Source organism: Aquimarina muelleri DSM 19832 (genome assembly GCF_000430665.1).
Lineage (GTDB): Bacteria > Bacteroidota > Bacteroidia > Flavobacteriales > Flavobacteriaceae > Aquimarina > Aquimarina muelleri.
Genome location: NZ_AUML01000002.1, coordinates 115344 through 230686 on the forward strand (window position 1 = coordinate 115344; position 115343 = coordinate 230686).

At 30.0% G+C, this 115343-nt stretch carries 103 protein-coding genes (2 of these 103 cut by a window edge); 48 read left to right on the forward strand and 55 right to left on the reverse strand.

Annotation, left to right across the window (positions count from 1 at the left end; all coding sequences use genetic code 11):
* Positions 1-2538 carry the 5' portion of an amino acid adenylation domain-containing protein gene (locus H527_RS24365; protein WP_211235721.1) on the reverse strand. 480 nt of this gene lie to the left of the window's left edge, so only the first 2538 of its 3018 coding nucleotides appear in the window; the start codon lies at positions 2536-2538; its stop codon lies beyond the left edge, outside the window.
* A gap of 319 nt (positions 2539-2857) precedes the next feature.
* On the opposite strand from H527_RS24365, the gene H527_RS0101850 reads away from it, so the two are divergent.
* On the forward strand, positions 2858-3559 hold the full coding sequence (locus tag H527_RS0101850) for a Crp/Fnr family transcriptional regulator (protein WP_155837785.1): 702 nt from the start codon (positions 2858-2860) through the stop codon (positions 3557-3559).
* A gap of 69 nt (positions 3560-3628) precedes the next feature.
* Here the strand turns inward: H527_RS0101850 and H527_RS0101855 are convergent, their stop codons facing one another.
* The 4 genes from H527_RS0101855 to H527_RS0101870 form a co-directional block, all read right to left on the reverse strand.
* Positions 3629-4189: a porin family protein gene (locus H527_RS0101855; protein ID WP_027411131.1), complete on the reverse strand. Its 561-nt coding sequence runs from the start codon at positions 4187-4189 to the stop codon at positions 3629-3631.
* A 121-nt stretch (positions 4190-4310) separates the two neighbouring features.
* Positions 4311-5210, reverse strand: a complete 900-nt coding sequence (locus H527_RS0101860) for a Ppx/GppA phosphatase family protein (protein ID WP_027411132.1) — start codon at positions 5208-5210, stop codon at positions 4311-4313.
* A 5-nt stretch (positions 5211-5215) separates the two neighbouring features.
* Positions 5216-7321, reverse strand: a complete 2106-nt coding sequence (gene ppk1, locus H527_RS0101865) for a polyphosphate kinase 1 (protein WP_027411133.1) — start codon at positions 7319-7321, stop codon at positions 5216-5218.
* Positions 7321-7806, reverse strand: a complete 486-nt coding sequence (locus H527_RS0101870; RefSeq protein ID WP_027411134.1) for a SixA phosphatase family protein — start codon at positions 7804-7806, stop codon at positions 7321-7323. Before H527_RS0101870 ends, ppk1 begins: the two co-directional genes overlap by 1 nt.
* Positions 7807-8312: 506 nt before the next feature.
* Here H527_RS0101870 and H527_RS0101875 point away from each other — a divergent pair.
* Entirely contained in the window at positions 8313-10403 is a 2091-nt protein-coding gene (locus H527_RS0101875) for an OmpA family protein (RefSeq protein ID WP_155837786.1), read from the forward strand.
* A gap of 43 nt (positions 10404-10446) precedes the next feature.
* On the opposite strand, the gene pdxH is transcribed toward H527_RS0101875, so the two are convergent.
* The 19 genes from pdxH to hisG all read right to left on the reverse strand — a co-directional run bounded on the left by pdxH (position 10447) and on the right by hisG (position 30578).
* On the reverse strand, positions 10447-11094 hold the full coding sequence (pdxH, locus tag H527_RS0101880) for a pyridoxamine 5'-phosphate oxidase (protein ID WP_027411136.1): 648 nt from the start codon (positions 11092-11094) through the stop codon (positions 10447-10449).
* Between the two features lie 50 nt (positions 11095-11144).
* Entirely contained in the window at positions 11145-12050 is a 906-nt protein-coding gene (locus tag H527_RS0101885; RefSeq protein WP_027411137.1) for a ribonuclease Z, read from the reverse strand.
* 63 nt (positions 12051-12113) lie between these two features.
* Positions 12114-12575, reverse strand: coding sequence for a thioredoxin family protein (locus H527_RS0101890; protein WP_027411138.1), 462 nt, complete (start codon positions 12573-12575; stop codon positions 12114-12116).
* A gap of 49 nt (positions 12576-12624) precedes the next feature.
* Positions 12625-12957, reverse strand: a complete 333-nt coding sequence (locus H527_RS0101895) for a hypothetical protein (protein WP_027411139.1) — start codon at positions 12955-12957, stop codon at positions 12625-12627.
* Between the two features lie 5 nt (positions 12958-12962).
* Positions 12963-13892, reverse strand: coding sequence for an aspartate carbamoyltransferase catalytic subunit (locus H527_RS0101900; protein WP_027411140.1), 930 nt, complete (start codon positions 13890-13892; stop codon positions 12963-12965).
* 45 nt (positions 13893-13937) lie between these two features.
* A complete protein-coding gene (gene pyrR / locus H527_RS0101905; protein ID WP_027411141.1) occupies positions 13938-14477 on the reverse strand; it encodes a bifunctional pyr operon transcriptional regulator/uracil phosphoribosyltransferase PyrR in 540 nt (179 codons plus the stop codon).
* Between the two features lie 161 nt (positions 14478-14638).
* The gene (gene rpsA / locus H527_RS0101910; RefSeq protein WP_027411142.1) at positions 14639-16462 is read right to left on the reverse strand and encodes a 30S ribosomal protein S1; all 1824 of its coding nucleotides are present in this window, start codon (positions 16460-16462) and stop codon (positions 14639-14641) included.
* 209 nt (positions 16463-16671) lie between these two features.
* Entirely contained in the window at positions 16672-18771 is a 2100-nt protein-coding gene (locus H527_RS0101915) for an OmpA family protein (protein ID WP_248601254.1), read from the reverse strand.
* Positions 18772-19689 carry a PorP/SprF family type IX secretion system membrane protein gene (locus tag H527_RS0101920; RefSeq protein ID WP_027411144.1) on the reverse strand — a complete coding sequence of 306 codons (918 nt, stop codon included), beginning with the start codon at positions 19687-19689 and terminating at the stop codon, positions 18772-18774.
* A gap of 4 nt (positions 19690-19693) precedes the next feature.
* Positions 19694-22336, reverse strand: a complete 2643-nt coding sequence (locus tag H527_RS0101925; protein ID WP_027411145.1) for a T9SS type B sorting domain-containing protein — start codon at positions 22334-22336, stop codon at positions 19694-19696.
* Between the two features lie 279 nt (positions 22337-22615).
* Complete coding sequence (gene hisIE / locus H527_RS0101930) at positions 22616-23212, reverse strand: bifunctional phosphoribosyl-AMP cyclohydrolase/phosphoribosyl-ATP diphosphatase HisIE (protein ID WP_027411146.1); 597 nt, start codon at positions 23210-23212, stop codon at positions 22616-22618.
* 86 nt (positions 23213-23298) lie between these two features.
* A complete protein-coding gene (hisF, locus tag H527_RS0101935; protein ID WP_027411147.1) occupies positions 23299-24054 on the reverse strand; it encodes an imidazole glycerol phosphate synthase subunit HisF in 756 nt (251 codons plus the stop codon).
* Positions 24055-24134: 80 nt separating this feature from the next.
* Complete coding sequence (gene hisA, locus H527_RS0101940) at positions 24135-24860, reverse strand: 1-(5-phosphoribosyl)-5-[(5-phosphoribosylamino)methylideneamino]imidazole-4-carboxamide isomerase (protein ID WP_027411148.1); 726 nt, start codon at positions 24858-24860, stop codon at positions 24135-24137.
* Between the two features lie 98 nt (positions 24861-24958).
* Positions 24959-25555: an imidazole glycerol phosphate synthase subunit HisH gene (gene hisH / locus H527_RS0101945; protein WP_027411149.1), complete on the reverse strand. Its 597-nt coding sequence runs from the start codon at positions 25553-25555 to the stop codon at positions 24959-24961.
* Between the two features lie 33 nt (positions 25556-25588).
* Positions 25589-26056, reverse strand: coding sequence for a GNAT family N-acetyltransferase (locus H527_RS0101950; protein ID WP_027411150.1), 468 nt, complete (start codon positions 26054-26056; stop codon positions 25589-25591).
* A gap of 148 nt (positions 26057-26204) precedes the next feature.
* The gene (gene hisB / locus H527_RS0101955; protein WP_027411151.1) at positions 26205-27341 is read right to left on the reverse strand and encodes a bifunctional histidinol-phosphatase/imidazoleglycerol-phosphate dehydratase HisB; all 1137 of its coding nucleotides are present in this window, start codon (positions 27339-27341) and stop codon (positions 26205-26207) included.
* Entirely contained in the window at positions 27342-28391 is a 1050-nt protein-coding gene (hisC, locus tag H527_RS0101960; protein WP_027411152.1) for a histidinol-phosphate transaminase, read from the reverse strand. It abuts the gene before it with no gap.
* Positions 28384-29703: a histidinol dehydrogenase gene (gene hisD / locus H527_RS0101965; protein ID WP_027411153.1), complete on the reverse strand. Its 1320-nt coding sequence runs from the start codon at positions 29701-29703 to the stop codon at positions 28384-28386. Before hisD ends, hisC begins: the two co-directional genes overlap by 8 nt.
* Positions 29704-29720: 17 nt before the next feature.
* Positions 29721-30578 carry an ATP phosphoribosyltransferase gene (hisG, locus tag H527_RS0101970; RefSeq protein WP_027411154.1) on the reverse strand — a complete coding sequence of 286 codons (858 nt, stop codon included), beginning with the start codon at positions 30576-30578 and terminating at the stop codon, positions 29721-29723.
* Between the two features lie 347 nt (positions 30579-30925).
* Here hisG and H527_RS0101975 point away from each other — a divergent pair, with 347 nt between their 5' ends.
* Complete coding sequence (locus tag H527_RS0101975; RefSeq protein WP_027411155.1) at positions 30926-31849, forward strand: OmpA family protein; 924 nt, start codon at positions 30926-30928, stop codon at positions 31847-31849.
* Between the two features lie 13 nt (positions 31850-31862).
* Complete coding sequence (locus H527_RS0101980; protein WP_027411156.1) at positions 31863-32399, forward strand: hypothetical protein; 537 nt, start codon at positions 31863-31865, stop codon at positions 32397-32399.
* Positions 32400-32567: 168 nt separating this feature from the next.
* Here the strand turns inward: H527_RS0101980 and H527_RS0101985 are convergent, their stop codons facing one another.
* On the reverse strand, positions 32568-33347 hold the full coding sequence (locus tag H527_RS0101985) for a DUF3050 domain-containing protein (protein WP_027411157.1): 780 nt from the start codon (positions 33345-33347) through the stop codon (positions 32568-32570).
* 292 nt (positions 33348-33639) lie between these two features.
* Entirely contained in the window at positions 33640-34281 is a 642-nt protein-coding gene (locus H527_RS22975; RefSeq protein WP_051316587.1) for a hypothetical protein, read from the reverse strand.
* Between the two features lie 365 nt (positions 34282-34646).
* Here H527_RS22975 and H527_RS0101995 point away from each other — a divergent pair, with 365 nt between their 5' ends.
* Complete coding sequence (locus H527_RS0101995; protein ID WP_027411158.1) at positions 34647-35897, forward strand: response regulator; 1251 nt, start codon at positions 34647-34649, stop codon at positions 35895-35897.
* 23 nt (positions 35898-35920) lie between these two features.
* Here H527_RS0101995 and H527_RS21205 read toward each other — a convergent pair whose 3' ends face one another.
* Positions 35921-36880 carry a peptidoglycan DD-metalloendopeptidase family protein gene (locus tag H527_RS21205; protein WP_162143802.1) on the reverse strand — a complete coding sequence of 320 codons (960 nt, stop codon included), beginning with the start codon at positions 36878-36880 and terminating at the stop codon, positions 35921-35923.
* Positions 36881-37223: 343 nt separating this feature from the next.
* Between H527_RS21205 and H527_RS0102005 the strand changes: the two genes are divergently transcribed.
* Complete coding sequence (locus H527_RS0102005) at positions 37224-38057, forward strand: OmpA/MotB family protein (RefSeq protein WP_027411160.1); 834 nt, start codon at positions 37224-37226, stop codon at positions 38055-38057.
* 93 nt (positions 38058-38150) lie between these two features.
* Here H527_RS0102005 and H527_RS0102010 read toward each other — a convergent pair whose 3' ends face one another.
* On the reverse strand, positions 38151-38717 hold the full coding sequence (locus tag H527_RS0102010) for a hypothetical protein (protein ID WP_051316589.1): 567 nt from the start codon (positions 38715-38717) through the stop codon (positions 38151-38153).
* An 800-nt stretch (positions 38718-39517) separates the two neighbouring features.
* Here H527_RS0102010 and H527_RS0102020 point away from each other — a divergent pair.
* The 4 genes from H527_RS0102020 (at position 39518) to H527_RS0102035 (ending at position 43424) form a co-directional block, all read left to right on the forward strand.
* Positions 39518-41914 (forward strand): ribonucleoside-diphosphate reductase subunit alpha, encoded by a 2397-nt coding sequence (locus H527_RS0102020; protein WP_027411163.1) that lies wholly within the window; start codon positions 39518-39520, stop codon positions 41912-41914.
* Positions 41915-41975: 61 nt separating this feature from the next.
* Positions 41976-42605: a hypothetical protein gene (locus H527_RS0102025; protein ID WP_027411164.1), complete on the forward strand. Its 630-nt coding sequence runs from the start codon at positions 41976-41978 to the stop codon at positions 42603-42605.
* Entirely contained in the window at positions 42602-42826 is a 225-nt protein-coding gene (locus H527_RS0102030) for a nicotinamide mononucleotide transporter (RefSeq protein ID WP_027411165.1), read from the forward strand. Before H527_RS0102025 ends, H527_RS0102030 begins: the two co-directional genes overlap by 4 nt.
* Positions 42816-43424, forward strand: a complete 609-nt coding sequence (locus tag H527_RS0102035) for an HD domain-containing protein (RefSeq protein ID WP_027411166.1) — start codon at positions 42816-42818, stop codon at positions 43422-43424. Before H527_RS0102030 ends, H527_RS0102035 begins: the two co-directional genes overlap by 11 nt.
* A gap of 230 nt (positions 43425-43654) precedes the next feature.
* Here the strand turns inward: H527_RS0102035 and H527_RS21210 are convergent, their stop codons facing one another.
* The 4 genes from H527_RS21210 to H527_RS21220 form a co-directional block, all read right to left on the reverse strand.
* Positions 43655-44275, reverse strand: a complete 621-nt coding sequence (locus H527_RS21210; protein WP_051316590.1) for an MOSC domain-containing protein — start codon at positions 44273-44275, stop codon at positions 43655-43657.
* Between the two features lie 267 nt (positions 44276-44542).
* The gene (locus H527_RS0102045) at positions 44543-45772 is read right to left on the reverse strand and encodes an McrC family protein (protein ID WP_027411167.1); all 1230 of its coding nucleotides are present in this window, start codon (positions 45770-45772) and stop codon (positions 44543-44545) included.
* 63 nt (positions 45773-45835) lie between these two features.
* Complete coding sequence (locus H527_RS22980) at positions 45836-47947, reverse strand: McrB family protein (RefSeq protein ID WP_051316591.1); 2112 nt, start codon at positions 47945-47947, stop codon at positions 45836-45838.
* A gap of 750 nt (positions 47948-48697) precedes the next feature.
* Complete coding sequence (locus tag H527_RS21220) at positions 48698-49396, reverse strand: hypothetical protein (RefSeq protein WP_035087206.1); 699 nt, start codon at positions 49394-49396, stop codon at positions 48698-48700.
* 184 nt (positions 49397-49580) lie between these two features.
* Here H527_RS21220 and rlmF point away from each other — a divergent pair, with 184 nt between their 5' ends.
* Positions 49581-50438 (forward strand): 23S rRNA (adenine(1618)-N(6))-methyltransferase RlmF, encoded by an 858-nt coding sequence (gene rlmF, locus H527_RS0102060; RefSeq protein WP_027411168.1) that lies wholly within the window; start codon positions 49581-49583, stop codon positions 50436-50438.
* Between the two features lie 320 nt (positions 50439-50758).
* On the forward strand, positions 50759-51010 hold the full coding sequence (locus H527_RS0102065) for a hypothetical protein (RefSeq protein ID WP_027411169.1): 252 nt from the start codon (positions 50759-50761) through the stop codon (positions 51008-51010).
* 51 nt (positions 51011-51061) lie between these two features.
* Here the strand turns inward: H527_RS0102065 and H527_RS0102070 are convergent, their stop codons facing one another.
* Complete coding sequence (locus tag H527_RS0102070) at positions 51062-51889, reverse strand: DMT family transporter (RefSeq protein ID WP_229809225.1); 828 nt, start codon at positions 51887-51889, stop codon at positions 51062-51064.
* Positions 51890-52350: 461 nt separating this feature from the next.
* Here H527_RS0102070 and H527_RS0102075 point away from each other — a divergent pair, with 461 nt between their 5' ends.
* The gene (locus H527_RS0102075; RefSeq protein ID WP_027411171.1) at positions 52351-53313 is read left to right on the forward strand and encodes a carboxypeptidase-like regulatory domain-containing protein; all 963 of its coding nucleotides are present in this window, start codon (positions 52351-52353) and stop codon (positions 53311-53313) included.
* 117 nt (positions 53314-53430) lie between these two features.
* Here the strand turns inward: H527_RS0102075 and H527_RS0102080 are convergent, their stop codons facing one another.
* A complete protein-coding gene (locus H527_RS0102080) occupies positions 53431-55194 on the reverse strand; it encodes a SulP family inorganic anion transporter (RefSeq protein ID WP_308427870.1) in 1764 nt (587 codons plus the stop codon).
* A gap of 195 nt (positions 55195-55389) precedes the next feature.
* Here H527_RS0102080 and H527_RS0102085 point away from each other — a divergent pair, with 195 nt between their 5' ends.
* The gene (locus H527_RS0102085; RefSeq protein WP_027411173.1) at positions 55390-56145 is read left to right on the forward strand and encodes a sulfite exporter TauE/SafE family protein; all 756 of its coding nucleotides are present in this window, start codon (positions 55390-55392) and stop codon (positions 56143-56145) included.
* An 82-nt stretch (positions 56146-56227) separates the two neighbouring features.
* Positions 56228-57031 carry an MBL fold metallo-hydrolase gene (locus H527_RS0102090; RefSeq protein ID WP_027411174.1) on the forward strand — a complete coding sequence of 268 codons (804 nt, stop codon included), beginning with the start codon at positions 56228-56230 and terminating at the stop codon, positions 57029-57031.
* Between the two features lie 91 nt (positions 57032-57122).
* Here H527_RS0102090 and H527_RS0102095 read toward each other — a convergent pair whose 3' ends face one another.
* Entirely contained in the window at positions 57123-57572 is a 450-nt protein-coding gene (locus H527_RS0102095; RefSeq protein WP_027411175.1) for a cold-shock protein, read from the reverse strand.
* Between the two features lie 321 nt (positions 57573-57893).
* Here H527_RS0102095 and H527_RS0102100 point away from each other — a divergent pair, with 321 nt between their 5' ends.
* Both H527_RS0102100 and H527_RS0102105 read left to right on the forward strand, forming a co-directional pair.
* Entirely contained in the window at positions 57894-58484 is a 591-nt protein-coding gene (locus tag H527_RS0102100; RefSeq protein WP_027411176.1) for a pseudouridine synthase, read from the forward strand.
* Between the two features lie 192 nt (positions 58485-58676).
* Positions 58677-59804 carry a histidine decarboxylase gene (locus H527_RS0102105; protein WP_027411177.1) on the forward strand — a complete coding sequence of 376 codons (1128 nt, stop codon included), beginning with the start codon at positions 58677-58679 and terminating at the stop codon, positions 59802-59804.
* A 17-nt stretch (positions 59805-59821) separates the two neighbouring features.
* Here the strand turns inward: H527_RS0102105 and H527_RS23435 are convergent, their stop codons facing one another.
* From H527_RS23435 to H527_RS21225, 4 genes are all read right to left on the reverse strand, one after another.
* Complete coding sequence (locus H527_RS23435; protein WP_081414530.1) at positions 59822-60076, reverse strand: CatA-like O-acetyltransferase; 255 nt, start codon at positions 60074-60076, stop codon at positions 59822-59824.
* Positions 60077-60251: 175 nt separating this feature from the next.
* On the reverse strand, positions 60252-60944 hold the full coding sequence (locus tag H527_RS0102110) for an HAD family hydrolase (RefSeq protein ID WP_027411178.1): 693 nt from the start codon (positions 60942-60944) through the stop codon (positions 60252-60254).
* Positions 60945-61038: 94 nt separating this feature from the next.
* Positions 61039-62730 (reverse strand): energy-dependent translational throttle protein EttA, encoded by a 1692-nt coding sequence (gene ettA, locus H527_RS0102115; protein ID WP_027411179.1) that lies wholly within the window; start codon positions 62728-62730, stop codon positions 61039-61041.
* Positions 62731-62783: 53 nt separating this feature from the next.
* Positions 62784-62960, reverse strand: a complete 177-nt coding sequence (locus H527_RS21225) for a CAL67264 family membrane protein (RefSeq protein ID WP_229809227.1) — start codon at positions 62958-62960, stop codon at positions 62784-62786.
* Between the two features lie 329 nt (positions 62961-63289).
* On the opposite strand from H527_RS21225, the gene H527_RS0102125 reads away from it, so the two are divergent.
* The 18 genes from H527_RS0102125 (at position 63290) to H527_RS0102210 (ending at position 85080) form a co-directional block, all read left to right on the forward strand.
* Entirely contained in the window at positions 63290-64918 is a 1629-nt protein-coding gene (locus H527_RS0102125) for an acyl-CoA carboxylase subunit beta (RefSeq protein ID WP_027411180.1), read from the forward strand.
* A 2-nt stretch (positions 64919-64920) separates the two neighbouring features.
* The gene (locus tag H527_RS0102130) at positions 64921-66750 is read left to right on the forward strand and encodes a tetratricopeptide repeat-containing sensor histidine kinase (RefSeq protein WP_027411181.1); all 1830 of its coding nucleotides are present in this window, start codon (positions 64921-64923) and stop codon (positions 66748-66750) included.
* 12 nt (positions 66751-66762) lie between these two features.
* Positions 66763-67515: a LytR/AlgR family response regulator transcription factor gene (locus H527_RS21230; RefSeq protein WP_051316592.1), complete on the forward strand. Its 753-nt coding sequence runs from the start codon at positions 66763-66765 to the stop codon at positions 67513-67515.
* A 130-nt stretch (positions 67516-67645) separates the two neighbouring features.
* Positions 67646-68278, forward strand: coding sequence for a hypothetical protein (locus H527_RS0102140; protein ID WP_027411182.1), 633 nt, complete (start codon positions 67646-67648; stop codon positions 68276-68278).
* Between the two features lie 43 nt (positions 68279-68321).
* Entirely contained in the window at positions 68322-69014 is a 693-nt protein-coding gene (locus H527_RS0102145) for a VWA domain-containing protein (protein ID WP_027411183.1), read from the forward strand.
* 5 nt (positions 69015-69019) lie between these two features.
* Positions 69020-69727 carry a TapB family protein gene (locus H527_RS0102150; RefSeq protein ID WP_027411184.1) on the forward strand — a complete coding sequence of 236 codons (708 nt, stop codon included), beginning with the start codon at positions 69020-69022 and terminating at the stop codon, positions 69725-69727.
* A gap of 156 nt (positions 69728-69883) precedes the next feature.
* Positions 69884-70483, forward strand: coding sequence for a hypothetical protein (locus H527_RS0102155; RefSeq protein WP_155837787.1), 600 nt, complete (start codon positions 69884-69886; stop codon positions 70481-70483).
* Between the two features lie 490 nt (positions 70484-70973).
* On the forward strand, positions 70974-72413 hold the full coding sequence (locus tag H527_RS0102160; RefSeq protein WP_035087157.1) for a lipopolysaccharide biosynthesis protein: 1440 nt from the start codon (positions 70974-70976) through the stop codon (positions 72411-72413).
* A gap of 34 nt (positions 72414-72447) precedes the next feature.
* The gene (locus H527_RS0102165) at positions 72448-73857 is read left to right on the forward strand and encodes a glycosyltransferase family 39 protein (RefSeq protein WP_081414531.1); all 1410 of its coding nucleotides are present in this window, start codon (positions 72448-72450) and stop codon (positions 73855-73857) included.
* Positions 73858-75594, forward strand: a complete 1737-nt coding sequence (locus H527_RS22985) for an asparagine synthase-related protein (protein ID WP_051316593.1) — start codon at positions 73858-73860, stop codon at positions 75592-75594.
* Positions 75595-75600: 6 nt separating this feature from the next.
* Complete coding sequence (locus H527_RS0102175) at positions 75601-76626, forward strand: ATP-grasp domain-containing protein (RefSeq protein WP_027411188.1); 1026 nt, start codon at positions 75601-75603, stop codon at positions 76624-76626.
* Positions 76627-76726: 100 nt separating this feature from the next.
* Positions 76727-77647, forward strand: a complete 921-nt coding sequence (locus tag H527_RS0102180; RefSeq protein ID WP_035087159.1) for a glycosyltransferase family 4 protein — start codon at positions 76727-76729, stop codon at positions 77645-77647.
* Positions 77644-78645 carry a lipid II:glycine glycyltransferase FemX gene (locus H527_RS0102185; protein ID WP_051316594.1) on the forward strand — a complete coding sequence of 334 codons (1002 nt, stop codon included), beginning with the start codon at positions 77644-77646 and terminating at the stop codon, positions 78643-78645. Before H527_RS0102180 ends, H527_RS0102185 begins: the two co-directional genes overlap by 4 nt.
* Positions 78645-79715: a DUF354 domain-containing protein gene (locus H527_RS0102190; protein WP_027411191.1), complete on the forward strand. Its 1071-nt coding sequence runs from the start codon at positions 78645-78647 to the stop codon at positions 79713-79715. Before H527_RS0102185 ends, H527_RS0102190 begins: the two co-directional genes overlap by 1 nt.
* Complete coding sequence (locus H527_RS0102195) at positions 79715-80464, forward strand: hypothetical protein (RefSeq protein ID WP_027411192.1); 750 nt, start codon at positions 79715-79717, stop codon at positions 80462-80464. Before H527_RS0102190 ends, H527_RS0102195 begins: the two co-directional genes overlap by 1 nt.
* A gap of 299 nt (positions 80465-80763) precedes the next feature.
* Positions 80764-81906, forward strand: coding sequence for a sugar transferase (locus H527_RS21240; RefSeq protein WP_051316595.1), 1143 nt, complete (start codon positions 80764-80766; stop codon positions 81904-81906).
* 29 nt (positions 81907-81935) lie between these two features.
* On the forward strand, positions 81936-82712 hold the full coding sequence (locus H527_RS0102205; protein WP_035087220.1) for a polysaccharide biosynthesis/export family protein: 777 nt from the start codon (positions 81936-81938) through the stop codon (positions 82710-82712).
* Positions 82713-82749: 37 nt separating this feature from the next.
* Positions 82750-85080 carry a GumC family protein gene (locus H527_RS0102210; RefSeq protein ID WP_035087161.1) on the forward strand — a complete coding sequence of 777 codons (2331 nt, stop codon included), beginning with the start codon at positions 82750-82752 and terminating at the stop codon, positions 85078-85080.
* 129 nt (positions 85081-85209) lie between these two features.
* On the opposite strand, the gene H527_RS23830 is transcribed toward H527_RS0102210, so the two are convergent.
* From H527_RS23830 to menA, 7 genes are all read right to left on the reverse strand, one after another.
* A complete protein-coding gene (locus H527_RS23830) occupies positions 85210-85407 on the reverse strand; it encodes a hypothetical protein (RefSeq protein WP_155837788.1) in 198 nt (65 codons plus the stop codon).
* 243 nt (positions 85408-85650) lie between these two features.
* The gene (locus H527_RS0102220) at positions 85651-86973 is read right to left on the reverse strand and encodes a M24 family metallopeptidase (protein ID WP_027411195.1); all 1323 of its coding nucleotides are present in this window, start codon (positions 86971-86973) and stop codon (positions 85651-85653) included.
* 226 nt (positions 86974-87199) lie between these two features.
* Positions 87200-88315, reverse strand: a complete 1116-nt coding sequence (locus H527_RS0102225; RefSeq protein WP_027411196.1) for an AMP-binding protein — start codon at positions 88313-88315, stop codon at positions 87200-87202.
* A gap of 61 nt (positions 88316-88376) precedes the next feature.
* A complete protein-coding gene (locus H527_RS0102230) occupies positions 88377-89294 on the reverse strand; it encodes a CPBP family intramembrane glutamic endopeptidase (protein ID WP_027411197.1) in 918 nt (305 codons plus the stop codon).
* Between the two features lie 12 nt (positions 89295-89306).
* Positions 89307-90347, reverse strand: a complete 1041-nt coding sequence (locus H527_RS0102235) for an o-succinylbenzoate synthase (RefSeq protein WP_027411198.1) — start codon at positions 90345-90347, stop codon at positions 89307-89309.
* Complete coding sequence (locus tag H527_RS0102240) at positions 90347-91027, reverse strand: metal-dependent hydrolase (RefSeq protein ID WP_027411199.1); 681 nt, start codon at positions 91025-91027, stop codon at positions 90347-90349. Before H527_RS0102240 ends, H527_RS0102235 begins: the two co-directional genes overlap by 1 nt.
* Positions 91028-91103: 76 nt before the next feature.
* Positions 91104-92003: a 1,4-dihydroxy-2-naphthoate octaprenyltransferase gene (gene menA / locus H527_RS0102245; RefSeq protein WP_027411200.1), complete on the reverse strand. Its 900-nt coding sequence runs from the start codon at positions 92001-92003 to the stop codon at positions 91104-91106.
* A gap of 191 nt (positions 92004-92194) precedes the next feature.
* On the opposite strand from menA, the gene H527_RS0102250 reads away from it, so the two are divergent.
* Both H527_RS0102250 and H527_RS0102255 read left to right on the forward strand, forming a co-directional pair.
* Entirely contained in the window at positions 92195-93889 is a 1695-nt protein-coding gene (locus H527_RS0102250; RefSeq protein WP_027411201.1) for an alpha-amylase family glycosyl hydrolase, read from the forward strand.
* Positions 93890-94260: 371 nt separating this feature from the next.
* Complete coding sequence (locus H527_RS0102255) at positions 94261-94623, forward strand: hypothetical protein (protein WP_027411202.1); 363 nt, start codon at positions 94261-94263, stop codon at positions 94621-94623.
* Between the two features lie 98 nt (positions 94624-94721).
* Here the strand turns inward: H527_RS0102255 and H527_RS0102260 are convergent, their stop codons facing one another.
* Positions 94722-95312 (reverse strand): outer membrane beta-barrel protein, encoded by a 591-nt coding sequence (locus H527_RS0102260; protein WP_027411203.1) that lies wholly within the window; start codon positions 95310-95312, stop codon positions 94722-94724.
* Positions 95313-95429: 117 nt separating this feature from the next.
* Entirely contained in the window at positions 95430-95777 is a 348-nt protein-coding gene (locus tag H527_RS0102265) for a 4Fe-4S dicluster domain-containing protein (RefSeq protein ID WP_027411204.1), read from the reverse strand.
* A 66-nt stretch (positions 95778-95843) separates the two neighbouring features.
* Between H527_RS0102265 and H527_RS0102270 the strand changes: the two genes are divergently transcribed.
* The 6 genes from H527_RS0102270 to H527_RS0102295 all read left to right on the forward strand — a co-directional run bounded on the left by H527_RS0102270 (position 95844) and on the right by H527_RS0102295 (position 101052).
* A complete protein-coding gene (locus H527_RS0102270; protein WP_027411205.1) occupies positions 95844-96905 on the forward strand; it encodes an acyl-CoA reductase in 1062 nt (353 codons plus the stop codon).
* 189 nt (positions 96906-97094) lie between these two features.
* Positions 97095-98159, forward strand: coding sequence for a 3-phosphoserine/phosphohydroxythreonine transaminase (gene serC, locus H527_RS0102275; protein ID WP_027411206.1), 1065 nt, complete (start codon positions 97095-97097; stop codon positions 98157-98159).
* Positions 98160-98230: 71 nt separating this feature from the next.
* Positions 98231-99181 (forward strand): D-2-hydroxyacid dehydrogenase, encoded by a 951-nt coding sequence (locus H527_RS0102280; protein WP_027411207.1) that lies wholly within the window; start codon positions 98231-98233, stop codon positions 99179-99181.
* A gap of 176 nt (positions 99182-99357) precedes the next feature.
* Positions 99358-99996 (forward strand): DUF937 domain-containing protein, encoded by a 639-nt coding sequence (locus H527_RS0102285; protein WP_027411208.1) that lies wholly within the window; start codon positions 99358-99360, stop codon positions 99994-99996.
* A gap of 80 nt (positions 99997-100076) precedes the next feature.
* A complete protein-coding gene (locus H527_RS0102290; protein WP_027411209.1) occupies positions 100077-100505 on the forward strand; it encodes a DUF6146 family protein in 429 nt (142 codons plus the stop codon).
* A gap of 31 nt (positions 100506-100536) precedes the next feature.
* Positions 100537-101052: a DUF6787 family protein gene (locus H527_RS0102295; protein ID WP_027411210.1), complete on the forward strand. Its 516-nt coding sequence runs from the start codon at positions 100537-100539 to the stop codon at positions 101050-101052.
* A gap of 6 nt (positions 101053-101058) precedes the next feature.
* On the opposite strand, the gene H527_RS0102300 is transcribed toward H527_RS0102295, so the two are convergent.
* The 3 genes from H527_RS0102300 to msrA form a co-directional block, all read right to left on the reverse strand.
* Positions 101059-101358, reverse strand: a complete 300-nt coding sequence (locus tag H527_RS0102300) for a hypothetical protein (RefSeq protein WP_027411211.1) — start codon at positions 101356-101358, stop codon at positions 101059-101061.
* Positions 101359-101422: 64 nt separating this feature from the next.
* Positions 101423-102019 carry a GTP cyclohydrolase I FolE gene (gene folE, locus H527_RS0102305; RefSeq protein ID WP_027411212.1) on the reverse strand — a complete coding sequence of 199 codons (597 nt, stop codon included), beginning with the start codon at positions 102017-102019 and terminating at the stop codon, positions 101423-101425.
* 5 nt (positions 102020-102024) lie between these two features.
* Positions 102025-102582, reverse strand: a complete 558-nt coding sequence (gene msrA / locus H527_RS0102310; protein WP_027411213.1) for a peptide-methionine (S)-S-oxide reductase MsrA — start codon at positions 102580-102582, stop codon at positions 102025-102027.
* Between the two features lie 212 nt (positions 102583-102794).
* Here msrA and H527_RS0102315 point away from each other — a divergent pair, with 212 nt between their 5' ends.
* Positions 102795-103457, forward strand: coding sequence for an ABC transporter ATP-binding protein (locus H527_RS0102315; protein WP_027411214.1), 663 nt, complete (start codon positions 102795-102797; stop codon positions 103455-103457).
* 141 nt (positions 103458-103598) lie between these two features.
* Here the strand turns inward: H527_RS0102315 and H527_RS0102320 are convergent, their stop codons facing one another.
* Complete coding sequence (locus H527_RS0102320) at positions 103599-104429, reverse strand: M57 family metalloprotease (protein WP_027411215.1); 831 nt, start codon at positions 104427-104429, stop codon at positions 103599-103601.
* A gap of 934 nt (positions 104430-105363) precedes the next feature.
* A complete protein-coding gene (locus tag H527_RS0102325) occupies positions 105364-106419 on the reverse strand; it encodes a helix-turn-helix domain-containing protein (RefSeq protein WP_027411216.1) in 1056 nt (351 codons plus the stop codon).
* Positions 106420-106613: 194 nt separating this feature from the next.
* Here H527_RS0102325 and H527_RS0102330 point away from each other — a divergent pair, with 194 nt between their 5' ends.
* The 3 genes from H527_RS0102330 to H527_RS0102340 all read left to right on the forward strand — a co-directional run bounded on the left by H527_RS0102330 (position 106614) and on the right by H527_RS0102340 (position 110817).
* On the forward strand, positions 106614-107387 hold the full coding sequence (locus tag H527_RS0102330; RefSeq protein WP_027411217.1) for a TIGR02757 family protein: 774 nt from the start codon (positions 106614-106616) through the stop codon (positions 107385-107387).
* A gap of 142 nt (positions 107388-107529) precedes the next feature.
* Positions 107530-108999, forward strand: coding sequence for a PhoX family protein (locus tag H527_RS0102335; RefSeq protein ID WP_027411218.1), 1470 nt, complete (start codon positions 107530-107532; stop codon positions 108997-108999).
* A gap of 6 nt (positions 109000-109005) precedes the next feature.
* Positions 109006-110817 carry a cytochrome-c peroxidase gene (locus tag H527_RS0102340; RefSeq protein ID WP_027411219.1) on the forward strand — a complete coding sequence of 604 codons (1812 nt, stop codon included), beginning with the start codon at positions 109006-109008 and terminating at the stop codon, positions 110815-110817.
* A 337-nt stretch (positions 110818-111154) separates the two neighbouring features.
* Here H527_RS0102340 and H527_RS22990 read toward each other — a convergent pair whose 3' ends face one another.
* The gene (locus tag H527_RS22990) at positions 111155-112153 is read right to left on the reverse strand and encodes a matrixin family metalloprotease (protein ID WP_051316597.1); all 999 of its coding nucleotides are present in this window, start codon (positions 112151-112153) and stop codon (positions 111155-111157) included.
* Between the two features lie 445 nt (positions 112154-112598).
* Here H527_RS22990 and H527_RS0102350 point away from each other — a divergent pair, with 445 nt between their 5' ends.
* Positions 112599-113831 (forward strand): sensor histidine kinase, encoded by a 1233-nt coding sequence (locus H527_RS0102350; protein ID WP_229809228.1) that lies wholly within the window; start codon positions 112599-112601, stop codon positions 113829-113831.
* Here H527_RS0102350 and H527_RS21250 read toward each other — a convergent pair.
* Positions 113828-115343, reverse strand: the 3' portion of a protein-coding gene (locus tag H527_RS21250) for an NAD(P)/FAD-dependent oxidoreductase (protein WP_035087224.1). Its footprint extends 53 nt past the window's final position; the window shows 1516 of its 1569 coding nt (coding positions 54-1569); its start codon lies off the right edge, out of view; its stop codon occupies positions 113828-113830. The genes H527_RS0102350 and H527_RS21250 overlap by 4 nt on opposite strands.

Genomic DNA, 115343 nt, shown 5'->3' on the forward strand with positions numbered 1-115343 from the left:
TGGTACGTTTGCAAAGGAATGCCATTCCATCAATGGATCTCTACTTATTGCTGTAGAAGAACCAGCAAAAGGAGTTTCTCCATAATTAAATCTAGCCAAAATAACATGGTTAGATGGTCTTGTTATATCTACTTTTACTTTTTTAAGACGCAACCATGGTAGAGCAATACTAATCGTAATCAGAACTAACATCCAGAAACTAAATGAGGTATATAGGGCTTCTGAAAAACTTATTTGAGAGTTCTGTTGTTTGGTTATTAAAATTATTTGTACCCAGAATAAAACTAGAGCACTCCATCCTCCAAAACGATGTGTTTTTTCAAAATTATTATGAAATTTTGCTCTTATTTTTGGCAAAGCCATGATGATCATATAAATCAAAATTCCTGTAAGAACTGATGTAATCCATAAAAGCGCTATGCTTTTAGGCTGTGTATTAAAGCTATTAAAAAAATCATAATACAAAGACCCCATAAAGATCATAAACCATAAGGTTCCACTTACTGTACCTCCTATATGGATTCCTCCAAAATGATACACTTTTCCTGCTCTTCGCCTTATAGATAGCGGCCAACTAGTAGGTATGCTAGTTGCTACCCAAAATAAAAAATTGATAATATATTGTTGCCTAATGAGAATCCCGATAGTAAAATTTATTAATGCTATTTTTGATATTACATCTAATCTTATGTTCTCTGCAGACCACCATCCTGCTTCTGTTATTCCATAAATCAAGATTCCTACATTAGTTGCCAAAAGCAAAGCAAATAATCTATAATAATGCATAAGCTTTTCTCCTTTCCACATCCTACTAAAAGATTTTTTTTGAGGAGGTAATTGTATTTTTTCTAAATCAGGAATCTGACTTACTTCTTTTATCTTTTGGTCTTCAATTATTGTTTCTGTATCCATTGGTGATTCATATTGAGAAATACTATTTAGTAATTTTCTTTTATCAATTTTTCCTCTATTGGTCATTGGCAATTCTTTCATTGTTAACACTATGGCGGGTACGCAATAATATGGTAATACTTCCCCTACAACCTCTTTTACTTTTTCGCTATCTACGGTTTCTGGACTAACAAAGGATATTAATGTTCTGTTATCTTTTTTTAAAGTAATTGCTCTTTTACTCTCTGGCATTTTTTCAATTATAGAAGAAACAGAATCTAGTTCTACTCTAAAACCACATATCTTTACCTGATCATCTGTTCTCCCTAAATGTTCAAGTTCACCATCTAAAGTCCATCTTCCCAAATCCCTTGTTCTAAACATCTTTTTTCCTTGCCCAAGAAATGGGTCTTCTAAATATCTTTCATTTGTAAGAGCTTCATTGTTTATGTATCCTTTAGTTACACAAAGACCTCCTGCCCACATTTCTCCAACTTCACCTATTGCACAAGGAGTTAAATCTTCGTTTAGTATATATACCGTATTATTAGGGGTAGGTTTTCCTATTGTTAGTAATTCATCTGTTGGGAAAAAACGTTTTACCGTGTTAATTATCGTAATTTCTGTTGGACCACATGAATTATGAAAAGCACAAAATGAAGACCATTTTTCTGCAAGAACTCTGGGGCATGGCTCTCCTGCAACTATTGCTACTCTAACGTTTTTACACAACTCAATATCTAGTGAACTTAGAATGGTTGGAGTAGAAATTACTACATCTACCTCACTTACTGTTTCTTGAATATTTTTTCCTCTGATAACTAAAGTGGCCCCGTTAGCAAGACTTCCCAGAATTTCCCATACAGACATATCAAAGGCAATACTTAGTATTTGCCCTACTTTTAATCCTGGTCTCATTCCTAAATTTCCTGGGGCAGTAAGTAGAATATTACATGTATTGCTATGCGTAACCTGCACTCCATTAGGATCTCCCGTAGTTCCCGAAGTAAAAATTATATAACAAACATCATTTTCTGTTACCTCTACATTGGGTAGTTTTATTTGTTCTTTAGTATTTTTATTAGATTTTAGAAAACTATCTATACATATCTGTTTTTTGTTCTCTATTACAGGAACTAAATCTTCATATTCTGATAATGTTAATATTACATCTATAGACGCAGATTTAACTACATATCGCAGTTGTTCTTCTTTAGCTAATCCAATATGCTGTGGAACATAGGCTGCTCCAGCTTTTAAAATTGCTAATATACCAACTACCATTGGTATTGACCGTTGTACAAATAAACCAACATTATCTCCTTTTTGAACCCCGTTTTTTATAAGTTCTAAGGCAAGTAAATTAGCCTGATTATTCAACTCTTTATAACTAATTTTTTCTTTTAAATGATGAACGGCTATATTATTTGGATTTACTCTTGCATTTGCTTCAAATGCGTGGTGTATACATCGGTATGGTATTCTTGTTATAGGGCCTTGTCCAAACCTTTGAAAAAGATATTGATCTGATAATGATAGATTTGTAGTTTTATGTTTTAGAAAAGTATCGCCTGGCACTAAGGGTATAGACCCAAAGGTGTCACGTATTCCTGCTTCAGAAATATCGTGAGAAACTGATGTTTCCATTGCTAAAAAAATCTATTCGGTTTATAATTTATTTAATAAAATCTCAGAAGAAGAGAAATTAATAATTGTGCTATGTGCATCAAGATTGTCTTTATATTTTAAATCTGTAAGCTTCATGATTTTGTGCTAATTAAGGGTTAAAATTCTATACCGAAATTAGATTCGTATTGTCATTCTGGATATAAAAAATCTAACACAAAATCTTTTTTTATTTATTTATGAATATTATCAAAATACTGGTATAACTCATAAATTTTATGGAATAACATTAAGAAAGAAATGAAAAAACAATAATATTACTTCATTTTAACAGTTTATTATGATTAACATAACTAAACTCAACAACAAAATGAATCTGGAACTATTAGATATTCTAATAAAGAAAGAGAAGTATACCTGTAAATTTTATAAACAAAATGAGATTATAAAAAATAATAAATGCTTTTCTGAAAAAATCTACCTTATTAAAGAAGGAGTAGTAAAAATATGCAGTATGACTACTAACGGAGAAGAGATAATTCCTGTTTTATTAGCGAAGAACCAAATTTTTGGAGTGGATATTATTTTTGGTAATACATACTCTTTATTTTATTCTGAATCCTTATCTTCAAAAACAAAAATTTATGAGTTTGAAATAAATGATATTTACAATATAATTAAAAACAAAAATTTTTTATACAAAGATCTTTTATGCATCTTAAATCTGGAATACTCTGAGCTCGAGAAGAGAATAAAGACACTACAAATAAGGTCTACAGAATTAAGGTTAATTAATGCCATCATTGAATTTAAAGAAAAGTTTGAATACTCTTCAGATTTCCTTAACGAGACCATAATCATAAATTCTCCTTTTAATCAAGATGAATTAGCAAATTATATTAGGACATCCAGAGTAACTACAAATAATCTAATTAACGGTTTAAAAAATCGAGCGCTAATAAACTATCAAAAAAAAAACATTATACTAAAAAAGAGTTTTTTTAATTATTATAAACTAATAAATCCTAGCTATAGTAATTAGTATGGATAAAAAAATAGCATAGACTTTTAAAGGTCTATGCTAAAATAAATATTGTATTATTATTAAATACTATAGTTTATAACCAAACGAAAGTTGAATATTTCTGGTATTTCCTTTTGCTCCCTCAGGAATATTTTTGTCATCAATTATATTAGATAATCCAAAACCATAGCGTAAATCAGCAAAAAAGTTTTCTGTTATATTTACACCAATCCCACCAATTGCAGCTATATTAAAGGTATTAAACTTAGTTTCAATTATATTATCATCTTCCCACTCCCAGATTTTAAGCCCGACCTGAGGGCCAATATGAATATTAAACAAATCTGAAAAATTATACTTAAGAAAAATTGGTACTTGTAGATAATCTACATTTAAGGATTTATCATCGTTCCCTAGAGATGAATATTGAAATTCTGGCTGAACACTCCATTTTTCTGTTACAGGGTACTCTGCTAAAAAACCTACAATAATTCCAAATCTACTATCTTCAAGATCTTTAGGGATATCATTAGAATTAATCGAACTAAGATTTGCTCCTATTCTTATCCCATAGGAAGCTTCCTGAGCATTAGATAGTAATGTTCCAAATATAAAGAAAGTAGCTAGAAATAGTATTTTTTTTCTCATAGTATATTAATGTTTTATTACGAATACAATTTAATACAAAATAATAGAATTATAACGATAAATTATAAGTTCTAGCTATATAATCTTTTTAAAATCGTTTAAAGGTATTGAATATAGTTTTTTATCGATTATTTAGTTTTTCATTGTATAATGATTTTATGATACCATCAGATAATCCGATTTTTGGTACATGAATTTCTCTTGCACTACTCCATTTCATTGCAGAAAGATATATTCGAACCGCGGGCACTATAACATCTGCTCTATCTTGATTCAAATTAAGCTGCCAAATTCTTTCTTCATATGTTAGAGAATTAAGTAATTTATAGTAAGAACTTAGATACAGAAAAGATAACGGTTTGCCCATGCTTTTTCCACTATTTTTAAAAATATTATTAATGTTTCCTCCAGATCCAATTAATGCTATTCTATTATAATTTTCTGTATTTTCTTTTATCCAATACTCCACATCTTTCCATACTTGTTCAGAAACCAGATTATTAAGTAATCTTACTGTTCCTAGTTTAAAAGATCTAGAGGTAATATTATTACCATTATGATATAATGTAAATTCTGTACTACCACCACCTACATCTACGTATAAATAGGTTGCATCGGTATTTATTAATTGATGTAAATCTGTCATTGCAATTATTGCTGCTTCATCTTTACCATCAATGATATGTATCTGAATTCCTGTTTTTTCCTTTATAAGTTGTACAATTTCTTCTCCATTCTCAGCTTCTCTCATGGCCGATGTTGCACAAGCTTTATATCTAACTACTTTATGAGTTTTCATTAAGAGTTGGTATGCTTGCATAGCATCAATCATTCTTGTGATATTTTCCTGAGATACTCTTTTAGATTTAAAAACGTCTTCTCCAAGACGAATTGGTACACGAACTAGACTTGTTTTTTTAAATCTAGTAGTCATACCATCTTCTTGATGAACACTACTTATTAATAATCTTACTGCATTAGAGCCTATATCAATAGCTCCATATTTTTCTATAGTTAACAAAATAATTAATTTCCAAGTTTTTTTAAGTAATAGTTATAAGTTGCTATTTGCGACCTTACTTTTTCTTTATCGTTTCTAATGTACGCATTATCCTGATTTTTAGAAAGTTTTCTAGCCTTGACATTATCGCTCCAGCATATGCTAAAAGTATCCATTAATTCCAATTTAATATCTTCGTCATAAATTGGGCAAGATATTTCTACTCTTCTATCTAAATTACGAGTCATCCAATCTGCAGAAGATATGTATACTTTTGGATTTCCTCCATTTTGAAATATATATAGCCTTGGGTGTTCTAAGAATTTATCTATCACACTTATAGCTCTAATATTGTCACTCATCCCAGGGATTCCTGGAATCAAACAACATATACCACGAATAATTAGATCTATTTTTACTCCTGCTCTACTTGCTTCATATAGTTTATCGATCATGTCATAATCACTTAAACTATTCAATTTAAGTTTAATACTTGCAGGTATACCTTCGTTTATATTTTTAATCTCTTTATCTATTAATTTTATCAAGGATGATCTTGTATAGTGAGGAGAAACCAATAAATGTTTATATCGGTATGTTTTATAATTTATTTCAAAAAATTTAAAAATTCTATTTGTCTCTTTTAAAATGTCTTCATTTGTTGTAAATAAAGTGTAGTCTGTGTAGATTCTTGCTGTAGATTCATTAAAGTTACCTGTACTTATAAACCCATATCTTTTAAGTTTTCCTGCTTCTTCCCTTTCAATAACACAGGCTTTGCAATGTACTTTTAATCCTGTAACCCCAAAAATTAGATTTACTCCCTCTCTTTGCATTTGTTCTGCATAGCGAATATTTGCAGCTTCATCAAAACGTGCTTGCAATTCGATCTGTACCAAAACATTTTTACCATTTTTTGCTGCATTTATAAGAGAACTGGCGATATGCGATATATTTGCTAATCTATATATAGTTATTTTAATACTTTTTACTTTAGGATCAATAGCTGATTCTCTTAAAAATTTTACGGTATAAGAAAATGTATGATATGGTGTATATTGCAAAAAGTCTTTTTTAGCTATTTTATCTAGTAAACTACCTTGTAAAACAAGATCTGGTATTGCTAAAGGTTTTAATTGTTGGTATACTAAACTTTCATCCTCAAGATCTGGAAAATCCATATAATCTCTTCGGTTATGATATCTACCTCCTGGTATAATACTATCTGTATTATCTACCCCCATTTTATCCATTAAAAAACCAAGAGTATCCTTTTCTATAGTTTGATCATAGACAAATCGAACTGGCTCACCATCTCTTCTAGATTTTACACTACTTGAAATTTTCTGTATAAAACTCTTACTTAGATCATTATCAAAATCTAACTGCGCATCTCTAGTTATTTTAATCATATGTGCAGAGGCACTGATGTAATTAAAAATACTAAAGTTTATATGCATACAGTATCTAATTAAATCATCCAAAATAATAATATATTGTTTACCTTCTTTTTCAGGAAGCACCACAAATCTATCTGTGTTTTTAGGAATCTCGATTAGTGCATATATTTTTTCTTTAGTAGTTTGTTGTAATATTTTTGAAATCCTTCCTTCTTTAGGAATTTTATCATTGAGCACCAATTTTACTGCTAGATAAGCTACACTATCTTTTAAATGAGGGAATTTTTCTAAATCATTAAGAATATAAGTTACAAGAGCAGGGCTAACTTTAGCAACAAAATAATTACGTATAAATGCATCCTGATCAGGAGTTACTTGATTTTCATCGATAATAAAAATGTCTCTTTGTTTAAGTTCTTCTTTTATTACATCTATAATTTTAAGACTCTCTTCCTGTTGTTTTATAACTATTGCTGTTATTTTTTCTAATAATTTACTTGCTGTTGTTCCTTTCAGAACATTTTTTCCATCTTTCCCTGCAAGATCTATTCTTTTAATTGTAGCATACCTAACTTTAAAAAATTCATCCAAATTATTAGAAAAGATCCCTATGAAACGTAATCTTTCTAATAGAGGCACTGTATTATCTGAGGCCTCTTGTAGTACTCTTGCATTAAATTGTAACCAACTTAATTCTCTATTAATATATTGATTTGTATATTTTTCTGGCATTATTTAAGTGATTTAGGAAAAATAGTTAATAGGGTTTTTCCTACATTTATATCTTTCCATTTCTCCGTTTCAAATTCTATAGCAACTACCCCCGAAGTAGGTAAGTTATCTATATATGTATTTCCTAATAAATTTGCTACGGAAGTAAAAGCATGATTATGTCCAAATATCATTAAAGTTTGAATTGTATCTGTACAGTTTTTGATAACATTAATAACTTTAGACCCTTCAAAATCATAAAGATCTGGTTCTAAAACAAATATATCTTCAGATATATTTAGCTGATAGCTAATGATCTTTGCTGTGTTATATGCTCTTTCCGCTGGGCTACACAAAATTCTGTCTACTGGTTTCACTAGTGTTTTTAGCTCTTTACCTATTAATTCTGCATCTCTCTCTCCTCTTTCATTAAGCGGTCTTTTATCATCTGGTAAATCAAACCCCCATGAAGATTTTGCATGTCTAATTATATATAAAGTTTTCATGAATTTGATACTGTTTTTATAAAAATGAAGTTATTTTATACAAGTTTAAGAATTCGATTTTACAAATCTCAATATAAGAATATAAAAATATATATTTTGTCTGTATTCTCCATCTAGATAGATTCTTTTAATTCTAAATAAATATTTTACTAACAAATAGTTGTTAATAAAGAACACAAAAACTTCTAATTTAATGAAAATGAACACTATATATACATGATTTTAATCGGTAAAAACGATATTTACATCGAAAACATCATTTTTTTCTACTATAATTAAATGTTAAAATATAAATTTACATACGGTTTTCCCTTAAATCAAAAGTGTTTCTCCCAAAACATTATGAACACAGATTTATCATAATAGTATTTAGGGTCGTTAAAAACAATAAAGTGGAAAAATTTATTACAAAAAAAATAAAAAAAAATAGTTTTCAAAATTTATCACTGCTAATATCTATATATTGCTTTGTTTCTTCAATTGCATACAGTCAAGTAGAGGTACCTTTGAAAAAACGTACAGAATTTACCCTTAAAGGAGATTTTAAGTTTGTTTCTAATACTATTTTAGGTAAAATCAGTAATGATGATGGATCTAATGTATTTGATCCAAATAAAAGCTATAATGATGGTGGGTTAAATAATCAATTTAAAATGGGTTTTATTGATATTGACAATGATCCATCAACTTTTAACTCCAGTAGTGCAGATTTTAATATCGATTCTAATTGCAATACTATAAAACATGTTGGATTATACTGGACTGCTGCTTATGCAGATGTAGATCGAGAACATGATATTACTTCTATTAAAATAAAATATCCGGGAAAAGAATCATATACTACTATTAAAAACGGAGAAATAATTCATGATTATTATAATGATGATGAATCTTTGTTTCAACAATATTCTTGTTACAAAGACATAACTGCCGATATATTAAATTTAAAAAATCCACTAGGAACATATACCGTTGCTAATATTCCTGCTACTACTACATCTGTGAATAACGATGCTACTTTAGGAAATGGACTTGCTGGAGGTTGGACAATGGTAGTTATTTATCAAGATGATACTAAACCGCGAAAAAGATTTTATATTTATGATGGCTTCGTAAATATTGATTCTAAAGCAAAACCTGTCGCTTTTTCTTTTAACAATTTTCAAACTATACCTAATGGCGCCGTTCATGGAAAAATAGGCGTTATAGCCTATGAAGGAGACAAGGGTATTATTGGAGATCGTTTTCAGGTCATGTCTAACGAAACTAATAAATACAAAAGTCTTGCAGATGGCATTAATCCAATGAATAATTTTTTTAATGCAAATATTACTGAAAATGGTAAAAATATTACATCCAGAGTACCTGCTAGTCAAAATACCTTAGGGTATGATGCTGATTTGTTTGACATTAAAAATATAAGAAACAGCATCATAGGTAACAATCAAACAGAAGCAAAATTTAGGCTACTAACTAACAATGATGGTTATTCTGTTATAGCAGTTGCTTTTAGCGTTGAAATATATGAACCATCAATTCATATTGTAAAAAGATCAAAATATACTGCTACCAATAGCTACATACATCCTGATGATCTTTTAGTTCCCAATCAAGAAATAACATATAATCTTACTATATACAATGATGGTAATGACAATGCTAAGAATACAGTTATTAAGGATGTTTTACCTAAAAATGTAATATATTCAGAAAAATCTATAGTACTGCCTTCCAAAAAAATAAAAGTAAAATTTGATAAAGAATCAAGAACTTTGAATTTTACAGTACCTAATAAAATGATGAAAACGGATAGTGAACCTTTTAAAATTAGCTATAATGTAATTGTAGATACGGGTTGTGAATCTATTAATACTTTAGATGATATAATGGTGGTTGATCAGCCTGTTACCGCAGAATTTAACGGCACACTAAACGAAACTGTAAAATACTCTAAAGGATATAACCATATTAATTCTTGCGACTTACCAGATTATTATCAGTTTAAATTAGCTATAGATATTAGTACTCTCAATTGCCCGAATGCTAATCGTCTGGCATCTATTCCTAAAAAAAGAATGGAAAATGAATTTGCTGCATTAATCCCTGGAGAAACTGATAAAGTAAAAAAATCTAATAATACAGAAAGTGGAGGTGTTTCTCCAGAAGGTATTGTACCTTCAAAAGCAAAACCAGATAAATCATTTTTAAAATCTAATGCAACATTAAGCAAGACAATTAATGATCTTATTAACTTAAATGAGATCTATTTTGATTTTGACAAATGGGATATCACTGAAAAAGCAGAATCTGAACTAGATAAGGTAGTTAAAATCATGAATAATGACTACCCTGATATGATAATTAAAATTGAGACTCATTCCGACAGTAGAGGTAATGAAAACTACAATCTTACTCTTTCTCAAAAAAGAGCTGAATCGATATATAACTATTTATTAAGTAAAAATATTTCTGAAAACAGAATTCTTTCTTATGTTGGTTTTGGAGAAAGCAGACCAGTTAATAATTGTAAAGATGGTGATGATTGTTCTGAAGATCAATACCAAAAAAATAGAAGATCTAGTTTTGTTATAATGTAAATTTCCTGCTTTTTTATTCCAATAATACTTTGATAAATTTATTTCAAGGAGATAACCTATCCATAGACCAATTATTATCATTTTGCTCAATAAATCTTATTCGATCATGTAGTCTATTTGCTCTACCCTGCCAAAACTCAAATTGAGTAGGATGTATGCAATAACCACCCCAAAATTCTGGTTTAGGTATTTCTTTTTCTGCATACTGTTTTTCTAAAGCTTCTAATCTATTTTCCAGAGATTCTCTGGATGAAATCACTTCACTTTGACAAGATGCCAAAGCGCCTAATTGGCTTCCTCTGGGACGAGATAAAAAATAACGAGTACTAGCTTCCTCTCCTATTTTTTGCACAATACCTTTAACAATAACTTGTCTTTCGAGATTTGGCCAAAAAAAAGAAATACAAACCTTATTATTACCAGCAATAGCCTTTCCTTTTTCTGAATTATAATTTGTATAAAAAACGAAGCCATTTTTATCAAAATGCTTCAATAATACAATTCGTGTTTTAGGAAAACCATCAGATCCGATTGCAGCTATTGTCATTGCATTCGCCTCTTCTACTCCACCTGCGGTTTCAACCTCTTTAAACCATTTAGAAAAAAGAGTAAATGGAGATTCAGGAAGATCTTTTTCTTCCAAAAAACTTTTTTCATAAGATTTTCGATATGCGGTAAGATCTCTATTCATAGATACTTGAAATAACGTATTAGATTTGCAAAGTTAAAATAATTATTGAACTAATACTCAAACACTTTACCATCATCTGCTATTTCGACTTTATCAAAAACTGTTTTTGCTTCTTCTTTAAACATTTCAATGTTCTCATATCTAGTAGAATAATGCCCTAAAATCAGTGCTCCAACATTTGCTTTTTTTGCTATAGTTGCTGCTTCAATAGCCGAACTATGACCAGTTCTGGTACACAGGTGATTGTGACTTTCTAAAAATGTAGATTCGTGATACAAAACAGTAGTATTCTTAATTAAAGTAATTTTTGCTTCATCATACTTAGTATCGCTACAATATGCATAACTTTTAGCTGGCTTTGGCGGCATCGTAAGCTTTTCATTAGAAATTACAGTACCATTCTCTAAAATAACATCTTTCCCTTTTTTAATCGAACGATAATATGCTCTATCTATTTCATAATTCTCTACTTCATTAATCAATAGGGTTCTATCCCCTAGTTTTTCCTTAAATAAAAATCCATTACAATATATCCTGTGTTGTAATGGTATTGTACTAACAATGACTTTATCATCTTCAAAAACAACTTCAGATTCTGTATTTGTTAATTCATGAAAATATAACGGATAATCTGTCCACGAATTGGATAGTTTCAACTGTAAAGTAATTGCCTCCTTTATACCCTTAGGGCCATGAATATGTAACGGGGTATCTCTATTAAGCATCCTAAATGTAGAAACCAGCCCTATTAATCCAAAAAAATGATCTCCATGAAGGTGAGAAATAAAAATATGTTGAATTCTCGAAAATTTAATTTTATTTCGTCTTAACTCTACCTGAGTACCTTCTCCGCAATCAATTAGAAAAATATGATTATTAATTTCCAATACCTGAGATGTAGGATTTGTAAATGTTCGGGGAGTTGCAGAATAACAACCTAATATTGTAAGTTTCAAAATTATTTTTTCTATTTAGTATACAGATTGTGAATATAATTCAATCTAATACACAAATCCTATTTAATGATTAAAAGAATTAAAAGAGGTCAATAAAGACATATATGATTTTGCATCGAAACCTCTTCTATAACCTGTAACTCCTAACACTTTTCCTTCTTTATCTAAAACCAAAATTACAGGAAAAACCCATTTTTTATTATATTTACTGGCTAGAGCTTCATTTTTATTTTGCTGCTCGACAGAAAGTCTATTTTTTCTTCGTTTTGGAAAATCAGCTTTAAGCCAAACAAAATTTTCTCTTGCGAATGTTATAAAATCTTTGTTAGAAAAAACATTCTTTTCTAACTTTATACATGGAGGACACCAATCTGATCCTGTAAAAAATAACACAATATTCTGATCTGTTTTTTTTGCCTGTAATTTTGCTTCTTCAAAATCATATTTCCAATCTTGAGCAATGACTACTTCTCCATTAAAAAAAACAAATAAGAATAAAAATATAAGATGAACTAATCTTTTCATAATACATCAGACGAAATAAAAAGTAGATGATTACAGAATTATTCTTTTTTTAAAATCCTAAATCTCTTTCTATTTCTTCCATTTCTATCAAATCATACGCTTCTTTCAATGTCGGAACAATCGTAATTTCACTAGAAACATCATCATAAGCTATTTTATTACTAACAATAACAAAAGAGCGTTTTGCTGCTTTATGCTTTTTTGATAATAATAAAAACTCGTTGATATCACTTAAAGAAATCTGTTTTAAAGAAAAAAGATTAATTACGATATTATCATTTTTCAAGGAATCGTATTTACTTTCAATACCATTAACAAATTCTACGACAGTAGTTTTTTCTTGTGTTATAATAGTTGTGGACCCTTCTTTATTGAAAATCATAAATATTATTGTTTAATTTTTGAAGCTAAAAGATAGATGACTGCCATCCGCACTGCGACTCCATTTTGTACCTGATCTAATATAATGGCTTGATTAGAATCAGCAACATCGCTCGTAATTTCTACTCCACGATTGATGGGTCCTGGGTGCATAATTATAATTTCTTTATCTAAACTATCCAACAATTTTTTATTGACCCCAAATTGTTGCGTATATTCTCTGGTAGAAGGAAAATAGCTTATTTCCATCCTTTCATTTTGTACTCGTAACATATTTGCTACATCACACCACTCTAGTGCTTTTCGAAGATCCGTTTCTACTTGTACTCCTAGTTTTTCTATATACTTAGGAATAAGTGTTTTTGGCCCGCATACTTTTACTTCTGCTCCTTGTAATTTTAAAGCAAATATATTAGAAAGTGCTACTCTTGAGTGTAAAACATCTCCTACAATTACTACTTTCTTCCCTTTTACTTCTCCTAATTTTTCTCGAATAGAATACGAATCTAACAAGGCCTGTGTAGGATGCTCATGTGCACCATCTCCTGCATTAACAATACTCGCATTTACATGCTTAGACAAAAACACCCCTGCTCCTGGGTTTGGATGTCTCATGACAACCATATCTACTTTCATAGATAAGATATTATTAACCGTATCTATAAGTGTTTCTCCTTTTTTTACAGAAGAAGAGGCTGCTGAAAAATTTATAACATCTGCAGAAAGTCTTTTTTCTGCCAATTCAAAAGACAATCTTGTTCTAGTACTATTTTCAAAAAAAAGATTTGCTATTGTTATATCTCTAAGCGAAGGAACTTTTTTAATTGGTCTATTAATTACTTCTTTAAAGTGATCTGCCGTTTCAAAGATTAAATTAATATCTTCTTTATTTAGATATTTTATTCCTAGTAAGTGATCTACACTTAATTCGCTCATTCGTATTAATTTATATTTTCAACAAACAGTTTATACTCAGAATCTTTAACTCCCTATCAGATACACTGCATCTTCATTATCATTCTCTGTCCAGAGAACTTTTACTTTTTCTTTATTTATAGCATCCACCTGTCTACCTCTATAATTAGGTTGTATTGGTAAATGTCTACTAAAACGTCTGTCTATTAGTGTTAGTAATTCTATTTCTTGTGGCCTTCCAAAAGATTGCATAGCAGTTAAAGCTGCTCTAATACTTCTGCCTGTATATAATACATCATCTATAAACACAATACGCTTATCTTCAACTACAAAATCTATATGAGTTTTATTTGCTTCTAAAATTTTTTCTCCTCTTCTAAAATCATCTCTATAAAAAGTGATATCAAGATATCCAAGATTTATTTCTTGAACTTGATATTTTTCAATTAAGATACTTTTAATCCTATTAGCAAGAAAAGCTCCTCTTGGTTGTATACCTATTAAAACAGTATCTTTAAAATGCGTATGGTTTTCTATTAATTGACAAGCCAAACGGTGCAGAATTATATCAATTTCTTTCGCACTAAGTAGTAGTTTTTGACTCATAATCTCCAAATAGATATCTGGAGTACAAAAGTAATGAATTTTTACTATTATTACATTAGTAATAATAGTAAAAATAAAATTTTGCCATTTTCTCAAAAATAAAAAAAGCCGTTCTTTCGAACGACTTTTTTTTATAACAATGTATAAAAGTTTACAGAAAATTAATTCTCTCCTTTTTCCATTTTAGCTTTAAGATCTGCTAATGCGTCAATGTCACCAAGAGTAGTTTTCTCTGAAGAGGCACTACTAGAGGCTTTTTTAGCCGCTTGTTTAACAATCTTAGCTTCTTCTTCTTTAAATAAAGACGTATGAGAAGCAACAACTCTTTTGAATTCTTTATTAAATTCAATTATTTGGAATTCTGCTTCATCTCCTTGTTTTAATTTGCTACCATCTTCTTTTTCAAGATGACGAGCAGGAACAAAAGCAATGATATCTTCATTGAAATCGATTGTAGCTCCTTTGTCAACAATCTCTCCTATTTTAGCTGTATGTTTAGTTCCTACAGCAAAATCAGCCTCATATTTATCCCAAGGATTTTCTTCCGTTTGCTTATGACCTAAACTTAATTTACGCCCTTCTACATCTAGTTCAAGAACCACTACATCTAGTGTATCTCCTACATTTGTAAAATCTGATGGGTGCTTTATTTTCTTAGTCCAAGATAAATCAGAGATATAGATCAACCCATCAATACCTTCTTCTAGCTCAACAAATACACCAAAGTTTGTGAAATTACGAACAATACCGTTATGCCTAGAACCTACAGGATATTTAGTAGTAATATCTGTCCAAGGATCTGGAGTTAATTGCTTAATACCTAGAGACATTTTACGCTCTTCTCTATCTAAAGTAAGAATTACAGCTTCTACCTGATCTCCAACTTTCACGAAATCCTGAGCAGAACGTAAGTGCGTAGACCAAGACATTTCAGAAACGTGAATTAATCCTTCTACTCCTTCTTCTACCTCGATAAAAGCACCATAATCTGCAATAACAACTACTTTACCTTTAACTTTGTCACCTACTTTAAGTTCTTTATCAAGAGCTTCCCATGGGTGAGGTTTTAATTGTTTAAGACCTAATTGAATACGTGTTTTAGCCTCATCAAAGTCTAAAATAACAACGTTTAGTTTTTGATCTAATTCAACAATCTCATTTGGATGGTTGATTCTTGACCAAGAAAGATCTGTAATATGAACAAGTCCATCAACTCCTCCAAGATCAACGAATACACCATAAGAAGTAACATTCTTAACAGTACCTTCTAATACCTGACCTTTTTCTAATTGACCAATAATTTCTTTTTTCTGCTCTTCGATATCTGCTTCGATAAGAGCTTTATGAGATACAACAACGTTTTTGAATTCGTGATTAATTTTAACCACTTTAAATTCCATTGTTTTACCAACATAGGCATCATAGTCACGGATTGGCTTTACATCAATCTGAGAACCTGGTAAGAACGCTTCGATACCGAATACGTCTACAATCATACCTCCTTTAGTTCTGCATTTCACAAAACCATTTACTATTTCACCAGTATCATGAGCACCATTTACTCTATCCCATGCTTTAATTACACGAGCTTTACGGTGTGATAACACTAATTGACCAGTAGAATCTTCGCGAACGTCGATTAAAACCTCAACTTTGTCTCCTACTTTAAGATCTGGGTTGTAACGAAATTCGTTTAATGAAATAACACCTTCACTTTTTGCATTAATGTCGATGATAGCATCACGATCCGTAATATTAATTACAGTTCCATCTACAACTTCATCATTTAAGGTGTCTACAAAATTTTCTGCCACCAACTGCTCAAACTCTTCTAATTTTGAATCTTCGATAGGGTCTATTCCCTCTTCGTAGTTGTGCCAGTTAAAATCTTTTAAGAATTGTTCAGGGTTTGCTTGTGCTGGAGATTGAGCTACTGCTGCATTCTCTACTTCCTGAACGTCTGTGTTTTTTGTTTCTTCAGACATTGAAGATTATTATTTGTATCCTGTATATTACTGAGGATCAATACGAAAATTATACAGAAGTATTAATTTAAATTAAATGTATTCCTTTTTAATCCTCTTATTCGCTAAAAAGGAGTGCAAAACTACAATTTAATTTATTAGAAAACAATTATTTAATACTCTAGTTTACACTTTGATAATCAAGAAATATCTTTAAATCCTTAAATAATTTAGAATTTAATAATTTCGAATTCACTCCTTCTGTTTATCTGATGATCTTCCTCTGTACATGCTTTATTATCACAATTAATTAAAGGTTCTGATTCTCCAAACCCGACAAATTGCATCCTTCGTGCATTTACATATCCAACCAACGCAAGATAATTACGTGTTGATTCTGCTCTTTTTGTCGATAGAACTTGATTGTATGTTTCTGTCCCTCTACTATCTGTATGTGAACTTATATTAATATATACTGTTTTATATTTTTCTAATTTTAAAGCTAGTTTATCCAGTACTTTTTTAGAATCTGATCGTATATTCCATTTATCATAATCAAAATAAATCGGAGGCATATCAAAATATAGTTTTCCGTTTTTTTCTATTACTGGCGGTCCATCTTTATCTGCCAAAAGAATTTCTCTAAGTCTTTCTTTATTAATTTCTTCTTTTCTATTTTTTGTGTCTGAAGAATTTATTATAGTATGCTCTACAATTGTTATTGTATCGTTATTAGAGGTTTTTTTTATTTGTTCTCCATGTTCATTAAAAGTGACATCCTCTTCTCTGCTTTTTGACTTATCTAAATAGACTACATAAGTTTCTTCTTCTTTCTCTTTTACAATCAAAGGTTTAGTTCTTGTTCTATAACCTTCTGCCGAGGCTTTAAAATTGTACCTACCAGGAAATATTTTAAGATCAAAACTCGCTATAGAGTCTAATTGACTCTCATAAATCATTTTATTATCATTATTAAGTAAAACTACATCAGAGTTTTTTATATAGTTATCTGTAGTAAAATCTCTAACTTCAAAATAAGCTCTGTATTCCTTTGGAAAAATATCCCCTACTTGAGAAAAAGAGTAAATATCATCTCCTAATTTTTTACGGTTAGAAGCAAAAAAACCATCTGTTTTATTATAATAGGATAAAGAAAAATCATCATAACTAGAATTAATAGGCACTCCTAGATTAACTGGTCGTGTAAACTCTTCTCTTCTTAATTCTGAAACGAAAATATCCATCATACCTAATCCTAAATGCCCATTAGATGAAAAAAACAAATGTCCATCATTAGAAATAAAAGGAAATTGCTCTCTGTTTTCGGTATTAATAGTTGGTCCAAGATTAATAGGCTTTCCATAAGTACCATCTTGGTTAACATTTACATAATACAAATCAAAATCTCCATAACCTCCAGACATATTAGAACTAAAATATAGTTTAGTTTCCTCTGCATTTAGAGACGGATGTTCTATAGAGTAATTTACATTATTAAACTCTAGTTTTTCTGGCTTAGACCATTTTTCATCTACTTTGATGGATTTATATAAGTGAACAGAGTTATTATGAATACTGTCAAATTTCTTTTTTCCTTTTTCAGAATTACTTTTTGACAAATACATGGTATTTCCATCTGCTGTAAAACAAAAATTACCCTCATGAAGTTTAGAATTTATTTCTTTTGAAATAGACTCTTCTTTTGTTATCGGATTATTATCTTGGTCTACTTTAACTTTATAAATATCTAAAAATGCACGATGTGTCCATTTATAATTTTTATCTAAAGGGTTATAAGGATTCCTATCTGTTGTGAAATAGACGATACTATCTTTTTTTACTGCTCCAAATTCTGATGCTTCAGAATTAAAGGAAACACTTTTTATAGTGTAATCATCATCCTTTAATTTAAAATCTTCAATGATAGATATTGCATCCGATTTACTAAAATCTCTTATCGTATTATTCGTTTTATACAGAGATAAAAAGTCAATTGATTTTTCATATTCACCTAATGCTGATAAAACCTGATACATCATAAAATTATATGTATTATCATAGGTTTTATCTTTATCATAAAACTTACCAGATGTTAATGTTTTCAAGTATCGGTATGCTTGTCTAAATTTAAAAATATTATAATATGAAGTACTTATGTTTTCAAGTATATGTTTTGTATACCCTTCTTGATTTAAATCTTCTTCATACTCTAAAGCAGCATTTAAATAATCTCCTTTTTCAAAAAAACGATCTGCTCTACTTTTACTTTGTGAAAAAGTTACCTGAGCAATTAGCAAGGTTGTTAACAAAAATATTTTAGTTTTCATCATTTAGAAAAATCTTGGAGAGGAATATTTTTTACTGTATTTTAAAAGGTCCAAATTAAAAAGCAGTACTATCTCATGGCTACCATTATTATAACCACTTAGCTTACTAACACTAAAATCATAAGAATACCCTACTTTTAGGTTTTGTGTAATATTAAAACCTGTTAATGCAATAAAAGAGTCGGTATACCTGTAAGACACTCCTAATTCGAACTTATCATAAATTAATGAATTTATAGAAAGATCAAAAGTCAAAGGAGAATCTAAAACCTGCTTAATAACCATCGAGGGTTTTAACTTTACTTCATCAACAAAATCAAAAACATATCCAAAAACACCATATAGATGTGTTTTTGTTTGCGCTACTCCTATTCCATCAATATCTATATTACTTGGCAAAAGATTTGGTGAAGAAACCCCTGCGTAAAAGTTACTGGTAAACAAATATATTCCTGCACCAATATTTAATTGTGTCGTAGATGTATTATCTGCAAATGCTGGATCTGTAGCTACGTCAGAATTTGAAGGATTGATTTTAAAACTATTGATCCCTGCTTTTAATCCGTAAGACAGTCTTGCCTTGTCAGAAATCCTGGTTACATATGCAAAATCTATATTTGCATAATCATTAGTAACAGGTATAGCTTCTCCTATTTTATCATTTACATAATTCACACTTAATTCTATTTTTTCGCTCACAGGTATATTAGCAAAAACATTTGTTGTTCGAGGAGACCCTTCTATTCCTGTCCATTGTTTTCTATACAAAATACCTGTAGAAATCAGACCACTCTGCCCAGTTGCATACGCTGGGTTAACAGTACTCATGTTATACATATATTGTGAGTACTGTGGTTCTTGCTGGGCATACGTTACCGAGCAGAAAACTACAGTTAGGATAAAAATTAACTTTAACTTCATTGTTTTATCTACTTAGGTAAAAACTTCCTTGAATTGGTAAGTTGTTTTCAAAATTTGGTGTGAAAATATAAAAATAGGTTCCTGAAGGAAGATCGTCCCCTAATCTTACCGATATATTACTTTCTCCCCTAAACTCTTCAGTATTAATATTTCCTTCATAAACGATACTACCATATCGATTATATATTTTTAAGTCAAAATCAGGAAATGCTTCAGGTATATTATATACTTCATCTATTAACAAATGAAATGTATCATTTTGGTTATCTCCATTAGGAGAGACTCCATCTTGAAAGTCAAGCGTACATAAATCTCCATTAGCAAATCTCTCTCCTGTATTTAAAATATTAATTAGCACCTCTAATCGTTCAGACTCACAATTATCTGTATCTACTGTTGCTATATAAAACACCTGATTATCATAAAGCAATGGATTATCAATAACTGGTGTATCGCTCTCTAAAGTAGTATACCAATTATAGTTTAAAACATCTACTTCGATATCTTCTAATCGTTTGGCATCCAGAATACAAAATTCTTGTGCAGGTACAACCGGAGTTGGCAAATCTACTATCTGAATTGAAACATTCAACGAAGATTGATCACATGGTTGTGTATTAGTTATCACATATCTAAAAGTGTAGATGTTGTTTGTCAAAGTTTCGAATTCTACTATACCATCTTTAGTCAGAGCATTTGTATTATCTGTATCTTCAAAAATACCTGTACGTGGTGTATCTCTATCTAAAAGAGAGTATAAATTAACACTTCCATCTATCTTACAAAAAGTTTCGCTACGATCAGTACCTATAGTTAATGGCTCTACAATAGTAATAGATACTGTAGATGTATCTGCTGTAGAACAGCCATCACTACCAGGAACAATATAAAGATAGTTTCCTGCTCCTAGAACTGGCAACATAACATTGCTTATATCAAAAACACCCAAATGATCCGAGGATGTATACCCAAATGGCCCTTTCCAAGTACCTGTAGTATCTGGATTACCACTTAATAAATCAAAAAGAGTTATTGTTAAATCATCTGAACATAATGTAGCTATTGAACCTTCTCCTGCATTTGGTTCTTTATGTATCGTAAATACTAAATTTGTTGCTTCTACACAGCCCCCAGAGTTCGTGGTAGTATATGTAAATGTAAATGTTTGGCTACTGTTTAAATTAGGAAAAACAAATGTATTATTTATTACATCTCCAGTAGAATTTGTCCAAATACCAGTTGTTGCAATAGTATTTCCATTTGTAGTAAGTAAGCTTCTAAGATCTACTTGCTCTAAGGATTCGCATAGGTTAACATCTTTTGTATCTTCTCCCGTATATTCAAAACCAAATATTTCAATCTCTACTCTGGCAGTCATTACATCACAAGGATGTTCACAATAAAAAGAGCTTAAAGGATCTGTAGCATAAGGGTCGCAAGTATTAGCTGGGTCACTATTAATACTTGGGCTAACTCCATATTCGAAAATGTAAGTTCCTGGCTCTGCCTGAAAAGTATTAATGGTTCCTCTATGCGTATAGTCTGGATCTGGAGGTGACAATACATGTAATCCTAAACTAGATGAACCAGAAACTAAACGCCAATTAGTATTTGTATCACTAAAATACTCAAATGATTGACCATTTTCTACAGTAAATTCTAAAAAGTCGTATAAATCTATTTCTCCTGGTATATTATTACATATTTGAAACGGAGGATTACGTTGTTTAAATGGTCTAAGTTCTTCTAAAAACATAAAGCGAACAACTGTAGTTTGGTCACCACATACAGCAGAACGTTGCTCTACCCCGTAAACGAAATTAAATCTTTCTATTCCAAACCGTAAATTATTACCATTATCTATAAGGTTATCATAAATAGCTCTAAGGTTGACCTTTGAGTCTTGTTCGTTTTCAATTTGCCCAGTACTTTCAGGAAACCATGTTCCTTCAATATCTTCTCCTGATAAATATTGATCGTTTGTTAAATCTATATCCAAATCATATACTCCTGCTAAAAGATCATCTTCACAGATATAAGTAGGTTCTGATTCTCCTGAATCTACTTGTCGAACCATAGCAACTCTTATTATAGTCTGTTCTATAGCACAACCAGAAACACCAGAAACTGTATATGTTAGTTCAAAAATCTCTTGATCTACTAATGGCAATCCAGGTTGGTAAGGAATCTCTACTAAAAGTAGAGAACCCATAATTTCTACAAAACTTGAACTCGATCCATTATATGTCCATTCTCCATTCAAATGTGGAGATGGTGTATTCTTGTCTAATGCAAATGCACTAAACAAATCAAAACCAATAAAATCACAACCTTGAGCATTTACATTATTAACTCCAGAAGGTGGTAATGCAACTCCAGAATATGGTCCAAGAATTAATTTTGCTGTCCTAACAGGGTCTGTTCCACAGGTAGTATTATATAACTCGAAAAAATAATCATTTTGAGTCGCTACTGTTGATGCTCTTTTTAAAGCCCATGTAGACAAATTGCCTGTTGCTTCATCAAAAGCTGATCTAAATTTTGGATTTATAGTCCATGCTCCATCTGCAAGTGTCGTTCCTGTCTCTGTATAAATATTAATAATTCCATCAGGACCATCTACTCCATCAAAGTCTATGTTTTCCATATCACACTTTTCTATTGTGATTAGACCTAAGTTACATTGAGAAGTTATTGCCTGTGTAATTAGAAATATAAAGATCAATGAAAAAAGTAATTTGTTTATATATTTCAAAGCTATTTTTTTAAATAAATATTTGATATCTAAAACATTTCATATAACATATATGACATATCTCAAAAATTAATTTGGATATGGAAGGGTAGGAAAATTTCCTGCAAAGATATATCTTTTTACTTTAAAATCATACTACAAAAATAGTTTCTATGCTAAATTAATACATATCTAAATCCTTGATTTCAAAATTTCTTCAATATCCTGTAATGTACACTCTTTTGCTTGCAATAATATTAAGTAATGAAACAACAAATCTGCACTTTCATTTAAAAACAATTCTTTATTATCATCTTTTGCTTCTATTACAACTTCTACTGCTTCTTCTCCTACTTTTTGTGCTATTTTGTTAATACCTTTTCTAAATAGAGATGCTACATAGGATGTTGTATCTTCCTTATTTTCTTTTCGATTGCGTATTACTTTTTCTAATTGAGATAAAAATCCAAAAGAACTTTTATTCTCCAAATCCCAACATGTATCCGACCCAGTATGACAAGTTGGACCCACTGGATTTACAAAAACCAATAACGAATCCCGATCGCAATCACTCTTTATGTCAACAAGGTTTAAAATGTTACCACTTTCTTCTCCTTTTGTCCATAATCTTTTTTTTGATCTACTAAAAAATGTAACTTTTTTAGTTTCTATTGTTTTATTATATGCCTCTTCGTTCATATACCCTAGCATCAATACGTTTTTAGTAACTGCATCTTGTACAATTGCAGGCACAAGTCCGTCTGTGTTTTTTTGGAAGTCTATTTTCATGTTTTTTTTATATTATTTTTAAAAGCCCTGAATTATATCCTTAATAAAGATTATCCTTTAAATCTTATGAAATTTTATTTTCAAATTTATAATCGTACGGGTATTTTGTTATCCTGTAATTTTTGTTTTAAATCTTTAATTTCTATTTCTTTAAAATGAAAAACACTTGCAGCTAGTGCAGCATCTGATTTTCCTTTTGTGAAAGTATCTATAAAATGTTGCATATTACCTGCTCCTCCCGAAGCGATTATAGGAATATTTAATTCTTCGGATAATTTACATAATACTTCGTTAGCAAATCCATCTTTGGTACCGTCGTTATCCATAGATGTAAAAAGGATTTCTCCTGCACCTCGTTTTTCGACTTCTTTTGCCCAATCCAATAATTTTAGATCTGTTGGTACTTTACCTCCTACGAGGTGTACTATCCATTGTCCGTTAATTTGTTTTGCATCTATCGCAACTGTTATACATTGCGATCCAAATTTTGCTGCAAGATCATTAATTAGCTGTGGATTTTTAACTGCAGATGAATTTACAGAGACTTTATCTGCACCATTTTGTAATAATATATCTACATCTTCTATAGAGGATATTCCGCCACCTACAGTAAAAGGTATATTCACTTTTTCGGCAACCCGAAGTACTAAGTCTGCCAACGTTTTCCTTCTTTCTTCTGTAGCAGAGATATCTAAAAACACTAGCTCATCTGCCCCTGCTTTTGAATAGGCTTCGGCAAGTTCTACGGGATCTCCAGCATCTCGCAAATCCACAAAATTGACCCCTTTTACAGTTCTTCCATTTTTTATATCCAAACAGGGTATAATTCTTTTTGTTAACATGATTTAATATTTTTCCACTTAAATACGTTTATGATTAACAAACCTCGCATCACAGGTTTTTAAGAAACGTAAGGTTTGATTTATTGGTTCAGAATATAACTTTCTAATTGTTTTAGACTAATTCTATTTTCATAAATTGCTTTTCCTATAATAGTACCTTCGCAACCTATTTCGGCTAATTTGGGTAATTCATCAAATGTTGAAATTCCTCCCGATGCAATTAATTTAAGATTTTTTGTTTCTTTTAAAATTCTTTGATATAACTCAAAAGAAGGCCCTTGCAACATTCCATCCTTACTTATATCGGTACAAACAACATAGGTGACTCCCTGTTTTTGATACTCATTAATAAAAGGAATTAATTCTTTATCGCTTTCTTCTTGCCAACCACTTACTGCTATTTTTTCGTTATTAGCATCTGCCCCTAAAATGATTTTATCTGCCCCAAATTTTTGTATCCACGATGTAAAAGTTACAGGATCTTTTACAGCAATACTACCTCCTGTTACTTGATCTGCACCACTTTCAAAAGCTATTTTTAAATCCTCATCTGTTTTTAGTCCACCACCAAAATCAATTTTTAAATTGGTTTTAGAAGCTATTAGCTCTAATATTTTGTGATTAACTATATGCTTAGATTTTGCACCATCCAGATCCACCAAATGTAAATATTCAATTCCATGTGCTTCAAACTCCTTAGCTACTTCTAAAGGGTTTTTATTATATATTTTTTTGGTATCATAATCTCCCTTGGAGAGTCGAACGCATTTTGCGTCTATAATATCTATTGCTGGTATTATTCTCATAATTTTTTAATATAATATGTATTAAGTATTAGGTTTTCCATAGATTTTTTCCAAACATTTAAATTCTCAAATTTATTCATGTATATATTACTTATTACCTAATACTTTAAACCTTCTAACTTCAAGAAATTCTCTAATATTTTCTCTCCTGTTACACTACTTTTTTCGGGATGAAATTGAGTGCCATAAAAATTATTCTTCTGCAAAGCGGTACTATAGGTAACTCCATAATTAGTTTGTGCAACTGTATGCTCTGTTAATGGAGCATAATAACTATGTACTAAATAAATATATTCACTTTCATCAATCCCATTAAACAAAGGAGAATCCAAAGCTTCTATTTGATTCCATCCTATTTGTGGTACTTTTACGTCTTTATTAAATCGAACTACATCTACATCAAAGATTTCCAATCCTTTGGTATCTCCCTCTTGAGTATGATTACACATTAATTGCATTCCCAGACAAATTCCTAAAACTGGTTGTTTAAGCTCAGGAATTAATAAATCTAATCCTGAATCTTTCAGTTTTTGCATGGCACTACTCGCCTCTCCTACTCCTGGAAATATAACTTTATCTGCTGCTTTAATCACTTCTGGATCATTGCTTAATATGGCTTCATATCCTAATCGCTGTATTGCAAATTTTATAGATTGGATATTTCCTGCTCCATAATTAATAATTACAATTGTCATATTTTATATTTTATAGCTATTTAGTCTGCTTACTTATATTTGTATACTAGTTTTTATTATTTTTTCAAAACAAACACTGTTTTTGACACCGGCATATTGACCATAGTTAGTAATTAATTGATATCCATTCTTTTTGTATAGATGAATAGCTTCTGGTTGCTTAATTCCTGTTTCTAACAAACATTTTTGATACGATAATTCTGCTGCCCAGTTTTCTAATTCTAATAATATCTTAGAAGCAATACCTTTTCCTCTTGCTTTTGGATCTGTATACATTCGCTTTATTTCCATCGCAACTGTACTATACTCTTTAATTGCTCCGCAAGCAACCGCTTCGTCATTATTATATGCTACAACAACATATTTAATTAGATCGATTTTATTGAATTGGTCATAAAAAGAATGTTCTTCTCCATCTCTGATTGCTAAATCTATATCCAGATGTTTTACCAGTTCTATAAAATCTTTATTTTCTGAATTTGTTCTTACTATTTTTATCATTAGATTTTCTTTCTCTACAATCAATTTTTGTTTTTAATCAATAACTTCGGAGCAAGCTCACGAGGTATGCTTCCGAAAATATATTTTGTTCTCGAGGCAAGCCTTGGAGAATTAAACTCCACAATGTGGATTAAAAAAGCCTAAAGATTTACAAGACTCCTTTGGTACTTGGCAAAATCATTTTATCTGGATCCTGCTTTACTGCTACTTTTATTGCTTTGGCAAAAGCTTTAAAAATAGCTTCTATTTTATGGTGTTCATTAGTACCTTCTGCTTTAATGTTTAGATTTGCTTTTGCTCCATCGGTAAAAGATTTAAAAAAATGAAAAAACATCTCTGTAGGCATTTTACCTATCATTTCACGTTGAAATTCTGCTTCCCAAACCAACCAATTACGTCCTCCAAAATCAATAGCTACTTGAGCTAAACAATCATCCATCGGTAAACAAAAACCATAGCGTTCTATACCTAATTTATTACCTAAAGCTTTACTAAAAACTTCCCCTAAAGCTATTGCTGTATCTTCGATAGTATGATGTTCGTCTACCTCCAGATCCCCTACAACTTTAATGTCCAAATCCATTTGTCCATGACGTGCAATCTGATCCAACATGTGGTCAAAAAAATCTAATCCTGTACTAATATTACTTTTACCAGTACCATCCAGATTAAGTTGTATATAAATATCGGTTTCGTTAGTATTTCTGGAAATCTCTGCTCTACGGTCTTTTAGTTTTAAAAACTCATATATTTTTTGCCAATCATTACTCTCCAGAGCTATAAAATTATTTAGTTCTTCTCTTTTAATAGTAATCTCGCTAGTTCCTAAATTGGTGTTATCATTAATAAAAATACCTTTAGATCCCAGATTTTTTGCCAGCTCTATATCGGTTAAACGATCCCCTATTACAAATGAATTTTCTAAATCATACTCTTCAGAAAAATATTCGGTTAACAAACCTGTTCCTGGTTTACGAGTATTAGCATTTTCATGTGGAAAAGTTCTATCCAGAAATACTTTGTTAAATACTACTCCTTCATTTTCAAAAGATTTTATAATAAAATTATGTACTGGCCAAAAGGTGTTTTCTGGAAACACATCAGTACCTAAACCATCTTGATTTGTAATCATTACTAGTTCATAATCTAATTCTTGAGCTATTTTTCCTAAGTATGTAAATGCTTTAGGGTAAAATATCATTTTTTCAAATGCATCTATTTGCTCATCTACTGTTTCTTTAATGATCGTGCCATCACGATCGATAAATAGTACTTTCTTTTTCATCTATAATTGCTTTAAAGCTTCTATTAATATTTTATTCTCTTCTGTAGTTCCTACTGTAAATCTTAGCGTGTTTTCACAAAGGGCTTGTGTACTTCGATTACGTACTACAATTCCCATGTTAATTAGTTGGTCATATCTTTTGTTTGCATCATCTACTCTAGCTAAAATAAAATTTGCATCGCTAAAAAATATTTTTTCTACAAAAGATATTGTAGATAGTGCTTCTTGCAATTTAGCACGCTCTTCTATTATACTTTTTACTTCATTTTTAACCTTATCTTCTTCTAAAGTTCGTTGTAATGCTCGTTGTTGGGTTAACTCATTTACATTATATGGTGGTTTAATTTTATTTAAAACACTAATTATTTCTTCGGAAGCATAACAAATACCTAATCGAATACCTGCTAAACCATAGGCTTTGGATAACGTTTGTGTTACAATAAGGTTTGGATGTTCTTTAATAGCAGATATCCAACTTTTTTTATCTGTAAAATCGATATATGCTTCATCAATTACTACCACTCCGTTAAATCTCTTTAAAATTTGTTGTATTCGATCTTGCTCGATTAAATTACCCGAAGGGTTGTTAGGAGAGCATATAAATACTACTTTAGAATTCATATTAACCTTCCTAAATATTTCTTCTACATCTGGCTGAAAATCTTTATCTAATTGTACTTGTTGTTCTTCTATATTATTAATATTTGCTAATACCGTATACATACCATAAGTGGGTGGTAACGTTATAATATTATCTTCCCCTGGTTCACAAAAGGCTCTATATATTAAATCTAATACTTCGTCACTACCATTACCCAGAAGTATATTTTTTTCGGATATATTTTTTTGTTTTGCTAATACTGCTTTTAGATTTTTTTGTTGTGGGTCAGGATATCTGTTTACTCCGTTTTCATACGGGTTTTCATTAGCATCCAGAAATATCATTTTGGCATCAAAATCTGTAAACTCATCTCTGGCAGAACTATAGGCTTTAAGATTTAAAATATTTTTGCGAACCAGTTGTTTTATATCGAATTGTATTTTATTCATTTCGTTTATTTTTTTTCAATAAACCTTCAAGGTTTAAACTTTCTAACCTTAATGTTACTGCATTTTTATGTGCTTGCAAACCTTCTGTATCTGCCATTAACTCAATAGCATTTCCTATATTTAATATCCCTTGTTTAGATATTTTCTGAAATGTCATAGACTTCATAAAACTATCCAAATTAACACCACTATATTGTTTTGCATAGCCATTAGTTGGTAAGGTGTGATTTGTTCCTGATGCATAGTCTCCTGCACTTTCTGGAGTATAATTACCTATAAATACAGATCCTGCATTACTTATATTATCGATATAGAAGTCTTCATTTTTCATACATACAATAAAATGCTCTGGTCCATACTCGTTGATTAGTTCTAGAGCTTCTTGATCGCTTTCTATATAAATGAGTTTTGAATTTGCAATAGCTTCGTTTGCAATTTCTTTTCTTGGTAATACACTACATTGTTTTATGATTTCTTTTTCTACATCTTCTATCATTTTTTTTGAGGTAGAAACCAAAATAACCTGACTATCTTTACCGTGCTCTGCTTGACTTAATAAATCAGATGCAACAAAAGAAGCATTAGCTGTATCATCTGCAACCACTAATAATTCGCTTGGACCTGCTGGCATATCTATCGCTACACCAAATTTGGTGGCTAGCTGTTTTGCTACCGTTACAAATTGATTACCTGGTCCAAATATTTTATACACCTGTGGTATCGTTTCTGTACCAAACGTCATTCCTGCAATTGCTTGAATGCCTCCGACTTTACAAATTTTAGTCACCCCACAAAGGTCTGCTGTATATAATATAGCTGGATGTATTTCTCCTTCTTGATTAGGAGGTGTACACAAAACTATTTCTTTACATCCTGCTATATTAGCAGGAACGGTTAGCATTAAAATTGTAGAAAATAAAGGAGCCGTTCCCCCAGGAATATATAATCCAACTTTTTGGATTGGTCTTTTTTCTTGCCAACACTTTACTCCCGCCGTAGTTGTAACAGAAACTTTATCTGTTTTTTGTGCCGTATGAAAAGCTTCAATATTAGATTTTGCTAATACTATAGCATTTTTTAAGTCCTGAGAGATATTACTTTTTGCAGTTTGAATTTCTTCAGCTGTTACTAAAACAGAATCTAATGTAACTTTATCAAACTTTTGAGTATACCTATCTATGGCTATATCCCCTTCTATATCTACTTCTTTAAAAACATTTAAAACTGTTTCTTCTATATCTGCTACACTTTGTGTAGGTCTTTTTAGAATTTCGCTCCAAGTATCTTTATTTGGGTTATATATTTTATTCATTTTATGATTCTAGAGATTTATAATACCATTTTTTCGATTGGGCAAACTAATATGCCTTCTGCTCCTTGGGCCTTCAACTCATCTAGTATATCCCAAAATTTGTTTTTCTCTACAACGGTATGAATAGAACTCCATCCTTTTTCTGCCAATGGCAATACTGTAGGACTTCGCATACCTGGTAATATATTAACAATAGCTTCAATTTTATTATTAGGAGCGTTTAAAAGCACATACTTAGAGTTTCTTGCTTTTAAAACAGCTTTAATTCTAAATTGTAATTTCTCTAGTATTTTTTTATTATCGTTAGATATTTTAGGAGAAACAGCAAGTACTGCCTCAGAAGTAAGCATTACTTCTACTTCTTTTAAATTATTTTTGAATAGCGTACTACCACTAGATACAATATCACAAATAGCATCTGCCAATCCTATATTTGGCGCAATTTCTACAGATCCAGATATTTGGTGTAATTCTGCAGATATACCTTGTTTATCCAGATACTCGTTAACAGTGTTGGGATAGGATGTTGCAATCTTTTTACCTTCTAAATCTTTGATGGAGTTATACACAAACTCTTTTGGAACAGCCAGAGAAACTTTACACTTAGAAAAATTAAGGCGCTCTGCTATACTAATATCTTTTCCTTTTTCGATAAGCACATTTTCGCCTATGATAGCAATATCTACAACACCATCTCTTAAGTATTGAGGAATATCACCGTTACGCAAAAACATAACTTCCATAGGGAAATTACGAGTTTCCGCTTTTAATTGATCTTTACCATTATCTATCGAAATACCGCAGTCTTTTAAAATACTAACAGAATCTTCGTTTAGACGACCACTTTTTTGGATTGCAATTTTAATCTTTGACATAATTATTTTGTTTTTATGCCTGAACAATTCAAAAACAAGTTTTTAAAAAACAAAAAACCCGTTTGAATTACTCAAACGGGTTTTAAATATTATTGTGTTATACACATATCATACCTACCACGCCTGAGCGAAAATGTAAGAATGATGATGATGTACAATTATGTTTTTCATTTTTTTTTCTAAATGTTACGCGAATTTATAAAAATTTATTTTATTGAAAAGCATTTAAACTTATTTTTTTGTTATTTATCTTCTTTCTTCTATTAATCTTATATAATTTATAATCTATAATAGTTTGATTATAAACATTTTTATAACTTTAAGATACTAATCATAATCGACATCTTATGAAAAACTTATTCTCCTTTCTTATTTTTTTATTATTTGCCTGTTTGGCAATGCGATGGTATTACTCCTGTAATTGGTGTAAAAAAGATATAGGTACAAATACTACTTATATAGAAGAAAAAATAGATCCTAATATAGAAGTTCTCGTAAAAAAGGCATACGAAGATAGTATTGCTACTTTATCAAAAACTGTAGGGTTATTTGCTAAAGGACCACAAAACCAAGAGATTTTTAGGTATATAGAAAACCTAAAAATCAATAACAGAAATACGAATGTATTTATACCTAAAACTTTAGAAGGTTTTGATCGACAAATTGTGGATTACCTAGGTAAACATCAAGATCAAGAACTTATTATTTATGGCTATAAAAGTAATGATGAAAATAACGATAGCATAGATACAGGTACTGCCAGAGCTAACTTTATTAAAGATATACTCATTGAGGCTGGTGTTAACCCTAATCGAATTATATCCAAATCCAAACCTTATGCATATCAATATTCTAATGATGGTACGTATGAAGGTGGAATAGAGTTAGATTTTAAAACATTAAGTGAAACAAGAGTTATTGAAGTAGAAAAAAGTATTGCAACCCGAACGTTGCATTCTAACTTTGGTCAAAAAACCTTTCAACCTGATGCTACCTTATCTAACTATACTTTAGAATTAAAAAATTATCTGGATAAATACCCAAATAAGTTGGTTACTATTATTGGTCATACAGATGATATAGGAACGAATGAATCTAATTTATGGTATGGACAACAAAGGTCTAATAATGTAAAAGATTATTTGGTTTCGCAAGGTATTCCCGAAGATAAAATTAAAGCATTATCTAAAGGAGAATCTACCCCTATTGCTCTAAATGATAGTGAAGAAAATAGAGCTAAAAACAGACGAATTGAAATAACAATAAACTAAATACATTACAACTATGCTAGATTTTTTAAACGAAACGAACTGGTGGTGCCTATTATTACTATTATTCCTAGCTTTTTTATTAGGTTGGCTATTATCCCGATGGTCGCTTAAGAAAAAATACAAAAAAGCTTTAGAAGATTGTGAGAAAAAGAATACTTTGCTTAAAAGCTCTACAAAAGAAAAAGCTAATTCAACATTTTCTAATTCTATAAATCTGGATGCCCCTGCATCAGACAATGATATTAAAGCTATTAAAACCAGAGATCATGGAGGAATATCTGTTAATAATGATCTGCAAAAACCGAAATTAAATTTTGATAGTTTTGGCAAAGCAGACGCTTCTCAAAAAGATGATTTAAAATTAATCAGTGGGGTTGGTACATTTATCGAAGAAAAATTAAATAGTATTGGTATTTATACTTTTGATCAAATCAGCAAATTTACCAAAGAAGATATAGAAACCGTTACAACTTTAATTCAATTTTTTCCTGGTAGAATTGAACGAGATAAATGGACCGAACAAGCTCTAAAACTTAAAGATAAAAAATAATTTCTTTTATGTGATTTTACATACTATAAAAAAACAACGTCTTCTTGTATTGCCTGAAGACGTTGTTATATTGTTTCTTTTTTAATACTTTATGTATTAGATATATTTTGTAAAAATATAAGATTTGATTGCAGTAAAATCAGTAAATAAAAGATCTTATTAGTTTATTTATTTTAATTGCTTTTTCTTTTCTATCAGATCTGCTATATAATCCCATAATTTAATTCTTTCTTGAAGAGCTTGTTTAGCAATATCTATAGTCTCTTGCCATTTTTCTGGGTGATCTTCACATAGTTCTGCTATCATTTTAAGAGAAAGAGGTCCATGTTCATCTCCATCCAGTTCAATATGCCTATCTAAGTAGTATGTCAATTTATTATATAGCTTATTCTCTGAATCTGCATTTTTTAAAATCTCTATAAACATATCTGGTATTATATCCTCTCTACCAAAAGTAAAGACAGAAGCTATTAAGTGTGGTTTTTGTGTTGCTATTGTATTAAAAGAAAATGTAACAAAATCTTTAATAGGTTTACCTATCTGGGCTTTATACAGCGCCTGATCAATATTATCTCCAGATTTAAGATTATCGATTAATAAATCTATTTGAACTGTATTTGCATTAATTTGCTGCATAGCATCCAGATACATCTCAAAATGACTTTTTGGTTCTCCTAGTTCATTTATATCACTTTCTTCTCCATGAACAATTTCATTTATAAACCTAGACAAACTTGAGTTTTTTCTTGGAATCCAAGGTATTGAAACATTTGTTAGTTCTATCTGAAGAGCTTTAAGTAGTGACATAAAATCCCAAACAGCAAAAATGTGATTTTCCATAAAAATCTTAATATCTTCTATAGAAGATAAATTCTCATACAATCTATGAGACTTAAGCTGTATCCTTAACTCCTTAAGTTCACTTTCTATATAGTTTAATTTGTCCATTTATTTATTATAATTTTTACTAACCTATTACAATACTATAGAAACCCTGCATTTTGATTACAAAGAAACGCTTTTTGTTTATTTCAAAATAAATTTCATTGGTTTTTCGTTTCAATACACCAACATTCCTTATTCATTTATATCTACTGTTTTTCTTTTTATGTAAATATTAGATAAAAAAATCACAAAATATTATTGAAAATATTTTGTGATACTAATCCAAAAATTCGGTAAGATTAATGAAATACAACTCTCATTTCATATTGAATAAACAAGCTTATAAAAAAACATTCTAATCCTTAACAACAACTAGTGTTGCTTTAACACCAGCTATAAGGTTCCACTCGTTCCCTGTTATTAAATTTCCTTGATCGTCATATAGATGAAACTCTGCTGTATTAGGTGCTGCATCTCCATTATTTAATGCTAAAATATCAATCGTATTAAATCCCTTTAGCAAAGTTATTTTTGTTGTTTGATAAGATCCTGTAAGATAAACTCTTCCATTTATAATATCATCATTTAGAAAAATTCGAACTACATCTCCATCAATAGCACCATGATCTCTATATATTAATTGCACAAATTTTCCGCTGCTTTTAAATCCTCCTAAATATTGATCTTTTTTAAATTCTTCTTTAATTTCTTTTTCTGTTTTGAATGATTTTGGCGTAGCTTCAAATTCTGGTTTTAAAAAATCAGTTTCACCTGTCATATCAATAGTAGATGTACGCTGACCATATTCAGTCAATTCTTTTGGTGGAGTATATAGAGGAGAATTTAAATTTGGAGAAGACAAGCCTTTAGATAAATTAAAATTACTTGTTTTTAGTTCACTCCCATTGTTTATACGCAAGGAAGAATTATTTTCTATTTGAGCATAAATAATATTCCCTAAACATAACAAAAAAAAGAAAAACAATTTAGCTTTCATAACTTTTGTATTACTCTATATTTATATAACGTAAAGATAAATATTATACATTTTTAATACTGTTAATTAGTTATAAAAATACATATTAACTACCTCTACTAATTATAAAGACGGTATTATTACACAATGATTACACTATTTCCTTAAAATCAATATTAAATCTTAAACTATGTAATATTGAAAATTAGTCTAATTTGACTTTTTTAACATTATTTACGATTTTATTATGCTTTATTTAGTATAAATATAGTGTTTACTGCTTTTTATATAATAATATATCAATTTATTAAAATCATGTAAAAAAATACATCATGATGTTTGTAAGATAATACCTATATTTCTTATTTTGTTCTTAAAAAAACAATATGCTATATTATATTATAGGAGCTATATTATTTATAACACTTCTCTTTGTATGGTTTCAATACAAAAAGACTAAAAAAGAACTTAAGAATAAAGATATCGAGTTACAATCTCTGGTTCAAGAAACAGATAAACAGCTTGATTTACAACAAGATCTTATTTCAATACTTAGTCAGGAATTAAGAACTCCTCTATATGGGATAATTGGATTAACTAATCTTTTAGAAAATGAATATCCAGAATTAAAAAATGATAAAAATCTAAAATCATTAAAATTCTCAGGGGATTATTTATTTACTTTAATTAATAATATTTTACATGTAAATTTTTTAAATTCTGAAGAAGTTAAAGCACAAAACATCTTATTTAATTTACAGGAAGTTATCCAAACCCTTATACACTCATTTAGCTATGCCATAGAAAATAGCGATAATACACTACATTTTGAGTTTGATCCTGAAATTAATAAAATGATTAATGGAGATTCTGGGATTCTTTCTCAAATACTTATGAATTTAATGAGTAATGCTTTACGGTTTACTAAAAATGGAAATGTTTATTTTTCTGTGACACTACTTAAGAAGAAAAATAATATTTCTACTATTTCTTTTAAAATAAATCATGATGGTGATGAAATATCTATAGAAGATAAAAAATCTATTTATCAAGAATTTATTAATGTAAAAAACACTAAGAAAACTTATTTAGGGACTGGTATTAATTCAAAAATTGTAAATATTCTTGCTCAATCCATTAATGGAAAAATAATTATCCCAGAAAACACATATAAAGGATCAGAGTATTTGCTCGTGGTTGATTTTAAAGAACAAACGGATGATATAAAAAAAACAAATCAAGCCACCTATTCTAATACATCTTTAAAAGCTTTAATTGTAGATGATAACAAATTAAATCTTCTGATAGCCGATAAAATGTTGTCTAAAGAATCTTTTGATTGTACAACTGTAGATAATGGTTTTGATGCCATAGAGTTAGTTAAAAAAAATGACTATAATATAATTTTGATGGATATTAATATGCCAAAACTAAATGGTATTGGAACCACAAAAAGAATACGTGAATTTAATACAAAAGTCCCTATAATAGCTTTATCCGCAGTAGATGTTACTCAATTAAACCGACAAATTGTACAAGCTGGTTTAAATGATTACATATTAAAACCTTATAACAAAAGTCATTTACTAGAGATGATTTACAAATACATGAATAACCCAGAAATGAAAAATGGATAATAAGTACTACTGTAAAAAATATTTTAATTTATAATTATTTGTTGCCCAATTTTTAGTACCGAACTAGATCTTAGCGCATTAGTTTTACAAATCTCTGCAATAGCTAAGCCATATTTATTTGCTATCCTGCTTAAGGTATCCCCTTTTCGTACTGTATAAATTTTTTGTTGCTCTTCTTCTATTTTTGCAATATCTTCTATCGTCTTGTGTAGTACTATATTACTTTTTCGAGTAGATTTATGGTATCTAGGAGTAGCCCATTTTTTTGTTACAAAAAGAACATCAGATCTAACTTTATTATCACTAGTAAACTCAAATAGATATTCTGGATTAATACTTTTACCTTTATAACGCACTTCAAGATGTAAATGACTTCCTCTTGCATTTCCAGTAACACCTCCTTTTCCTATAGTCTGTCCTTTTTTAATATCTTCATTTTCTTTCACTAAAATTTGTGAAAGATGTGCATACACAGTCTCCAAACCATTATGATGTCTAACTACTACTGTATTACCATGCCCTCCATGATATCCAACATATCGTATTTTTCCATCTAAAATAGATTTTACACTATCCCCAATATGCAAATCAATATCAATTCCTTGATGAGGTCTTCCTCTTCTCCATCCATATCGAGAAGTAACTACCATGTTACCATCCACCGGAGATGAAAAATCTTCATCCTGAAACTCTAACTGAAAAGGAAAAGTAAGTTGTTCTCCCCAATACGGATTAAACTGTTGATTATCCCAATTCGTAGTGAATTCTTCCATGTTTTCAACTAACAAATCATCACTAATCTCATTCTCTGGAAGGTAATTATAATTTTTTGGATATATAGGTAAACATACTATTCTACCTTGCACTACTATTTTTTTATGCTCTACTACTATACTTTCCTTTTGCTCTAATATTTCTTGTGCAGAGATACTAACAAATGATAAGAAAATAAAGAAAGTAGTTACAAGCTTTTTATTACTCAAAAACATCAATTATTATATATTTTATTAATTAAATAGATATGAATTGTTGGCATAAATATTTTTTTATTAAAGAACTGCAAAAGTAATGTGTTATTACAACATATAATTAATTAATACATTAATAATGAAAAATATATTTCCAAAAAATACCTTGTATTTTGACTATCAACATTTTATTGATCCTTTATGAATTTAATTACATTACAATATTTTTATAAAGTAATATCCGCTTCTATTCATTTAACATTTTTTAAGACATTGATAAGAAAATATTAATAAACAACATCACAATAAATAAAATGTCTTGTAGTTAAAGTAACAACTAATAATTAATTGAATAACCATGAAAAGATCATTAACACTAGTTGCGGTGTCCGGAGTATTAATTATGACATCCTGTGTATCCAAGAAAAAGTATGTTGCTTTAGAGCAAGAATTACAGAACACGCAAAGTACTTTACAAAAAACTACAGTAGAAAAAGAAGAATTAGAAGGTAAATTTGCTAAAATAGAATCCAGAGTAGCAGACTATAACGCAAAAATTAATTCGTTGACACAAGAAAACGATGAAAAAATGGTAATGGTAGATGATATTGTAGCAATATCTAACAAAACTAAAGAAAAAATGAAGCAAACCTTAACCAGGGTTGATCAACAAAAACTACAAGGTGCAACGTCATTAAAAGACTCTATGAACCTTGCTGTATCACATAATTTGAAAAAATCATTATCTGATGACATAAAAAATGATGAAGACATTTCTATTGACATAGATAATACAGTAGTGATGATATCTATATCAGATAAAATGTTATTTAATAGTGGGAGTTATAGAATTAGCAATAAAGCAGATAGTATATTAAAAAAACTAGCTGATCTTATTAATTCTGAGCCAAGTTTAGAAGTTATGGTAGAAGGTCATACAGATTCTAGAACTATCAGTAATGCTGTTGTACAAGACAACTGGGATTTAAGTGTAAAAAGAGCTACGTCTATTGTTAGAAAACTACAATCAAAGTACTCTGTTGATCCTGCTAAATTAATCGCATCAGGAAGAAGTAGTTATAAGCCTTTAGTAGAAAATGATACTAAAGAGAATATGTCTATTAACAGACGTACAAGAATTGTTTTACTACCAAATATGGATAAGTTTTTCTCGATGCTTTCTTCTAACTAAACAATTTAATATATTGTTTAATATCAAAAAAAGGGATAAAAACTATTATTAGTTTTTATCCCTTTTTTTGATATTATCTATTTGGATTACACTTTATACTAGCTCACGTCGTAACTCATTTAAAGTGATATCACTATTAATTAACCTCGTTATCACTTCTTCTCGAAACTCTTCTAGGTCCTCATAATCATAATATTTAGCCCATTTATGAGTTTCTAATAAGTTCTTAATTTGTTTAATAAGCTTGCGAGTAGCATCTGCAGGTCTTAACACAGCTTCTGTATCATAATCTGGGTTATCTTTGTGCATATAACTCACTTTTTTAGTTTCAAAATCTACAGAAATATAATATGCATCTACATCTGGATCCAGATTCTCTCTAAAATCTTCCCAATTTGCAAAACCTAATCTTAGATCATCTATCTCTGCTGGTAAATCAGATACCAAACGCCATTGACATTTTGCTGCTCTACCCCAATGATTAGATAATCTGTAAACTCCTAATTTCGTATAATAATAAGTACTCCCAGATTCACTTCTATAATTTGGCTTTCTTCTTGATATTTCTCGTAATGAAACTCCTTTAAAAACACAATATGTTTTATTAAAAAAATTATATCGAGTATAAATTTTTAAATGCTCCTTTTCCTGATGTTCCAATATGATTGTTTTTTCCCGATGCAAAGAAATCACATTTTTATTAGAAAGTAAAAACAAGTTTTTAACATATCATAAACCAAGCAATATAAAGTTCTTTTTAAACCTTAAAAATGATACATAATTAACACCAAATTATGTATATAGAAATACCAAATTCTACTCATCACTTTTTAGTTATACTCCACTACATATAGTTAATTTTTTTTTGAAAAATTCAAAAAACAATCTCCTTTTTAATTTTTTTTAGATAATTTTAGATAATTATTAACCAATTAACAAAAAATACTATATAAAAAATGTAATACCATATTATTGTTTTTAGAAAATTCAATTTTGACTATATATCAAGATTTGTCTTGTTTTACTACCTTCTAATAAATAACAGTCTAAGTACACTTTCATCAACCCCAAGATGGCAGCTAATTTACCATTAAGTGTTTTTATTGATATTTTAGTTTTTTTACAAAAAGCACTAAAAGTAAAATTTTTAAAGCGAGGTATACTACACTGAATAACTTTTATCATTGTTTAAATTATAGCTACATATGATAAAAGCTAATAGTTATAAATACATATATTTTCAAAATCAGTTAACAAATATTTAACTCTGTTCTAATATATAATTTAGCTCAGATTTATTTCGACATAAAAAATTGCACATCAACAGTTTAATTTTATATAAAAAAACAAAAACACTATTTTACGGATAACCCCTAAATATTAGATGTTTATAACATAAATCTATATTCTATTTAATAGCGAAATTCGTTTCCAATAACTAATTAACCAAATAGCACAAGATGCAAGTAAAAAAAAGAGATGGTCGTAAAGAGCCTATTATGTTTGATAAGATTACCGCTAGGGTAAGAAAATTATGTTATGGACTTAACTCCTTAGTAGATCCTGTAAAGGTAGCTATGCGAGTGATAGAAGGATTGTATGATGGTGTAACGACAAGCGAACTGGATAACCTGACTGCAGAAATAGCTGCAACCATGACCATAACACATCCTGATTATGCAAAGCTAGCAGCTCGTATCTCTGTTTCTAATTTACATAAAAACACAAAAAAGACATTCTCAGAGGTAGTTACCGATCTTTATGAGTATGTAAACTCCAGAACCGGTAAAAAAGCAGCTCTGATTGCAGATGATGTATATGATGTTATCACAGCTAACAAAGAAAAACTAGATTCTACCATTATTTATAATAGGGATTTTGGATATGATTATTTTGGTTTTAAAACATTAGAACGTTCTTATTTACTTAAGATTAACGGTGAAATTGCAGAACGTCCACAGCATATGCTAATGCGGGTTTCTATAGGAATTCATCTTAATGATTTGGATGCAGCAATAGAGACGTATGAGCTAATGTCTAAAAAATATTTTACACACGCCACTCCTACTTTATTCAATGCTGGTACACCAAAGCCACAAATGTCATCCTGCTTTTTATTAACCATGAAAGATGATAGTATAAATGGCATTTATGATACTTTAAAACAAACCGCTAAGATTTCGCAATCTGCAGGAGGTATAGGGTTATCTATTCATAATGTTAGAGCTACAGGATCCTATATTGCAGGAACCAACGGTAAATCTAACGGTATTGTACCTATGTTACAAGTGTTTAATGATACAGCTCGTTATGTAGATCAGGGAGGCGGAAATCGAAAAGGAGCCTTTGCTATTTATATCGAGCCATGGCACGCAGATATTTTTGATTTCTTAGATCTTAAAAAGAACCATGGTAAAGAAGAAATGCGAGCACGAGATTTGTTTTATGCCATGTGGATCCCAGATCTATTCATGAAACGAGTACAAGATGATGCAGAATGGACATTAATGTGTCCTAATGAGTGCCCTGGACTATTTGATATACATAGTGATGCATTCGAAGAAGCTTATCTTCGTTTTGAAGCAGAAGAAAAAGGGCGAAGAACTATAAAGGCGAGAGAGTTATGGGAAAAAATACTAGAATCTCAGATCGAAACCGGTACTCCATATATGCTATACAAAGATGCTGCTAATCGTAAATCTAATCAGCAAAATTTAGGTACTATTCGTTCTTCTAACTTATGTACCGAGATTTTAGAATATACCAGCCCAGATGAAGTAGCTGTTTGTAATCTAGCCTCTATTGCATTACCTATGTTTGTAAAAAACGGAGAGTTTGATCATAAGGAATTATTTAGGATAACCAAAAGAGTAACTAAAAACCTAAACAGAGTAATCGATCGTAATTACTATCCTGTAAAAGAAGCAGAAAACTCTAATGTGCGCCATCGTCCAATAGGATTAGGAGTACAAGGATTAGCAGATGCATTTATACAATTGCGATTACCATTTACTAGTGATGGGGCAAAGAAGTTAAACCAAGAAATCTTTGAAACCTTATACTTTGCAGCAGTTACCGCATCGATGGAAGAAGCCAAAGAGGATGGCCCTTATCAAAGTTATGAAGGATCCCCTATTTCTAAAGGAAAGTTTCAATATAACCTATGGGGATTAAAAGATGAGGAATTAAGTGGTAGATGGGACTGGGATAAGCTACGAAAACAAGTGCTTAAAAACGGTGTTCGTAACTCCTTATTAGTAGCACCAATGCCAACAGCATCTACCTCTCAAATACTAGGTAACAATGAAGCTTTTGAACCATATACTAGTAATATTTATACCAGACGAGTATTATCAGGAGAATTTATCGTAGTGAACAAACACTTACTAGAAGATTTAGTGAAATTAGGGTTGTGGAACGACTCGCTTAAAGATGCTATTATGCGAGCAAATGGATCGGTACAAAATATAGATATCATACCACAGGATTTAAAAGAGTTATATAAAACTGTTTGGGAACTGAGTATGAAAGATATTATCGATATGTCTCGCCACAGAGGGTATTTTATCGATCAGTCACAATCTTTAAACCTTTTTATGGAAGGTGCAACTATGGCAAAACTAACCTCGATGCATTTTTATGCATGGAAAAGTGGCTTAAAAACAGGAATGTACTATTTAAGAACAAAATCTGCAGTAGATGCCATTAAGTTTACACTAAAAAGTGAAAACAAAAAACAGATTACAACACAAACAAATCCATATCAAGAAGCAATTTCTATACACGAGTATCAAGCATTAATCCAACAATCTAAAAACAATAATGAAGAGGATGATTGTCTAATGTGTGGAGGGTAATTCTATTTTTTAAACATATATCTAATAAAATTTATTAACCCATATTATATATAGTACACTAATGAACAAAGAACAAATCATCAAAAAACAACTTGTATTTCATAAAAGAGGTAAAGCAGGATGCGCATTTTCATCTATTGCTGCAAGAAAACCTGATAATTATGAATGGGAACATAAAATTTTATGTTCGTATACTACAAAAGAAATAGATGAAGCTATAGAATATTACATCCAAAAAGAAGAGATATCTACAGTATCTCTTGTGTTTCCTACAGTAAGAACCGTATATGACTTATGCTCCTTAATACAAACACTCGAAAACTGTAAAAACATAATTACTATAAAAACAGAGTACCAAGATTTTCAATGTTTTGGATTTAGAGTTAAAGTAGAAGACAAATTATCTTGGGTAACTGGATTTGGTTCTTTTTCTTTTTTTCCTAAAACAAGACAAACTCCTTTTACCGAAATAGCTTTTCGGGTAAAACAAAAGCCCCAATATGAGTGGGAAATGAAAGAAAGCCCGGCAGAAACCCTTCATTTAGCACATATGAATATGCTAGATATGGAAGAAGATACATTTAAAAATATCTGGCAACATTCTTTAAACAATACCGAAAAAATATTAGGACATAAACCAGACTTTATAAGCGCCGCAAAAACAACATTCTCCATACCAAAAACAATATGAATATAGATAACTTATCTTGGGTACTGGCTTTTGGTAGTCTTATCGGAGGACAATTAGTGATTAACAAAAATAAAATCGGATATGTAATCTGGGTAATAGTAAATTTATTGTGGATAACTTATTTTATATATAAAGATATTTATTCTTCAGCATTTTTATTTTTGGTGTATATGATACAATCTATCTACGGATATATAAAATGGAAAAAAAATGAAAAATAACATCGCCTTTTTATTAAGAAATTTTCTGGCAGACTCCGAAAAATTAAAAACAGAATTACGGCATAGTTATTTGTCTGATGGTAGAACTGAAAGTGTTGCAGAACACGTATGGCGTATGTCTTTATTAGCATTAATGGTAGAACCATATCTAAAACAAAAGATTAATGTAGAGCGATTTCTTAAGATTATTATTGTACATGATCTGGTCGAAATTTATGCTGGGGATATTCCAATAACAGAGTCCGTAAAAAGTGAGCAAATAAAAAAGTTAAAAGAGATTAATGAAATAAAAGCTATAGAAAAAATAAAAACTAAACTCCCTTCTCTGATAGGAGAAAGTTTTTATGATTTGTGGTGGGAATACGAAAAAAATGAAACTATAGAATCCAGAGTTGCCCATGCATTAGATAAAATCGAAGCACAAGCACAACATAATGAAGCTGGTATTGATACTTGGGTAGAAGAAGAGTACCATTTTGCATATAAACTGTCTAATTATACTACTAATGAAAAAATATTAGAAGAGCTTTCTGATATTTTAATAGCCGAAACAGACGAGTTATTAAACTCTATTGGGTATCATAAAAAAACGATATAAAGAGTTCTATAATTACTAAAAAAGCTTCATAAAATTAAACATAATAATTCATATTTCACCAAAATTATACAGATCAACCAGATTATGTCAAAGTATAAATATATTTTTTATTAAGATTTCTAAACTATATCGTTTAGCTAAGAAAAAACTTTTATAGTATCACAATGTAGATTTATTGGTCTTCAACAAGCTCAGACTGACATTACAAAACCTTAATATATAGAATTTACCTAATCGAACAAAGATGGTTGCTTATTTTTGGAAGGATAATTGACTAAATCCATATACTTAGGATCCATTTTTTTTAACATATTCGGGATAGCCCTATAATACGAAGGAGACACACTAATCTCATAAGCAAGTTTTTTTATACTCACAGGGTTTTTCTGCTGATCCAAATACCACATAATTCTATCTTTTATAGTATACGGTATACTATCATAGGTAATATCTAATACGGTAAGCGTATCCCCTATTTTTATTTCTCCTTTATTAAGCACCGTACCTAAATAACCACGTTGGTGCTCTATTTTTTTAAGAGCTACTACATCTTTTATTTGCTTGCAAGGTTCACAATGATAGGTTAAACGTATTTGCACCTCTCCTATTTGTATTACTGTTCCTGAGGATAGTGCATGTATATCCAAACCATCGATTATTATATTTTCTTTAAGGTCTCCTGGTTCTAAATCAAATCTTTCTATTATCTCAGTCGTTAAAATCAAAATATGCCGTTGTGGCAAAGCCACTTTTGCTCCCACAATACCTTTTTTAGTAACCTCAAAACTGTCTACTTCGCGCAAGGTGTTTCCTAACGATTCTTTTAAAAATAATTTTTGTACGGTTATCATGATATTTGTAGGTTTTATGTAAATACTACACAAAACTAAGTAAAATATCACTAGTATTATTTTCTTACTTTATCCAACTCAGGGATTCGAGTACCTCCCCCTTCGGAGATTGGTGGACTGCGAGGTTCGATAATTCGAGTGGACTTAGGCTCTCGAAGTTCATCCTACTAGTATCACCCTTCGAGTAACCTCAGGGTTCGGAGAATGGGGAATTAATTATTCCTAGACTCATAGACATCTTTTGTCCATTTATGTTTACATTTTCTACTATATTTCTAATTGGCTTATAATATTTTGAGCAATATTGGTATCTAATTTATTCATATCATCTAATACGAAAACAAACCCTATTTTACATTGATGTTTTGGGTCATCAAATTCGTTTTCAAAATTTCTAAAATTACTACTGGTTTTATTACCAGGATATAATAACATCACCTTTTTTGCTTTCCAAAATCGGGCATACGTATATATCTGTCGCATATCCTGTACACTTGTTTTGTCATTAGTTGCGATCTTCCATTTCGTATCTATAACACATACCTGATCTGTTCTTTTATCTGTGATTACTATATCTGGTCGCAAATAATTAGCTCCTATAAATCCTTTTGTTTGCTGTCCTTCTACCCTTAAATAAGGATACTTTTTATTACAACAGTCTTGCAACTGAACCAATATATACTCCTCCCAAAGCTTATTCATATCGAATAACAGAGAAATCATTTTCTCTTGACCTCCTGAAATACTTGGGAAATAGTTAAGGATTATCAGCTTGGCTAGTTCTAAAGCATTAATATATGGTGCTGTTTTTTGGTTTAATTTAATTTGATCCAGTTGTTTCTTGGTCACTGTTATCCTCTTTACCTCTGGGAAATGTAATAGTACTCGTTGACAATAATCATATAAAAATGTTCCCTTACTAAATTGTGCTACAATTTCTAATACTTTATACAACACTTGATGTAAGATATGGTTTTTGTCATACACCTGATGCGTAGTATAAAAACGTTCTTTATGCACCAGATTATGAAGTACATTACCTGCGAATTCCAGTTTTCCTTTTAACGTTTTTACATTGGCTGTTTGCTTACGGTATTGCTTAATTAATCCTCTATGTAGTAACTGACTCAACTCATTAAGGAATAACTCAAAATACACATCCAACAAATTAAGGTGGCCCTTGTTTACATTTGCATATCCTGCACTACTCGCTTTTAACCGTCCACAAGCTTGCAACATTTGTAATAAAACATCTTGCCAGTTACTATCCTCATCATTTTTATCTGCTTTGGGGTGTATTTCTATAATAAACCCGTTTACCTGTATGACGCCTACATATTGCTTGAATTTAATACCATTGGCAATCGCATCAAAATAGGTAAATTCATGATACTCGTTAAGTTTTAGTAAAGCTCTTAAATGATGCTCTTTAAATCCATTATCTCCAACAAATAGTCGTTGATGCTCATATACAGTTATAGTTTTTTGATTTTTCAATAAGTTTAATTATGATGTCACACTGAGCTGAAGTGTAATTGACTTTGACCTCAGACTGACATTTTAGTTTTTATTAGTAGCTTTATTTTTTACGTTTAATAGCGTATCTATTGCTTCTTTTATTTTAAAATTCTCATCTATAGGAATCAATTTATAATACCCCTCATTTAACTGGTCTCTACCTTGATATTCAAATGTCGGGAATAGATCTTCTTTAGGTTTAATATACCCTACAAACCCTTTTCCTAACACCAACCCAATCTTGCCATAATCTCCATAAAAATATTCTTGTAATAAAGGAATCACTTTATCCTTAAAAACAAAGGTTAACTCTTCTAAAGAATGTATATCCATAAAATAGGAATGCCCTATGATATGATCTCTATCTATTAGTGTCTCTATTCTTTGGTTAATAGTTTCTAATATTGATTGTAGATTTATCTCAGTAAATTTATAACCATCAAAATATGAAAGCTCGCTTGGGTTTTTCTCCTTTTTCATATTTTTCCAAATTCCTTTTCTTTTCTCATGAAGTTCTCCTCCAAAGAAATCAAACAGTTCTTTTTCTTTGTTTTTATATTCTGTATCCTCCCAATCAACTTTTTCATATTTCCAAAGTAATCTACAATACATAGCAGAAGGGCTTAATAGCTCTGGTCTTGGCATCATTTCTACAAAAGAGAAACGTCTGCGTAACGCAGTATCTAATGCTTCTACAGATCGATCTGCGGTGTTCATCGTACCATAAATATCTAAATTTGGAGGTACTGAGAATTCTTTTTTAGAATATGGCAATTGAACAAACATTTCGTTGGGCTGTCCCTCTCTTTTATCTGGTTCGATGAGTGTAATTAATTCTCCAAAAATCTGAGATACATTTCCCCTATTGATCTCATCAATAAAAATTGCGTATCTATTGTTTAGATCTTTTCTCGCATCATTACAGAGTTTTTTAAACACTCCATCTTCAATACGATATTGCAATTCAGAAGCAATATCTTTATCAGAGATCATAACAGGTTTAATTCCTTCGATAAAATCTTCATAAGAGAAGGATTGATGAAATGTAGTGAATTCGTATCGCTTAATTATTTTATCAGGATCTGGATCAAAGTTTTTTACCTTATCTATATAGTCGAATAACTCAGGAACTTGTTCCTTCACTTCTTCTTCTAAGATTTCCCAATAAGAGTCTTTCGTTTTACTAAAAATTGCAGGAGATTGTCTCGATCTGACTTTTACATATTCGCAATCTTCAATAGTATGACTTTGCAATTGCGCCCAAAGAATAGGACTTACAGATTCAGTAGTAGATAACTCTGTTTTTTGCTTGACCCAAAGATGGTTCTTGATGTCTGCTACTTTTGCTTTTTTTAAATCTAGCAAAGCTATTGCGATTACCTGCCACCAGGAGCATTCTGATATAATGCTCCTAAAAAAGTGATCTTTTGTAATCAATGTTTCTTTAGATGTATATTTAGGAAAAAAATCTTTTTGTAAACTATATGTTTTCCCTGTTCCGGGAGGGCCGTATAGGATTTGGTTTACAGGTGTTTTTGTGTTAAATGCCTCTTTTTCATCTAATGTATCCATACTTATTTTTGTTTCTATATCAGATTTTAATGCTTTAACTTCTGGATACAGTTTCGTCAATTTTATGATTGCTTCTGTACTTTTTCTTATCAATTCATCCCAATCGGCAATCTCATCGAAACTATAGCGTATGACAATCTCAGAATTGTAAAAATCTCCGCGATACTTCTCATAGCTCTTTCTTAAGTCTTGATGATTTTTAAGTCCAACCGTATCTATCTTTAGATCAAAATGGAAATCATCATCTAAACCAACTGTTATTGCCAACCATTTATCATCCAAATCTGTTTTAGTCGGATATATTTTTGCCCATAGATATCCATCAAATTTACTGGCTTGACTTGTTGGTTTTTTCCTAATCCTAATAACTCCATCCTTAACCAAGGAGTCTTTAATAAGATTAGCCCATTCTTCTACTTTTGTATAAGCATTAGACAAAACGTTGTATACATTAGCGAATTCGGGAATAGTTCTATCACACGTCTTTCCTTTATATCGATCTAATAATTCAAATTCTTTTTTAGTAAAAAAATTCATTGAAGAGATTTTAACTCTAGAGTCTTCGTTAAATAACATACTCATAGCGTAGTCTTTATTTTATTAGACATATCTAAAGGCAGATCCATATTTAATTTTAATATACAGTAAATAGTAAGAGGTTGATACGTAGCGTATCCAAGTTTTTTAATCATTGTTGGTTAATTAAATCCTAGGGTAGATTAAACATACAGGCAATATAATAATTAATCCTATACAAGTCATTACGGAAACCCTTATTGCAGATACTATTTTGGTTTTTATTTATTACCATCGGTGGACTGATGCTCTCGAAGTTCATCCTACTAATGTTCATCCAACTCAGGGTTCGAGTACCTCACCCTTCGGAGATTGGTGGACTGCGAGGTTCGATAATTCGCGTGGACTTAGGCTCTCGAAGTTCATCCTACTAGTGTTCATCCAACTCAGGGATTCGAGTACCTCCCCCTTCGGAAATTGATCGACTGTGAGGTTCAATAATTCGAGTGGACTGAGGCTCTCGAAGTCCATCCTTTCCTATAAAAACCTGTTCCCTGCCATAAAAATTACAAGCGCGGAATATATTTATGTAAGCGCGGACATGGTTGACCCGGGCGCGGAGTACTTTTGGTCGAGCGCGGAGGTAGAACTCCAAGGCGCGTGGGGTGGTCAATCTCCCGCGGAGTACTTTTGGTCGCCCGCGGACATGGTTTACCCGAGCGCGGGTATAAATAACCAACCCGCGGGCATGGGAGAGGCGGGCGCGTGGCGCGCCCCACCTTACCTACTCCGCGGGCTAGTAATAGCAAGGGTTTTCTATCTTTTATACCTACTAATATACCCTTTAAACCGTTCTGGATTCTTTCTGAATACATATTTACCAGTTTCCTTAATCTCGGTCATGGCTTCTTTAAGGTGTGTATACGCTCTGTCCCTTAGTTCTTTGGCTTTAGAGTTATCCATAGTAGCTCCGTTAGCTTTGGCCAGTAGTTCTGCCAGATCGTTAGACATTTGTGCAGCAAGATCTAAACGGGTAAGATCATATTTAACTGCTTGTAGCTCGGTGGTATTTGCTTTACCCAATACACTAATATCCATTAAATCTTGTATCATATCTGCATCTCCTTCGCCATCTGCAATGGCACGTACTCTTGCTAATAAATCAGAACGCCTGCGAAATGCAAATCGAAAATCAGCCAATAAATCGTTTCTAAATGTATATGCCTTGGGAGCTTCTTCTTTCCACTCTTTGGCAGCTTCCTCTTGGCTATATCGTTCTTTCATCCAAACGGCTTGTGCATATCGACATGCGCCTGTGCGAATTGGTAGATCTAATACATAAACATTCCAATCTAGACCTGTATTTACTAATTGTTTTTTATCCTCTTGTGCCCAGATAAAGAGATTTTCAGATTCCTGTAAATAGACATCTATAGGATTTTTTGGTTTTTTCACCTCCTCCTGAGGTATTGCTTCTAATACGGCTAACTTTACGTCATAATTTTGCTTTGACATACTATATTATTGTTATAAATTAATAATCTACAATATTACAGCACAGAAGTTTCGTTTTTCGACACTAGGAAAAATAATTTATGAGAATGCTACTACTTTTTCTTGTTTGAAAACAAAGATGAAGCACTTGTATCAAAATGTCTATATCTTTACTGCCTAAATCTATTAAAAACCGTATTATATTTTGCATCCAAACAATATACATAATTCTCCATACGATTTTGAAGCTTTACATACTACACATCCTGCTTTAGCACCTTATATTTTTGTAAATACTTATGGTACTAAAACTATTGATTTTGCAGATAACAGAGCTGTTCTAGAACTTAATAAAGCTATTTTAAAGCACTACTATCATATTACCGACTGGAATATCCCTAAGCATTATCTGTGCCCACCGATACCAGGAAGAGCAGATTATATACATCATATCGCAGACTTATTGGATAAGAATACTAATTTATCCAAAATACAAGGGCTTGATATTGGTGTTGGGGCCAACTGTATTTACCCTATACTAGGAGCCCAAATCTATGGTTGGAATATGGTTGGTGCAGATATTCATACTATTGCTGTTACTTCTGCTTTAGCAAATGTAAATGCAACACCTGATTTAAAAGATAAAATAGAAATTCGACACCAAAAGGATAATGCTCATATTTTTGAAGGCATTATACTTTCTGGAGAGTATTATCATTTTACCATGTGCAACCCTCCTTTTCATGCTTCTAAAGAGATCGCCTCTAAAGGAACATTACAGAAACTAAAAAACCTACAGGTATCTAAATCTTTGGAACTTAACTTTGGCGGACAGGCTAACGAACTATGGTGTAATGGTGGAGAAACTTTATTTATTAAACGAATGATTAAACAAAGTGTAGCTTTTAAAACTCAGGTAGGTTGGTTTACTTCTTTGGTTTCTAAAAAAGAAAATTTAATAAAATTATACAAGCAATTAAATAAACTAAAAGTAGAACACAGAACTATTGAAATGAGTCATGGTAATAAACAAAGTCGATTTATTGCATGGAGATTTGAATAGTGCGTTAGGATAATTATACCTTTTTATTTACAGATAATCCATAACCTCAAGAGCAAAATCACGAGGTATGCTTCCGAAAATATATTTTGTTTTCGAGACAAGCCTCGGAGGATTAAACCCCACAATGCGGATTAAAAAATACTCCCTGTTTTATAATACTACTATTATAATTTTATAAAGCAAATCCTAAAAACAATAGCTTTGCATACCCTGTTTTTTGTAAGAAAACACTGCTTATCAGTATTTTATGAATATTTTATTTGTTTATATTACGGTTTTTCCGTAGTTTTAAAGTCCCAAAACTATAAAATTGATACCCTATGCGTAAAATTACACATGAGCAACAGTTTAACTCCCTACAATTAGATACAAAATATCATAACATCTGGGATAGAGGTATTCATCTTTTTTCGATCAATGATCAAAATCGTGATTTTTACTATTCTTTTTTCTATGTAGATTTATTATTTGTCCAAGTTATTTATAATAAGCTTACCGGAGATATTATAACTATTAAAAGCTTTACGGATAAATCAAAATTGATGTTCTTTCTAAAAGAAGATTTTTCTTAGTAAAGAAACATAAGAGGTAAGATACAATAACCTACTAATACAAACAATATCTTACCTCTTATAAAAAACATTAAGAACCAGTCCTATTATAACGAGTAATACACCTATTATACTTAAAAAAGGATATACATCTGCAAACCAAAAACTTCCTGCAATCATAGTAAAAACAACCTCAATATACTTAAGAGATACTATTTTATTAGTTACTTGTGATTGAAAAGCTTTAGTCATAAATAGTTGCCCGAAATATCCAAAAACACCCAAACTAAATAAATACAACCACTCCACTCCCACAGGTGTAATCCAATCAAATACAGACAAAAATCCCCCTACAACAACCGACACCCACATAAAATAGTTTACAATTACTACAGGATGATCTTTAGCTCCTATTTTATTGATCAGTACATAAACCATCCCACTAAAAATAGCCGAACTTAGGACTAATAGTAAACCGAAAGAATTTATATTAGGATCAAAACCTTTAATTAGCAATACCCCTACAAAAGCCATTAAAAAGAAAAACCATTGTATAAGTTTTACACGCTCTCTAAGGAAAAATACTGCAAGAATAGTCGCAAAAACAGGAGATAAATATCGCAAAGATACTGCCGAACCTATTGGCAAATACTGTACCGAAGCAAAAAACAACCCCATAGAAGTTACTCCTGCCAATCCACGATACAATAACAACTTTTTTTGATTACCTAACATAGGAATTTTATGCCATAACAAAAATGACATCGTAAATAACAAAGAACCAAATGCCCGAAATAATACCAACTGCCCTCCTCCAAAATGAGACAGATACTTTATTAATAAATTCATTACTGTAAAACATACAGCACTAATAAGCATATAATAAACAGCCTTTTTCATACGTTTTTCACACTCAAAAATTACAATCTTCAAACCTCTATATGATAAAAGACCCAAATGTAAATCATTTCTACTACTATCCCTTAAATAGCATCATAAGGCTTAACATAATAATAAAACATGTTTTATCAAACAACACATAATCAAATCGAAATTATTATGTAAATATTACTCAGAACTATATACAACGTAATGAAAGAAAAAAACTTAAAAGAGATTCACTAAAAGATCTAATTACCTAAACAACCAAACATCTAACAGATTTACATAAAGCATTTAATACAAAACTTATAATTAACTAAAAACAAATAACTTAGTCTCGTATATTATTTTATATATCTAGAAAAAAAAATAAAAACAAGTAACATATAGCTTATCTACAAACTCTCTTTAGTATAAAAACAACTTCAATTGTGAATATATTTCATTATTTTAGTTTTTTGTAATCCCCCAAATGATCTATGAAAAAGCTCTTTATCCTACTGTTATTGTTTGCGCAAATAATCTATTCACAGACATACACTGTTATTGATTCTATACAAAAAACGCCTATATCATATGCTACAATTTCTTTTGGTAATGGAAAAGGTACATTTGCTGATGCAGATGGTAATTTTAGTTTTTCAAAAAAATGGTATCCAGATATAGATACTTTATATATATCTTCTGTTGGGTATAATGAAGTAGCAATTTTGACTACTGAGCTACCCAAAAAAATAGTATTAACCGAGAGTGTTGATGAACTGAAAGAGGTATATATAACTGCCGAAAAAAAGAGAAAGTATAAAATTAAAAAACTTCCTCCAGAAGTACATGATGATTATTTTAAGTGTTGGCTCCCAACGGTTGAATCTGAAATTGCTGTTTTTTTTCCAAAAGATTTCAAAAAAAACTCTAAAATAGCATCTGTTTATTTACCTATAAAAACAGATGATTCTAATAAAAATTCTAGTAGAAACCCTTCTTTTTCTACTTTGTTTAAAATGCAATTTTACACTAATAACAATGGTTCTCCAGAAAAGAGATTGCCATATGATGATATTATATTTTTGGTAAGTGATCAAGACAAATCTAATTTTGAACTAGACATTTCAGAACACAAAGTATTTATTCCAAAAGAAGGGATTTTTGTATCCATACAAGTATTAGGGTACGCTGATAAAAATGGTAAACTACAACAAACCAGAAAATATAGTGTAATTGAAACCAGAAAAGGTACTATTAAAGTTTCTACTACCTTTAGACCTTTATTACCTTTTACAGACAAAATATCTAACTATAAAACTTTTACACGAAGAATTTTTTATAAAAATAGAGAATGGCAACGTTTTGATAAAAAATATAGCACGACTAATAACCTTATAAAAAATAATAATACTAATTATGGTATGGGGTTACGATTACATCTATTTGAAGAAGAATAGGCAAATCAATAACATCAGAACAATCTCACGGGGGTATGCTTGCGAAAATACATTTTGCTTTCGAGGCGGCAAGCTTCGGAGAATTAAACTCCACAACATGGATTAAAAATCTTTTTATCAATCCAGAAAAGATCTTCTTTTAGTGTTAAATTGTATTGCAGCCTCATGAATTGGTGCGTGCTTTGTACGGTTTTCAGCATAGTCTACAGCATCTGAAATTGTTAAATAGTAGTGATCTACTCCTAATTTATCCGTAAACCCAGACCTTTTTAAAAAGTCACGTACAGGACCTATAGTACCAACCATTAATAACTGTATCCCCAAAGTATCCAAATATTGTTGAATATCTTCTAGCACGTGTAATCCCGTACTATCCATATCATGCATATTGGTATTATCCAGAATAAAAAAATTTGGTGTAGGTTTACGTTTAGATATATATGCCAGAATAGTATCTTTAAAATAACTAGAATTACCAAAATATAATTGGTTGTCAAATCGAATAATCAAATATTCTGGTGATTGCAAAGCATCTGGAAATCTATTTATATTTCTATAATACTTAGTTCCTGGTATATTAACCAATTCTGCAATATGTGGACGAGCACTATAATACTGAAGAAAAACAAAAGACAATAATACTCCTATAAGAATCCCTTTTTCTACTCCGAAAATTAAAGTTCCTAAAAACGTAATAAGCATTACAATAAAATCTCGTCTTCTAAGCTTAAATAAATATTTAGCTTCGCTAAAATTTACTAATCCAAATACCGATACTATTATTATTGCTGCTAAAGTTGCCTTAGGAATATAATAAAAATAAGAGGTTAAAAACAATAAAGAAAACAATACCATAACCGCGGTAATGATAGAAGAAACAGCCGTCTTCCCTCCTGCTTCATCGTTGATTGCTGTTCTACTATAACTCCCAGAAGATGGTATTGCCTGAAAAAACGAACCGATAACCTTAGCAATACCCAAGGCAAATAACTCCTGATTAGGGCGTATAATATGATCTCTATTTTTCATTTGCATAGATTTAGCAATACCTATACTACCAACATACCCTATAAAAGTAACTGTTAATACAGATGGCATCAATGCAACCATTGTTTCATAACTCATTTCAGGAATTGTAAAAGAAGGTAATCCACTAGGTACATCTTTAATAATAGCTACACCATGATTATGTAAATCAAATAGATAAACAACTACAGTAGTTATTACCAATACCATCAATGCTCCAGGAAACGATCTTTTCCATTGTTTGAAAATATTAATAAATACAATTGAACCAACACAAATAGTTAATGTAATCCAGTTTACTTCAAAAAAATGACTAATCGTATACCAAACGATCTGATGCGTATGTTTAAAATCTGGAATTTCAATACCTAATCCCTGTTCTAATTGAGAGACTATTATAATGATTGCTGCTGCAGAAATAAAACCAGAAATAACAGGTTGCGAAATAAGGTTTACCAAAAACCCCATACGCAACACACTCATTATAATTTGCAATACCCCTATAAGAAACCCTGCAAATAAAACTAATTCTATAAATTTTTCGGTAAATGGCTCTGCTAGTTGGCTTACTCCGCTCATTACTAAAATAGCAGTAACTGCTACAGGACCTATACTTAGTTGTCGCGATGTGCCAAAAATTGCATAAAGCACTAAAGGTACTAAACAAGCATATAAACCATATATCGGAGGAACTCCCATTAATAATGCATATGCTATTGCTTGCGGTATAAGAACCACTCCAACAGTAATACCAGCAATACTATCTGCCTTAAAAAAAGAACGATTGTATCCTTGGTCTTTGAAGGTCTGAAAAAAGGGAATTATTTTATATAATTTTTTAACGGTATTTACTATTTTGGTTACGTAGGTAAATCTACAATAGTTTAATAAGTTATACCAAATAATTTATAATTAACATAGATAATATATTATTTAGCAATATTTTTTGTGTCTTAAATATATATTTTAAGACCTTTTCAACATCTCCTTAAAATGAAATATCTAATTTTGGAACTAATATACTTTTATTGTTTTTCCTAATAACATACCATGAATGAAAATTTACTTCTATGCATACTAGCAATAATAGGTTTTATTGCTGGGGTAATTAATACACTTGCTGGTGGTGGTTCTTTACTAACTTTACCTATGTTAATTTTTATGGGACTTCCTCCTGCTATTGCAAACGGTACTAATCGTATTGGAATTTTTATTCAGTCCATATCTTCTATAGCTGGTTTTAAAAGCAAAGGTATTCGACCAACATCTTTTGGAGTATACTTAGGTATATCTGCACTAATAGGATCTCTTATTGGAGCGCAAATTGCTATTGATGTTAAAGGAGAAACCTTTAATAAAATTTTAGCTATCATAATGATTATTGTAGTACTTATTATGGTATTTAAACCTAAAGTAAACATCCAGAACCTAGCCGAAAGAACAAACGGAAAACACCTTTGGATATCTATTATCGCTTTTTTCTTTATCGGTATTTATGGAGGGTTTATTCAAGCTGGTGTTGGTATATTTATACTATTAGCATTAACCTCTATTAACTACTTGAATCTGGTTACGTCTAATGCTGTAAAAGTTCTGGTTGTTTTTATCTACACCATTGGTGCTTTAATAATATTTGCATACAACAACCAAATCGACTACTTATATGGTTTTGTCCTTGCTTTTGGAAATGCAACGGGAGGATGGATTGCCAGCAGATGGTCTGTTAAAAAAGGGGATGGATTAATCAAAGTATTTTTAGTTATAATGGTTACAGCAATGGCTGTTAAATTATGGTTAGACAATTAATCCAATAATAATACATTAAAGATATCTGTAGTATTATTCTTATCTTTTGAATCTAAAAACAAATACATAAACCTATCCTATTATGAAAAACTCTCCTTTTTATATTATTATTCTATGTCTCTTTTTTTTGAGTTGTAAATCTCAAAAAAAAGAAGAGTCTGATAGTATTAATGAAGAAATTACAGATACTATAGAAACCGTTTCGAAAAAAGTAGTAAATGATATTCTTATAGATCCAATAATGCATGCTTCCACTATTTTAGAATGGAAAGAAAAAACAATTTATATTGACCCAACAGGAGGTGCTAAAGCTTTTAAAAACAAGAAGGCTCCCAATTTAATTCTTATTACTGATATTCATGGAGATCATATGGATATTGAAACCTTGGACAGTTTAGACCTATCTAAGTCCGAAATTATCGTCCCTCAAGCTGTTGGAGAGAAACTTCCTGCTAAATATACCGATCAACTGATCATCATAAACAACGGGGAAACAAAAGAGATACAAGGGATATCTATTGAAGCTATTCCAATGTATAACCTACGTGAAGAGGCTTTAAAATTTCACAGTAAAGGGCGCGGTAATGGGTATGTAATTACTTTAGGGGATAAACGCATTTACTTTTCTGGAGATACCGAAGATATTAGGGAAATGAGAGATCTTAAATATATAGACATCGCTTTTGTATGCATGAATCTACCCTACACTATGACTGTAGAAAGTGCTGCTAATGCTGTATTAGAATTTAAACCTAAACAAGTATATCCTTATCATTATCGTGGAACTGAGGGATTAAGTGATGTAGTAAAGTTTAAAAAACTAGTATCCAAAGACCCATCTATAGAAGTTTTACAGTTAGATTGGTATCCCAAAAAGAATCAGTAAGTTAAAACACAAAAAAGGGAGGGTTTGGTAAAATACCAAACCCTCCCTTTTTTGTGTTTTAACGTATGACTATTATAATATAGTAAAATACTTAAGCTTTTTTAACACGAACTGCGTTCATGCCTTTTTGACCCCGTTCTAATTCAAAAGTAACTCTATCATTTTCTTTTACTTCATTGATCAGACCATTAACATGTACGAAATATCTTTCTTGCGTTTCATCATCATTAATAAAACCATATCCTTTAGAGTCGTTAAAAAAAGCAACTTTTCCTTTTCGCACAGGATCAAACTCTTCTTTTTCTCTCTTAGGAACTCCTATTTCAATATTTTCTGCCTTGATTTTTTTCTTCTTAGAAGGGTCTGGTGGCGTATCAGTAAGATACCCATTTTCATCTACATAAGCAATCATACTATCTAAGCCATTTCCTTTATTAGAATTAGCCTTACGCTCTATTTTCTTTTTCTGCTTATCTTCTCTTTTTTTTAATTTCTTTTTTTCTTTCTCTATCTTATTGAAAGTTTGTTGTGATTTTGCCATTCGTTTTTATAACTCTTTTTATTAAACCTACTTTACTCCGGCATATAGGTATGTAACCGGTTGTCATTGAAATACTAAACGAACAATTGGAAAATGACAATTTTTAAGATTGATTTACCGAATAATTTACCCAGTGGTTGCAATAACTAGAATACAAAATGTATTCAAATTCTTTACAAAGGTAAGTTTTCATTTTTGATAAAAAAAAAACTCTTCACATAAATGAATATTATTCTACTAAATAGAGACCCTAATATATCAAAATTTGTAAATTACCGCCTTATTTTTTTTATTATAAACAAACCCTACTCTACTTTTTGAATGGATCCTAATGTTAAACAACAAAACCATACGCATTTTGCTATCTACAAACCCTATGGCTATTTGAGCCAATTTATTAATAATGGACAAAAACAAAATTCAAAAAAACTATTAGGTGAATTATATGATTTTCCTAAAGGAACAATGGCTATTGGTAGACTTGATGAAAAATCTGAAGGATTATTATTATTAACTACAGATGGAAAAACCAGTAACGATATATGTAGTGGCTCTACCGAAAAAGAATATTATGCCCAAGTAAATGGAGAGATTACTACAGAAGCTATTGAATTATTAAGATCTGGTGTCCAAATTGGTTTTGATGGAAAAAAATATACTACTACGCCTTGTAAAGCTAATAAAATAGAATCTGTTCCAGTGTTTCCTGAACGCTCAAAAAAAATACGAGACAGTAGACATGGACCTACAAGTTGGGTATCTATTACTCTACAAGAAGGCAAATTTAGACAAGTTCGGAAAATGACATCTGCTGTTGGTTTTCCTACCTTAAGACTAATACGTGTACGTGTAGGCTCTATTTACTTAAAAGGAATGGAGATTGGCGAAGTGCGAGAATTAGACTCGATATAATTTTTTTAATACTATACTCCATTTTTACCTATCATTAAGAAGAAATATTTTCTAAAAACAATATTAAATTTCAACGAAAAAAGAATAAAAAACATATTATTTAGTATAAAAAAGACTATAATTCTATTTTTATTATATTTTTTAGAAAATAAAACTTTTGTGTGTAGTTTTGACTAAAATTATATACCTATCATGAAATTACATGCAGCGGAACAACAACAGCTAGAACAATTATATCTTAGCATACAAAATACCACTCAAAATTTTTTAGGATATCCAGTTTCAAAAGATTTTGATTATTCAGAATTAATGCCATTTTTACAATATCCATTAAATAATCTTGGAGATCCCTTTAGTGAATCTACATATCGTGTAGATTCCAGAGCTATGGAACGTGAGGTTGTTAATTTTTTTGCAGGACTATTTAGAGCACATACAGATGATATATGGGGATATGTAACTAATGGTGGATCTGAAGGTAATTTATATGGTTTATATGTTGCCCGTGAATTATATTCTAAAGGAATGGTATACTTTTCTGAAGCTACCCATTATAGTATTCAAAAAAATGTAACGTTACTTAATGTAGATTATGTTATTGTAAAATCCTTACCAAATGGGGAAATGGATTATGAAGACTTAAAAGATGCAGTTGGGTATCATAGACACAGACCTGCTATAATTGTAGCTAATATAGGTACAACAATGACTGAAGCCAAAGATGATACTAAAAAAATTAAAGGAATTTTAGAAAACATGGCTATCGAAAAACACTACATCCATGCAGATGCAGCATTAGCAGGTGGTTTTGCTCCCTTTGTTACACCAAGACCTGCTTTTGATTTTGAAGATGGTATTGATAGCATCTCGATTAGCGGACATAAATTTATTGGTTCTCCTATGCCATCAGGCGTAGTAATAGTAAAAAAAGATAACAGAGATCGAATTGCCAGAAGAATTGCATATATAGGTAGTTCTGATGCAACTATAACCGGATCTCGAAATGGGCATACTCCATTATTTTTGTGGTATGCAATAAAAAAACTAGGCGTGGATGGCTTTAAAAAACGTACAGAGCATAGTTTAGCTGTAGCTTCTTATACTGAAAAAAAACTAAAAGAACTTGGGATTAAAGCATGGCGAAATCCTAATGCTTTAACTATAGTTTTTCCTGCTCTTAGCGAAACTATAATAAATAAATGGCAATTAGCTACTGAAAAAGGCCAATCGCATATTATTTGTATGCCAAACGTGTCTTATGAGCAAATCAATGAATTTATTGCAGATGTAGAATTAGAAATGTGTACCTCTGCTATATAATAATTATTTAGTAATCTCTAAAACTCTTTTAGATATTGACCAATATAATATCCATCCATTAATCTATGATGCACATTAATTGCAATAGGTAAGCATAGTTTATCTTTAGAGTATTTACCAAATGAGAATTTTGGCACACTATTTTTACATTGAAAATGCCTGACGTGTGTATGTCTTGTAAAAGTATACCAAGGAATTGATGAGTAATGGATGGTATCTATGCGTTTCGCATTATCTGTATTTCGTAACCCTTTACTGTTTTGCGTTTCCAGATCTAATTTAGTCCTACTTTGTCATCTTATATATGCTTTTATTTCATTTTTAGATTACCATTAAAATCTCTCTACATCTCCCGTCATAGGGAGAATTTTATTCCTTCCTTTGAAGGAAGGTTGGGATGGATCTATTTTTAACTCCAAAATGACAAAGTAGGATTAGTTCTCTTTTTTATAATATCTGTAATAGATCACTAGCTTTTGTAAAACTTTTAAAATTTGGATGATTTATTTCTTCATATATCATTTCATGTGCCCAAGTAGTATGAAATGGTATATGAAATGCATGCGCTCCGATATTTAAAACAGGTAGAATATCTGATTTTAATGAGTTTCCAACCATTAAAAACTCATTTTCTTGAATATCCAGATGTTTCACTAGTTTTTTATAGTGCTTTTCTGTTTTATCGGAAACAATTTCTATATGGTGAAAATATTTTTCTAGACCAGATTTAATTAATTTGCGCTCTTGATCCAACAAGTCCCCCTTAGTAGCCATTACTAATCGATATTTTTTAGACAGCTCTTTTAACGTAATCTCTATACCATCTATTAGCTCTACTGGTGCTTCTAACATTTTTTTTCCTATATCGATAAGTTTCTGCACGAGCTCTATTGGCATGGTTCCTTTAGAAACAACTATGGCTGCTTCTATCAAAGAAAGTGTAAAGGGTTTGATGCCATAACCATACAAAGGCAGATTTCCTATCTCCATATCAAAAAGCAACTTATTAGCTTCTTCTTTTGGCATATATCCTTCTAAAAGAGCACAAAAATCTTCTTCTGCTTTTCTAAAAAAAGTTTCATTTACCCATAGAGTATCATCTGCATCAAAGGCGATGACTTTTATGTTTTGTAGTGGCATTTTTTTTTAAAGTATGTAAGTTTTAAATCAACACTCTGCAATGCAAAATGCAGAGTGTTGATTTTTCAATAATTTTACTAGTTTTTACCTCTAATTATCGAACTAACTTCTTATATTTAATACGTTTTGGCATTAAATCACCTCCTAAACGTTTCTTTTTATTTTCTTCATAATCCGAGAAGCTTCCTTCAAAGAAATATACTTGCGAATCTCCTTCAAAAGCTAATATGTGCGTACAGATTCTATCTAAAAACCAACGGTCGTGAGAAATCACTACGGCACATCCTGCAAAATTTTCTAAACCTTCCTCTAAAGCTCTTAAGGTATTTACATCCAAATCATTGGTAGGTTCATCTAAAAGCAAAACGTTACCTTCTTCTTTTAAAGTCATTGCAAGGTGTAATCGGTTACGCTCCCCCCCGGATAGTGTAGAAACTTTTTTGTTTTGTTCGCTTCCACTAAAGTTAAAACGACTTAGATATGCTCTTGAGTTTACTTGTCTGCCTCCCATCATGACCAATTCCTGCTCGTCACTAAAGTTTTGCCAGATAGTTTTTTCTACATCTATATTACTATGGCTTTGGTCTACATACGCTATTTTGGCTGTGTCTCCTACAGTAAAGCTTCCTTTATCAGGTTGCTCCTCTCCCATTATCATTTTAAATATAGTGGTTTTACCTGCTCCGTTTGGACCAATAATCCCTACAATACCTGCTTGCGGAAGTTTAAAATTTAGATCTTCATATAGTAACTTATCTCCAAAAGCTTTACTTACTCCTGTAGCCTCTATTACATTGGATCCTAATCGTGGACCATTTGGTATGTAGATTTCTAGTTTTTCATCTACTTGTTTCTGATCTTGGCTTAGTAATTTATCATAGTTACTTAAACGAGCTTTTTGTTTTGCCTGACGTCCTTTTGGAGCCATACGAACCCATTCTAATTCTCTCTCTAAGGTTTTTTGACGTTTCGAAGCTTGTTTTTGTTCTTGCGATAATTTTTTTGCTTTTTGGTCCAACCATGAAGAGTAATTTCCTTTCCAAGGAATCCCTTCTCCTCTATCTAACTCTAATATCCATCCTGCAACGTTATCTAAAAAGTACCTATCGTGTGTTACTGCAATTACAGTACCTTTATATTGTTGTAAATGATGCTCTAACCAATGTACAGATTCTGCATCTAAGTGGTTGGTTGGTTCATCAAGTAATAATACATCTGGTTCTTGTAATAAAAGACGACAAAGAGCTACTCTTCTTCGTTCTCCACCAGACAAAACTCCAATCTTTTTATCTGCATCTGGCGTACGAAGAGCATCCATTGCTATTTCTAATTTTGTATCTAGCTCCCATGCGTTACTTGCATCGATCTGATCCTGTAGGCCTGCTTGTTTATCCATAAGTTCCTGCATTTTATCAGGATTTTCATATACTTCTGGCAAGCCAAACATATCATTAATCTTATTGTACTCATCTAAAACAGCTACAGTTTCTGCTACTCCTTCTTTTACTACCTCGAGTACAGTTTTTTCGGGATCTAACTGTGGTTCTTGTTCTAATAAACCTACCGTATATCCAGGTGCAAAAACCACATCTCCTTGGTAGTTTTTATCTATTCCTGCTATAATTTTAAGTAATGTAGATTTACCCGAGCCATTAAGCCCCAGAATACCTATTTTAGCTCCGTAAAAAAAGCTTAGGTAAATATTTTTGAGAACTGGAGTATTTGCACTTTTATAAGTCTTACTAACTCCCGACATCGAGAAAATCACTTTTTTATCGTCTGACATATGTTCTGATATTATTATTTTTTATTAAGATGATTTGTATATATCTATTAGAATTAGACTCTTCCTTTTAAGGCATTAAAAACCCAGGCAATTGCAAAAAAACCAATACCAACAGCGGCAAAACCATATCCTGACACATCTCTATATCTAAAAGCTCCTAATGCAATAAGTGCTAGTCCAACTAATATCATTATAAAAGTTGCCCAAGCTAAAACTGTATTTTTATTCATTCCCATAAATTATTATTTAAGTTTAGTACGGTTGTTCAAATATTTAATAAATGAACAAATGCAAATATCGGTATTTTATCGTCAAAACACAGGTTTTTATAGAGTTCTTAAGACATAAAAACACCTTATCATCTGTTTTATAACAAATTAAAAAACGCTTTTAATAAAAAAACATTAAACAGGGATCTTAAAATAATTTTATTAAATAACAAAAGAATAACATCTGTTATAATCTAATAATAGATTCATTTAAAATATTTTACTATCCTTTATAAACTCTATGTTTTTTGTATTTTCGTGCAAACAATACACACTCATAACACACACCAATGGATATAAACTTTAATAAAAACGAAGATCATAATAAGCTTTTAGTATCAGATTTAAAACAGCGATTAGCTAAAGTAAAACTAGGGGGAGGCGAAAAACGGATTGAAAAACTTCATGCTAAAGGTAAATTAACAGCGCGCGAAAGAATTGATTATCTATTAGATAAAAATTCTAAATCTATAGAAATTGGAGCTTTTGCAGGAGAAGGTATGTACGAAGAGCATGGTGGTTGTCCTAGTGGAGGTGTGGTTGTAAAAATGGGGTACGTAAGTGGCAAGCAATGTATCGTAGTGGCTAATGATGCTACTGTAAAGGCTGGAGCTTGGTTTCCGATTACAGGAAAAAAAAATCTGCGTGCTCAGGAATTATCTATCGAAAATAAATTACCCATTATCTATTTGGTAGATAGTGCAGGAGTTTATTTACCTATGCAAGATGAAATTTTTCCTGATAAAGAACATTTTGGGAGGATTTTTCGTAATAATGCTGTAATGAGTAGTATGGGGATTATTCAGATTTCTGCAGTTATGGGGAGTTGCGTTGCTGGTGGAGCTTATTTACCTATCATGAGTGACGAAGCCCTTATTGTAGATAAAACAGGAAGCATATTTCTTGCTGGAAGCTATTTAGTAAAAGCCGCTATTGGCGAAAGTATCGACAATGAAACTTTGGGGGGAGCTACTACCCATTGCGAAATTTCTGGAGTAACCGATTACAAAGCAAAAGATGATGCAGATGCTTTGGACACTATTAAAAATATAATGTCTAAAATTGGTGATTTTGAAAAAGCTGGTTTTAACCGAACTAAACCTACTGTTCCTAAAGAAAATCAAGAAGATATTTATGGCATTTTACCTAAAGCCCGAAATGAGCAGTATGATATGATGGAAATCATTAAACGATTAGTGGATGATTCTGATTTTGAAGAATATAAAGCTGGATATGGACAAACTATATTAACTGGATATGCAAGGATTGATGGTTGGGCTGTAGGTATTGTAGCTAATCAACGTAAAATTGTAAAAACCAAAAAAGGAGAAATGCAATTTGGTGGTGTCATCTATTCTGATTCTGCAGATAAAGCAACACGGTTTATCGCCAATTGTAATCAAAAAAAGATACCATTAGTATTTCTACAAGATGTTACTGGTTTTATGGTAGGGAGTAAAAGTGAACACGGAGGTATCATTAAAGATGGTGCAAAGATGGTAAATGCAGTGAGTAATAGTGTTGTTCCAAAATTTACTATCATAATTGGCAACTCTTATGGAGCTGGTAATTATGCAATGTGTGGTAAAGCATATGATCCAAGGTTAATAGCCGCATGGCCTAGCGCAGAGCTTGCTGTAATGGGAGGTTCGCAGGCTGCAAAAGTTTTATTACAGATCGAAACCGCGTCTTTAAAAAAGAAAGGAGAACAATTATCTGAAGAAGATGAAAAAGCGTTATTTGATAAAATTAAAGCTCGCTATGACATGCAAACATCACCATATTATGCTGCAGCAAGAATATGGACGGATGCCATTATAGACCCTCTGGATACTAGAAAATGGGTTTCTATGGGTATAGAAGCTGCTGATCATGCTCCTATCGAAAAGAAATTTAATTTAGGGATAATCCAAGTCTAACAATGAAAACATTATTTATAATTTTCATTGTTTTTAGTAGCTTTGGTATCCTTGCGCAATCTAATACCAATAACATAAAACAAATAGAGCTTAAATTAGCTGAATCCAAAGAGTTATTTCAAAAAAACTTAGATAGTTCTTTGTACTATTCTAATAGTGCATTGCAACTGTCTACGTTAATTAAAAATGATACCCTAATTGCTAAATCACATTTACAAAAAAGTAGTGTGCTTATTTTAAAAAAAAGATTTTCTGAAGCTGACTCTTTACTTCAAAATAATCTAAACAAAGATTTACCCAAACATATTAAAGGTCAAACTTTACATAATCTGGCTACGATACAGTATTACAAACAGGATTTTGAAAAAGCTTTAGGTATTTATCTTAAAGCTGCTAAAATACTCGAACAGGCCAAAAACTCGAAGCAACTTGTTAATACCTATACTAATATTGGGTCTATTAATGCTGCTCTTAAAAATTTCAAGAACGCGCAAAAATATTTAGAAAGAGCTTTGCCATTAAGTGAATTTAATGAAATGATTAAGCTACAAATTCTGGTAAATTTATGTAATATTTATCTTGAACAAAAAATGTTTAAAAAATATACAGACAACATATTTGAAGCCGAAAAACTTGCTAAAAAATATAATTCTAAAAACACTCTTTCTGTTATTTATACTAACTTATCTAACTATTATACCGAAAATGACACAAACTACGATCTTGCTCTTACCTATGGAAAAAAAGCTATTTCTTTAAAAAAAGAGTTGAACCAAATACAAACTATAAACGTTACCTATAATAATGTTGGGCATTCTTATCTAAAAAAAGGAGAATATAAAAAAGCCATAGCATACATGGATAGTGCTATGATTGGTGCTCAAGGAATACTAAAGACGTATATCTATAATAATTTAAAAGATTCTTATTTAGGGATAAATAATTATAAAAAAGCATTGTTTTATGCTGATTTAAAAGATTTTCATAAAGATTCTATTGTAGATGCTAAACAAAAAGAGAAAGTAGCTGAACTGACCGAAAAATTTGAATCGGAAAAACAACAACAACAAATAGATATTCTAGATTCTAAAAATCAAATACAAGCGCTCACTATAAAACAGCAAAATTATATATTAGTTGCATTAATTGTTTTTGCTCTTTTACTACTAATTTTAGGATATTTTGGTTTTAAAAATTATAAAACAAAACAAAAATTAAATACTTTATTACTGCAACAAAAATTAAGAAAAATACAACTTAACCCTCATTTTTTATTTAATGCATTACAGAGTATTCAAAATTTTATACATCAAAATGATAAGGAGAAATCCAGCTCCTATTTAACTAGTTATTCCAAATTAATTAGATTAATCTTAGAAAAATCTGATCATGATTTTATAAGTGTTGCAGAGGATAAACAAGCTTTAGAAGCTTATCTTGATTTGCAAAAAATTAATCAAAACAATGTTTTTTCTTATACCATACAAATACAAAATAATGTAGAAGAAGATTTTGATATTTTGCCTCCTTTAATTACCCAACCTTTTGTTGAAAATGCTATTCTTCATGGATTAAAAGATAAAACAGAAGGATTGATTACTATAAAATATTATAAAAATAACACAGATTTATGTGTTTCTATTAAAGATAATGGTAGAGGTTTTGAAATACATAAAGAGGATTCTAAAAAATTACATAAATCTATGAGTATGCAAATAGTAAGGGAGCAATTAAAAAACCTAAATAAAACTTCTAAAAAAATTAATGGAAATGTTTCTATAGGATCTTCTCCCAAAGGAACAGAAGTAGTTTTAACATTTGCAGCTGCTTAATTAATCATTTATATGAATACTACTATATCTTGTTTTATTGTAGAAGATGACCCTCAGGCATTAGAATACTCCTCCTCTATTATAAAAAATTATGAAACCATGCATATTGTGGGTAATTCAGATAGTATTACTGAAGCTGCAAGACTAATAAAAAAACTAAAACCCAATTTTATAATCTTAGATGTTTTTCTTAGAGATGGCAATGCTTTTGATTTTTTAAAACTGTTTGACGAAATTAACTTTAAAATCATCTTTACGACATCGTATGCCAAATATGCTATTGATGCTTTTAAATTTAGTGCGTTAGATTATTTATTAAAACCTTTTGAAGAAAAAGAATTAATTACAGCCTTAGATAAAGTTTCAAAAGATATTCATAAAGATAATTACAAATATCAACTACACACATTACTTCATAATTTTTCTAATAATGAAGATTCAAGAAAAATAGTTCTAAAAAATGCAGATGCCATGCACATAGTTGTTTTAAAAGACATTCTCTATGCAAAATCTGATAATAATTATACCACATTTTTACTTACGAATGATAAAGAAATACTGGTTTCTAAACCTTTAAAATCATTTAATGAAAAACTTGTCCCTTATAATTTTTATAGAGTTCATCAAAGTTTTCTAATCAATCTTCATCATATTTCTTCTTTTGATAAACGCAATGAAGAAGTTATTTTAAAACAATCTTATTCTGTTCCTGTAGCCCAAAGTAGAAAAAAAGACTTAATAGAATATATAAATCAACTTTTTTAAGATTCTTTTAAAACTCTATCGATTTCTAAAAATCTACCTTCTAATTCACATTTTCAAGAAACGCTGTTATTAATAAGTCTAATTTCGACTTATAATTAATCATTTCACTCACTTAGTTAACAGCAAAACAATGACAAAAGTACTTATAACTTTAATTTCTATTCTAGTATTATCATCCTGTGGGAAAGATAAAAAGGAAGAACAAGAACCAGGTTTATTCGATATTATAGAAGGGGTTTCTGATTTACGAAAAGTAGCCGATGAAGCAGAAAAAATAGAAGAGGATAATGAGAAGTTAATGAATACAAAACCTATATCTAATGAAGAAATAAAAGCTTTTTTACCAGAACAAATACTAGAGTATCCAAGAAAAAAGTTTTCTATTGGTAATCAATTTATGTCAGAAATTAGAATGGGAGAAGCTGAATATGAAAGTGAAAATGGTCAGAAAATCTTATTATCCATAATAGATGGTGCTGGCGAAGCTGGAAGTTCTATGATTATGCTTGCTCGTTTAGGGTTTACACAAGATTTTGAAGAGCAAAATGAGCGAGGATACAAAAAATCGACAACAATTAATGGATATAAAGCTACAGAAGAAATAGAAAAAGATGCCTATAATGATGGCGAAAATTCTAAAATTGAACTTCTTATTGCTAATAGGTTTTTGGTTTCTATGGAAGGAGATCAAGTTTCTCTAAATGAGTTAAAAAAGGGGTTTTCTCAACTCAATTCAAAAAAACTAGAAGAAAAAGCTAATTAGTTCTACTCGATTCTAAAGTCTCCTAATTGATAATCAAAAAAAAATGAAAAAAATATTTTCTATTAGTATTCTGCTATTTATGATGCAATCTTGCTATGTAATGAAAAAATCAAATGAGTTTTTTGGAATAGAAACCTCTACCAAAAATACTTTGTACCTTATAGATATATCTGGTAGTATGGAAGGAATTGATGAAGGTTCTGTAAAAGATCAGGTAATGCGAGAGGTTGGTAATAAAGCTGGCAATAAAGTAAGTAATCTTATTGGAGGCAAAGTTGGTAGCATACTAGGCAAACAAGTCACGAAACAAGCTACAAAGCTAGGTGCTGTAAAACGTAAACTAATCCCTGCTATTAAAGGGTTACCCGATGGTAAGAAATTTACGATTTTTACTTTTGAAAACGATGTAAAAAAACAATCTACAGAATTTAGAATTGCTAATAATATGGTTCGAACATCGGCTAACATATTTGTAGAAAACTTAAAAGCAGGCGGTGGTACTAATACGCTAGCTGGCTTATTAGAAGCTTTATCTTTAAACGAAGTACAGGAAATTGTATTGATGAGTGATGGATTACCTAATGATAGTCCTGATAGTATTTTAAAAGAAATCAGAAAAGTAAACATCAATAAAACTATCATACATACTATTGCTTTTGGAGAAGACGCAGATCATAACTTTATGAGGTCATTAGCTGAAGAAAACAATGGCACTTTTATTACTTCAAAAATGTAATTATTATGAAAAATAAAATATCAAAAAACATAGTATTAACGCTGTGTTCTTTTCTAATTATATCTTTATCAAATGCTCAGGATTGTAATACAGTCCCTTTTATGAAAAAAGGAGCTATATTAGAATATACAGACTACAACAAAAAGGGAAAACAACAGAGTACTACCATACATGAAACTTTATCCTCTTCAAAACAAAATAAAAACACCAATGCTACTATAAAAGCAACAGTAGATAAAGGTAAAAATCATGAGAAATTTAGTGCCGAATATAATGTAACCTGTACTAATGGGTTATTTCAAATAGATATGCTTCGTTTTTTTAATTTAGATAAGCTTTCAGAGCAAAATAAAAATAATTTGAGTTTAAAAATAGATGGAGATGTACTTGAGTTTCCATCTGGTATGAAACCAGGTGATGAACTTAATGATGGTGCAATATCTATTAAAGTTAATAGCAATAGCTTTACACTTGTTACCATGAACTTTACCGTTTTTAATAGAGAAATCATTGGAGAAGAAAAAATTACCACTTCAGCAGGAACTTATCATTGTAAAAAAGTAACCTTTGATTTTGAATCCAAATTTGGTTTTTTGAACATAAAAGGGACTGGTATAGAGTGGTATTATAATGATGTAATGATTATACGATCAGAATCTTATAATAAAAAAGGTAAGCTAATAGGTTATCACGAATTGACTAAAATACAATAGAATTTTTTGTATTGTAAGAAGGTATTTTTTATAAAAAGTATAATTTACCTATTTATAAATAGGTAGAAATAGTCTAAGCAACTTATTACAATTTTAAAAACTACTTCCCTTATTATACTACTTTCTACAAGTAAATCGTTATAAATGTAAAAATTTATGATGAAATTTATCTATCAATTTTCTATTCTTTCATTATTAACAATATACACTGCTAAAGGTCAGATTTACTCTAAACAAGAAAATCCATGGGTGCTTGGTATTGGAGTAAATATTATATATGATTCAGGTTCTTTATTTGATGGGATATTCAATATAGAAGATAATTACAACTACAGTACACCTATTCATTTGTCTATAGAAAAAAGATTTAAAGATGATTATGGATTTGAAATTTCTAGTAGTTTTAATAAATTTTTGGTAGGCAAAAGAATTAATAATAAGATATTAGACAAAAATATTAATATTTTTATCATAGATGGAGCTTTTAAATACTACATCACCAATAAGTATTTAAACAAATATAGAGCTATTTACGAAGGATACCTTTCTATTGGTGGAGGGAGTAGCTTTTATGACAGATCTTCTGCAATAACAACCAACTTGGGTATAGGAATTAATTATTATATCTCTGAAAGTATTCGTTTGAATACTCAGGCTACTGGTAAAATATCTATAGATAATTCTTTGCAAGGCAGTAATTATATACAATATAACATTGGTCTTATTATTAGATTACAAGAATCTAATTTTAATTAACTTATTTTATAAGAAATATAAAATTAACCCTTACAAAAGTGTAATAGTCTTACTAAAAAATTATAAAATTAAACACTTAATACAGGATCTGCTAAATTTCTTATAATTGATAAAAAAGCTAAAATTGATGACTTTTTTAGGTTTTTTAGCTTATCCATTTATTATTAATAAATTGAATAATAGCATAGTATAAAATCAATAATTCATTCTTTAAACATCTATATTTAATAACGATTTCTAGCATATAAAAATCTTATTTTAGCTTGTCAATTTATAGATAAAATAAATATAACCTCCATTTTAAAATATAGGTTTAAAATATTCGTTATCCATTTTTTTAGCAACACTCCTAGAGTAAAAAACAAAGCCTATAAAGTATTCAATAATCATGTGTTTAAAAATATGAAAATCCCCAAAGAAAATATTTATAGTCCCACAATTAATAATTGTTTAAAAAATAGGTTTTGGAAATAAAAATATCTTATCACCTGTGAGTAATTTAAAAACGAAAGCCACCAGTGGGGTTATCTGGAGTAGTATTGACAAGTCTTTTACTATGTTAATTCAGTTTGTTTTTGGTATTATCCTTGCCCGTTTATTAGTACCCGAAGATTACGGATTAATTGGTATGATTACCATATTTATTACTCTTTCTCAGGCTATTGTAGAAAGTGGTTTTAGCAGAGCATTAATTCAAAAAAAAGATACAGATCAATTAGATTATTCCACTACATTTTTTTTTAATTTTTTAATAAGTATACTTGTATATTTAGTACTTTATTTTACTTCTTCGCTTATCGCAGATTTCTATGTTGAACCACTACTGGAAGATCTTGTTAAAATTGTTGGTCTAAATGTAATTATATCTTCTGCAGCAATTATTCAACGTACTATATTAATCAAAAAGATAGATTTTAAGACTCAAGCTATAGTAAATATTGTAGCAGGTATTGGTGGTGCGCTGATTGGTATTGGATTTGCTATATATGGATTTGGTGTATGGTCATTGGTGTTTCAATACTTATCTAGAAACTTTATGACCTCTATACTATTTTGGGTAATGAATGATTGGAGACCTTCCTTAATTTTTAGCTTATCTTCCTTAAAAAAGCTTTTTAATTTTGGGTCTAAAATTTTAGCATCTACACTTTTATATGCTGCTTTTCAAAATATCTATTTGGTGGTAATAGGTAAAATTTATAAATCTGAAGAATTAGGATATTATACCAGAGCTACTTTATTTAAGCAAATCCCTGCAACCTTGGTTACTACAGTAATACAGAATGTTACTTTTCCTTTGTTAGTTGCTGTGATTGAAGATGACATTCAGGTAAGAGCAATCATGCAAAGAAGTGTTAAGTTAACCGCTTTTCTTATTTTTCCTATGGCAATAACTTTGATTGTTTTTGCACATCCTCTTATTTTAATATTACTTACAGAAAAATGGTTACCCACTGTTATTTTATTACAAATTCTTGCCGTTGGAGTTATTTTTTTTCCTATAAATAGTATTAATACTAATTTTATTAATGCAAAAGGGAGATCTGACCTATTTCTAAAATTAGAAATTATCAATAACATTCTTACCATTCTAGCAATTGCTATTACCTATCGTTTTGGGATGACTACAATTGCAATTGGGTATGTAAGTGTTTCTTGTATTGGTTTTTTTACTTATGCTTATTACAGCGGAAAATTTGTTACTTATTCTGGTGTAAAACAATTAAGAGATATGCTTCCTTATGCATTGGTTAGCATTATAGTAACTATATCCAGTGCTTTTATTTGGAAACTTGTAGATGATCAAATCATATATCTAAGTGGCGGTTTAATTACTAGTGCTATTGGATATATACTATGTTCTCATATTTTAAAATTTAAAGAATTAGAAGATATCAAAAATATAATAAGAACTAAAATCAAAAAATAGAAATCTATTTTACTAATTATCAAACTAGTACCAAATGATGTGGACTAAAGAATATTCAGGAATAGCAATAGTATTTTCTATACTAGTACTTAGTATACACATACTATTTTTCTCTGAGTATACTATGCCTTTATTTATATTACTAGGAGGTATGGGAATTATATTTTTATTTTTTATCTCCTTATGGTATTATACCAAATATTGGAAAGACATAAATTTTTTTACTAAAAAGCTTTTTTTTCATAGCATTATTTATAGAATATTTGGAGTAATATTACTGTATATCCTAACAATGCTTTATGATCCTGAAAGTCTACCTTTCGAAATATCTGCAATTGACTCTGTTAATTATCATGCTTCAGGAAAATTGGTTGCAGATACTATAGAAAAGGGAGGCTCTGTTTTTAAAACCCTTTCTCTAGTCTGGAAAGGAAAATCTGATTATGGTTTTTCTATTATTATTGGCATATTATACTATATATTCGGAAAATTCGCTCTGGTTATTAAAATATTTAATGTTGTAATAGGAAGTTTTTCTGTTATAAGAATTTATCAAATAACAAGGTATATATATGATGAACAAAGAGCAAGATTAACTAGTATCTTAATGATGATTATGCCACCCTTGTTATGGTTTGGAGCGATGGTACTAAAAGAAACTTTCTTGATTTTTGTTATTTTAAATATAGGGTACTTTGTTACAAAACTTATATATGCTCCTAAAATCAAATTATGGATTCTTGCTTTTATTGTTTTACAAATAGGAATTACCTTATATTTTAGAACAGTTTTAGCTCCATTACTATTAATATGCGTTTTACTACAAATAATATTCTTAAAAACAAGAAAAAAGCATTATCGTATAGTTTCAATATTAATTTCAATATCCTTAATTTATGCCACCTATTTTGTTGTAAACCAAATAGGAATGAAAGAAAACGTAGATGCTATTGTCGCTGCAAGCCAGAATCAATTTGAAAATGAACTTACGCATTCTGCTAACTCCAGAGGTATCTCTTACACTACTGCTATTGTTGCTCCTTTATTAATTGCAGGAGCTATAGTTACTCCTTTCCCATCTTTATTGGATTTTGAAGAAGCACAATTAGGGATTTTTGCTCATTTTCATAACGAAATCATACGTAATTGCCTGTATTTTTTCGTTTTTTTAGGGTTATATCAAGTAATTAAAAACCGTAGAAAAGGAAGTATATTTATTTTAAGTTTTGCTATAGGTTATATTCTTATTTTGGCCATATCCGGGATATCTTTTCAGGATCGTTTTCAGATTTTAGCACTTCCTTTTTTAATTATTTTTATGGCAGATGGAATTTACACAAACTCTCCAAAAAAAACAAAAAACTGGGCTATATATCTGATTTTTATATTTATAGCAATACTAATGTGGAATTTATTTAAACTATCTAATAGAGGACTTTTATAAATGATGAATCATTTTATTATATCAAAATCAAATCTACAACCCTTTGGACAATCCGAAGTAAAACTTACAGAACAATGGAATCTAACCATACAAGGAAAAAAGTATCATGACTATAACGATACAGGTACTAGAATTATAGTAATTGGGGATTATATAGGTAAAAAAGAAGACCTTTTTACTACAGAAACAAATGATATTCCAAAACTAAGAGGCAATTTTTATGCAATTATCATCAAAAATGAAAAGATAAAAATATATAGTAGTTTTTTAAATATCCTACCTATTTATCATACTGTAGACAATACCTATATTTCTTCTTCTGTAGAGCTTATAAGAAAAAACAGTAAGGCAAATTTTTCTATAGACAAAAAGTTTATACTAGAAATTTTATTATTTAATTATGGTTTTTTTAATAGAACACTTTATCAAGATATTCAACTAGTACCTTGCAATTATTTTTTAGAATTACAGCTAGAAGTAGTTACTATGCATAAGCATTTCGAAACAGCTTCTTTATTTACTCAAACCTCGTTAAAAAAACAAAAAAAAGTCAATGACTTAAGTACTCTTTTTATAAAAACCACAAAATTTTACTTTCCAGAAACTCCTTTTGATATTGCTTTTACCAGTGGATTTGATGGTAGAACTTTAGTAAGTTGCGCTACATATCATAACAAAGATTTTAAAACTTTTTCCTTTGGGAAATCAAATAATGATGATGTTACTATTCCCAAAAAAAATGCAGAAGACCTTAATATTAAATATCAATATTTTGACTTAGGAAAAAAGACATATATCGATCAAGATTATTATACAAATGCAAAAGAATATATTAAACAATATCCAGGAGCAAATGGATTCATTTATTCGCATTTTTTATATAGTACAAAAAAAATAGCTACAGACACAAACTACTTACTATCTGGTGTAATTGGTAGTGAACTTTTTAGAGCATTACATATTACTGGTGCAGTAACATCAAAATCTTTAGCCGATATTTTCATTAGTAATACTCCTCAAGAAATAAGAAATAAAATTAGTAGTTCCCCTGCAATAAAACATTTAAAAAAAGAAGAATTTGAAACTGATCTCGAAGAGTTAATCCAAGAGCTAATAACTTATAAAGACTCCATTTCTAAAAATTTAACTAAAAATCAACAATTCTACACATTTGTATTTGAAGAGGTTTTCAGAAAATTTTTTGGGCAATGGATCTCAATGCAAATGAATCATATAAATGTAAGAACTCCTTTTCTTGATTTTAAATTTATAACAGAATTACTTAAAACTAAATACGCTGGTGCTAACAATGATTTTTTTACAGAAAACCCATTAAAAAGAATGAAAGGACAATATCTATATACAGATATTATCAAAAAGACGAATAGTAAAATTTATCATCAAAAAACAGGAAAAGGATATCGCCCAAAAGATCTTAGAGAATCAATTTATATATACAAAATTATAATTCCTTTTCTTTTAAAACGTTTCAAAAGAAAAACAAAAACTCCAAACTTAGATAATTTAAGTATAATTTCAGGAGTGTTAGCTAATAAACATCATATAAAAAAATGCTTAGAAGATGTAGAATACACATATTTTGATTTTTCAAGTATAAATAAAATGTTAGACAATTTATCTCCTTACACCCCAGAAAAAGAACGAGACAGTTTACTTATGATGATATCTGTTATTCTTGCCATAAAAAACAACTCCCTAACCAACAGTAAAAAATAATTATATATGAGTAAAATAATAGCATTAACTGATTATAAAGGTAATTTTGGATCTAAACATGAAGACATACCTTACAGGAGTGGTATGGATCAAAATAAATTAACTCTTTATTTTAAAGAACTACAACATGATTTAGTGTTTGTTCCATTTTCGGAAATTGATTTTACTTCTAAAAGCTATATTGACACTTTTTTTATCTACACCTCCTCTGAAGACCCTAACTATTATTATAAAGAATTTATTGAAGATATAGTCTATGCATTACAAATATCAGGAGCCATAGCAATACCACATTACAATTTTTTGAGAGCTAATAACAATAAAGTATTCATGGAGTTATTAAGAGAAATTGTATTACCAAAACAATTCTGTAAGCTCACAACATATAAATTTGGAACCTATGAAGAGCTTTTAAATCATATAGATAAAATCTCATACCCCATTGTTATTAAAGGCTCTGAAGGAGCTTCTGGAACATCCGTGTTTTTATCCAAAAACAAACAAGACCTTATATCTAAAGTTAAAAAAGTATCTAAAACATTTAGTGCTAAAGAATATTTTTGGGAATTAGGCAGAACTTATAAACATAAAGGGTATAAAAAAGATAGTATGTATCGCGATAAATACATTTTACAAGAATTTATCCCAAATTTACAGAAAGATTGGAAGGTTCTTGTCTTTGGTAAACGGTATTATATATTAACACGATACGCTCGTGAAAATGATTTTAGAGCAAGTGGTAGTAAGACTAATTATAAATCAGGAACCAAATCTGAACTGACAGATAAAATATTAGATTTTGCAAAACAGATTTTTGAAAAATTAGATATTCCTCATGTTTCTTTAGATATAGCTTTTGATGGAGAGAAATATTATCTAATAGAAATGCAAGGATTATATTTTGGAACCTCTATTATAAATATGTCTGATGCTTATTTCGTACACAATAATGAGGGTTGGATTCCAGAAAACAATAATATCGAACTAGAAAAGGTATATGCTGATTGTATAAGTGAACATATAAATCAATAATCTCGAAACAAGCTTCGGAGAATTAGACCATCTATGAGGAATTTAAAGAGAAAATTAACCGATCACAAATAGATAATAGCATTAATTTTAAACTATAATCATGAGAATTCTCTTTGTTAGTAGCGGAAATACTAAAAATGGTATCTCACCAATTATTAAAAATCAAGGGCAATCACTTATATCTCTAGGATATTCCGTTACTTTTTTTACTATAAAAGGAAAAGGTTTTAAAGGATATTTTAAAAATATTTTTGAGCTTAAGCGTTTTTTAAAAAAACAAAAATTTGATATTATTCACGCTCATTATTCTTTAAGCGGTATGGTAGCTAGTCTTTCAGGAGCTAGTCCTATAGTTATTTCTTTAATGGGAAGTGACGTAAAAGCTTCTTTGTTTTTAAGATACATAATACGGGGATTTAGCATGTTGTTTTGGAAACAAATCATTGTTAAATCACAAGACATGAAAGAAGATTCAGGGCTTAATAAAGCATATGTAATTCCAAATGGCGTTGACTTTAATAAATTTAAACCCATCGAGAGATCAGATGCTATTAACGAAACCGGCTGGGATCCTAATAAAAAACACATCTTATTTGCTGCAAACCCCAATCGCCCAGAAAAGAATTTTAAGCTAGCAGAAGAAGCTTTTAACCTAATTAAAGAAAAGGATATTCAACTTCAAAAACTAGTAGATATTCCTAATGAAAAAATGCCTTATTATTTTAATGCTTCGGATGTAATATTATTAACCAGTTTATGGGAAGGATCCCCAAATGTCATTAAAGAAGCCATAGCATGTAATTGTAAAATTGTTGCTGTAGATGTTGGAGATATTAAAGAACTGGTTTCTAACATACAAGGTTGTTACGTTACACATTTTGATCCTAATGAAATTGCAAACAAATTACTACTATCTCTAAATTTAGAACAAAAGACTACTGGTAGAGATACTATTAGACACCTAGATAGCGTTAGCATAGCTAACAAATTAACCAAAATATATAAAAGCACTACATTGTGACAAATACACAAACTATACACACCAATATAAACAGCATTTCTTCAGAACAATGGGACAAACTTTTAGACTTCGGTAGTGCTAACTTTTTTCAAACAAAAAAAGCATTTCAGTTTTTTAAATCCGTTGGCTTAGAACCTTTTATTTTTGCTATAGAGCAAGAAAAACAAATTACTCTATTAATAACAGGTATTATACAAAAAGAAAAAGGAATAAAAGCTGCTTTTACTAGTAGAGCAATAATTTATGGAGGGCCTATATTATCTAAAAAAGCAAACGAACAAGACATTTTAGAGCTTTTAAAAATCATGATCTCTCATTTAAAAAATAAAGGTATATATATAGAGATTAGAAACCTTAACAACTATAGTAATTACAAAAATATTTTTGAAAAAGCTGGTTTTGAATATCTACCACATCTTAATTTTCATTTAGATTGTAAAGATGAACAAACCATGCGAAAACGTATGAGTAGTAGTAAACTTAGACAAATAAAAAAAAGTATCAAAACAGGAGCTGAAATTATAGAAGCTCAAAGTATAGAGGAAATAAAGGCATACTACGCTATTTTGCATGATTTATATACTACAAAAGTAAAAACGCCTCTACCCGATCTTGATTTTTTTATTAAAATGTGGAAAGACGATATAGCAAAATTTCTTTTAGTTCATTATAAAGAAGAAATTATTGGAGGTATTGTATGTCCTATTTTTCAAAACAAAACGATTTATGAATGGTTTGTTTGTGGTAAAGATGGCCAATATAAAGATGTATACCCAAGTATCTTAGCTACTTGGGCAGCAATGGAATATGCTCATACAAATAAAATTGAATATTTTGATTTTATGGGAGCTGGAAAACCAAACGAAGATTATGGTGTTAGAGAATTTAAATCAAAATTTGGTGGTGATTTAGTAGAGCATGGTCGATTTATATATATATCCCAACCACTTTTGTATAAAGTAGGAAAAACAGCTGTTAAAATTTTAAAAAAAACCTAATGCGTATATTAATTGATATAGGTCATCCTGGTCATGTTCATTTATTCAAAAACTTTGCAAAAGAAATGCAAAAAAGAGGGCATGAATTTTTATTTACTTGTAGACAAAAGGAATTTGAAATTGAATTGCTTAAAGCAGAAGGTTTTGATTATGTCTCTTTTGGAAAAAAATACAATACAACATTAGGTAAAATTTGGGGCTTATTTAAATTTGATGTTCTCGAATTTTTACAAGGATTGCGATTTAAGCCTGATATTTTTATGAGTCACGGTTCTCCATATGCTGCACATGCGTCTGCTATATTAAGAAAACCTCATATCTCTATGGAAGATTCAGGGAATTGGGAACAAATTAAAATTTATTTACCTTTTACAGAAGTTGTTCTTACACCATCTGTACTTTATGAGGATATGGGACCAAAACAAATACGATATAACGGGTATCACGAATTAGCATATTTACATCCTAATCACTTTCAAATAAATAGTACTACCCCACATTCTTTTTTAAATCTACAAAAAGATGAAAAATATGTATTACTCAGATTTGTCTCTTGGAATGCATCTCATGATAAAGGACAAAATGGATTATCCGCAGATGAAAAAGAAAAATTAGTAAACTACCTCGATTCTAAATATACTGTCTTTATTTCATCAGAAAATAAACTACCTGAAAAATTTCAAAAATTTCAAATTAAGATTGCTCCAGAAAATATGCACCTTGTGCTTTCTGGCGCACATTTATTTGTAGGTGAAGGTGCAACTATGGCATCAGAATCTGGGGTTCTAGGTACTCCTTCAATATATGTTAATTCTTTAAAAAGAGCATATAATGAAGACCAGGAAAAATATGGATTAGTTTTCAATTTTCAAGATGGAAATGGAGTATTGGATAAGATCAAAGAATTAGAAAAAATACCAAATCTTCATCAAAATTTTCAAAAAAGATTACAAAAGCTTTTGACTGATAAAATTGATGTTACATCTTTTATGGTTTGGTTTGTAGAAAATTTTCCTGAAAGCCAAATAGAACTAAAAAACAATCCTAATTACCAACTTAATTTTAAATAATGGATTTTACTGTAAATAAATATAATACACTACTAAAATCACTTGCTGATCAAAATTATACATTTCAGACATTTGATGAATTCATAACTGCCCCATCTCCAAGATCTATAATTCTACGACATGATGTAGATTTGCTACCATACAACTCTTTAGCATTCGCAAAAATACAGGCTGAAAATAATATATCAGGAACTTATTATTTTAGAGCTGTTCCAGAGAGTTGGAACGAAGAAGTAATTTTAGAAATTTTTGACTTAGGGCATGAAATAGGATATCATTATGAATGTCTTACAACTTGTAATGGAGATCTCAAAAAAGGAATTAAAGATTTTGAAGATAATCTTACCGCACTTCGTAAATTAGTTCCTGTATCTACAATTTGTATGCACGGAAGCCCTATGTCTAAACATGATTCTAAAGACCTTTGGAAAACATACGATTATAAAAATTATGACATTATAGCAGAACCGTATTTTGATGTTGACTTTGAAAAAGTTTTCTACTTAACCGATACTGGTCGTCGCTGGGATGGTCATAAAGTAAGTGTAAGAGATCGTGTAAAGACTTCTTTCAATGAAACATTCCATTCTACAGATAATATCATAAATGTAATAGATACATTACCAGATACCATCATGTTTACTTTTCATCCACAAAGGTGGAATGATAATAGACTATTATGGACAAAAGAACTTATTTCTCAAAACACAAAAAATATAGTAAAAAAGTATTTTTTTGTACAAAAATAATGACCAGAATTACACCTATATAAAATGTGGTTTTAATTGTAACTCTAATGTAAACTTCTCACTTTATTTTTATAAAAAAACATACGCTAAATTATGTTAATGTTAAATTATTGACACCTATACACCTATGCTAGTGCTATTTATAAATAATCAAAGTTTTCAGCATAATATTGTAAAAATATAATCGTTATCTAAACCATACAAAACTGATAACCAAATACTTATATGTTAAACTTGCGTTAAAATTTTAATAAAAATTTAACATAATATATATTTACACAACCAAAAAGGATTAAAAAATGATAACCAAATCTGCTCCATTTATTGATAAACAAGTTGAAAATCTTTTAAATCCTAAAAACTCAAAAGATTTTATAACTGTTACAGACCAAGATTGGAACGAAAACATTAAAACCTTAATAATTAAAGAAGTAGGAAAAGAAAATTTTGATTTTATAGATGAACATGTTACCCATCCATCTAAAGATGTTTTTGTTACTGCTACCAGAACTTATTTTAATATAGACAAGATAAATATTAATACTTATAAAACGATTATCAACCTTAAACGAGTTAATGATTTTAGAAGGATTAATAAATACTTTGAATCTGTTAACTCAAAACTAGACATAGGAGGGATTTTTATCAACCATGTAGAAACGTATGCTGTTCGTAAAAATAGAATATTAAAAAAGCTTCCTGAGCCACTTAATTATCTATACTATATGGGAGATGTCTTTCTTACCAGAGTTATCCCTAAGCTTAAATTAACAAAAAAAATATATTTTCATATTACAGGAGGTAAAGGAAGAGTTTTAACCAAAGCAGAAACTTTAGGTCGATTATACTCTTGTGGTTTTGAAATATTAGAAGAAAGGAACGTTAATAACGTATTGCATTTTGTTGCACGAAAAATCAAAGATCCAGTTTTTGATAAAGATCCAACCTACGGTCCATTAATTAAATTAAGAAGACTAGGAGAAAACGGAAAAATCATAAAAGTTTATAAATTTAGAACCATGTATCCTTTTTCAGAATATTTACAACAGTATGTTTTTGAAAAAAACAAACTAAAAGAAGGAGGAAAAATCAAAAATGATTTTAGAATATCTCATGAAGGAAAAATAATGCGAAAATACTGGATTGATGAATTACCTATGATCATTAATTTAATAAAAAATGAAATGAAACTAATAGGGGTTCGCCCATTAAGCAATCATTATTTTAGTTTATATCCTAAAGAACTTCAAGAAAAAAGAATAAAAGTTAAACCTGGACTCCTCCCTCCCTTTTATGCAGATATGCCAAAAACTATGGATGAAATTGTAGCTTCAGAAATGAAATATCTTGAAGCATATGAGAAGGCTCCATTACAAACCGATATTCGTTATTTTATTAAAATTTTACAAAATATTATTCTACGAGGTAAAAGAAGTTGCTAAAAACAATATATACTACTAATTACACACAAATGATAATTCGATTTTTAAAAAAACATTACCCTATTATTATATTACTATTTTTAACCTCTTGTGCTTCCCGAAAAGATATTGTGTATTTTAAAGATATAAAAAACAAATATGAGAAAGAAATACTAGTAGATTATAAAACTTTTTTTGAGCCAGACGATCTTTTGGCTATTACTATTTCTTCATCCAACATGCAAGGCTTAGAACCTTTTAATTTACCTGCTGTTTCCTTTAACGCTATCCCTGGCAGTGTTGTAGGAGAACAAAAACAACTTACTTATTTAATCAAAAAAGATGGAACCATTGATTTTCCTGTTTTAGGGAATATAAAATTATTAGGCTTATCTAAAATAGAAGCTACGCAGCTTTTAAAAGAAAAATTATCTGTTTATATAAAAGATCCCATTGTTCATATAGAATTAGTGAATTTTAAAATAACCATACTTGGAGAAGTAAATAACCCTGGAACTTTTACAATACCAAATGAGCGTATAAGTATTATTGAAGCTTTAGGACTAGCAGGAGATCTTACTATTACAGGTAAAAGAAATGATATTTTAGTTATTAGAGAACAAAATAATAAGTACAAATATCACAGAATTGACATCACTTCTGATGAGATTTTTAATTCTCCTGTATATTACTTAAAACAAAATGATGCAATTTACGTTACCCCTAATAATGCACAAATCAAGTCCTCTTCATATAACAAAAACACTCCTATATGGGTATCTGTAGCATCTGTACTAGTATCATTGGTTATTTTACTGACAAAATAATAATGTTAATGAAAATTAATTTAAAAAGGTAGTGTCCATGGATTACGAATACCAAAAAGAACAAAGTAATCTCCATTTAAAGGATCAAATAATAAGGTATCTTAGTTACTGGAAACTATTTCTGATAACTGGTATTGTGTGTCTAATTTTGGCTATATTATATTTGAAGTATACTCCAGTTCAATATAAAGTAAACGCTACTATCCTTATTAAAAGTGAAAAATCTGGAATGCTATCCGAACTCTCCGCCTTTGAGGACTTAAGTATAGTAAAAAATAATAATAAAGAAGTTGAAAATGAAATAGAAATTTTAAAATCCAGACCTCTTTTTAAAAACGTAGTTAAAAAACTTAATCTAAACTATCAATACTTTGCTAAAACAAAATTCTCAAAACGATTAGTCGAATTATACGACAATACTCCTATTAAAATAATTTTTAAAGAAGATTCCTTAATAGTAGATCCTTTTGCGAATTTTATTATATCTATACATTCTAAAAATGATTTCACTATTACAGAAGAAGGTTATGATTCTATCAAAAATGGGGTTTTTGGTCAAGTAATATCTACCAGAATAGGAAGTTTAATCATTAATCCTAATCCTGATTATTTAGATTCTTTTATAGAAAATGAAATTTTTCTATCCATTAAACCTGTAATGGATATTGTTGAAGACTACAAATCAAGAGTTAGTATCGGGCTTGTTCATCAAGATGCTAATGTAATTTCTTTAAGCCTAAATACTACCGTAAAAGCTAAAGCTAAAGATATTTTAAACGGATTAGTGGAAGAATACAATATAGATGCTGCAAATGATAAAAACCAGATTTATGAAAATACTGCTAGTTTTATTAAAGAAAGATTAAGTATCATAAATACTGAACTATCTGATATAGAACAAGGAGTGGAAGTATTTAAAACCTCTCATAACTTAACCAATGTTACGTCTGAAACTGAGCTTTTTTTAGAAAGATCTTCTGAAAACAAAAAAGGTGTATTAGAAACTAATACACAATTAGGCTTAGTTGACTTTATGAATGAATATTTAAAAGAAAATAAAGAAAGTTTGTTACCTGTTAACTTAGGTTTTTCTGAAGAATCCATAATCAGAATTATAGCACAATACAATGAAACGGCACTTAGAAGAGATGAAGTATTAAAAAGTACTACATTAAAAAACCCTATAGTTATCCGTTTAAATGAAAAACTACAAAGTTTAAAATTAAGCTTAAAACAAAGTTTGGATAACCAGAAAAAAACTTTAAAAATAAAATTAAAAGATCTTCAAAGGCAAGATTCTGTAATGAATGCCAAAATAGCCTCTTTACCAAAAAAAGAAAGAGAACTAAGAGATATTGTTAGACAACAAGAAATAAAAGAAACATTATATCTTTATTTATTACAAAAACGAGAAGAGACAGCAATATCATTAGCAGCAACAGTATCTAGTGCAAAAGTGATAGAAAAAGCATACAGTTCTAAAAACCCCATAAAGCCTAAAAAAAGAATCGTTTTACTAGCTGCTTTTATGGCTGCGTTTTTAATTCCTATAATGATTTTATTTTTTAAAGATCTTTTAGATGTAAAAATAAAAGACAAAAAAGAGATACAAAAAAAATTAGATATCCCAATTGTTGCAGAAATTCCTAATACAAACACAAAAGGTAATTTTATTATTGCTAAAGATGATCGTTCTATTGTTGCAGAAGCATTTAGAATTTTTGAAAGTAATTTAAAATTTTTACTGTCAGAAAGCAATAATCAAACAAAAACTATTTTAGTGACCTCTTCTATAACAGGAGAAGGTAAATCATTTATATCTGCTAATTTATCTATTATTTTGGCTGATCCTGATAAAAAAGTTGCCTTATTAGGTTTAGATCTAAGATCTCCCAAAATCTTAGAATATTTGAACTTAGAGTCTGCAAAAGGGATAACTAATTATGTAAGTGATAAAAATCTAAATTTAGAAGATATTATTATAAATTTAGATAATATACCAAACTTAGATATTATAAACTCAGGTATAATCCCTCCTAATCCTATTGATATACTGAAAAGCAAACGTTTACAGGAATTATTTGTAAAATTAAAATCACAATATGATTATATAATTATAGATACCCCTCCTATAAATTTAGTAGCAGACCCTTTATTACTTGCTGATTATGTTGATCTGTGTATTTACGTAGTACGATTAGGATATTCTGATAGAGAGTTATTATCTGTTCCTGAAAATTTATATAAAAACAAACGTTTTTCTAATATAAGTATCTTACTAAATGATGTCAACATTAATAGTAAAAAATATTATGGTTCTCCATATGGGTATGGATATTCAAAACCAAAATCATGGTGGAAATTTTAAACCCTCAATAAGAGTTTAAAATTTCCCTAAATTATTTAGAGATTATAGATTTGAAACAACTATATATAAAATGATACAACATCATTATTTATTAACCTTAATTCGAATTAAGAAAATTTATGTTAGTGATTATTCTTTTTTAGATTTAGAAATATCTTCTTTTGACAAAATTTTATCAAAACAATCTTTCTCTATAGGTTTCTTAGCAAACACCTTTTCTCTTAAAAAATCCCACAATATTGCGTAAAAGATAACAAATATACTACCTACAAACGTTACTATTCCCAAAAATACTCTAAAGACAAAGCCTATAGTTCGTTTAATCATATTTAATCATATTATGTGTAACTATAGTTGTCTATATATCTCTACAATTACAATGACAAAAGATTTGCCTATTATAGCAATAGTTAATTTTTATAATTAGGCATTTCCTTAAATAGTAATATTAAGTAAGTTGAGATTTCTACATTTCATTAAAACAAAGCTACATATTTTTAATCTTTAATCAAAAGATGATATCTAACAGTAGATAGTTTTACTCTTTATCTTATTTATAATAAATATTTTCTATTTCCTTTTAGGAATTGTAATTAGTTCTGTTTGCCTTTCATTAATATATTTAAATCCTGAAGAGGTCCAAAAACCTGCTTCTTCTAGCATAATTCGAATATCTTTTTTCCACTCTGGTAATGTAACAGTAGTATTTAACTCAATAGCATAAACTGTATCTTCATACAAAGGATAATCTCCTGTTCCCTTAATACCTTGTTGCGCATCCCACATACCAATTGTAGTACCCGCAGAATGACCATACAGACCTAAAGGATGCGTATAAATAGAAGGTCTTAAACCTTTTTTCTTACTCTCCTCTAAGGATTTTAGCAAAATTTCATTTCCAGTTTTTCCTGTCTCAAAATTAGAAGTAAAAATATCTTGTACTTGATTACCTTCTGCAAAAGCTTTAACCAAAAAATCTGGTGGAGAAGTTTCATTGTTTTTGAGAATATATGCGTGTTGTTGGCAATCCGTATTTAATCTCAAATATGTAATTCCAAAATCACAATGTATCAAATCTCCTACCTTAATGATTCTATCTTTTGATTTATCTGAAAAAGAAACAATATGATTTTGTAACACTTCACTAGATCTTTGAATATCTACTGTTGGATGAAACCATGTTTTCAAACCCATATCCGTTACTTTTTGCCTTAACCACCAAACTACATCATCTGTAGTTGTAGTTCCTGGTTGGATCACCGACGTACTAAAGGCTTCTTCTATTATATTATGAGTTATTTTTACTAGCTCTTTATAAATCTCTAATTCTTGTGGAGTACGCGTTTCTATCCAAGCTATTGCTAATTTTTCTGCAGAGGTTACTCTAGATTTATACTCTTGAGGAAGTACCTTTAGAAACTCCTCGTAATCTGTTTTTACAATCCCATCTAGAATACCAAAATCTTTCGAATAATTAATCCCAATTTTTTTTGGATCTCTTTTTGATATTATCTCTACTAAAGCCTTCCATTGGTTTGGTTGCTTTTCTTTATCCCAAGCAGAATCTATATTTTTTCCAACATTATATCTTGCTACAGCTAATTTTTCTATAATATTATTTTCTTTATTTCTATAAAACACCAATATAGTCCTACGTCTGGCATTAAGCCATGTTGCAGGTAACATTGTTTTTAGTACAGGATCCTCATTGTACTCCCTAGAAATCAACACCCACATATCAAAGCCTTCTCTGTCCATTAGTTTAGGTAATAGATTATTAAACCTATCGTCTAATACCATATCAACAACGTTAGATCGCTCTCTTTCTGTTAATATTTGTGATTGTGCAGTATTAATTGCTATAAATATGGTAAAAAAAATGAATAGTCGCATAAAAATTATAGTTTCTAAAGGTATAGTTCTTCAATTTGAATAAAAGTATCATAAAAACAATACCCCACAAAAAAAGATATTATATAATGTGTTTATTTTTTTGAAAGAAGCAAAAATTTTATTTTTTACTACTAATTAAAAATATTTATTTGTAAGTTATGATCTAGAGAACTAAAATTAGTAAATACTTTTACTTTAAAAAAATTAAAATATGTCTCCAAAAGAGTTAAACTTTGCTATGCAAAGCTATCTCTAATGTTTTTGTTCTTTGTATTTTACCACTATCTGTTCCTATAAACTGAGGAAGGAAATAAATTTCTTTAGGAACTTCGTATTTATTAATAGTTTTTAGACTCTGTATCTCTTCTTTTAATGTAAGATGAATTGTTTTATCATAATTTCTTTCTATAACTAAAACAACTTTATCTCCAAGGGTATCATCGGGAATACTGGAGATAAAAAAACGATGACCAATTAATAGTTGTAATTTAATTTCGATCTCTTCAGGAAACAATTTTACTCCTCCACTATTAATCACATTATCATACCGACCTTTCCAGATAAATTTTTTATAGGTTTTAAGCTCTACAACATCATTAGTAATAATTGTTTCTTTATTTAATTGAGGTGCTTTTATAATCAAACAATTTCTATCATCTATACTTAATGTAATATTTGGCAATGCTTTAAAAAAACTAGCATCTTTTTTATCTTTTTTCTTTGGGTTGATTCTTCTGGCTGCAATATGAGAAACTGTTTCAGTCATACCATAGGTTTCATATATCTTGGTTTTAAAACCTTGAACTAATTTTTTTAAATTTTCGGAAACAGGGCCTCCTCCAACTATTAGTTTTTTGACTAAATGAAGCCTGTTAATAGAATTATCAAGTTGTAAAGGTACCATTGCGCAAAAATCATATTGTTTATATACCGTATCCAAAGCATTTGTCTTTGGCGGCACTAAATCTATTTTCCAGCCAAGAACCATTGCTCTAACAAGCATCATTTTACCAGCAATATAGTTTACTGGAAGACATAGTAAAGCTGTAGTTCCTTCTTCTAGTTTAAAAAATTTTCCAGATGCTATAGCACTGTTTACCATGTGCTGCTTAAATACCTTTATCTTTTTTGGTTTTCCTGTAGAACCCGAAGTTTTTACTACAATATGATCTTTGTCACTCAACCAATCTAATAAAAAATGTCCTGCTTCTTGCTCATAAACCTCTCCTTCTTTAATTAAATTGTGAGCAAAATACTTCAACCCTTCTTTGTTTAAAAAATTCTTATTAATAGAGAATCCTTTATGTATTTCGGGTATAGAAAATGTATTATTTGTTTGCATCTTCAAATTTCAATTTTCTACCATATTCATAGGTTACGAATATATGAAGAGTGTGTTATTTTTATATTATCTCTGATGTAATTGTATCTGTTTCTATTTTACCAAAAAGTTTACCTTTCCACCCTGTCCATTTATATTTTTTAGAAAGAATCATCAAAAAGATTGGAAATACTACAAATACAGGTATAAGTATTTCGTACCCTGTACTAGGATCAGAGGTATCAATTAAAATAGAATCGGTTTGAAGCGCTGTCCAATCTGCTGTTACCAAAAGTACCGTAATCAAATTATTAGCAGCATGAAAACCAAGAGCTAGTTCTAAACCATCATCCATTAATGTAATTATACCTAAAAACAAACCAGTACCTATATAGTAAACCATAAGTATAGGACCTAATTTTTCTACCTCAGGATTAGCCGCATGCATTACTCCAAAAAGTACAGATGTAATTAATAAAGGAAACCATTTGTTCTTGACTGCTAAACCTAATCCCTGCATTAAATATCCTCTAAAAAGATACTCTTCAAAACTAGTTTGTATAGGGATCAATAGTATTGCTATAATAGCTAGTATTAAAAACGGTATTGGTTGAAAATTAATTTGGTAGTTTTCTGGAGCTATAAAATAAGTAGCGACTGTAGATACTATTATAAAAGAAGCCATTAATCCAAAAACAAAAAAGACACGACTCCAATCTATTTTTTTTCTACTTGTAGTAAGAGACAGAAGGCTTTGTTGGTGTACATATCGTACCCAAAAAAGTAATCCGCCTAAAAAGATTACAAAAGGAATCAAAAGTTGAAGAAATAGCATGTTTTTACCAATAGACTCTATCTGTTGTTTCATTACAGCTTCGGTATCCATATTAAGCATTTTTACGGCTAAATAATTTAGCCCCATTAATAACATGAAACCTATTGGTATTGGAAGATATTTCCACATTCCTAACTTTCCTTTTCTTCCTTGAGTGATATACATATAATAGTAATATTATTTTAAATAGTTTATTTTCCAATCTTTTTGAGTATCATACATCAAATTACCATGAACTACCTTTAATGGGCAATCAAAATTATTAGTGTATAAACCTCCTGTTCCCAATCCTTGTGGCATTTTATTATCTAATGTATAAGTATACTGCGCAATAGCATTAAGTCCTATATTACTTTCAAGGGCACTAGTAACCCACCAGTGTATCCCTAAAGATTCTGCCAAATCAATCCACTCTTTAGTTCCTTTAAAACCTCCTATTAAACTTGGTTTTAAAATAATATATTGTGGTTGAATAGTTTCTAGCATTTTTATCTTATCTGCTTTATAAAAAACACCTATTAATTCTTCATCTAATGCAATAGGTAATGGAGTTTCTTTACATAATCTTGCCATTTCTTTATGTTGCCCTTGATGTATTGGTTGTTCTATGCTATGTAAATCATATTCAGAAAGATATTTTAATTTATCCAAAGCATCTTTGGGAGTAAAGGCCCCATTAGCATCTACTCTTAACTCTATAGTACTTGATGAAAACTGAGATCTAATATAGGATAATAAACTTAACTCTGTTTCAAAGTCAATTGCTCCTATTTTCATTTTTATGCACGTAAAACCTTCTTTTAATTTATCCTCTATTTGTTGGTGCATAAACTCCTTATCCCCCATCCATATTAATCCATTAATCAAAATATGGCTTTGTCTTTCTGTAAATGCAGAAGGATATAATATAAAAGGAGAAGTGCTTTCTAAAGATTTAAAAGCCATTTCTACTCCAAATTGAATACTAGGAAACTCTATTAAACTTTCCCATAGTGCAGTAACTCCTAAATGAATATTATCGCATACCCACTTTAATTTATCTTCATAATCAGGGCGGTCATCTATACTTAATGTTCTTAAAATTCCGCACTCTCCTACCCCCTTTTTTAATCCATCAAAAATCACTATAAACCAAGTTTCTTTGGTTTTTAAAATTCCTCGGGATGTACCACTCGGTCTTTTAAACTGTAGGGTATGTTTATAATATTTGGCATTCATTATAGTTCTAAACTCCCCCCAATATCTAATAACATAAGATCTTTGTTTTTTGCAAAAAACTTTCGTTTGGCTTCATCGTGATCAATCTCAATATATCCAAAAGTATCATAATGTACACCTAATACTTTATCACATTCTACAAAATCACTTGCGATAATCGCATCATCAATACCCATTGTAAAATTATCTCCAATAGGCAAAATTGCTAAATCCAGCTTATATCGTAAAGGAATTAATTTCATATCCATAGTTAAAGCAGTATCTCCTGCAATATAAATAGTTTTGCGTTCTCCTTCTATAATAAATCCTCCAGGTTGCCCTCCATAAGTTCCATCTGCAAAACTACTAGTATGTATCGCATTAACATATTTTACGTTTCCAAATTCAAAACTCCATTCACCTCCATGATTCATTGGATGTACTTCGATTCCTAAATTTTGATAATACATTGCTATTTCATAATTTGAAACGATGGTAGCATTAGTTTTTTTTGCTATTGCTTCAGCATCTAAAACATGATCCTGATGCGCATGTGTTAACAAAATATAATCTGCTTTAATTGTATCTATATCCACTTTATCCTTAGACAAAGGATTACCAGAAATAAATGGATCTACTAATACACGAATATCATTGATCTTAATCAATAATGTATTTTGCCCGTAAAACGTGATTTTCATAAGTGATATAATTAAAATAAGTTTACCGTAACGTATGTTTTTTTTGACTGTATTTTAAAAACAGATTTTTACTAAATTATAAAATCTGCCCTAAACTAAATAAAATAGAAAGTAAAAATGTTGTTAAAGCTACTTTTTTAAGTTCAGGATCTAATAATTCTGTAGTATTAGTTTTAAAAACTTTTACAAAATGAAATAATATAGGTATAAACGACAACAAAAATAATAAATGCATAGGTTTTTTATATGTATAAAAAAGATAAACCAGCATACATAACATAGATATAATTAGTAATGTAAAATGATACATTTTGGCTCGTTGGATTCCTAATTTTACTACTAATGTATTTTTACCAGAATTTTTATCATTATCATAGTCTCGCATATTATTAAGGTTTAGTACAGCTGCACTTAATACGCCAATTGTAGTAGCTGGAAGAAAAACAACTAATTCTACATTTTTAGTATAGAGAAAAAAACATCCCACCACACTAACTAAACCAAAAAAAAGGAACACAAAAACATCGCCCAAACCCCTATATCCATATGCCGAAGACCCCATAGTATATTTAATTGCAGCTACTATCGAAGCTAAACCAAGTATAAAAAAGAATAAGGAGTACAAAAAATTATCTTTTCCAAAGGAAACATATATTAGAGAAATTGCCAATCCTAGTGCTAGTATAGCAGTACACACTATTCCTTTAAACATCTGTTGTTTAGAAATCACTCCACTCTGCAAAGCTCGCATTGGTCCTACTCTATCTTTATTATCCGTTCCTTTTACTCCATCGCCATAATCATTAGCAAAATTAGATAATATTTGTAGTCCTAAAGTGGTGGCAATTGCTAACCAAAAAATATTTGTTTTTAAGAATAAATTATTTCCTAAAGAAGAACCAACAATAATACCTGAAATGGATAATGGTAAGGTTCTTAAACGCGCCGCAGAAACCCAGGCTTTAAATTTGGTCATTTTTATGATTTTGACCCCAAAGGAACAGTATTTTTACAAAAAAATAAAAATTAATTGCATCAATTCTTTATGACACCTAATACAATGTATTGTAAATTACATAGAAAATATTTTTACCTTTTTATAGTTTATAAAAACTAACGTATTAAAATACTTTTATAGTTTAGTAGTTTTAAACCCCATAAAAACTCATGAATATACCTTTTAGATGTATTGTCTTTTCTCTTTTATTTATAATACTGTCATGTAAAAATACCTCTGACAAAGATACCCAGTTAGAAAACACCAAAAACAAAATTTTGGATATAAAGACTCCCGTTCCTTTTATCTGGGAAGGAGCTAATATTTATTTTTTACTAACAGATAGATTTAACAATGGAGATATATCTAATGACAAAATTATAAATAGAACTAAAAAAACAGGGGAATTAAGAGGCTTTGAAGGAGGTGATATAAAAGGTATCACTCAAAAAATAGAGGAAGGGTATTTTAATAACTTAGGAATAAATGTTATTTGGTTTACTCCTGTTGTAGAACAAATACATGGTAGTGTCGATGAAGGAACGGGAAATACGTATGCTTACCACGGATATTGGACTAAAGATTGGACAAAAATAGATCCAAATTTTGGAACTTTCGAAGATCTTGAACAATTAGTAGACACTGCTCATAAAAATGGAATTCGAATTCTTATGGATGTAGTCATCAACCATGCAGGTCCTATAACAGATCAAGATCCTGTGTGGCCCGATACATGGGTAAGAACCACACCACAATGTGATTATAAAAATTATAAAAATACTGTATCCTGCACATTGGTCAAAAATTTACCTGATATTAAAACGGAAAGTGATAAAAATGTAGAATTACCTGAAGCCCTAATACAAAAGTGGAAAGCAGAAGGGCGGCTAGAAAAAGAACTTTTAGAAATAGAAACCTTTTTTAATAAAACAGGATTAAAAAAATCTCCAAAAAATTATATTATAAAATGGTTAACAGATTATGTTAGAGAATTAGGGATTGATGGATACAGAGTAGATACTGTTAAACATGTCGAAAAAGAAACTTGGAAAACACTTGCTGAACAAGCAAAACTTGCTTTTATAGAATGGAAATCTAAAAACCCTAACTTGGTTCTGGATACTAATGATTTTTATATGTTAGGAGAACTATATGGTTATAATATACATCATAAACGTAATTATAATTTTACAGATCGTAAAATAGATTATTATGCATCTGGGTTTGATAATTTAATTAATTTTCAATTTAAATATGACGCAGAAAATATCAGCTATGAAAAATTATTTAGTGAATATAGTAAAATCTTATATACTAATCTAATTGGTAAAGGTGTAACCAATTACATAAGCTCTCACGATGACAACTCTCCTTTTGATAAAAGCAGAACTAAGACTTATGAATCTGCAACTAAACTTTTACTAAGCCCTGGTATATCTCAAATTTATTATGGAGATGAAATAGCAAGACGCCTAACAATTATAAATGCCAAAGGAGATGCTAATCTAAGATCTAAAATGAATTGGGAAGACATTAATAATGAAGATGCTAAAAAACTGCTTAAACACTGGCAAAAATTAGGGAGTTTCAGAAGAGATCATCCAGCTGTCGGTGCTGGAAAACATCGAATAGTATCAAAAAAGCCATATGTTTTTTCGAGAGAGTACAATAAAAATAATGTTTTAGATAAAGTAGTCATTGGTTTAGATCTTAATAAAGGAAAAAAAACAATAAAGATTAATTCCATATTTGCAGAAGGTCAAACCCTTATAGATCGATATTCTGGAGTAGAAACAAAAGTTTTTAATGATTTTGTAACTATTAATTCTGATCAAGAAATTGTACTGCTAGAATTAAAAAAATAATTATCAAATTAAAAACACAATCCCCCATGAAGAACTTACCTCCTTAAAATAAGGAGGTAAGTGTTGGGGAAAACAAAAAAAGTAAGGGAAAAATTGTAATTGGAATACTTTTCAAAGATAAAGAGGTTTGGTATATATGTGGTTACGGTTTTACCTCAAACTTTAGCTGGAATAGTCCTATAACCTATAAAAAAAGAGTTTAATCAATTGAAAAACAGATAATTAAACTAAATTCATGTTTTTTATTAAAATACCTTAAAAAAATAAAAAATAAAAAATTCAAATAAATAACCGTAATTGATTTCTAATAATACAATAAAAATATAAATTTGCAACTATTAGTATTTAATCATCTATATAACCTTACCCTTTTGGAAAATAAAAAAGCAAGCAAATTAATCGATAAAATTTTGGATGATCTTGATAAAACAGGCATCAATACAGATACATTAATTGAGGATATCAAAGAGTTAAGAACTTATGCTTTAGAAGAGCAAATCCCTTTAGTAGTAAAAGTTCTTAGGTTTACTTATGAGCATATCGAAAAAAACAACTCATTTCTTATACCTATTCCAGATGATGAACCTATTGACGATGAAGATTCTACTGAGGAAAAAGAGGCTGTTGATCCTATAGAAAGCCTTAAATATTTAATATCTCTTACAAAAAGCCTTAAGAACAGGATGAATATATCTGATCTAAAAGAATACAGAGATGCTTTAATGGAATATTAATTTAGTTTATAAAACGTCACACAACAAACATACATAGAATAAAAAAACCTGCAAATTTGCAGGTTTTTTTATTCTATGTATGTGTAATTATTATCGTATTATCTTCGTGCATCATAAATCCTAAATCGTACTCCTACTCTTGCATAAACATCAAAGAATTTACTACCCGTGTTAGTTAGATTATCTACAAAATCATTCATTACTCCAACTTCTGCCATAACATCAAACATTTCTCCAATCATCTGTGAAAAACCGACTCCATATACGCCTCCAATAATAAGCTGTTCATATTCTTTATCTTCTAATTTCCTTCCATCAATTTTGAAACTTGTATTAACCCTAAAAGATGGTCCTACATTTATAAACCCACGAAATCTATCTTTTCCACCCCCTGTTAAATATCTAAATTTTGGGTTAAACCCTACCTGAAGTGTTTCTGCATCCCCCACACCTTCTATTTCACTAGTACGTTGTAATAAATCTAATGAAAAAACAATACTTGTTCTTGCTCTAACTCCCATTAAATAACCATACCCGGCATTAATATAAAATCCAGATCCTCCTGTTGTTTCGCTTGTTTCAAGATCTAACTTAGAAAAAGTTGCTCCACCAGAAACTTCCCAACGATATTGTCCATAAGAAGCAATAGAAACCGCTAAAAAGAACATAAATAATACTATTTTTTTCATTATTTCATATTTAAATTTGTGCTTGTATTAAAGCGAAAGTACTAAAATTTAAAAAATGACCATAAAAAAACCTATCATACGACAGGTATTTTTATAATCTATATCATAAAATCAATCTTATTTATGCATAAAAGACTGTTTTTGTAATAAAAACTCTTCTGTTTCTACAATATCTTCATCAGGAACACAACAATCTACAGGGCACACCGCAGCACACTGTGGTTCTTCATGAAAACCCTTACATTCAGTACACTTATCAGGTACAATATAATAAATCTCATCACTTACTGGCTCTTGTGCTTCTTCAGCATTTACAGATTTACCTCCAGGTAACACTAAGTCTCCTTCTAAATCTGTACCATCAGAATATCTCCAATCATCCGCTCCTTCATAAATCGCAGTATTTGGACATTCTGGCTCACAAGCGCCACAATTTATACATTCATCTGTTATTATAATTGCCATAGCTCTTTTTTATTCTAAATTTGCAGTACAAAAATAGCTCGTAAACTAGTGATAAACAAATAAGAAATGTTATTAAATGATCGTGTAAATGCTTTTTCTGAATTAGGGAAGTTCCTTAGCCAATTTAAAACAACTGGTTATGAGAAAGTTAACTCTGTTTTATGTAATGAAGATTTTTTTGAGGAAATGTCTCAAAAAATTGATACCGCTGTACATCATAACGGATGGTTTACAAAAGAAAATATACTTTTTTCTCTAAAACAATGGGGTAATGCACTTACTAAAGAAAATCTTGATAATTGGTTATCCTCTTATTCTTTAACAAAAAATAAAGCTAAAACTATAGGTACAATAATGGCAGGAAACATACCTCTGGTAGGGTTTCATGATTTCCTTTCCGTACTAATTTCAGGAAACAAGATTTTAGTAAAGCAATCTTCTAATGATAATCAATTATTACCCTTTCTATCTACATATTTAATTGCAATTGAACCAAGATTTAAAGATCGAATATCATTTACTTTTGATAAACTAAAAAGCTTCGATGCTATTATTGCAACAGGAAGTGATAATACATCTCGATATTTTGAATATTATTTTAGTAAAGTCCCCAATGTTATACGGAAAAATCGAAATTCTGTTGCTGTTTTAACAGGAAGTGAAACAAAAGAAGAACTACAAGCTCTGGGTGAAGATATTTTTAGATACTATGGGTTAGGATGTAGAAGTGTATCCAAAATAATGATTCCGAAAAACTATAAATTCGACTTGTTTTTTGAAGCAATGTATGATTATCATGACATCATGAATAGTGCAAAATATGCCAACAACTACGATTATAATAAAGCGGTGTATTTAATGAGTAATTACAAATTATTCGAAAATGGCTTTTTAATGCTAAAGGAAGACGAAAGTTATGCTTCTCCTATTGCAACATTGTTCTATGAAAAATATGAGTCTATAGATCTATTAATAAAAAAAATAGAAAAGGATAAAGAAAAGATTCAATGTATTGTTGGTAATAGTTTTTTATCTGGATGTATCGAATTTGGCCAAACTCAAAATCCAATGCTTTCAGATTATGCAGATGGTATAGATATTATTGAATTTTTAACAAAAATTAATTGAATATTTTATCAATTTGACAACACTTTTCTATCATATTATTAGCACCTTTGTGGGGATTTCTTCTTTATCACAAAAGAAAAGAAAAGAAAAAACACCATAACTATTTAACTATAACAAACTACTAAAAAACTGGTATAATTAATTTAATTAAAGAAGTTTTTATGTGGACATAAAACAATAAAAATCAACATGAAAAAGCATAATTTTAGCGCTGGACCTTGTATTTTACCACAAGAAGTATTTAAAGAAGCATCACAAGCAGTGTTAGATTTTAACAACTCTGGTCTTTCAATTTTAGAGATATCACATCGTAGTAAAGATTTTGTTGATGTTATGGAAGAGGCACGTAGTTTAGCTTTAGAATTATTAGGGCTTGAAGGTAAGGGATATAAAGCCTTATTTCTTCAAGGTGGAGCTAGCACTCAATTTTTAATGACCGCATATAACTTATTACAAACAAAAGCAGGATATTTGAATACTGGTACTTGGAGTGATAAAGCTATAAAAGAAGCTAAGTTTTTTGGGGAGGTGGTTGAAATAGCTTCTTCAAAAGACCGTAATTTTAACTATATACCCAAAGGCTACAATATACCTAAAGACCTGGATTATTTACATTGCACAAGTAATAATACAATTTTTGGAACTCAAATAAAAAAATTTCCAATTACAGATGCTCCTTTAATCTGTGATATGAGTAGTGATATTTTTTCTAAACAATTAGATTTTTCAAAATTTAGTTTAATCTATGCTGGGGCACAAAAAAATATGGGACCTGCAGGAACAACCCTTGTGGTTATTAAAGAAGATATTCTAGGTAATATAGAAAGAAAAATTCCTTCTATGTTAGATTATCAAACTCATATAAGTAAAGCTAGCATGTATAACACCCCTCCTGTATACCCTGTATACGTCTCTATGCTTACTTTAAGATGGCTTAAAAAGCTTGGAGGTATATCTGCTATAGAAGAATTAAACGATAAAAAAGCTAATCTTCTATATTCAGAAATTGACCTAAATCCATTATTTAAAGGCTTTGCTGCCAAAGAAGATCGCTCTAATATGAATGCAACCTTTACTTTGGCAAACGAGGATCTTAAAGAAACTTTTGATGCTATGTGGACAGAAGCAGGAATTAATGGTCTTAATGGTCATAGAAGTGTTGGAGGATACAGAGCTAGTATGTATAATGCTTTGTCTATGGAAAGTGTAGCTGTGCTTGTAGATATAATGGGGGATTTAGAACGTAAAGCATAAATCACATTACATATTTTAACCATAATTATTTAAAGTTAGTTAATTTAAAATATAAAACTTAAAACTTAATAATGAAAGTATTAGCAAACGATGGGGTTTCACAAAGTGGAATTGAGGCTTTAGAAAAAAAGGGATTTGAAGTTTTAACCACTACAGTTGCCCAAGACCAATTGGTAGATTATATTAATAAAAATGAAATTTCTGTGCTACTTGTTCGTAGCGCGACCAAAGTAAGAACAGATATTATAGATAATTGTCCATCTCTTAAGATAATTGGTCGTGGTGGTGTAGGAATGGACAATATAGATGTAGCCTATGCACGTGAAAAAGGGTTACATGTAATCAATACTCCCGCCGCATCTTCTGGATCTGTAGCAGAATTAGTTTTTGCTCACCTATATGGTGGTGTCCGTTTTTTACATGATTCTAATCGTAATATGCCTCTGGATGGAGATAGTAAATTCAAAAATCTAAAAAAAGCATATGGTAGTGGTATTGAATTAAGAGGTAAAACACTTGGTGTAATTGGTATTGGTCGTATAGGACAAGCCACAGCTAAAATTGCAATAGGTGTAGGAATGAAAGTAATTGCATACGATCCTTTTATAGAAGAAATAGAAATTCCTTTAGACTTTTTTGATGGCCAATCTTTAAAATTTAAAATTAAAACTGTTTCAAAAGAAGAAGTTCTTAAAAGTTCTGATTTCTTTACATTACATGTTCCTGCACAAAAAGAATATGTTATCGGAAAATCTGAAATTGAGCAAATGAAAGAAGGAGCAGGAATTATTAATGCAGCACGAGGTGGAGTAATAGATGAAGTAGCATTAGTAGAAGCTCTAGAAAATGGAAAATTAGGGTTTGCAGGCTTGGATGTATATGAAAACGAACCTAATCCTGCTATAAAAGTATTAATGAATACAAAAATATCATTAACTCCTCATATAGGAGCTGCTACAGGAGAAGCTCAAGATCGTATTGGTCAAGAATTAGCAGAACAAATCATTAAAATACTTAATTAGTATTTTAAACATACAAATATTAATAATAAAACGTCATTTTAAAATTAAAATGACGTTTTATGTTTTTTATCCCAAAAAATTGTCTTTCGTCTTTTTTTAATAAAATAAAACAGCTACTTGTTAATAATTTTAACATTAAAAATGTAAATTTAGGTTCACTAAAAACTTTATTAACTATGTCAGGAATTTTAGACCTTTTAAATAGCCCAATGGGTAAACAAATTATCAGTGGTGTTAGTTCACAAACCGGACAATCCGCAGATAAGACAGGTGACTTATTAAGCATGGCAATGCCTGTATTAATGGGTGCAATGCAACGTAACGCTTCTACTCCTGAAGGTGCTTCTGGATTATTAGGAGCAATAACTGGTAAACATTCAGGTAGTATTTTAGATAACTTAGGCGGTTTATTTGAGGGTGGTGTTGATGAAAGTGTGACCAATGACGGAGCTGGTATTCTAGGTCATATTCTTGGTGGTAAACAACCAGCAGTAGAAAATGCTTTAAGTCAAAAGTCAGGAATCGATGCTGGTTCTGTCGCTCAAATTCTTAAAGTTGCCGCACCAATTCTTTTAGGAGTTTTAGGAAAACAAGCAAAACAAAGTAATGTAAATGACTCTAACGGGCTTTCTAGCTTATTAGGTACTATGTCTGGGGGATCTAAAGGATCTCAACAACAATCTTTGATTGAATCTTTCTTAGACGCAGATGGTGACGGAAGCATCCTTGATGATGTTGCTGGAATGTTATTAAGCAGTGGTGGAAAGAAAAAAGGAGGATTAGGAGGACTCTTAGGAGGGCTTTTTGGAAAATAAATACCTATTATAACCTTAAATTATGGTTAAAGCCGAGGGTTACCCCTTGGCTTTTTTGTATTTTAATAAAAATAAAAATAATGAGGGGTTTTATCTATACATTTTTTCTATGGATATTTGTCATTAGTTGTTCTACAATTAATAAAAAGCACACAACTATATCCAATTCTAACACAAATTCTGACACTCTTAGGATTGCTAATGATAGCCTTGAATATGAGATAATGATTATTGAACCTGGGTTTAATTCTTGGATTTTAACTCAAAGACCCAGAGGTTTTTACACAGAAACGTTTTTAGAAAACAGAAATCGTATATATGTTACAGAATATAATCAACGTGTTTTACAACCCCAACGCTTTGACCCTTTATTATACGAACAACAAATTAATTATGACCCTACAATTAGTTATGGTTATGAAGTTAACTACCTTTTATATAATTACTTTATTTACTTTGAACAACAATTTAACCAACGATTTATTGCTACCAGAGGTAGACGATATTGATTTTAATTCTTTTTAATTGTACTTTTGCGTCATGCAAAAATTTAAAGATCGTTGGGAGATAAAACGTAATTGGCAATTAATATTTCCAATACTAGGTATATTAAGTTTAATATTCTCTTCTTACCTAATTGCTAAATATATTTTGAATCTAATAAATATACAACAAACAGATGTCTCTTATTTTGGCGTCTTATCTGCTATAATTATTATTATTTCCTTTATATTTCTTTTTATTACCTTAAGATTATTTAATATTCTTGAACCGAGATGGAAGGTTAATTATAGGTGGGAACTTATTGCTATATTTATAGCTTTTGCCATAACAGGATCTACTGCAGCTCGTATTTCTGATCCAATACTTTCATTTTTAAGTTTAGATAGAAGCTCGACTAATGCATGGATTTATTGGCCTATAAGAATATTAATAGTTTTTCCTATATACCAAATTCTACTTCTTATTGTAGGTTGGATTTTTGGGCAATTTAAATTTTTCTGGAGTTTTGAAAAAAAGATGCTTAACAGAATGGGGCTCGCTCGTTTTTTTTAAAAACAACTAAGAAATATCCAGATCAATAACATCCTCTACTTTTTCTTTTTTTATTACATAAGTATACACCCACATTATAGTAAATGTTGGAATAATATCAAAACCTGGTAAAGCTTCTTCTATCAATGTAAATACTCCTGCAGCTTTCCCTATGTTACCTTTATACATCCTTGTCATTAACCATCCTGCTATGGGTGCCCATACAACATCTGTAAACTCTAAAACACCAGGAACTATATAAGATATCATTCCTATTCCATCAAAAAGTAAACTTAAGCCTAATTTTTTGTATTTATCTTTTGTCATATTTTTTTAAAATAATTAAAGTTTAATATACCAAAAGTAAAGCAAAGAGTATTCCAAAAAAATATTACCCTAAATCGGCAGTAATTAATTTTAAAAATTCTGAACGAGTCTCTATTTTTTCAAATTGTCCTCTAAATCCTGAAGTAGTTGTTACAGAATTTTGTTTTTGTACACCTCTCATCATCATACACATATGAGATGCTTCTATTACAACAGCAACTCCTTTTGGTTTTAAAGTAGTATTAATACATTCTAAAATATCATGAGTAAGTCTTTCTTGCACTTGTAATCGTCTTGCAAATACATCTACAATTCTAGGCAATTTACTTAACCCAACAATATAACCATTAGGGATATAAGCTATATGAGCTTTTCCAAAAAATGGTAACATATGATGTTCACATAAGGAGTATAATTCAATATCTTTTACGATAACCATATCATCATAACTTTCCTTAAACATAGCACTTTTAAGGATTTCTGCGGGATCTTGATGATACCCTTGTGTAAGGAATTGCATAGCTTTCGCTGCTCTTTCTGGAGTTTTAACGATACCTTCTCTATTTACATCCTCGCCAAGGTTTTTAATAATAGATTCAAAATTTTCTTTTACTTCTTCGGTTACGTTTATATTGTATTCTTCGAAATTTTTATACGGCATAGGAATTACTTCAGATTTTCTTTTTTTATTTTATCTTCAAAGATAATACTTAATTTATTAAGCTTTGGGTTTATCACAAACTCACAGTAACTTTGCTTACTATTTTGGTTATAATAATCTTGATGATAGTTTTCTGCATTATAAAATACATCTAATTCTGTTACTTCTGTTACAATAACATCTTCAAAAATATTCTTATTAGTTAGTTCATCAATAACTTGCTCTGCTATTTTTTTTTGTTCTTTGTTTGTATAAAAAATAGCACTTCGGTATTGTGTTCCCTGATCATCACCTTGACGGTTTAGAGAAGTAGGATCATGAGTAGCAAAAAATATATCCAGTAACTCCTTATAACCAATACTTTGAGGATCATATGTGATTTTAATCACTTCAGCATGCCCTGTTTGGCCTGTACCAATATCATTATATGAAGGGTTTTTCATTGTCCCTCCAGTATATCCCGAAATTACTTCATCAACCCCCTCTAAACGTTGAAAAATTGCTTCTGTACACCAAAAGCAACCTCCTGCAAGTACTGCTACTTCAAATTTATTTTCTGTCATAGTTTATAAAAAATAGTTTTTAACGAAAGTACACATAAAGCAAATGTTTTTTAACTTTTTAACTTTTCATTAGTTACACAAGTCATAATATCATTGTATTCTAAAATATCAAAAAAAACAAGATTTATACCTTTAATGATTATATTTAAAACCTAGGTTTTGGGGATTCTAAGGATATTGATTACTTTCACTGCTTCAAGTTCAAAAAGCAAATGATTAAAGCTAATAGTATTCATAAAAATTATGGAGATCTTCACGTCCTTAAAGGTGTAAATCTTCATATAACTAAAGGAGAGATTGTTTCTATTGTAGGAGCTTCTGGAGCAGGAAAAACTACATTGTTGCAAATTTTGGGGACTCTAGATCGAGTTAGTAAAGAAAAAGAAAGTCAATTATTAATTAACGAAATTAATATTAATACTCTTTCACAAAAACAACTTTCCAAGTTTAGAAATGAGCAATTAGGTTTTATTTTTCAGTTCCATCAATTATTACCAGAGTTTACAGCTCTAGAAAATGTTTGCATTCCTGCTTTTATAAAAAAAACTCCAAAATTAGAAGTAGAGAAACGAGCTAAAGAACTTTTAGACTTTCTTGGTTTATCTCACCGATATAACCATAGACCAAAAGAATTGTCTGGAGGCGAGCAACAGCGAGTGGCTGTAGCTAGAGCTTTAATTAATAATCCTAAAGTAATTTTTGCAGATGAGCCCTCTGGAAATTTAGATAGTGAAGCTGCAGAAAATCTACACAAGTTGTTTTTTAAACTAAGAGATCAATTTGGACAAACCTTTGTTATAGTAACTCATAATAAAGAGTTAGCAGATATGGCAGATAGAAAACTAGTAATGGTTGATGGCAAAATTTTAGAGTAGTTAGTTATAGTATCTTTTTTATAGGAATCATCTTTTATTTTTTTTGAAGGTATGTATGTTTATACCATTGTAAAATAAAAAAAAGACTGCCTTTTCAGACAGTCTCTTTCTTATAATTTCAAAGTTCTTAAAATAAGTGTTTTAATATATATAACGTAATGCAGTTACATCATCGTTACTAAAACGACCACTAGATCCAAATGCTGCACATGAAATCATGTAAGATGATCTATCTACACCTGTAGTAGTACCAGGAATATGGATAGCTCCAATACCTCCGTCACCTTCATTACTACCATCGCATGATCTAGCAAACCAATCTGTATGGCGTAAACCTATACAATGACCCATTTCGTGTAATATTACATGTTTAGAATATGTTGTACCGTTTCTACTTACACTTTCTCCTATTCTAGCCCATTTGTAAGGTCTTCCTCCTGAAGGGAATCCAGCTTGTCCTCCTGAACCTAAACCTCTTTCAACATATACTACGATATCTGCTGCTTGATGATTAGTACCAAAACTAAGATTCATTCTAAGCGTTAATCCTAAACTGTTATAACTGTCTACAGCTTGTCTTAAACCTTGTTGTGCAGTTTGATCTAATCCATTACCACCGCCACCAGTGTATCCTAATACTGTGATTGTACGGGCAGAAACAAGGTTTCGAGTTCTATATTGTTTGTTTCCATTTTCTGCTGCACCTAAATTTTCTTGATCAAAAAGTCCTTTTACAGGCACTTCAATACCTTTACCATTAACAAGGTACTCCTCTGTATTACCGTCTAAATTTTTGATTTTATCGATAGTAACATCGTGTGTATTTACTCCCATATCAGTTAATTTAAGGAGCTGTTCTTTTGTTGGAGTATTACTTACTTCACTTACCTCTGTAGTAACTTCTTCTTTTTGGCAAGAAGTAATACATCCAGCAACGATTGCGCTAAGCGCTAATAATTTGATAGTTTTCATATTGTTGTAGTTAAATTTGTGTAAAAATAGAAGCCCAAAGGCTAATATTATAGTTTCAATAAAAAATGCATCAAGAACTTTGAAATTGTATTAAATTTTTATGCAATTTTGAGTATAAAATAATTTTTAATAAAAAAAGTATGGCAAAGCATAAACCGGATCGAAAACTTAAAGACCCCTCTTAATCAAAATGTGGAAAGCATTTTTTGATTCAATTTTCGATATTATATTTTTTTAAATTTAACCTCATAAATACTTCTAAAGAATTTAGAGACATAAATTTTAAACTATAACATGCCGGTTTATTACTTTGCAAATTATCTAGAATAATTTTCTTTAAGTAGATTTATTAAAGATTTCCTTTTGTTTCAGAAGCGAAATCTGAATGATATTGAAGAATGTTTTCATAAGTATAAGTTTGTGTAAATTAGTTAATGCGAAATTGGGTAAAAAATAAACTGAAATCAACTTTTGAATGTCTATTATCATGATTTCAGATGTCTTAAATCATGATAATAGACATTTTTATACATTATAAAACATTGATTATAAGAGAAATAAAAAAAATTAAAAACCAATAAAAAATAGCCTTAAAAAAAACAGTCTATATATCTAAACTCAAGACTTCAGCCCCTCAGACTCTATTAAAACTAGATTGATTTGGAAGTATTAATACGTATTTTATTATACAATGAAAATATCTTTATTATTCAAAATTTCTGTATGATTTCTTGGATCAATTACATGGCATAGAATAAAAAATTATAAGAGAAGATAAGTATTCATAATATTTATAGATACTTTGGGTAAAAACAAAATTAGAACACCAGTTGGTGTCTCAATAATAAAATCGAGACTAGTTAAAAGCAACTCAAAACAATAAATAGCTGTTATTTAACATGACATAAAATAGCCTAATACACATATACTATTCTTAAACCTTTTCTTTTTTAGCATATATAGAAGGAGAAACGCCTACAATATCTTTAAAATTCTTATAAAATGAAGCTCTGGAGTTAAAACCTACTTCATTAGCAATAGCAGAAATACTAAATTTCTTATGCCTATCCATAGATAAAAGTTTTTTAAATTCTTCGATTCTATAATAGTTTATATAATTATTAAAATTTTTATGTTCTATTCTATTAATTGCTTTAGAAATTAATCTTTCTGGGAGTTTAATATCATTAGCAAAGGTTTTTAAACTTATAGATGGGTTTAAATATGCTTTTGTTTCCAACATATACTCTTCAATTACTTTTATAGTATCTTCTAACTCTGCTATAGTTCTCTTTTTCTCTTCTGGAGAAATTATATTAATAATATTAATTTGCACTAAGCTCGCTATAGTAATATAGTAAAGAGATAGCAAATATATAGAGTCAGAGACTACACTTAAGTATTTCTCTTCAGGAAATATTCGGGTTGCATTAGCAAACAAATTGAAACATATACATATTACACAAAATATGGTTAACCAATTAAGAGATTTAAATTTTGTGATTTCGTAAAAATCTGGCAATTGTTTTTTATGCTTAATATTAATTCTAATAATTAAAAAAGATAACATCATTATGTATAATGACGCAAAAACACGAGTAATAGTAAAAAAATTATTGTTTTTTAAAGTGGTATGTAAATCTGGGTTTTGAAGCACTGCAATAAAAAACACAGAGGTAAACAAAAACTCAAAAATAGCAGGGATATAATAATAGAATTTATTCTTTATCCTAATTCCAGAAGTTTCTGCTGCATAGAAGAACAAAAAGTTCATACTTAAAAAATCAAGTCGAAAAGGAACATAATAAATAGCAGGGTGCTTGATTACATTAAATCCATATAATAAAAGAAACTCTACTAATAGTGTTACAAAAAACAATCCTAGATATCTATTTACTTTTGCTTTCTTTGATCTAAAAAAAAGTAAAACAATAGAAATTACAAACGTTTGTAAGCCACTTATTAAAAATAAACTATCTATAATTTTCATTTCATAAATCTTTAACTAGCAAAAAATTCACTGACTGCTATACTATCTAGATATTATAGAAATTATTTCATTATAATCCCAAAATATAAATTTAATTTTGGATTGCCGTAAAATTATTAAACTTTTTAACAGATTGTTTTATTGTGTTTAAAATTTAAAATTATCTTTTAAAAAAACTATATTATATAATTACTGTGAAAAAACTTACAAAAACAGAGCTTAAAGAATTTTTAGACGAAAAAGCTTCTTTTTATGAACAACCAAAGTTTATTGAAACTGATCCTATACAAATTCCACATTTATTTACTCAAAAAAAAGATATTGAAATTTCTGGATTTCTTACTGCTACCATTTCATGGGGAAATAGAAAAAGTATTTTAAAAAACGCACATAAGTTAATGAGTTTGTTAGGGAACAGTCCTTACGATTTTATAATGAACCACAGCAAAACTGATATTCATAACTTAGAAGGTTTTGTACATAGAACCTTTAACAGTAGCGATCTAACCTATTTCATTACTGCTTTACACCATTTATATAATACATTTGGTGATATGGAAAGTTTTTTTGAGCAATATAAAAAAGAGAACAACTTACAGAGTGCCATACATGATTTTAAAAAAGTCTTTTTTAGTTTACCACATCCTTTAAGAACTGAAAAACACATTAGTGATCCTTACAAAAATTCTGCTGCAAAAAGAATTCATATGTTTTTACGATGGATGGTTAGAGATAATAGTGCTGGTGTAGATATGGGGATCTGGAACAGCCTCTCCCCTTCTCAATTATCATGCCCTTTAGATGTTCACTCTGGAAATGTAGCCCGTAAACTAGGATTGCTGAAACGTAAACAAAATGATGGAAAAGCATTGTTAGAATTAGACACCAAATTAAGAAAATTAGACGTTATAGACCCTGTTAAGTATGATTATGCATTATTTGGATTGGGTGTATTTGAGAAATTTTAAATTTAGAATGACTCTAAAAAGTGATGTTTATTTTACATTAAGAACATTAAGATGATGTTTCTTTAATAAATATAAAATATATACATAAGGTTGTTGAAGCATGTGGTAAGTTAAATTTGTAGAAACAAAAAACCACACAATCATGAAAAATCATCTTTTGGCTGTTGCTTGTTTAGCTACAACCGTATTTTTAGCTTCCTGTAATCTAGACGATAATACAGGAACTCCACCATCACCAAATAAGAAAATTGAATTAAAAAATCATTCCATTTCACCTGTTTTAGTAAAAAAAACATCTGAATTTTCTAATATAGAAATTTATAACTTACTTTCTTCTGAAGACACATATATCCCTAACTTTACTTATGGGTCCATGGCTGATGGTGCAGGTTTACTAAAAAATAGAAACGGATCTTATACTTTAATTAATAATATTGAAGCAGATTATTCGATTGCTAGAATAACCTTAGATGAAACTTTTAAACCAATTAAAGGAGAACATATACTTAACGCTATAGCTACAGCAAATACCGCTCAATGTTCTGGGTCTATGATTACTTTAGAAGAACATGGTTTTGGACCATTATATCTTTCTGGAGGTGAATGGGGAGGTTCCTCTAAAGGAGTTTTTGCAACAGATCCTTATAAAGACGCAGGTGCAGCTTCAGCTCCTAGGATGTTAACAGCAATGGGGCAATGGTCTACTGAAAATGCAGTTGCATTAAACAAACGTGCATATCCTGGAAAAACTATCGTATTTATTGGTGATGACAACAGTAACAACGAAGTTCCTTCTGGACAATTAGGAATGTATGTAGGTGATCACGGAGATCTAGAAGGTGGCAAATTATATGGACTAAAAGTGACTGCTCCTGATGTTACCTATGAAATGGATATGGAAGAAGGTGTATCTTATTCTATGGAATTTGTAGAATTATTAGAAAAAGATATAGACCTGTTAGATGCCGAAGCTAAAGAAAAAGGAGTTATGGGATTCTCTAGATTAGAAGATATCGATTGGAGAAGAGGATATAGCAGAAACAATAATAGAGAAGTATATTTTGCTGTAACTGGTAGAGATAAGCCTGGATTAATAGGAAAAGGAACACGTTCTGGAAGAATCTACAAAGTAGAATTAAATAGTAGCACCCCTTATGGTTCAGGTAAAATAACCTGTGTTTTAGATGGAGATAAAGTTGGAGGTAAAGCAGAAGCTTTTCATAGTCCAGATAATATTTTGGTAACCGAAAACTATGCATACATTCAAGAAGATCCTAACGGAATTCAAGATTTCAAACCAGCTGCAGATCACTACTCAAGGCTTTATCAATATAATCTAAATACAGGAGAATTAAAAGTAGTACTAGAATGCGATCAGGTTAAAGCAGCCGCTGCTGGATATGGTAATGAAAATGGAATCTGGGAGATAACTGGTATGATAGATATATCTGATGTAATTGATGTTGACAAGACCTTCCTTATGATTACTCAAAATCATGGATGGGAAAGAACAGATGGTGTTCCTTTTACAGATCCTACAGCAAATCCTGATGTTGCTAATAGTAGAAAAGAAGGAAGTATGCTATACATAATCAAAGGTTTAGAAAGATAGAAATATATGGTTTCAATCTCATACAAGTATACTAAAGAGGCTTATTTTATGATAAGCCTCTTTATCTTATTCTTATCTATTGTTTTTAGTTCTTGCTCAAAAGAAGTAAAAGAAGAAAAAACTTCTTTTAACGTCTTAATGAAAGAACAATTCACTAAAGATATTTCTATGGCTATTGATTTTATAGACAGTGCCAAAACTAAAAACAGTGACCTAAAAAAGACCTTTTTAGAATCCCGAAAATATTTTAAAAAGATCGAACCAATTTTGGCTTCTTTGGATATAGAAAATTATGGGTTTTTAAATCAACCAAATATCTTAAAAATTGAAGAAGAGGATTATACTGATATTAAAATAAAAAAACCTAGTGGATATCAAGTTCTGGAAGAAGAAATATTTACAGAAAACATAGACTCTTTAGTAGTAGAGAAACATTTAAACTTAGTGTCTAATAGATTAAAAATTATTAAAAAAAATATAAGATTTAGTCATTTAAAAACATATCATTTTTTATGGTTATTAAGAAAATCTATTATTCAAGTTGCCCTTACTGGAACTACTGGTTTTGATTCCCCTGTACTCGAAAACTCTTTAGAAGAATCTAAAATAGTGTACCAAAGTCTGAAAACATATATAAATATTTTTAAAGATGATTTTAAAGACAAAGAACTTTTTAATACTTGGAATGACGAGATAAATAAATCTATTAAAAATTTGTCGTCCGATTTTAATAAATTTAATAGGTATGATTTTATTAAAAACAATACACATGTACAATTAAAGATTTGGAATAAAACTGTTGCAGATTGGAATGTTAGTTTCCCTTTTGAGTTAGCTATAAAAAACGATGCTACATCGCTTTTTTCTGAAAACACATTTAATCATGTATATTTTGCAGAAAAAAACTTAGGAAAAGCAACCGATGAAAAAATTGCTTTAGGTAAAAAACTATTTTATGACACAAATTTATCGGCAGAAAAAAAACTAAGCTGTGCAACGTGCCATCATCAAGATAAAGCATTTACAGATGGATTAAAAATCGGTACAGGAGTAACCAGAAATACTCCAACCCTATTGTATGCAGGTTTACAACAAGCCTTTTTTTATGATAAAAAAGCTGGTAGTCTAGAAGGTCAGATTATAGCTGTAATAGAAAACGAAAATGAATTTCATACCGATCTAAAAACTCTAAGAAAAGTAGTTGTTCAAGATAGTACCTATACCAAAAAATTTCAAACCGTATTTAAAAATAATAAAATAAGTGATTCTCAAATTAGAAATGCAATTGCCAGTTATATAAGAGATTTAGCACCATTTAATTCTAAGTTTGATCGAAATATAAATAATTTAGAAAACACGCTTACTCAAAGTGAAATAAATGGCTTTAATCTATTTAGCGGAAAAGCTAAATGTGCTACTTGCCATTTTGCCCCTATTTTTAATGGCACAGTACCCCCTAACTATAGAGAAACAGAAATCGAATGGATTGGAGTACCCGAAGAAAAAGATACCATAAATGCTATTATTAGTAAAGACTTAGGTAGATATTATGTGTATAAAACTCCGGAAAGGAAACATTTTTTTAAAACGTCTACTGTTCGAAACATCTCCAAAACTGACCCTTATATGCATAATGGAGTTTACACTACACTAGAAGAAGTTATGGATTTTTATAATCGAGGTGGTGGCACTGGTATAGGTATCGAAAGTGATTATCAAACATTACCTCCAGATCCATTAAATTTAACTATTAACGAAATAAAAGATATAATTGCTTTTATGAAAAGTTTAGAGGATAAAATACTAGAAGAGTATTAGCTTAGTATTTTAGAATATAGTTGAAGAGAATAGAAAATTCTTTGCTTCTTATTCTCTTCAACTATAAACACCTACCCGAATTACATATAATTATCAGATGTTTAACAATAACATCTAATCGTACTCAATCAATGAGTTTTGTAAAGATTTATGTTCAGAGTCACACTATTTTTAACTTTGAAATTGTGCGTGTATAGATTAAATTTATTTTTTAAGTATTCAAAGCAAAAAATCTAAGCATAACTGTAGTTACAGTTATATTTTTTTAGCGAAGAATAGATGAAAAATAAATAATTCATTAGTGCTATTTCAAAGTTAAAATGGTATCAACTATGAATTAATCTATTTGAGCTGAAAAATATACTTCATCATAGTGATTTGATGTCGAAAGTATTACCAAATAATCACCAGAATCTTCCAAAGATTCAGATTCATATTCAAAAAAACCTGTATTGGTTATCGTTTGATCAAATACTGGAATATCGTATCGGTATCTAAAATACACTCCAAAATTTCCGATAAATGACCTCCTATATGCCTGAATTCTTACAGTTGATGAATTTAGATATTCTTTATTCCATTCAAGATTCCAATACAAATTACCAAATACAAATTCTTCTCCATCTTCAGGGTAAGAGATGAATTCATCATTTGACCCATAGAGAGATTGTATGTCTGAGATATCATCAAAAGATAAAAATCTTTGAGAACCAGTATATCTAGGATACATAATATCAGCTATACTAGAGGTGTGATCTAAACCTAAAGCATGTCCGATTTCATGGACAGCTACTGTTACAAGATCAATAGGTTCTCCACTCGAATTATTTATCTCATTACTCCATGTTTTATCATCATTAAAATGGATATAATTTCCAGAATACCCTGCATGTGCTAATGTAGTATTATTACTGAATCCATCATCGTTGTTTGGACCTGTATGAACGCCTGGATAAAATCCAATTTCTATATCCTTATATTTACTATTTAAAACTCTTGTAAATCGAACAGGAATAACAGTTTCCCATAAAGAAAATGCTTCTTCTATTGCCGATAACTCTAAATCACCATTAATATCCGATGTTCCATTTGTATAGTAATAATAAATATAATTCCTGTTCCAGTTTTTTCTGTATGCCCCCTTTGTTACATTTATACCATTTGGTACATCTGGAAAATCGTCAAACCAAAAACCACCTTCTCCATCAGTTCCGTCCTCCCCGTTTATTCCATCAATTCCGTTAATACTGTCTTTACCATCTTCACATCCTATAAAGGATATTAAAGCAATAGAAACCATAAAAATTCGTAAAATAACTTTGTGTAAAATAATCATCTTTTTCTAAATTTAATTTGTTATTGTTTTACCATAAAAGTATTTTGCTCTTGTAACAAATGGATTAATTAATAAATGTTATTAGGCAAACCTAACTTTAAGTTTTAGTTAGAATAGTTACTTAAATGTTGCTATTTAGAATCATTCCGTATTGTTTAAAACGGAACTTGTATTACTGTTATAACATTAACAACTAACATAAAAACGGGCTGTCTATCCTCTTTATAAACTCATAGGATAAAGGAAGATTTTTTTGAATATTCTCTTATTAGTAAAACAAGAAAGATATCGATAGTAACATTTTTCTAAAACCTAATTTCATTTTTAAATATGTATGTACAAAAATAAAATCATGAAATTACGGTTATCCAATAAAATTGATATATAAAGCTAATAATTTCGTAATATCTGGCTTATTTTTGTTAATTTTATTAAGAATTGTATTTTGAGTATCAATTCATCAATCAGAATGATTTCAACTACCATACCCATAAATGAAAATTTTAGGCTTGAGGCCCTAAAATCATTAGATATTCTGGATACTGAATCTGAGAAAGAATTTGATGAAATTACAGCTTTAGCAAATTTTATATGCGATACTGAAATCGCATTAATATCTCTAGTAGATATAGATAGACAATGGTTTAAGTCAAAAAATGGCATCCATATTTGTGAAACTCCGCGCAATAACTCCTTATGTTCCTATGCTGTTTTACAACCAAATCAACCATTAATAATTAAAGATACTCGTGAAGATGATCGTTTTAATACAAGTCCTATATTTCTAGAAGAAAAACCTATTATTTTTTATGCAGGAATACCACTTGTCGATAAAAATGGTTTTGCATTAGGTACCTTATGCGTAATGGACAACAAACCCAGAGAACTTTCAGAAAAACAACTGGAATCTCTTAATGCTTTGGCTAAACAAGTTGTCATCCTTTTTGAATTAAACAAAAAAAATAATGACCTCGAAAAAATACAACAGAAGTTAAAAAAAAGAAATGAATCTCTTAGAGAGTTTGCAAGAGTAATTTCTCATGATCTTAAAATGCCTTTGGCTAATATAATTACTTCGACAGATTTATTAAAACTTATATTGAAAGATAAATTAGATAAAGAAAGTTTAGAGTATTTTGAATATATCAAAACTTCTTCTTTTTCTATGAGTAACTATATAAATGATGTTCTGGATCATTATGAAAGTGAAAGCCTTATTAATAATAGTCCAGAAGAGTTTTATCTAAATCATCTATTAAAAGAAATTGTTGATTTACTTAGTATCAAACCTAATTTCAACATCCATTTCCCTGAAGGTAACCCAATGATAAAATCTAATAAACTTGCATTAAAACAGGTTTTTTTCAACCTTATTGGTAACAGTATAAAATATAATGATAAAGAACAAATAATCATATCTATCGAAGCCAGTCAAGATAAAAAATTCTATTTTTTTAGAGTAACAGATAATGGGATGGGTATTCCTGAAGATAAATTAACTACAATTTTTGATCTTTTTACAACAGCAAATGTTACTGATCGAAGTGGAAATAAAGGTAATGGTATTGGTTTATCTACAGTAAAAAAGCTTATTCAAAACCTTGGCGGATCTATAAAAGTGATTTCTGAAGAAAAGATACGGACCACTTTCGAGTTTTCTATAAAAAAAGTATATTAGATAGTGTTTGGCTTAATTGTAGCTATACAAGCTTCTGCACATTTTTCTCCATCAATTGCAGCAGAAATTATACCACCAGCATACCCTGCTCCTTCCCCGCAAGGGTATAACCCTTTAATTTGTACATGCTCTAATGTTTTCCAATCTCTTGGAATACGAACAGGTGATGATGTTCTGGATTCTGGAGCATGAACCACAGCTTCATTAGTAAGGTATCCTTTCATACTTTTATTAAAAGCTTTAAAACCACTTTGCAAGGTATGATGGATAAATTCTGGAAAAACAGTAGTCATATCTACAGAAGTAAGACCTGGTTTATAAGATGTTACAGGAAGGTCTATAGATTTTTTTCCTGCTACCATATCTACTAATCTTTGCGCAGGTACACGTTGCGTTTCTCCTCCTATCTGCCAAGCTCGTTGCTCTATACTTTTCTGAAAATACATTCCTGATAAAGGTCCAAATTTAGAAAACGGGGCAAAATCTTCCATTCGCAACTCTACTACAATACCACTATTAGCTGTAGGTTGATCCCTTTTTGATGGAGACCACCCATTAGTCACCACTTCTCCTGGGCTTGTTGCACACGGCGCAATTACCCCTCCTGGACACATACAAAAAGAATACATGCCTCTTCCTCCCACTTGTTTTACTATACTATAAGGTGATGGTGGTAGATATTCTCCTCTAACTTCACATTTATATTGGATTTGATCTATCAGTTGTTGTGGATGTTCTACCCGCACTCCTAGTGCAAAAGGTTTTGCTTCTATTTCTATCTTTTTTTGATATAAAAGTTCAAATATATCTCTGGCTGAGTGACCTGTAGCCAGAATAACCTTATTAGTCGCAATAGTATCTCCATTTAAAAGGGTAACACCGTTTATTTCAGAATTTTTAATTTCAAAATCCGTAACTCTGGTATTAAAATAAATCTTACCTCCTCTTTCTAGTATTTTTTCACGTATTGCAGCTATAATTCCTGGTAACTTATTAGTTCCTATATGAGGATGTGCTTCTACCAAAATTTGATCTGTTGCTCCAAATCCTACTAAAAGCTCTAAAATTCTATATACATCTCCTCTTTTCTTAGATCTCGTATATAATTTACCATCACTATAAGTTCCTGCACCACCTTCACCAAAGCAATAATTAGAATCCTCATTTACAATATGATCTCTATTAATTGCTTTAAGATCCCTGCGACGAGATTTTACATCTTTTCCTCTTTCCAATAATATAGGTTTACACCCCAACTCAATACATCGCAAAGCTGCAAACAACCCAGCTGGACCTGCCCCGACTATAACAATCTCAGGAGCAGAAGAAACATCTGGGTACTCTGGCAAAACAATTGTTTCTTTTATAAAATCTTCTTCTATATAAATTCTGACTTTTAAGTTTACTTTAATTAGACGTTGTCGTGCATCTATAGAACGTTTAAGGATTTGTATGTGCCTTATTTGATTTAGTGGTATCTCATTTTTATGAGCTAAATAATCTTTTAACCTA

Bases quoted from the DNA above. Each gene is read 5' to 3' on its own strand.
- H527_RS0102020 (WP_027411163.1), top strand. From the start codon at position 39,518: ATGCAAGTAAAAAAAAGAGATGGTCGTAAAGAGCCTATTATGTTTGAT.
- H527_RS0102230 (WP_027411197.1), bottom strand. From the start codon at position 89,294: ATGTATATCACTCAAGGAAGAAAAGGAAAGTTAGGAATGTGGAAATAT.
- H527_RS21210 (WP_051316590.1), bottom strand. From the start codon at position 44,275: ATGATAACCGTACAAAAATTATTTTTAAAAGAATCGTTAGGAAACACC.
- H527_RS0102190 (WP_027411191.1), top strand. From the start codon at position 78,645: ATGCGTATATTAATTGATATAGGTCATCCTGGTCATGTTCATTTATTC.
- H527_RS0102220 (WP_027411195.1), bottom strand. From the start codon at position 86,973: ATGCGACTATTCATTTTTTTTACCATATTTATAGCAATTAATACTGCA.
- H527_RS0102105 (WP_027411177.1), top strand. From the start codon at position 58,677: ATGAAATTACATGCAGCGGAACAACAACAGCTAGAACAATTATATCTT.
- H527_RS0101950 (WP_027411150.1), bottom strand. From the start codon at position 26,056: ATGATAAAAATAGTAAGAACAAATTCAGAAAATAAAGATTTTATAGAA.
- H527_RS0101995 (WP_027411158.1), top strand. From the start codon at position 34,647: ATGCTATATTATATTATAGGAGCTATATTATTTATAACACTTCTCTTT.
- hisH (WP_027411149.1), bottom strand. From the start codon at position 25,555: ATGACAATTGTAATTATTAATTATGGAGCAGGAAATATCCAATCTATA.
- H527_RS0102280 (WP_027411207.1), top strand. From the start codon at position 98,231: ATGAAAGTATTAGCAAACGATGGGGTTTCACAAAGTGGAATTGAGGCT.
- H527_RS0102320 (WP_027411215.1), bottom strand. From the start codon at position 104,429: ATGAAAACTATCAAATTATTAGCGCTTAGCGCAATCGTTGCTGGATGT.
- H527_RS21225 (WP_229809227.1), bottom strand. From the start codon at position 62,960: ATGAATAAAAATACAGTTTTAGCTTGGGCAACTTTTATAATGATATTA.
- hisF (WP_027411147.1), bottom strand. From the start codon at position 24,054: ATGTTAACAAAAAGAATTATACCCTGTTTGGATATAAAAAATGGAAGA.
- H527_RS0102260 (WP_027411203.1), bottom strand. From the start codon at position 95,312: ATGAAAAAAATAGTATTATTTATGTTCTTTTTAGCGGTTTCTATTGCT.
- H527_RS0101890 (WP_027411138.1), bottom strand. From the start codon at position 12,575: ATGAAAAGATTAGTTCATCTTATATTTTTATTCTTATTTGTTTTTTTT.
- H527_RS0101925 (WP_027411145.1), bottom strand. From the start codon at position 22,336: ATGGAAAACATAGACTTTGATGGAGTAGATGGTCCTGATGGAATTATT.
- H527_RS22990 (WP_051316597.1), bottom strand. From the start codon at position 112,153: ATGATTATTTTACACAAAGTTATTTTACGAATTTTTATGGTTTCTATT.
- serC (WP_027411206.1), top strand. From the start codon at position 97,095: ATGAAAAAGCATAATTTTAGCGCTGGACCTTGTATTTTACCACAAGAA.
- H527_RS0102225 (WP_027411196.1), bottom strand. From the start codon at position 88,315: ATGCAAACAAATAATACATTTTCTATACCCGAAATACATAAAGGATTC.
- H527_RS0102250 (WP_027411201.1), top strand. From the start codon at position 92,195: ATGAATATACCTTTTAGATGTATTGTCTTTTCTCTTTTATTTATAATA.
- H527_RS0102285 (WP_027411208.1), top strand. From the start codon at position 99,358: ATGTCAGGAATTTTAGACCTTTTAAATAGCCCAATGGGTAAACAAATT.
- H527_RS0102335 (WP_027411218.1), top strand. From the start codon at position 107,530: ATGAAAAATCATCTTTTGGCTGTTGCTTGTTTAGCTACAACCGTATTT.
- H527_RS0102030 (WP_027411165.1), top strand. From the start codon at position 42,602: ATGAATATAGATAACTTATCTTGGGTACTGGCTTTTGGTAGTCTTATC.
- H527_RS0102065 (WP_027411169.1), top strand. From the start codon at position 50,759: ATGCGTAAAATTACACATGAGCAACAGTTTAACTCCCTACAATTAGAT.
- H527_RS0102270 (WP_027411205.1), top strand. From the start codon at position 95,844: ATGTTATTAAATGATCGTGTAAATGCTTTTTCTGAATTAGGGAAGTTC.
- msrA (WP_027411213.1), bottom strand. From the start codon at position 102,582: ATGACAGAAAATAAATTTGAAGTAGCAGTACTTGCAGGAGGTTGCTTT.
- H527_RS0102025 (WP_027411164.1), top strand. From the start codon at position 41,976: ATGAACAAAGAACAAATCATCAAAAAACAACTTGTATTTCATAAAAGA.
- H527_RS0102315 (WP_027411214.1), top strand. From the start codon at position 102,795: ATGATTAAAGCTAATAGTATTCATAAAAATTATGGAGATCTTCACGTC.
- menA (WP_027411200.1), bottom strand. From the start codon at position 92,003: ATGACCAAATTTAAAGCCTGGGTTTCTGCGGCGCGTTTAAGAACCTTA.
- H527_RS0102140 (WP_027411182.1), top strand. From the start codon at position 67,646: ATGACAAAAGTACTTATAACTTTAATTTCTATTCTAGTATTATCATCC.
- H527_RS0102265 (WP_027411204.1), bottom strand. From the start codon at position 95,777: ATGGCAATTATAATAACAGATGAATGTATAAATTGTGGCGCTTGTGAG.
- H527_RS0101915 (WP_248601254.1), bottom strand. From the start codon at position 18,771: ATGATGAAAACTAAAATATTTTTGTTAACAACCTTGCTAATTGCTCAG.
- H527_RS22985 (WP_051316593.1), top strand. From the start codon at position 73,858: ATGATGAATCATTTTATTATATCAAAATCAAATCTACAACCCTTTGGA.
- H527_RS0102205 (WP_035087220.1), top strand. From the start codon at position 81,936: ATGATAATTCGATTTTTAAAAAAACATTACCCTATTATTATATTACTA.
- H527_RS0102165 (WP_081414531.1), top strand. From the start codon at position 72,448: ATGATGTGGACTAAAGAATATTCAGGAATAGCAATAGTATTTTCTATA.
- H527_RS0101870 (WP_027411134.1), bottom strand. From the start codon at position 7,806: ATGAAAACTTTATATATAATTAGACATGCAAAATCTTCATGGGGGTTT.
- H527_RS0102145 (WP_027411183.1), top strand. From the start codon at position 68,322: ATGAAAAAAATATTTTCTATTAGTATTCTGCTATTTATGATGCAATCT.
- H527_RS22980 (WP_051316591.1), bottom strand. From the start codon at position 47,947: ATGAGTATGTTATTTAACGAAGACTCTAGAGTTAAAATCTCTTCAATG.
- hisD (WP_027411153.1), bottom strand. From the start codon at position 29,703: ATGAATAAAATATATAACCCAAATAAAGATACTTGGAGCGAAATTCTA.
- H527_RS0102035 (WP_027411166.1), top strand. From the start codon at position 42,816: ATGAAAAATAACATCGCCTTTTTATTAAGAAATTTTCTGGCAGACTCC.
- H527_RS0101980 (WP_027411156.1), top strand. From the start codon at position 31,863: ATGCTAGATTTTTTAAACGAAACGAACTGGTGGTGCCTATTATTACTA.
- H527_RS0102150 (WP_027411184.1), top strand. From the start codon at position 69,020: ATGAAAAATAAAATATCAAAAAACATAGTATTAACGCTGTGTTCTTTT.
- ppk1 (WP_027411133.1), bottom strand. From the start codon at position 7,321: ATGCCAGAAAAATATACAAATCAATATATTAATAGAGAATTAAGTTGG.
- H527_RS0102295 (WP_027411210.1), top strand. From the start codon at position 100,537: ATGCAAAAATTTAAAGATCGTTGGGAGATAAAACGTAATTGGCAATTA.
- H527_RS21240 (WP_051316595.1), top strand. From the start codon at position 80,764: ATGATAACCAAATCTGCTCCATTTATTGATAAACAAGTTGAAAATCTT.
- hisG (WP_027411154.1), bottom strand. From the start codon at position 30,578: ATGTCAAAGATTAAAATTGCAATCCAAAAAAGTGGTCGTCTAAACGAA.
- H527_RS0101895 (WP_027411139.1), bottom strand. From the start codon at position 12,957: ATGATTTTCAATAAAGAAGGGTCCACAACTATTATAACACAAGAAAAA.
- rpsA (WP_027411142.1), bottom strand. From the start codon at position 16,462: ATGTCTGAAGAAACAAAAAACACAGACGTTCAGGAAGTAGAGAATGCA.
- H527_RS0102090 (WP_027411174.1), top strand. From the start codon at position 56,228: ATGAAAAACTCTCCTTTTTATATTATTATTCTATGTCTCTTTTTTTTG.
- folE (WP_027411212.1), bottom strand. From the start codon at position 102,019: ATGCCGTATAAAAATTTCGAAGAATACAATATAAACGTAACCGAAGAA.
- H527_RS0101900 (WP_027411140.1), bottom strand. From the start codon at position 13,892: ATGAGCGAATTAAGTGTAGATCACTTACTAGGAATAAAATATCTAAAT.
- H527_RS0102095 (WP_027411175.1), bottom strand. From the start codon at position 57,572: ATGGCAAAATCACAACAAACTTTCAATAAGATAGAGAAAGAAAAAAAG.
- hisIE (WP_027411146.1), bottom strand. From the start codon at position 23,212: ATGAAAATAGACTTCCAAAAAAACACAGACGGACTTGTGCCTGCAATT.
- H527_RS0102110 (WP_027411178.1), bottom strand. From the start codon at position 60,944: ATGCCACTACAAAACATAAAAGTCATCGCCTTTGATGCAGATGATACT.
- H527_RS0101985 (WP_027411157.1), bottom strand. From the start codon at position 33,347: ATGGACAAATTAAACTATATAGAAAGTGAACTTAAGGAGTTAAGGATA.
- H527_RS22975 (WP_051316587.1), bottom strand. From the start codon at position 34,281: ATGAAAGCTAAATTGTTTTTCTTTTTTTTGTTATGTTTAGGGAATATT.
- H527_RS0101920 (WP_027411144.1), bottom strand. From the start codon at position 19,689: ATGAAGTTAAAGTTAATTTTTATCCTAACTGTAGTTTTCTGCTCGGTA.
- H527_RS0102325 (WP_027411216.1), bottom strand. From the start codon at position 106,419: ATGAAAATTATAGATAGTTTATTTTTAATAAGTGGCTTACAAACGTTT.
- H527_RS0102240 (WP_027411199.1), bottom strand. From the start codon at position 91,027: ATGAAAATCACGTTTTACGGGCAAAATACATTATTGATTAAGATCAAT.
- H527_RS0102100 (WP_027411176.1), top strand. From the start codon at position 57,894: ATGGATCCTAATGTTAAACAACAAAACCATACGCATTTTGCTATCTAC.
- H527_RS0102130 (WP_027411181.1), top strand. From the start codon at position 64,921: ATGAAAACATTATTTATAATTTTCATTGTTTTTAGTAGCTTTGGTATC.
- H527_RS0101850 (WP_155837785.1), top strand. From the start codon at position 2,858: ATGATTAACATAACTAAACTCAACAACAAAATGAATCTGGAACTATTA.
- H527_RS0102235 (WP_027411198.1), bottom strand. From the start codon at position 90,347: ATGAATGCCAAATATTATAAACATACCCTACAGTTTAAAAGACCGAGT.
- H527_RS0102210 (WP_035087161.1), top strand. From the start codon at position 82,750: ATGGATTACGAATACCAAAAAGAACAAAGTAATCTCCATTTAAAGGAT.
- pyrR (WP_027411141.1), bottom strand. From the start codon at position 14,477: ATGAGTCAAAAACTACTACTTAGTGCGAAAGAAATTGATATAATTCTG.
- ettA (WP_027411179.1), bottom strand. From the start codon at position 62,730: ATGTCAGACGATAAAAAAGTGATTTTCTCGATGTCGGGAGTTAGTAAG.
- H527_RS0101975 (WP_027411155.1), top strand. From the start codon at position 30,926: ATGAAAAACTTATTCTCCTTTCTTATTTTTTTATTATTTGCCTGTTTG.
- H527_RS0101855 (WP_027411131.1), bottom strand. From the start codon at position 4,189: ATGAGAAAAAAAATACTATTTCTAGCTACTTTCTTTATATTTGGAACA.
- H527_RS0102075 (WP_027411171.1), top strand. From the start codon at position 52,351: ATGAAAAAGCTCTTTATCCTACTGTTATTGTTTGCGCAAATAATCTAT.
- H527_RS0102175 (WP_027411188.1), top strand. From the start codon at position 75,601: ATGAGTAAAATAATAGCATTAACTGATTATAAAGGTAATTTTGGATCT.
- H527_RS0102195 (WP_027411192.1), top strand. From the start codon at position 79,715: ATGGATTTTACTGTAAATAAATATAATACACTACTAAAATCACTTGCT.
- H527_RS0102070 (WP_229809225.1), bottom strand. From the start codon at position 51,889: ATGAAAAAGGCTGTTTATTATATGCTTATTAGTGCTGTATGTTTTACA.
- H527_RS0102155 (WP_155837787.1), top strand. From the start codon at position 69,884: ATGATGAAATTTATCTATCAATTTTCTATTCTTTCATTATTAACAATA.
- pdxH (WP_027411136.1), bottom strand. From the start codon at position 11,094: ATGAATAGAGATCTTACCGCATATCGAAAATCTTATGAAAAAAGTTTT.
- H527_RS21230 (WP_051316592.1), top strand. From the start codon at position 66,763: ATGAATACTACTATATCTTGTTTTATTGTAGAAGATGACCCTCAGGCA.
- H527_RS0102085 (WP_027411173.1), top strand. From the start codon at position 55,390: ATGAATGAAAATTTACTTCTATGCATACTAGCAATAATAGGTTTTATT.
- H527_RS0102125 (WP_027411180.1), top strand. From the start codon at position 63,290: ATGGATATAAACTTTAATAAAAACGAAGATCATAATAAGCTTTTAGTA.
- H527_RS21220 (WP_035087206.1), bottom strand. From the start codon at position 49,396: ATGTCAAAGCAAAATTATGACGTAAAGTTAGCCGTATTAGAAGCAATA.
- H527_RS0102005 (WP_027411160.1), top strand. From the start codon at position 37,224: ATGAAAAGATCATTAACACTAGTTGCGGTGTCCGGAGTATTAATTATG.
- H527_RS23830 (WP_155837788.1), bottom strand. From the start codon at position 85,407: ATGATTAAACGAACTATAGGCTTTGTCTTTAGAGTATTTTTGGGAATA.
- hisA (WP_027411148.1), bottom strand. From the start codon at position 24,860: ATGAGAATAATACCAGCAATAGATATTATAGACGCAAAATGCGTTCGA.
- H527_RS0102290 (WP_027411209.1), top strand. From the start codon at position 100,077: ATGAGGGGTTTTATCTATACATTTTTTCTATGGATATTTGTCATTAGT.
- hisC (WP_027411152.1), bottom strand. From the start codon at position 28,391: ATGAATAAAATACAATTCGATATAAAACAACTGGTTCGCAAAAATATT.
- H527_RS0102180 (WP_035087159.1), top strand. From the start codon at position 76,727: ATGAGAATTCTCTTTGTTAGTAGCGGAAATACTAAAAATGGTATCTCA.
- hisB (WP_027411151.1), bottom strand. From the start codon at position 27,341: ATGAAAAAGAAAGTACTATTTATCGATCGTGATGGCACGATCATTAAA.
- H527_RS0102340 (WP_027411219.1), top strand. From the start codon at position 109,006: ATGGTTTCAATCTCATACAAGTATACTAAAGAGGCTTATTTTATGATA.
- H527_RS0102300 (WP_027411211.1), bottom strand. From the start codon at position 101,358: ATGACAAAAGATAAATACAAAAAATTAGGCTTAAGTTTACTTTTTGAT.